Source organism: Sinanaerobacter chloroacetimidivorans, from assembly GCF_018128545.1.
Classification (GTDB): domain Bacteria; phylum Bacillota; class Clostridia; order Peptostreptococcales; family Anaerovoracaceae; genus Sinanaerobacter; species Sinanaerobacter chloroacetimidivorans.
On sequence record NZ_JAGSND010000017.1, the window covers coordinates 1 to 99,696 of the forward strand.

At 44.4% G+C, this 99,696-nt stretch carries 72 protein-coding genes and 1 tRNA gene; 57 read left to right on the top strand and 16 right to left on the bottom strand.

Going from position 1 to position 99,696, the window contains the following annotated elements:
• Positions 1–100 precede the first annotated feature (100 nt).
• The 8 genes from KCX82_RS18275 to KCX82_RS18310 all read left to right on the top strand — a co-directional run bounded on the left by KCX82_RS18275 (position 101) and on the right by KCX82_RS18310 (position 10,001).
• Complete coding sequence (locus tag KCX82_RS18275) at positions 101–469, top strand: VOC family protein (protein ID WP_227019932.1); 369 nt, start codon at positions 101–103, stop codon at positions 467–469.
• Positions 470–551: 82 nt separating this feature from the next.
• Positions 552–2,390 (top strand): sensor histidine kinase, encoded by a 1,839-nt coding sequence (locus KCX82_RS18280; RefSeq protein ID WP_227019933.1) that lies wholly within the window; start codon positions 552–554, stop codon positions 2,388–2,390.
• Positions 2,383–3,222, top strand: coding sequence for a response regulator (locus KCX82_RS18285; protein WP_227019934.1), 840 nt, complete (start codon positions 2,383–2,385; stop codon positions 3,220–3,222). The genes KCX82_RS18280 and KCX82_RS18285 overlap by 8 nt, the downstream gene beginning before the upstream one ends.
• Positions 3,223–3,419: 197 nt before the next feature.
• Positions 3,420–3,830 (top strand): response regulator, encoded by a 411-nt coding sequence (locus tag KCX82_RS18290; RefSeq protein WP_227019935.1) that lies wholly within the window; start codon positions 3,420–3,422, stop codon positions 3,828–3,830.
• Positions 3,831–3,843: 13 nt separating this feature from the next.
• Positions 3,844–6,588, top strand: a complete 2,745-nt coding sequence (locus KCX82_RS18295) for an S-layer homology domain-containing protein (protein ID WP_227019936.1) — start codon at positions 3,844–3,846, stop codon at positions 6,586–6,588.
• Positions 6,589–6,817: 229 nt separating this feature from the next.
• A complete protein-coding gene (locus KCX82_RS18300) occupies positions 6,818–6,976 on the top strand; it encodes a zinc-ribbon domain-containing protein (protein WP_227019937.1) in 159 nt (52 codons plus the stop codon).
• A 212-nt stretch (positions 6,977–7,188) separates the two neighbouring features.
• On the top strand, positions 7,189–9,183 hold the full coding sequence (locus tag KCX82_RS18305; protein WP_227019938.1) for an amidohydrolase family protein: 1,995 nt from the start codon (positions 7,189–7,191) through the stop codon (positions 9,181–9,183).
• 221 nt (positions 9,184–9,404) lie between these two features.
• Positions 9,405–10,001 carry an S-layer homology domain-containing protein gene (locus KCX82_RS18310; RefSeq protein ID WP_227019939.1) on the top strand — a complete coding sequence of 199 codons (597 nt, stop codon included), beginning with the start codon at positions 9,405–9,407 and terminating at the stop codon, positions 9,999–10,001.
• A 133-nt stretch (positions 10,002–10,134) separates the two neighbouring features.
• Here the strand turns inward: KCX82_RS18310 and KCX82_RS18315 are convergent, their stop codons facing one another.
• Positions 10,135–12,726 carry a bifunctional diguanylate cyclase/phosphodiesterase gene (locus tag KCX82_RS18315; protein ID WP_227019940.1) on the bottom strand — a complete coding sequence of 864 codons (2,592 nt, stop codon included), beginning with the start codon at positions 12,724–12,726 and terminating at the stop codon, positions 10,135–10,137.
• 74 nt (positions 12,727–12,800) lie between these two features.
• Positions 12,801–13,631: a 4Fe-4S binding protein gene (locus KCX82_RS18320; protein ID WP_227019941.1), complete on the bottom strand. Its 831-nt coding sequence runs from the start codon at positions 13,629–13,631 to the stop codon at positions 12,801–12,803.
• Between the two features lie 112 nt (positions 13,632–13,743).
• Here KCX82_RS18320 and KCX82_RS18325 point away from each other — a divergent pair, with 112 nt between their 5' ends.
• Both KCX82_RS18325 and KCX82_RS18330 read left to right on the top strand, forming a co-directional pair.
• The gene (locus tag KCX82_RS18325) at positions 13,744–14,337 is read left to right on the top strand and encodes a TetR/AcrR family transcriptional regulator (protein WP_227019942.1); all 594 of its coding nucleotides are present in this window, start codon (positions 13,744–13,746) and stop codon (positions 14,335–14,337) included.
• A 95-nt stretch (positions 14,338–14,432) separates the two neighbouring features.
• Positions 14,433–14,508, top strand: a tRNA-Ala gene (locus KCX82_RS18330).
• Positions 14,509–14,805: 297 nt separating this feature from the next.
• Here KCX82_RS18330 and KCX82_RS18335 read toward each other — a convergent pair.
• Positions 14,806–15,525 carry a DUF169 domain-containing protein gene (locus KCX82_RS18335; protein WP_227019943.1) on the bottom strand — a complete coding sequence of 240 codons (720 nt, stop codon included), beginning with the start codon at positions 15,523–15,525 and terminating at the stop codon, positions 14,806–14,808.
• An 8-nt stretch (positions 15,526–15,533) separates the two neighbouring features.
• The gene (locus KCX82_RS18340) at positions 15,534–16,703 is read right to left on the bottom strand and encodes a 4Fe-4S dicluster domain-containing protein (RefSeq protein WP_227019944.1); all 1,170 of its coding nucleotides are present in this window, start codon (positions 16,701–16,703) and stop codon (positions 15,534–15,536) included.
• A 261-nt stretch (positions 16,704–16,964) separates the two neighbouring features.
• Between KCX82_RS18340 and KCX82_RS18345 the strand changes: the two genes are divergently transcribed.
• The 4 genes from KCX82_RS18345 (at position 16,965) to KCX82_RS18360 (ending at position 22,171) form a co-directional block, all read left to right on the top strand.
• Complete coding sequence (locus tag KCX82_RS18345) at positions 16,965–18,215, top strand: PucR family transcriptional regulator (RefSeq protein ID WP_227019945.1); 1,251 nt, start codon at positions 16,965–16,967, stop codon at positions 18,213–18,215.
• 5 nt (positions 18,216–18,220) lie between these two features.
• A complete protein-coding gene (locus KCX82_RS18350) occupies positions 18,221–19,411 on the top strand; it encodes a PucR family transcriptional regulator (RefSeq protein ID WP_227019946.1) in 1,191 nt (396 codons plus the stop codon).
• 164 nt (positions 19,412–19,575) lie between these two features.
• The gene (locus KCX82_RS18355; RefSeq protein WP_227019947.1) at positions 19,576–20,820 is read left to right on the top strand and encodes an MFS transporter; all 1,245 of its coding nucleotides are present in this window, start codon (positions 19,576–19,578) and stop codon (positions 20,818–20,820) included.
• A gap of 19 nt (positions 20,821–20,839) precedes the next feature.
• Positions 20,840–22,171 (top strand): CoA-disulfide reductase, encoded by a 1,332-nt coding sequence (locus KCX82_RS18360; RefSeq protein ID WP_227019948.1) that lies wholly within the window; start codon positions 20,840–20,842, stop codon positions 22,169–22,171.
• A 373-nt stretch (positions 22,172–22,544) separates the two neighbouring features.
• On the opposite strand, the gene KCX82_RS18365 is transcribed toward KCX82_RS18360, so the two are convergent.
• The gene (locus tag KCX82_RS18365) at positions 22,545–23,687 is read right to left on the bottom strand and encodes a hypothetical protein (RefSeq protein ID WP_227019949.1); all 1,143 of its coding nucleotides are present in this window, start codon (positions 23,685–23,687) and stop codon (positions 22,545–22,547) included.
• Between the two features lie 393 nt (positions 23,688–24,080).
• On the opposite strand from KCX82_RS18365, the gene KCX82_RS18370 reads away from it, so the two are divergent.
• The 7 genes from KCX82_RS18370 to KCX82_RS18400 all read left to right on the top strand — a co-directional run bounded on the left by KCX82_RS18370 (position 24,081) and on the right by KCX82_RS18400 (position 30,943).
• The gene (locus KCX82_RS18370; RefSeq protein ID WP_227019950.1) at positions 24,081–24,878 is read left to right on the top strand and encodes a helix-turn-helix domain-containing protein; all 798 of its coding nucleotides are present in this window, start codon (positions 24,081–24,083) and stop codon (positions 24,876–24,878) included.
• Positions 24,879–25,039: 161 nt separating this feature from the next.
• Positions 25,040–26,305, top strand: a complete 1,266-nt coding sequence (locus tag KCX82_RS18375) for an S-layer homology domain-containing protein (protein WP_227019951.1) — start codon at positions 25,040–25,042, stop codon at positions 26,303–26,305.
• Positions 26,306–26,569: 264 nt separating this feature from the next.
• A complete protein-coding gene (locus KCX82_RS18380; RefSeq protein WP_227019952.1) occupies positions 26,570–26,746 on the top strand; it encodes a zinc-ribbon domain-containing protein in 177 nt (58 codons plus the stop codon).
• A 76-nt stretch (positions 26,747–26,822) separates the two neighbouring features.
• Positions 26,823–27,353 carry a translation initiation factor IF-3 gene (gene infC / locus KCX82_RS18385; RefSeq protein ID WP_227019953.1) on the top strand — a complete coding sequence of 177 codons (531 nt, stop codon included), beginning with the start codon at positions 26,823–26,825 and terminating at the stop codon, positions 27,351–27,353.
• Between the two features lie 250 nt (positions 27,354–27,603).
• Positions 27,604–27,804: a hypothetical protein gene (locus KCX82_RS18390; RefSeq protein WP_227019954.1), complete on the top strand. Its 201-nt coding sequence runs from the start codon at positions 27,604–27,606 to the stop codon at positions 27,802–27,804.
• A gap of 146 nt (positions 27,805–27,950) precedes the next feature.
• Positions 27,951–29,168 (top strand): DEAD/DEAH box helicase, encoded by a 1,218-nt coding sequence (locus KCX82_RS18395; protein ID WP_227019955.1) that lies wholly within the window; start codon positions 27,951–27,953, stop codon positions 29,166–29,168.
• 350 nt (positions 29,169–29,518) lie between these two features.
• Complete coding sequence (locus KCX82_RS18400) at positions 29,519–30,943, top strand: AMP-binding protein (RefSeq protein ID WP_227019956.1); 1,425 nt, start codon at positions 29,519–29,521, stop codon at positions 30,941–30,943.
• A gap of 150 nt (positions 30,944–31,093) precedes the next feature.
• Here the strand turns inward: KCX82_RS18400 and KCX82_RS18405 are convergent, their stop codons facing one another.
• Positions 31,094–35,278: a M14 family metallopeptidase gene (locus KCX82_RS18405; RefSeq protein ID WP_227019957.1), complete on the bottom strand. Its 4,185-nt coding sequence runs from the start codon at positions 35,276–35,278 to the stop codon at positions 31,094–31,096.
• Between the two features lie 454 nt (positions 35,279–35,732).
• On the bottom strand, positions 35,733–37,151 hold the full coding sequence (locus KCX82_RS18410; RefSeq protein WP_227019958.1) for a helix-turn-helix domain-containing protein: 1,419 nt from the start codon (positions 37,149–37,151) through the stop codon (positions 35,733–35,735).
• 296 nt (positions 37,152–37,447) lie between these two features.
• Between KCX82_RS18410 and KCX82_RS18415 the strand changes: the two genes are divergently transcribed.
• From KCX82_RS18415 to KCX82_RS18470, 12 genes are all read left to right on the top strand, one after another.
• Positions 37,448–40,600 carry an S-layer homology domain-containing protein gene (locus tag KCX82_RS18415; RefSeq protein WP_227019959.1) on the top strand — a complete coding sequence of 1,051 codons (3,153 nt, stop codon included), beginning with the start codon at positions 37,448–37,450 and terminating at the stop codon, positions 40,598–40,600.
• 286 nt (positions 40,601–40,886) lie between these two features.
• Positions 40,887–41,528 carry a TetR/AcrR family transcriptional regulator gene (locus tag KCX82_RS18420; RefSeq protein WP_227019960.1) on the top strand — a complete coding sequence of 214 codons (642 nt, stop codon included), beginning with the start codon at positions 40,887–40,889 and terminating at the stop codon, positions 41,526–41,528.
• A 47-nt stretch (positions 41,529–41,575) separates the two neighbouring features.
• The gene (locus KCX82_RS23030; protein ID WP_264373325.1) at positions 41,576–46,027 is read left to right on the top strand and encodes an S-layer homology domain-containing protein; all 4,452 of its coding nucleotides are present in this window, start codon (positions 41,576–41,578) and stop codon (positions 46,025–46,027) included.
• Positions 46,028–46,156: 129 nt separating this feature from the next.
• Entirely contained in the window at positions 46,157–48,067 is a 1,911-nt protein-coding gene (locus KCX82_RS18430) for a sensor histidine kinase (protein ID WP_227019961.1), read from the top strand.
• Positions 48,042–48,773 carry a Na-translocating system protein MpsC family protein gene (locus tag KCX82_RS18435; RefSeq protein WP_227019962.1) on the top strand — a complete coding sequence of 244 codons (732 nt, stop codon included), beginning with the start codon at positions 48,042–48,044 and terminating at the stop codon, positions 48,771–48,773. Before KCX82_RS18430 ends, KCX82_RS18435 begins: the two co-directional genes overlap by 26 nt.
• A gap of 192 nt (positions 48,774–48,965) precedes the next feature.
• Positions 48,966–50,447, top strand: a complete 1,482-nt coding sequence (locus KCX82_RS18440) for a Na+/H+ antiporter NhaC family protein (RefSeq protein ID WP_227019963.1) — start codon at positions 48,966–48,968, stop codon at positions 50,445–50,447.
• Between the two features lie 160 nt (positions 50,448–50,607).
• A complete protein-coding gene (gene ric / locus KCX82_RS18445; protein ID WP_227019964.1) occupies positions 50,608–51,312 on the top strand; it encodes an iron-sulfur cluster repair di-iron protein in 705 nt (234 codons plus the stop codon).
• A gap of 338 nt (positions 51,313–51,650) precedes the next feature.
• On the top strand, positions 51,651–52,787 hold the full coding sequence (gene acrC / locus KCX82_RS18450) for an acryloyl-CoA reductase (RefSeq protein WP_227019965.1): 1,137 nt from the start codon (positions 51,651–51,653) through the stop codon (positions 52,785–52,787).
• Between the two features lie 14 nt (positions 52,788–52,801).
• Positions 52,802–53,590 (top strand): electron transfer flavoprotein subunit beta/FixA family protein, encoded by a 789-nt coding sequence (locus KCX82_RS18455; RefSeq protein ID WP_227019966.1) that lies wholly within the window; start codon positions 52,802–52,804, stop codon positions 53,588–53,590.
• A gap of 12 nt (positions 53,591–53,602) precedes the next feature.
• A complete protein-coding gene (locus tag KCX82_RS18460) occupies positions 53,603–54,643 on the top strand; it encodes an electron transfer flavoprotein subunit alpha/FixB family protein (protein ID WP_227019967.1) in 1,041 nt (346 codons plus the stop codon).
• Between the two features lie 29 nt (positions 54,644–54,672).
• A complete protein-coding gene (locus KCX82_RS18465) occupies positions 54,673–55,122 on the top strand; it encodes a MaoC family dehydratase (protein ID WP_227019968.1) in 450 nt (149 codons plus the stop codon).
• 15 nt (positions 55,123–55,137) lie between these two features.
• The gene (locus KCX82_RS18470) at positions 55,138–56,292 is read left to right on the top strand and encodes an iron-containing alcohol dehydrogenase (RefSeq protein WP_227019969.1); all 1,155 of its coding nucleotides are present in this window, start codon (positions 55,138–55,140) and stop codon (positions 56,290–56,292) included.
• 163 nt (positions 56,293–56,455) lie between these two features.
• Here KCX82_RS18470 and KCX82_RS18475 read toward each other — a convergent pair whose 3' ends face one another.
• From KCX82_RS18475 to KCX82_RS18500, 6 genes are read right to left on the bottom strand one after another with little or no spacing between them, the layout of a single operon-like run.
• Positions 56,456–57,400, bottom strand: a complete 945-nt coding sequence (locus KCX82_RS18475; protein ID WP_227019970.1) for a substrate-binding domain-containing protein — start codon at positions 57,398–57,400, stop codon at positions 56,456–56,458.
• 52 nt (positions 57,401–57,452) lie between these two features.
• Positions 57,453–58,472, bottom strand: coding sequence for an ABC transporter permease (locus KCX82_RS18480; protein WP_227019971.1), 1,020 nt, complete (start codon positions 58,470–58,472; stop codon positions 57,453–57,455).
• Positions 58,465–60,009: a sugar ABC transporter ATP-binding protein gene (locus tag KCX82_RS18485; RefSeq protein WP_227019972.1), complete on the bottom strand. Its 1,545-nt coding sequence runs from the start codon at positions 60,007–60,009 to the stop codon at positions 58,465–58,467. Before KCX82_RS18485 ends, KCX82_RS18480 begins: the two co-directional genes overlap by 8 nt.
• Positions 60,010–60,035: 26 nt before the next feature.
• The gene (locus tag KCX82_RS18490; protein WP_227019973.1) at positions 60,036–60,452 is read right to left on the bottom strand and encodes a hypothetical protein; all 417 of its coding nucleotides are present in this window, start codon (positions 60,450–60,452) and stop codon (positions 60,036–60,038) included.
• 34 nt (positions 60,453–60,486) lie between these two features.
• Positions 60,487–61,440, bottom strand: coding sequence for a carbohydrate kinase family protein (locus KCX82_RS18495; protein WP_227019974.1), 954 nt, complete (start codon positions 61,438–61,440; stop codon positions 60,487–60,489).
• A 2-nt stretch (positions 61,441–61,442) separates the two neighbouring features.
• The gene (locus KCX82_RS18500) at positions 61,443–62,117 is read right to left on the bottom strand and encodes a D-lyxose/D-mannose family sugar isomerase (RefSeq protein ID WP_227019975.1); all 675 of its coding nucleotides are present in this window, start codon (positions 62,115–62,117) and stop codon (positions 61,443–61,445) included.
• 111 nt (positions 62,118–62,228) lie between these two features.
• Here KCX82_RS18500 and KCX82_RS18505 point away from each other — a divergent pair, with 111 nt between their 5' ends.
• The 11 genes from KCX82_RS18505 (at position 62,229) to KCX82_RS18555 (ending at position 72,460) form a co-directional block, all read left to right on the top strand.
• Positions 62,229–63,110, top strand: coding sequence for a helix-turn-helix domain-containing protein (locus tag KCX82_RS18505; protein ID WP_227019976.1), 882 nt, complete (start codon positions 62,229–62,231; stop codon positions 63,108–63,110).
• Between the two features lie 170 nt (positions 63,111–63,280).
• The gene (locus KCX82_RS18510; protein WP_227019977.1) at positions 63,281–64,765 is read left to right on the top strand and encodes a sigma-54 interaction domain-containing protein; all 1,485 of its coding nucleotides are present in this window, start codon (positions 63,281–63,283) and stop codon (positions 64,763–64,765) included.
• Between the two features lie 517 nt (positions 64,766–65,282).
• Positions 65,283–65,627 (top strand): cupin domain-containing protein, encoded by a 345-nt coding sequence (locus KCX82_RS18515; RefSeq protein WP_227019978.1) that lies wholly within the window; start codon positions 65,283–65,285, stop codon positions 65,625–65,627.
• A gap of 28 nt (positions 65,628–65,655) precedes the next feature.
• Entirely contained in the window at positions 65,656–66,444 is a 789-nt protein-coding gene (locus tag KCX82_RS18520) for an SDR family NAD(P)-dependent oxidoreductase (protein WP_227019979.1), read from the top strand.
• A 12-nt stretch (positions 66,445–66,456) separates the two neighbouring features.
• Positions 66,457–67,386, top strand: coding sequence for a 3-hydroxyacyl-CoA dehydrogenase family protein (locus KCX82_RS18525; RefSeq protein ID WP_227019980.1), 930 nt, complete (start codon positions 66,457–66,459; stop codon positions 67,384–67,386).
• A 40-nt stretch (positions 67,387–67,426) separates the two neighbouring features.
• A complete protein-coding gene (locus KCX82_RS18530; RefSeq protein WP_227019981.1) occupies positions 67,427–68,362 on the top strand; it encodes a cyclase family protein in 936 nt (311 codons plus the stop codon).
• Positions 68,363–68,476: 114 nt separating this feature from the next.
• Positions 68,477–69,334 carry a beta-keto acid cleavage family enzyme gene (locus tag KCX82_RS18535; RefSeq protein ID WP_227019982.1) on the top strand — a complete coding sequence of 286 codons (858 nt, stop codon included), beginning with the start codon at positions 68,477–68,479 and terminating at the stop codon, positions 69,332–69,334.
• 29 nt (positions 69,335–69,363) lie between these two features.
• A complete protein-coding gene (locus KCX82_RS18540) occupies positions 69,364–69,552 on the top strand; it encodes an excinuclease ATPase subunit (RefSeq protein ID WP_227019983.1) in 189 nt (62 codons plus the stop codon).
• A 26-nt stretch (positions 69,553–69,578) separates the two neighbouring features.
• Positions 69,579–70,259, top strand: a complete 681-nt coding sequence (locus tag KCX82_RS18545; RefSeq protein WP_227019984.1) for a CoA transferase subunit A — start codon at positions 69,579–69,581, stop codon at positions 70,257–70,259.
• Positions 70,247–70,906 carry a 3-oxoacid CoA-transferase subunit B gene (locus tag KCX82_RS18550; protein ID WP_227019985.1) on the top strand — a complete coding sequence of 220 codons (660 nt, stop codon included), beginning with the start codon at positions 70,247–70,249 and terminating at the stop codon, positions 70,904–70,906. The genes KCX82_RS18545 and KCX82_RS18550 overlap by 13 nt, the downstream gene beginning before the upstream one ends.
• Before the next feature lie 258 nt (positions 70,907–71,164).
• Positions 71,165–72,460, top strand: a complete 1,296-nt coding sequence (locus KCX82_RS18555) for an MFS transporter (RefSeq protein ID WP_227019986.1) — start codon at positions 71,165–71,167, stop codon at positions 72,458–72,460.
• A 58-nt stretch (positions 72,461–72,518) separates the two neighbouring features.
• On the opposite strand, the gene KCX82_RS18560 is transcribed toward KCX82_RS18555, so the two are convergent.
• Entirely contained in the window at positions 72,519–73,907 is a 1,389-nt protein-coding gene (locus KCX82_RS18560) for a glycoside hydrolase family 1 protein (protein WP_227019987.1), read from the bottom strand.
• 87 nt (positions 73,908–73,994) lie between these two features.
• Complete coding sequence (locus KCX82_RS18565) at positions 73,995–76,415, bottom strand: glycoside hydrolase family 94 protein (protein WP_227019988.1); 2,421 nt, start codon at positions 76,413–76,415, stop codon at positions 73,995–73,997.
• Between the two features lie 387 nt (positions 76,416–76,802).
• Here KCX82_RS18565 and KCX82_RS18570 point away from each other — a divergent pair, with 387 nt between their 5' ends.
• The 8 genes from KCX82_RS18570 (at position 76,803) to KCX82_RS18605 (ending at position 85,247) form a co-directional block, all read left to right on the top strand.
• Positions 76,803–77,813 carry a LacI family DNA-binding transcriptional regulator gene (locus KCX82_RS18570; RefSeq protein WP_227019989.1) on the top strand — a complete coding sequence of 337 codons (1,011 nt, stop codon included), beginning with the start codon at positions 76,803–76,805 and terminating at the stop codon, positions 77,811–77,813.
• Positions 77,814–77,942: 129 nt separating this feature from the next.
• Entirely contained in the window at positions 77,943–79,283 is a 1,341-nt protein-coding gene (locus KCX82_RS18575) for a hypothetical protein (protein WP_465250681.1), read from the top strand.
• Positions 79,284–79,423: 140 nt separating this feature from the next.
• Positions 79,424–80,422, top strand: coding sequence for a carbohydrate ABC transporter permease (locus KCX82_RS18580; RefSeq protein ID WP_227019990.1), 999 nt, complete (start codon positions 79,424–79,426; stop codon positions 80,420–80,422).
• Complete coding sequence (locus KCX82_RS18585) at positions 80,419–81,282, top strand: carbohydrate ABC transporter permease (RefSeq protein WP_227019991.1); 864 nt, start codon at positions 80,419–80,421, stop codon at positions 81,280–81,282. The genes KCX82_RS18580 and KCX82_RS18585 overlap by 4 nt, the downstream gene beginning before the upstream one ends.
• A 173-nt stretch (positions 81,283–81,455) precedes the next feature.
• Positions 81,456–82,217, top strand: a complete 762-nt coding sequence (pgeF, locus tag KCX82_RS18590) for a peptidoglycan editing factor PgeF (RefSeq protein ID WP_227019992.1) — start codon at positions 81,456–81,458, stop codon at positions 82,215–82,217.
• A gap of 80 nt (positions 82,218–82,297) precedes the next feature.
• The gene (locus KCX82_RS18595) at positions 82,298–83,356 is read left to right on the top strand and encodes an alpha/beta fold hydrolase (RefSeq protein ID WP_227019993.1); all 1,059 of its coding nucleotides are present in this window, start codon (positions 82,298–82,300) and stop codon (positions 83,354–83,356) included.
• A gap of 34 nt (positions 83,357–83,390) precedes the next feature.
• Positions 83,391–84,893: a serine hydrolase gene (locus tag KCX82_RS18600; protein ID WP_227019994.1), complete on the top strand. Its 1,503-nt coding sequence runs from the start codon at positions 83,391–83,393 to the stop codon at positions 84,891–84,893.
• 144 nt (positions 84,894–85,037) lie between these two features.
• Positions 85,038–85,247: a hypothetical protein gene (locus KCX82_RS18605; protein WP_227019995.1), complete on the top strand. Its 210-nt coding sequence runs from the start codon at positions 85,038–85,040 to the stop codon at positions 85,245–85,247.
• A gap of 161 nt (positions 85,248–85,408) precedes the next feature.
• Here the strand turns inward: KCX82_RS18605 and KCX82_RS18610 are convergent, their stop codons facing one another.
• Positions 85,409–88,732 carry a BTAD domain-containing putative transcriptional regulator gene (locus tag KCX82_RS18610; RefSeq protein WP_227019996.1) on the bottom strand — a complete coding sequence of 1,108 codons (3,324 nt, stop codon included), beginning with the start codon at positions 88,730–88,732 and terminating at the stop codon, positions 85,409–85,411.
• A gap of 243 nt (positions 88,733–88,975) precedes the next feature.
• Here KCX82_RS18610 and KCX82_RS18615 point away from each other — a divergent pair, with 243 nt between their 5' ends.
• From KCX82_RS18615 to KCX82_RS18635, 5 genes are all read left to right on the top strand, one after another.
• Positions 88,976–89,920: a TIGR00266 family protein gene (locus tag KCX82_RS18615; RefSeq protein ID WP_465250682.1), complete on the top strand. Its 945-nt coding sequence runs from the start codon at positions 88,976–88,978 to the stop codon at positions 89,918–89,920.
• 105 nt (positions 89,921–90,025) lie between these two features.
• Entirely contained in the window at positions 90,026–91,447 is a 1,422-nt protein-coding gene (locus tag KCX82_RS18620) for an S-layer homology domain-containing protein (protein WP_227019997.1), read from the top strand.
• A 75-nt stretch (positions 91,448–91,522) separates the two neighbouring features.
• Positions 91,523–97,933, top strand: coding sequence for an immunoglobulin-like domain-containing protein (locus KCX82_RS18625; protein WP_227019998.1), 6,411 nt, complete (start codon positions 91,523–91,525; stop codon positions 97,931–97,933).
• Between the two features lie 41 nt (positions 97,934–97,974).
• The gene (locus KCX82_RS18630) at positions 97,975–98,478 is read left to right on the top strand and encodes a DUF6591 domain-containing protein (protein WP_227019999.1); all 504 of its coding nucleotides are present in this window, start codon (positions 97,975–97,977) and stop codon (positions 98,476–98,478) included.
• Positions 98,475–99,053 carry a hypothetical protein gene (locus KCX82_RS18635; RefSeq protein WP_227020000.1) on the top strand — a complete coding sequence of 193 codons (579 nt, stop codon included), beginning with the start codon at positions 98,475–98,477 and terminating at the stop codon, positions 99,051–99,053. The genes KCX82_RS18630 and KCX82_RS18635 overlap by 4 nt, the downstream gene beginning before the upstream one ends.
• Positions 99,054–99,696: the final 643 nt, after the last annotated feature.

The following is a 99,696-nucleotide window of genomic DNA, read 5'->3' on the forward strand; positions in this document are numbered from 1 at the left end:
TTATTTGAAAAAAGTGATGCAGCCTTTGAAAATACAAGGGTTTTAATAAAAAACGTAGTGTCAAACTTGACACTACCAATAATATGAAGGAGGAAATTCAATGAAATTTAAAGTAGTCCATAACTGTATCAATGTCTTTGATTTGGACAAGTCCATGACGTTTTATGAGGAGGCTCTGGGCATGGCGGAGGTAAGAAGGATTACCGCAGAAGACGGTTCCTTCATACTGGTTTTCATTGCAAATGAAAATTCGGAACATCAAATAGAACTTACCTGGCTCAGAGACAAAAAAGAACCCTATAACCTGGGGGACAACGAAATGCATATAGGATTCAGAACGGACGATTATGAATCTGCTTATGCAAAGCATAAGGAAATGGGCTGTATCTGTTATGAGAACCCATCCATGGGAATTTACTTTATTGCGGATCCTGATGGGTATTGGCTGGAGATCATTCCTACCAGGTAATCTTAGTATGCAACAAAAATTGGGGGATTCATTAGGTTTGAGTAAAAGTACATCTATTTTATGGAAAATCATATTTCTTATAATGATTATCGCAATCGCTTTCCCTTTTTTACATCTGATGAAATCTTCCGGAAATGCAGGTATTGAGAGAGGCCTTTTAGACCTTTCTCAATATGATTTTGAAGAACGGGGAAGTCTTTGCCTGGATGGAGAATGGGAATTTTATTATAATCAGTTTCTGATACCTGAGTTAAACGATAAAAAGGGTTCGGAAAAAGATCCGGATGCACTCATCTCCATACCTACCGTCTGGAATAATTATCAGATTAAGGGAGCGCACATTCCGGGATTTGGATATGGTACCTATCGCCTGCGCGTAACAGGAGCATCTGCCGGCATCCCTCTGGCCATGAAGATTCTTCCGCAATCAACTGCCTATCAGCTCTATATTGATGATGAGCTTCTTGTGACCAACGGTACGGTATCAAAAGATAAAAATTACGCAAAAGCTGTATATAAACCTGAAAGTGTGACTTTTACCCCAAATGAGTCAGAATTTGTTATTACTTTTTTGGTTTCAAACTACATCTATGCAAGAGGGGGCATGTGGGATGCACCCACTTTGGGAACTGATACGCAGATCAAATCTCTGGACCGCTTTATCGGATATCGGGATATTTTCCTGCTTGGCAATTATTTCATCATGTTTTTTCTTTGCCTCATGATCTATGCCATCAGACCTGACAGCTATTCTCGGTTATATTTCGCATTGCTGTGCCTTCTCTCTACCGGCAGAGTATTGCTTTACGGAGAACACCTGATACGCTATTTTACAGATAGCTTCCGATTCATTGCAGTCATCGAATACATAACGCGCTACTGGTATCCGATTTTGGTATTGCTTTTATTGAAAGAGCTGTTCCCCAAAAGTATCTCATCAAAATTTGTAAAATATCTGCTGTTTGCAGCAGCTATAATTACGACAGCAACTTTTGTTTTGCCGGTTTGGGTCTTCACATCCCTATCAGCAATTGTAATGGGATATAACTTATTATTTGGTTTATTCATCATTACTGTACTTCTCAGGATTCGTAATGAAAAAACCAATTGGACTTTTTTGTTTGGGGTGGTAGTGTTCTATCTCACGGGAGTTTATGACATTCTTTTCGCCAGTTCTGCCTATGTGGAACTGAATCCCGTTGGTTTTTATGTCTCTCTTTTGATATTTGCGTTTATTCTGGCTGAAAATTATGGAGAAGCGCTGAAAAAAAGTGAAGAATCCCTGCTCGAGCTGGCAGAAGTAAGTGAGCATAGACTTCAAACGGAATTGAAGCTGCTCCAATCTCAAATCAAACCGCATTTTCTGTATAATGCACTATCTGCCATTGCCAATGTTTGCGGTAAGGATGGGAAAAAAGCAGAGGAATTAATTCTAAATCTGGCATTTTTTATGCGTGCCAATTTTGATTTCAGTTCCTTTGACCGATTTACAACGCTGGAAAATGAGCTGGAATTTATCAAAAGCTATGTTACCATTGAAACTGCCCGCTTTGGGGACAGAGTTAACTATACTGAGCAAATCGATATTCCTCTTACTACACAGATTCCCAGGCTCATTATTGAGCCTTTGGTAGAAAATGCAGTGCGCCACGGTGTTTCCAGGAAAAAGGGCGGCGGGCAGATTCGGCTTACCGTTACAGAGCTTTCAGAAGAAATTTATGTCGAGGTCTATGATAATGGTGTCGGAATGGACCAAGAGAAGGCTGCGGATTTGTTTTGTAATGAAAAAAGAGGGATTGGCTTAAAAAATATACAAGAAAGATTAATAAAACTTTATGGCAGTGGATTGAAAATTGAGAGTGTTCCCAATGAGTACACCAGGGTAAGCTTTATGATGAAAAAGGAGTCGCAGCATGCTTAAGATAGCGGTAGTTGATGATGAAAAACATGCTTTGGAGCGTTTTGAAACAGTAGCAGGGGAAATGGAAAGCATCTCTATATGCGGTCTGTTCGACGATCACGAAGAATTTCTATCCTATGTAAAAAAAGAGCAGATGGACATTGTCTTTTTGGATATTGAAATGCCGGGAACGAATGGAATGGAGCTTGCGGAGGAGCTCCTGAACTGGAAACCGGAATTAGGGATCGTGTTTGTGACGGCCTATAATCAATATGCGGTAGAAGCCTTTGAGTTAAATGCGGTAGATTATATTCTAAAGCCCATCACCAAGGCCAGATTGGAGAAAACCTTGAGTCGAATCGTTATCCGAAAACCGCTGCAGGAAACCACCGTTAAAAAAGCATTTATTCAATGCTTTAAAAGATTTGAATGCAGGATTGACGGGGAAGTCTGCTCCCTGCAAAACAATTCTAAAGTGAAAGAGCTATTGGCATTTTTGGTTGACCGGGGAGGGGCCTCTGCGACCTGGGAACAAATCACCGAATGCCTGTGGCAGGATGCTGATTATGAGAAGGCGCATAATAATCTTTATATAACTACCTACCGCTTGCGAAAATGGCTCACGGAAATCGGCCTATCCCACATCTTTGAATGTAAAAGAAATAACTATAGAGTGATTCCCTCTGCCTTTGACTGTGATCTGTATGAAATGCAGCAGGCTGAGAAAATCAGGAATCTTGAAAGATTAAATAGCTTTTATACAGGTGAATATCTGGAGGAAGAAGGTTACGAATGGGCCTATCCGAAACAGGCAGAATGGGCAAGGAAAATGCAAAAGTATGGAATTCTATAAGTAAGGAATCATACAGATAATAATATTTATATAGAAATTATAGAATTGAATAAATTTAATAGATAAAATGAATTAGCTCCCCTTGGAAATTTTCTGAGGGGAGTTTTTTTGTTACAGTAAGGGTTTGGTAAGGGAGAGGATATTATAATCAAAATAAGAAGAAAAAAATCGAATATTGTCATTAGAAATCAGAGGTGGTGTTATTTACGGAATACATGATAGCAGACGTTAATAAGAAAAGAAGCCGGCAGCTCCAGGAGAAATTGGATGCCTATGCAAAATTTCAGTGCGTAGCCATCGTCACCAAAGAGCGGGACTTGATGAGAAAAATGAAGCATAAGCAGCCGGAGCTGGTACTGGTCTATGTAGGAGAAAGCAGGTTAAATGCTTTCTCTATAATGGACTTTATACGGATTTTTGCTTCAAAGACCAAAGTGGTATTCTATTCTGAAAATCGTGATTATGCAATAGCCGCCTTTGAGTCGGGAGCGGATTATTTTATCCCCTTGCCTTTCGATGAAATACAGATAGGCAAATTTGCTTTTCGCTGCATCAATCAAATAAAAAGAATCAATCAGTGGGTTGATTTTGCTCAGGAGAAACAATAGAAGGAGGAACAATATGAAAAAACAACAGAAAACGATCACATCATTTATCTTAACATTGGCATTGGTTCTCGGTTTATTTACATTCGGCCCTAATGTGGGAGAGGCCCATGCATCTGCGGCGGCCTGGAATGGAACGGATATATCCGAATCTTTATCCGGTGACGGGTCTTTTACTTCCCCCTATGCTATTTCCAGCGGTGCAGATTTGGCCTATCTGGCTTATTCAGTGAATAATGGTAACAGTTATAGTGAAAAGTATATTGAACTATCGACTGATATTGATTTGGGCGGTCATAATTGGACCCCAATCGGAATAAGCAGCGGTATTTATTTCAGCGGGAACTTTGACGGTAATCACCACACGATATCAGGATTAACCATTACAAATTCGGCTCCCAGCACCTTTTATCAGGGCCTATTCGCGTATATTCGCAGTGGTGTCATAACCGATGTTAACTTGACAGATGTATCTATAAATACTATCGCCTATCATGTCGGAGGATTGGTCGGCAGTATGCAAAACAGTACTGTGTCAGGTATTTCTGTAACCGGTGAAATTATAGGCAATAGTGTTGTCGGCGGAATTGCGGGCAGTATTAATTCAGTAGGTCCGGATATCTTTGGAACCATTTCATCCAGCAGTGATATTTGTACAATATCCAGCATTGGGACTGACAGTTGGGATGGAGATGCAGGCGGAATTGTCGGGTCTAATAACAAAGGCAAAATCAGTGCGTGTGCTGCGGAAGGTTTTGTATCGGGAAATACGCGGGTTGGCGGCTTAATAGGAGGAAACGCGGACGGTTGTATTGAGCACTCCTATTCAACTGCTGACGTCAATGCAACAGGAATGTTTGTTGGAGGATTGGTTGGAAGTTCAACTGATTTCTCCGCCGCACCGGAGATTATCTCCTGCTACGCCACCGGAAATGTCTCGGGTGATTCGGGCACGGTAGGCGGACTTGCCGGGATAACGGTCAATACAAAAATACTGAAATCCTATGCCGCCGGCAGCGTATCAAGCGGATCTTCAAATGCAGGAGGACTGGTTGGCGCCCATCAAAACAATTCGGTAATAGAATCCTGCTATGCAACGGGTTCAATATTGCAAGGTGATCAAGCAGGAGGATTGGTTGGCAGCACATTTATGGCATCTGTTGTTTCCTCTTATGCCATTGGGTACATATCACCTGGTGCAATGGTCTCCGGTGGTTTGGCCGGTGTCGTAACCTTAACTACTTTCAGCGGCTGTTTTTGGGATACGGAAACATCAGGGACGGACAACGCATTTGCCGTAGGAACCAACACCGGAAATACCGGTACCTCAACAGCAATTATGACTTTAAATTCTTCAATTTATGAAGCGGCAGGCTGGGATTTCAGCAATACCTGGAATATGGGCACAGGGTCTTATTTATATCCGGTATTCGGCACAAATGGTACACCGGTGGTGCCACCTGGCCCAGCACCCGGCGGTACGGGATCTTCAGGCGGCTCTTCCTCAGGCGATACACCTGTTAAAATAGATGGGTTGACGAAAATGTCCGTTACAGGTAAAACAGAATCCATAGATGGAGTAAAAACCCTCGTGTTTACGCCGGATCCCGGTAAGCTCAAAACATTTATTGAGACGGCCAAAGACAATTCTGAAATCAAGATCCCTTACGCAGGCACATCAAATTCTATTGGAGGTGCATTTTCAGGGGACGCTATAAAGTTAATGGCTGATAAGAACATAAGTATCGGGCTTGAGATGAATGATATTCTATATCAGATTCCGGCAAATGCAATAGATTTTAAAAGAGCGGCATCAATAATGAACAGGTCTGCGGATCTGAGCGGGCTGGAAATTCGTATTGTCATTCAAGATGCCAATCATGAAAAGGATGAAAAGATCAAAGCCGTACTGCAAAGTCAAAACTTTACGTCTCCGATGCCGGCTGTTGAGTTTAAATTGATTGCAGTCAATACTGCAACCGGCGCCAGCTCCTCGTTAAATCAATTTATAGATTACATAGAAAGGGTAATCAAATTGCCGGATAACGTAGATCCTTCCAAAATCTCAACAGGTGTTTTGTGCAAGGAGGCCGGTAAACTTGTCCATGTGCCCACAAAAATCACCGAAAAAAACGGAAAATACTATGCTGTAGTCAAGAGCTATACAAATGGAATCCTGTTATTCATAGAGAATACCTTCTCCTTCCGGGATATTGAGAATCACTGGTCTAGAAATGAAGTCCGGGAAATGGGTGACAGGCTGGTGGTGACAGGGGTTGGCGGCAGCCTTTTTGAACCGGACAGAGAGATCACCAGAGCCGAATTTGCGGCTATCATGGTACGGGCGCTCGGCTTGGCTGCGACGGAGGAAAATGCACAATTTAAGGATGTGAAACAGGGTGAATGGTATGAAGAATATATCAACACAGCAGTTTCTTCTGGTATTTTAAAAGGATATGGAGACGGCACCGCCAGGCCCTTAAATCTAATCACCCGGGAAGAAGCAATGGCGATCATCGCAAGGTCTATGAACATCACGGGTATGGATCCTTCCATAGAGGCCGGAGATACTGAAAAATTACTTTCTTCTTTCCGTGATGCAGGAAAGGCTTCCTCATGGGCAAAGGATGATATTGTGAGCTGTGTGAAAACCCAGGTGGTTACAGGAAGCAACGGATATCTTAAACCTCGGGATGAGATCACCAGAGCGCAGGTCGCTGCCATTGTACAGAGATTGATGCACAAATCAGCATTGATTTAAAGGATTGGATGTAAAACCTCTATCATGAAAAAATAATAGGGTGCTTACTATAATTGTTTAATATTTCAATAACTCCCATTGCTAATTAAATAGGCATATGTTATAATTTTAGTGTTATACTAATTTTGTATAATGGATTTACTATTTTAAACATACACTCTTTAATGATTGTTGGAGATTGATTTGTGAAAAATACTGGTCCAAATACTGATTAAGGAGGAATATGTTTATGCAAGATAAGACACTGGAATGCAAGGATTGTGGATGCACATTTACATTTACTGTAGGTGAGCAGGAATTCTATAAGGAAAAAGGGTTCGAAAATGAGCCACAGAGATGCCCTGAATGCAGAGCTGCAAAGAAAAGACAGAGAAATAATAAATATTAATCTGAATTTAATTTGTAATGTAAAGTAATTTACGATTTAAGAGAGCGGATATTCATGATCTGCTCTTTTTTTTGTTGCCTAATCGGAAATATGTTGAGAGGAAGCAGCAAAATTCTTACGCACTTCCTGTTATATTTTGACAGAACAAGTCTAGGAAAAGGATTAAAAAGCTTGGACACAGTAACGTATAATTGAGACAAGGGGGTGAAACCATGAAAAAAAGAAACTTTCAACATTTGCTTGCCTGGTTGGTCGTGTTTGTGTTTATTCTAAGTACTTTTCCTGCACCTACGTTAGCAGCCAATGAGATCGCTGACAGTATCTACATAAATGGAAATATTTACACAATGGATCCGGATCAGCCAAATGCAACGGCCATCGCTGTAAAAGGCCAGATGATTATTTCTGTAGGGGATGATCAAAAGGTAAAAGAGTATATGGGAAACAATACCAAACTGGTTGATCTGAAAGGCAAGACTGTGATTCCGGGTCTGATTGAGGGTCATATGCATTTGCCCATGCTTGGAGAGAACTTATTAAAAATTGATGCATTCTGGAAACCAAAAGCAGAAATTATAGCAGCAGTAAAAGAAGAAGCGGCAAAAGTCAAACCGGGTGAATGGATCACCGGCTTTGGCTGGAACAATGTTATTTGGGATGATAAAAGCTATCCGACGAAAGAAGAACTAGATGCCGTTGCTCCCAATAATCCTGTTGTTTTGGAAAGAACCGACGGCCATATGATCTGGGTGAATTCCATGGCTCTGTCTCTTGCGGGGATTACGAAGGAATCAAAAGATCCTCAGGGAGGGGAAATCTTGAGAGATGCAAGCGGTAACCCTATGGGCTGCCTCACAGATACAGCCGGAGAACCCGTACAAAAAATAATTCCTATATTGAGCGAAGAAAGGGAAAAGGAAGCCATTGTCAAGGCCCAAAGCCAGCTTTTGTCCTATGGACTGACCAGCATTATGGATGCGGGCTCCACGATGGATGTGATCAATTTGTACAAGGAATTGTATGAAGAAAATAAACTTTCCATTCGGCTTTACTCCTTGATCGGCGGAGCCTGGGGAGGTACACTCGGTGAGACTGAAAAAAATTATATAGCCAATAATCCGCCGCAGCGAGAACTCTATGACAGCCGGTTGAGCATCAATGCTGTAAAGTTTTTTGCTGACGGATCCCTGGGATCAAGAAGCGCAGCATTGCTTGGGGATTACAGTGACAGAGCCGGACATAAGGGGAACTACAAATATTCCAATGATGAAATCTACGCAGTCATGAAGGATTCCTATAATCAAGGTTATCAAATTGCAACCCATGCCATTGGTGATGGGGCTGTAAATCAAGTAATCAATACCTATGAGAAACTTATGAAGGATAATCCAAGAACAGATGCAAGGCTCCGGATCGAGCACTTCCAGGTAGCTACGCTGGGGGATATCAAGAGAATTGCAGAGCTGGATATTTTACCGGCTATGCAGCCTACTCACGCAACCTCCGATAAATCTATGGCAGAGGACCGTATCGGAAAAGACAGAATGGCAGGAGCCTATGCATGGAGAAAAGTAATTGACAGCGGATCCATTATTATTGGCGGTTCAGATGCCCCGGTAGAATTAGTAAATCCATATCACGGGCTCTATGCAGCGGTAACAAGACAGGGCCGAGATGGACAGCCGGCAGGCGGATGGTATGCGGAAGAAGCGATGACGAGAGAGGAAGCCTTGAAATCCTTCACCATATGGGCTGCCTATGGGCAATTTGAGGAAGGAATCAAGGGCTCTCTGAAAGCAGGTAAGCTTGCGGACTTTGTTGTGATCGACAGGGATTATATGAATTGTTCTGCAGCTGAGATTAAGGATATTCAGGCGCTGACCACAGTTTTGGGAGGAAAAGTGGTTTACCAAAAGAACAATGATTCTCCTGCTGTAATTTGGCAGGGAATACCGGTAAGCTTTTCCGCTGCACCTGTAAACAAAGGCGGCAAAGTCTATGCGGATGCAGCTGCAATGGCCGATAAGCTAGGTGCAGTCGCAGCCTATCAAGATGGAAAAGTAACAGTGACAAAAGAAAACAAAAGTGTAAACCTCACTGCATTTCCAGGTGTAGACGGAAATCTGGTTCCTGTTCGGGAACTGCTGGAAGGCTTCGGATATCAAGTTGTCTGGAATGACCTGAGTAAATCGATTTCAATTCTATAATAGAATTATAAATAATAGACGATAGACATTATTAAAGAGAAGGGGTTTGTTATGTCAAGCAAACTCCCTTTTTATTTGGGGTATATTTTTACTGCACAATAGATATTTCCATGTTATATCCTTTTTCATTTATATTTTTCCCTGCAAAGGATTGAAACGAATGATTTTTGTTTGTCCGAATATATATAGATACTAGAATGCAGTTTGGAGGGAAAATCAAAATGACATTAAAAAAAAGAACGATAACGTTACTGTTTGCTTTACTCTTTGTGTTGGCATCAAGTCCCGCAGCCTTTGCCGAAAGCTCGGATTACTGCAATCACTGGGCTGGCGAAACGATTGGCGAATTCTTGGAAAAAGGTTGGGTACAAAGAGACCAAAGCGGAGAACTGAATCCGGATCAATACGCCACAAGAGCTGAGTTTCTTACTTTGATCAATTCCATCTGGCCAGGTTCCATCCCCGTTCATGAAAATAAAAAGGAGAAAAACTCAGATCAATCAGATCAAATCAAAAATAGTGATGAAGAGTCGGCCGGGGATAAGGAAAAATCCCAGCTTGACGATCCAATTAAGCGGGAAGAGGCGGCATATGTGATTGCAGGAATCAAAAAGTACACAAAAGAGGAAGGCAAGGAACTCTCCAAAGGATTCCAGGATTCGGATCAAATTTCTCCATGGGCCTTGGATTCCGTAGAAATCATGCTTCAAAAAGGAATTATGAAAGGTTATCCAAATCAATTATTACGTCCAACGGATCCCATCACCAGGGCCGAAGCCATGACACTGTTAAAGGCAGTGCTGAATTTATCTGATTAAAACTAAAATAAAACTATAAATAAAACTCCTTGTAATATTAAAACTCCCTGTAATGGGAGTTTGTTTTATAACGCTGTAAAATCCTCAAAACTTCTTGGCAAATAAAGACAGCTATATTTAGTGAATTTTACAGCTATATTTGATAAATTTTATAAAAGTTTTTTTCTACGTCTGATACCTCAAGGGGCATGCTGAAATAAAAGCCTTGAACAGCATCGCATTTCCCTATCATCAATCTTTTCACTTGTTCGTAATCTTCTATTCCCTCCGCAATTACTTTCAAACCCAGGCTATGCGCTAACGCTATAAAACTATCGATAACGGCGTTACTATCAAAGTTGAGAAACTTCATGCTGAGGTTTCTATCCAGCTTGATGGTATCAATGGGCAAGAAGGTCAAATAGCTTAGAGAGGAGTAACCCGTGCCGAAATCATCAATCGCAATTCGGATCCCGTACTCCCTGAGCTCCTGTAAAAAGGACAAGGTTGCCTCGGTATTTTCCAGGAATACATTTTCAGTAATTTCCAGAACAATAAGATTCGGATCGACGTTGTTTTCTTTCAGCAGCTTCAATAAATGATTTTTAAAATTGTAGTCATGTATTTGTACTGCAGAAAAGTTGATGGCCACGGGCTTCAGCTCTAAGCCCTTCTGCTGCCACTGGCAGAGCTGCGTTACAACCATCTGCACCGCTTTTCTCCCGATTGCAATAATCAGGTCGTCTTCTTCCGCCACCGGAATAAAATCTTTTGGGCTTACCGCCGAACCTTTTAAGCGAATCAGTGCTTCATAGCCTAAAATTTCACCGGAATACAGATCGATCTGAGGCTGGTAAACCATTTTAAAACCGTCATTTGTGATTGCCTCCCGCAACAAACTTTTCATCTGCCATTTCTGTTTTAGATGGTCGTCCATTTCCTTATTGAAAAAAGCATAGCTATGTTTCCCGCTGTTTTTAACAAAATATAGGGCCAAGTCAGCGTACATAATCAGTTGATTGAAATCCTGGCTATCTTTCGGGAAGGTTGAAATGCCCATACTGAATTCAACCTTGACCTCATTCTTTTCAATTTGAAACGGTTTTTGAAAGAGCTGGAAGAGTTCTTCGATAAATAAGCGGAGCTCTTCCCTTCCTTCTTTGTATTCGTACAATATTAAAAATTCATCTCCACCGAATCGGGAAACAAATACCCGTTGGTTTACTCTTTCTTTTAATTTTCTGGAAATGTATTTCAGGACTTTATCACCAAAAAGATGTCCAAGAGTATCATTAATACCTTTAAAATTGTCCAAATCCAGCAGAAGGATAGCACCCTGACTTTCAGTATGGAGAATTTCACTCAATTTTTCCTGAAATCTTCTGCGATTGGGCAAACCTGTCAAGGGATCATGATCCGCTAAATAGTGAATAAATTCCTTCTGCGAATTGATCTGTTTTATGGAATGGTTGACTTTCTCCAACAGTCCGTTTACCGAATTCATGATGCCGGAAAAAGGATTGTCCTTGGATAAATGAAGCTGATAAACCGTCTCCTGATCTATATCAATCTTTTGGATTTCCTGATCTATAATTGCCATGTTGTTTTTTAATTCAATGAAATTATCCTGCATATTATTAAGTGCCCTGGATATTTCTCCGATTTCATCTTTTTGATGAATATACAGTTCGAAATTTTTCTTTTCATATATATCAAAATCAAAAGTAGCCATTTTCTTAATCGCCTGAGCAATTTTTAAAATAGGTTTTGTAATATAATTGGAGATAAGGAAAATCAACATCATGACGAGCAGAAACATGATCGAATAAATGATAAATAGAAAGTCTGTTAATGAACTGGACTGCTCCAGGATTTCATCTTTATCCATAACAGATATGTATTTCCAGCCGCTGTAGGGGGAGATGTAAACATTAAATACCTTTTCTGTGTCATCAATCTGACCCTCAAAGGATTTTCCGTTATATTCGTCTACGGAATGAAAAACATCCAAGCCCAAATCTTCAATACTGTTCAACGTCCATTCCTCGTGATCGGGACTGTTGATAAAAACATTGTTAGGGCTCAGAATGCAAATGTAACCTGATTCGCTGTATTTCAGACCGTTGATCTTATTCATCAATTGATCCAGCTTAATGGTAAGGCTTACCACACCAATTTTTTTATGATCCAAAGTAACGCTTTTATCAACGCTGATAACCAAATCATTTGTAACTTTGGTAATATAGGGTTCTGAGATGATAGCATCTTCTTTGTGAATGGCATTCAGGTACCATTGCCTCCCGCGTGGATCATAGGGCCCAGGGGGGTTGAAGTCCGGGTACTCTGCATAACCGCCTTCTTCGGTGCCAAAGGAAACAAATTCGATAATATCCTGATTTTCCTTTATCTGACGAAAATATTTCAGTATTTCTGATTCACTTTCAGCAGCATCTAAAGGAGAAGCAGACGGATCGTAGTGAATATAGGAATGGATTTGTGAATACGTATGTAGCAGTCGTTCGTCCTCGGCAATAATAGAAATTAGATCCTCAGTGTTTTTCAGTACGGAATCATCGACATGATCTGCAGCCTGCTGAAGCATAATGTTGGTATGTTCGATATTGCTTTTGTAAAGCCATTCCTCTGTTTTGTTTTTTATATAAAAACTGCTTAACAAATATGGAATCAGGCAACCGACAAGAATACAGATTATTAATTTGTTTCTTATACTGAAATTATCTAACATATATATACCTTTAAATACCTTCTGACTGCTATTTTTTCTTTATTCTATCATTTTTGACGACTCCTTTGTTACCTTTATTTTAGACATCCGTCATAATTAACAAATTCCCTTTTGGAATGCCGGACGGCTACCCTTAAGGAATCTCTCCATGTACTATGAAGCATAATGGCTCTTGATGAACAATAGGTCTGGCATAATTTACATTGTACACAGTCTAACTCTCTGACCGGAGATGATTTTTGCTGCTGCAATTCAAAAACAGATAGAGGACAGTTCTTTACGCATTGTCCGCATCCAGTGCATTGATTCTGATTTACGGTGACAAGATCGCCCTTCAGTTCAATGACATTTTTTTCTTCATCCTCTACACCGTTTACTTTATAAATGTTGGGACTGCCTTCTCGAAGAGGATTCCTGCAGGATAAGGAATGATAGTAATCGATTGGTTTGTACTCCGGGAAAAGACTGACTGCAAATCGAGCCGCACGCCTCAAGTCTTTTTCGTTGGGTCTTCCTTTATTGCCGCCACCTACGAGGGTAAAAGGGCCGGTACAGTCATAGCCTTTTGACGAAAACTCACCGATGATTTTTCGTCCCTTCTGGATGAGCATTTTTTTTATGGGGTCGTGATATTTACCAAGAATAGGACTTCCGTGGGTAGAAAATATAAAAGCAGCCTGTTCGCCAAAATTCATTTTGGTGATGAAATCCAATAAAATCGGGTGATGACGTGCAAAAAAAATTCCCGATCCGAAGCCTACCGCTTTATATTTCATGACATCAAGATTTTCTGCCTGCCTGACAGATACTAATTGGCAGTTCAATTCACCGGCCATAGACCTGCCTAATTTTAATGTGTTTCCATTGTAAATAGATTCACAGATGATAAGAATCTCCTTGTTCATAGTAAAAAACCTTCTTTCTTGTTAATGTTGACACTGTAAACATTCTATCTCCAAATGTTTACAGTGTCAACATACTGTGATATAATAAAAGAAAAAAGGAGAACGTTTTAGCATGGAAGCAGCATCTTACCACCATGGCAATTTAAAAAATGAACTGATAGAGGCTGGAATTCAGCTGATTAACCAGGACGGTGCCGAAAACTTTTCTCTGCGGAAGGTCGCTATGAAATGTAAAGTGAGCCATGCAGCTCCTTATAAACATTTTAAAAATAAGGAACAACTTTTAAGTGAAATGAAAAACTTTGTAATTAGTAAATTTATGGACAACTTGGAAGCTGTCGTACCGAGTCATGAAAGCAGTTCGATATTAGTTGACCTTGGAATTGCGTATATTGGTTTTTTTATAGACAATCCCCAATATTTTTATTTCCTCTTTTCACAGGAAGTATTCGACTTGAAGATTACTGTCACTGACGGAGGATTGACTCACAGTGATTTTGGGCCTTTTGAACTATTTCGGAAAACGGCGGAAGAATATATGACGAAAGTGGAACTCAATCAATCCTCCTTTTCCAGGAACATTATAACCATGTGGGCAGCAGTTCATGGCCTTGCCTCTATCTTTGCTACGAAGCATGTTGAGTATAGTGGAGATCGAAATGTATTCATAAGGGAAATATTGGAACAAAATATTGTCTTGAATTAGTCTAATAAAAACATGAAAATTAATCAAAAATGATTGACAAATGGACGAAAATCCTTAATAATATAAGAGCGAGTTAGCAAGGACAAAATGAATAGGGGCTTATAGCGCAGCTGGGAGCGCGCCTGACTGGCAGTCAGGAGGTCAGGAGTTCGATCCTCCTTAGGTCCACCATAAAACAAAACTCTCCATTTATGGGGAGTTTTTGTTTTATCCTGAATTAAGAAGGAGGAGGATCGAACTCCTGGAAACTAAGGTGAGATCCTCATTGCCTATTTTGCGTGGCTTCAGCCACAGTGCAAAATAGGACAGCGTAGCGAACGAAGAGAGCGTAGGAGCACGTGTAAGCTTGCGTTAGGTCAACTAAATTTAAAAATAGCAGAGATTTCTGCTTTGAAAAATAAAAGCGGCCAGAACAGTCGCCGAAGGGAACCATATGGTTCCCTGGCGGAAGTGTCAATGCTACATTTTCTAATCTTCAGTTTTTAATTTCGTATATGCTTTTTTTTCTCTTGATCTCGGCATGGTTTTTTCTTTGATATGTTCCAGCGCTTCCAGGATTCCCTCCAACTGATCGCCAGGAAAGCCTGCCAGCATATGGTCTGTGGGAATGTCAGTAGCGTTCCTGCAGCCGTAGCAGCCAAGACTGGTGTTGAGCTTATGGGTAGAATGGGGTGTTGCAATAATATCAATACAGGTTCCGTTTGAGATGCTGGTGGAAAACTCATGCCTTCCGCCATTTTGGTAAATTGCGGCGAGACTCACCCACATAATCTGCTCTGGCACGGTTTCCAGCAGGATTACGTCGGGTTCGAAATCAACTTTCAGAAGAGGTGCAAACGCTATTGCGGAAAATTGATTCTGCCTGAACCGTGGAATCAGCTCCATGGTATTCTTCGCGCCTTCCTTGCAGAATGCCCCGAGCTGAGACAGAAATTCTCCATTCATCAGCTTTTCTGGAACCGGAAGAAATCCCAAAGCGGAACCGCCGTTGGCGCAGGCGATGTTTCCGGCATCGGCCAGCAGCTTATTTCCTTCCCGAGCTTTCATTATAAACTGGCAAATCGAATATTTTTTAGTGCTGTCATAGCCAACCAAGGTATCGCCTTCTGTGAGAAATTTAATTCCTACCGGTGCGGTTTTCATTTCAAGTATGGTTTGTAATTGATCGCTAAGTTGTTTATAATCCATTTCCGTTCCTATAATCTTTCTGTTGTTTTGGGAATCACAAGTTCGTTGTCGATCTTTTCCAGATCAAACCACCATTTATCCGTGGCCTCCAGTTCGCCGATATAGTTTTTTTCTTTCCACAGCTTCGCTTGCTTGTCAGCCATGGCGGCGAGACTTTCTGCCGTTCCGTCCCAATTTTCAAAGTCCTTGGGATCCGAATCTACTCTGCTCCACGGGCAGAACTTCGCGCACCTACCGCATACACAGCCTTTGGTGTTCATAATGTCGAATACAGAACATTTCTTTTCGTCGATTTTCCAGGTTTCATATCCGTTATATACTTCTTTTTCCCCGAAGGAAATTGCCTTTGAAGGACATTGCTCCGCACAGATTGTACAGGTCTCGCAATATTTCTGAAGGCCGAAGTCGATGGGCTTGTCGATTTCTAGAGGCATATTGGTTAAAACAGCGGCGGATTTAAAATTTGCACCAAGAAACGGGTTCACTGCGATCCCCATTCTACTCTCTTCGCCCAGTCCGGCTTCAATAATCAGCTGTGGCATCAGCGTTAGGTAGTTCCACATGTTGGACGGGGCGGCCTCATACCCCAACCTTTTAATGTAATTGGCCATGGTCTCTGTTTGACATGCCAGCCTCTGGTAGGTCTGGAAGCTCACCGGATCGAAAATCCAGTCGTAACCGTTAGATGCTTCGATGGTATATACATTTTTTCTACACAGCAGTACGATGGCATATTGATACAGCGCTTCAATTGGATTTCCGTCCATATCGTTGCTGTAGACGGCAGATTGGGGCAGCTTACAGATTCCAACAATATCGGCACCAAGAAAATAACCGAGGCTTTTAATATGTCTTGCCAGCACTCTGGGGTTATCCGGGATCGGTGCCTTTTTTTCGGCCACATCATTCTGCCGGAAAGAGTTAATATGTTTCTGCATGCTTACCAGGGCAGCTCCGAGTGGTTCGGTAACCGTCATATGTGGAGCTCTTTCCATGACCTTTTCCCCGTAATCACCCCGAAAAGGAACTGCCAGAGCATGCTCTCTGGGATCTCTTCTTTCAATCGTACCCACATATTTCGTGGTGGGGCTTTCAACTCTTTTCAATTTGTCAAGGGGATATCTTCCGAGCTGCTTATCGTTGTAAAGAATATCCCTGTATTTAATTTCGTTGCCCATGTTTAACCTCCCAATGTGTCTTGATGAAACTCTTGATAATATTCTAACTATTTAATGACGGATTTGCTATGTTGATTGTGTGAGAAATAGGGGAGGCATATTTTCGTAAAATATACACCGGTATAAAACCGTTACTGCTTCATCTTCCTACCGTGCTCCACAAATTAAATAAATTTGTATTTTATTTCTAACTATGCTAAGATACGCTTGCAAAGATAATGTTTGTTATGATTTATAATGAGTTTATTCAGGAGAATTACGATGCAATCTTTAATCGACAACCTTCGTTCAGACCTGCTGGACCTTTTGGCGCAGGACGCCAGACTTTGGGATTTATTACATGAAGGCTACCAGCTTCTCGGCAATCCGCTTATGGTATTTAATCACAGAGGCGAGGTTTTATCCATTTCTGAGCATCAGCCATATAATGATCCATGCTGGGAGGAAGCGGAGCGTTCCTGCTTTTATTCCAAAAAAAGATTTTCACAAATTACTTCGTATGATTTTTTAGAGAACAATCCTGTGCTCCTGACGAGTAAGACTTCATCGTTTCGAATCATGGCGGCGCTACTTCCGAACATGGTATCAAAAACTTATCTTGTCATGCTGGAATCACAACGACTTTTTACAGAGCCTGACCAAGAAGTTCTGATGATTCTTGCCAGTGCAATCTCGATCAAACTGAGAAAGCGCAAGCGGCGCGATACGCTTTGGATTGATACTCATGAGCTTTTCATCAGCAACCTTCTTCAGGGAATGATCAAGGATGAGGATACGGCAAGGGACTACGCGCTGAACTTCGGCATCAGGATCAGGGACGGCATAACGATCATGACCGCCCGTTCCATAATGGATCTCGGAGAAAGTGATATTCTCAAATTTTCCACAGAAATAAAAAATATTTTCCCTGAATGCAAAACCTCAATTTTCAAGGGAGACCTAATCATTTTAGTATTTGATCCTGTATTGACTCATCGAAACAGTGAGGCCATGGCCAAAGCTCACGAATTTTTTCGAGAAAACCAGATGCAGGTATGCGTGGGGATTACCGTCAGGCATTTCCTGTCCCTCATCGTACAGTACCGCCATACGGCGGCGACTCTGAATATCTGTTCTAAGCTTGAAATTAGGGATTCAATCATTTATTACGATCAGTATGTCATACAAAACCTTCTTCAGAGCTACGAAACAAGAGAACTGGAACTTATGTGCCATCCCGGCATCTTGAATCTCTATGAGTGCGACCGGCAAAAGGGAACGTGCCATGTGCTGACTATGTATGCATACACTATAACTCACGGAAACCATCCGGATGCTGCAAAAATGCTGAATATCAGTTCCAACACCCTGAAATACAGATTAAATTGCATTGATAAAATGCTTGGATCGGATTGGAAAAAAGTATTGACATTTACACTATATCTGTCCGTTAAAATATTGTTCATTTTAGACCCAGCGTTTATGAAAGAATGTGAAAGCCTGGAGAGAATGAGCATGGACATCCGGAGGTAGGCAGGATGGAAAACAAACGCTATTTTTCTGCCATCAAGGCGGAGCTTTTTCAGGCACTGACCAGCGCTGGCAAAATGGATCAACTGGTTAACGACACGGCTCGAATCATTGGAAATCCCATTGGGATCGGCATCATCGACGACACTGTCAGATACTTGTCACAGGGAATGCCAAAGGACACGGTTCTCACCAGCCCTGCGCTTTTCCATAAATTTTATTCCCAGAATATTTTTAAAACCGCGCATGTCGGGGCGCAAAAAGAAACGAACCACATCCCCAAGGGTGTTGATCTGTATGAGCATGTCGGAGCGGCGCTCCTTTTAGACGGAATCACCATAGGCTATTTCAGTGTAGTGCTGTGTGACCGTCCGTTTCAGACCACTGATCCAGAACTTGTTTCAATTGTTAGAGATGTATTGCAGTTGGCTTTGAAAACTGATCTCGGAGGTGCCTTTCTGCTGAAAATTGATAATACAAACAAGCTCCTGCAGGGTCTTTTCGAGGGAGAGAAGACATATTTGTCGAGATATGCTCTTTGGGACGAATTGGAACTGAAGAAGGGAAACCCTGTTCAGGTTTTTGTCGCGACTTACGCGCAGGAAAGCGGAGCAAATACGCCGATGCTGCAGGTACGGGAACAACTGCGGACGGTGCTGCGCTGCGACCTGCATATTATGAAAAATAAGCGCTTTATCTTTTTGTGTAGTTATAATTTAAAAGAAAAGCAGGATGCCATTCAGGAAGTCCTGCATTCTTTTCATCTGATTGCCGGAGTCAGTTACAGCTTCTACAAGCTTGAGGAGTCGCAGGAGCGTTACCATCAGGCCCTGGACGCAATGCGGCATTGCGAAGCCGGAAAAGGGACCGGACTTAGCTTCTATGAGGATTATGTCTTTTTCAAGATTACCAACGAACTATGGCATCAGAAAAAGCTCCGGCATTATTGTCATCCGACTGCCCTTGCACTTCAACACTACGATCAAAAAAAAGGAACCAGTCTGGTTGAAACGCTCCAGTCATATTTTTCCACCGGACGCAATCTGGAGGCCACTGCAAAGAACCTAAACATCCATCGAAATACAGTCTTACGGCGTTTGGAGAAAATCTCGGAGCTGACCAAGACCAGCTGTTTTTGTGCAGATTCCTTATACAATATTTATTTGTCGACCGTGTTGATCAACCATTATACCATTTAACATTAATTCCCCGAACTCGAGGAATTAAAGTGTATGTTTTCCGCGAAAAAATGCCTTTTATTCTCGCACAATCACCATAGAAGCCCTAAAAAACGAATGCTATAATAGTGCCGTCATGACAAAAAAATAATTATCGTTTTTTATATTATGGGAGGGAAATGAGAATGGAAGACGTTACGTTAAATTCATCTCAAAACAACATTAAAACTATGACTGTAATCTACGGAATTGGGAATGGCTTCGCCTTTTTTGACCGTGTCTTAATTGCCATGCTTTTTCCATTTGTGCTACCTGCATTCGGTCTTGACTATTCTCAGGGCGGCTTATTGCTGTCGTGTATGGCTGTCGGATATATCGTTTTCAGTATTTTAGGCGGCAATCTTTCCGACCGAGTCGGAAGAAAAAAGATTCTGCTGCCTTCTTTAATCGTTTTTTCTGTCGGATCCATGATAACGGGATTTGCCAATAACTTCGCCCAACTGATTGGGATACGAACCGCAATCGGTGCATTCGAGGGTTCTTATAACTCAGCGGCTGCAGCCCAGGTTTCGGAGGAAGCGCCTCCGGAAAAAAAGGGGAGCTTCATGGGGTTGTATTTGAGTTTTGCAATGCTTCTTTTAGGTTTTTTCTGCCCGATTTATGCAACCAACGTCGGAGCTGCTTTGGGCTGGAGGTGGGCGTGCTATCTTACCATTATACCGGGAGTAATCCTTGCACTTCTTGCATGGAGAACGGTAAAAGAAACAAAAAAGACATGGGATCTTTCTGAACAGAATGCAGGTGAAAAAGTCAAGGTGTCCTATCTGGACATTTTCAAAGAAAAAAATATCATCGTCTGCATCATCATGGCCATGTTCGGGATGACGTGGCAGTGGAGCTGGACTGGTTACGGAACTTCCTTTTTCATGACGGAACGGGGCTTTGATGCGGCTGCGGCAGGCGGAATTATGTCAGCAATGGGTCTTGGCGGCTGGCTGGGAATGATGGCGGTGCCCGCATTGTCCGATAAATTCGGCCGCAAAAAGACCATGGCCATCAGTGCGGTGATTGCATTCCTGTTTACCTTGCTGCTGATCTATCAATCTGCAAATTTGCCTCCTGCAGCGATTTTTATCATTTTCTTTGTTGCAGCCTTCTTTGGAAACGGAATGTTCCCGATTTTTCTTCTGACAGCAAGTACGGAAAGCGTTCGTCCTGAACTGGGGGCTTCCACGGTCGGTCTCGTCTCCAGCATTGGGGAAATCGTTGGAATTGCCATTGCTCCTCCAATTCTGGGAGCCATCGGCGACTCATATAATCTCACGATGTCGATGACGGTTGCAGCCTTTGCGCTAGTAATTGCATTCTTTGTCAATCTTCTTCTGAGAGAAACGGCTCCGAATATAATAAAGCAGAAAAGCTCAATATAAATTAGTTGGAGGAAAACACGTGAAAGTAATTGTTATTGGCGGAGTAGCAGCCGGCATGTCGGCTGCGTCCAAACTGAAAAGACTGGATGCAGCAGCAGAAGTTGTAGTGTATGAAAAAGGAGGCTACCTGTCCTATGGGGCCTGCGGGCTTCCCTATTATATTTCTAATGTAAATGATGATTATAGAAGAATGATAATCAGGAGCAGAGAGCAATTTGAGGAATCTGGGATCATTTGCAGGCTTCACCATGAGGTTCTGGAAGTGAACACCAAAGAAAAATACGTCCTGGTCAGGAATTTGGAGGATGGGAATACATTTCGGGATCACTATGATCGGCTGATGATCTCGACAGGAGCTCATCCGGTGGTTCCCGGTGTGAATGGAATTGATCTTGAGGGTGTCTACACGCTTCACTCCATGGAAGACGGGCAGGTGCTGAAAGAGCGTCTCATGGCGGAGTGCACCAGGGACGTAGTGATTGTGGGGGCAGGCTATATTGGTATGGAAATGGCCGAGGCGATGGCGGAACTGAATAAAAACGTCACGGTGATCGAGTTGGCAGACCATGTGCTTGCATCATTTGACTCAGAAATTTCTGAAATCGTGGAAAGGGTTCTTGTTAAGAACGGGGTCAGTCTGAGACTGCAGGAGAAGCTGCTTGAGATAAAGGGAGACGTACGCGTTTCCGAAATTACAACGTCAAAGAGCACTTATCGGGCGGATGCTGTCATTCTGGCGCTGGGCATCAGGCCGAGCACGGAGTTTCTCAGGGAAAGCGGCATTACGCTGGCGAAAAACGGAGCTGTGATCATCGACAGAGAAATGAAAACAAACAAAGAAGACATTTACGCAGCGGGAGATTGTGCCGAGGTATATCATTTTGTTAAGAAAAAGAACTCGTATATCCCCTTGGGAACCACCGCCAATAAATGCGGAAGAATCGCCGGAGAAAATCTTGCGGGAAATCACGCACAATACATCGGAGCTCTTGGTTCGGCTGCTATAAAAGTATTTGATCATGAGGCGGCGAGAACCGGCTTGTCCGAGGCGGAAGCAAAAGAACTCGGCTTGGATTATAATATTGCTTTTGTGGAAGCGATGGATCGGCCACCCTATTATCCCGACCCGTCTCCGATCTGGATCAAACTCATTTATGAAAAGGAGACGAAAAAAATTCTTGGTGCACAGGCGGCAGGCAAGAAGGGCGTCGTTCTGAGAATTGATATTTTTGCAGCTTCGATTCAAGTGGAGACTCCGACCCATGTGCTCGGAATGGCTGATTTATGCTATGCTCCACCATACTCAGGCGTATGGGATGCGATTCATATCGCATGCAATGCTGCAAAATAGCTCCGGGAAAAGACTTAGCAAAGTCTTAATGCAAAAAATATCTTGAAATTCATTATAATGAAAGGCGATTCTTACGATTGAGTCAATCGGAAAGAAATCGCCTCTTTTATTGAGAAAACAGATTAGTGATAGAATCGGAAAAGCAGGTGGTCGCAGCTGCTTTGTTGGCAAAACGGACAGCGTAGCGAACGAAGAGAGCGTAGGTAGGTCCACTAAAAAAATAACCTTACCAATTACCTTCTTCCTGTTTTTTTGTTATCCTTGCCAATGAAAATTATACTCTATGTATACAGCAGCGTGTAATATCTTGCACGGGGATTCGTATGCAAAAAACCGTCGACAGCTCGCAAGTTTGACGGGTTTAGTGCATGGATCAAAAGGTGACGGTCACCGACACGGTGACGGCTGCGCTTGCGGTACTCGTTGTCGCCGCAGCTCCTGCAGTCAAGGCGACGGCTGCCACTGAAAGCTGCGGGATATACGGTGCGACGTAGACAGAGGTGTCCTTGGCCTTGTCCTCGTTGTCGTTGTAATGACAAAGGCGCACGAGGGCAGCCATGTCTCGCATGACCCCTTCGGTAAAGATCGCATTGTCGTTGCTTCTGCGCACGGTGCGTAGGCGGGCGGCTTCTCGCCGGACCTGTTGAATGTGCGCACTGTTGGCCTTCTTTAACGCCTGTTTTTCCCGCATTTTGGCAATTGACTCTTGGTCGAGTTGGCGTATCTTGCGCCTGCCGCGGATCAACAGGTTGCGACAGGATGCAATCGCGGCTCTCGCCTGCACACGCTCACTGCCGTCCCCTTGATTTGCGGCTGCACGGATGGTACCGATCTTGCGCTGCGCTTGCCCCATCGCCGCGCTGACCTGCCCTTTTGTACTTGCATTGGCAAGTCTTGCGTAGACGCTAAGTACCGAATAGACGGACTTCGTGCCGGTGCGTAATTTCTTTTCCGACGTCTGCGACAATGTCTTTTGTTGCTGTGAGTTCTTCTTCATCTCGTCGAGCATCGACCGTAGCCCTTTGTCGCCCGCGAGGGAGTCTTCCTTGCTTTCCTGTGTGTCCGTCTGCCAAAAACGCACGCCTTTTTTATCGACATATGCACCGGCTCCGAGGGATTTGTCGGTATTCTCCGATAAAGCGGCGAGAATATTTTTCAATTGTGCAGTGCATTTCTCGTATTCCTCTTGGCTACTGCCCATGCGGTCGATGAAGTCGCGCGTCAGGATCAAATGAAGCCCGCTGCCAAGTCCTGCTGCCGTACGGGAGAGGGAGTTCTTGTCCAAGGCGGAGGACATTACGATGCTGACATTGGCAAAGCTCTTTTGCAATTCGAGGATGGAATCCTTGACTGCAGATGCACGAGCAGCCTTTTGATCTTGATAGGTAAAAATTGCAGCATCTTGGTTGGCACTTTCCGCCGTTTGCTGCTCGGATTGCGTGCTCGTCTGCTTCGCGGACGTCATATTGTTCAAAACGGTCGCTGCGCCGGGACGCGCTTGCGTGTTCACGTACATGGCGAACCTCCCTTCAATCGTAATTCTACATAATATATCGGCCGTTGCCGCGGAAAATAAACCCCTTTTTTCGCGGTTGACAATTGATTGTTTGTGCAAAAAGGACTTGTGCTACAGAGGCTTTTTCACGTCTACCTAAGATTTTTTTATCTCACCAAAGGTCCTGTATTTTCTTGTGAAATTTATGCCGAGCACCTCTCCGGGAAATTGAAGGGCGTCAGACCTAATAGGGTGGGTTCAAAAATTGTCCTTGCAACTTCTCGCCTTTACGGAGTTATTTGTTTTATTTTAAATAAGGAGATGCCTACTTTAAAAAAGTTGCTAAATGAAGTATAATGTATTCGATCCAGATGTCCCTGAATGGATCAAAATATTGACTCAAGGGTGTAATTCATGGATGATCAATTTACTATCAGAAACGACATTGCGACCCTGCCGATACACAACGTGGTGGCTTCGCACGATGACGTTTTCACCAAGCTAATAGAGGCCTTGCCATATCCGGTTCAGGTTTTTTCACCGGATGGCACCTTGATTATGGTAAATCCAGCCTTTGTAAAAGAGGTTCATATTGCCGATCCTTCCGGCTTGATAGGCCGTTACAATATTTTGCAGGAACCAACTGCGGAGGAATATGGCGCACTGCAGAATATCAAAGATGCCTTTGCCGGCATACCATCTTATGCAGTCGATTTTATGGTGCCGGTTCATGAAATTAAAAAGCGTTTTCATATCCCGGCTGAAGAGGCGGGAGCATATTACATGGATGTTTCTACGATACCGCTTTTAGATAAAAATGAGAATGTCATATGTGTTGTAAACATATTCAACACAAGGAGAAAACCGATCGAGCGATCAGAAATCGAAAGGGCAAAGGACTATATTGAGGTTCATTGGGTAAGTGAGTTTCATGTGAAAGATGTAGCGGAAGCGGTTTTTCTAAGCTCTTCGTATTTCTCACGAATGTTTAAGCGGCATACCGGAAAAACGCCCCATGAGTATTACATGAATATTAAGATAGAGAGAATGAAAGAAAAGCTGCTTGACAGAAACCTTTCTGTTGAAGAGGCATTCGCTGCCTGCGGCATACGCTATCATAGTCATTATGTTAGCTGGTTTAAAAAGGAAACAGGTTTTTCTCCGAAAGAATACCGTAAACGAGCATTTAAAAATACGACAGAAAGGCTTTGATATCTGCTAAAGAATCAAGCCTTTTTTATTATTCCACCATTTCCACTTTTATATTTTGACAGTATCGCGCCCTATTAAAGCATTATTACGCATTATTACCCCGAAAAATCGGGATTATAATGAAAGAACTAAGTAATGAAAATAATATGGGGGAGTTTAATATGAAGAAAAAAAGAATAATAAAACTTTTGTCTTGTATCATGATGATTACTTTTCTAATGGGATCTGCACCGCTATACTCCTGGGGACTGACGCTTGATCCCAATTTGCCGGTATTGACGCTGCCTCCGGCTGCGCCGTCTGCCCTTACTGCTAAACTGGATTCAAACGCGGCGGTAAAGCTGTCATGGAGCGATAATAGTTTTAACGAATCTGGATTTGTGCTGCAGAGGAGAGTCTTGGGGGCAACTACTTATGTTGATATTATATCTCTGCAGGCTGGCACAACTACCTACACGGATCAACTGAGTAATGATTTTTCCGCGTTTGGGAAAGTGTTTTACCGTGTTCAGGCAATCAACTCTAAGGGGAGCGCCTACAGCAATGAAGTATCTTTAGATATGTCACAACCCAAAGGTCCGACGGGATTAGCTGTGACCTATGACAATAAAGCAGTCCATCTTATCTGGAACAGCACCTCTCCTGATCTAACCGATTACTTTAAAATTCTCCGGAAAGTTGACGGAGGTAATTACGAGACCCTCGGAACGACAAAAGAAAAACATTATACCGATATGACCGTCAGTCCGGGGATCTACTACTACATGGTTGAAGCGGTAGGATATTTCGGTGGGGGCATGTCCGAGGCACAGGGAGTGGCAGTTCCTAAAGAAGCGGTAACGCCTCCGACTACGACAACTACTACTGACCCCAAAGCAGGTGGGAATTTGAATTTTAGCTCTGCCAGTGACTGGGCTGAGTCAGAGATTCAAGAGGCCTATGCTCTTGGACTAACCACAGAGACCATATTGAATCAATTTAATCGCAACATCACGCGTGAAGAATTCTGCGAAATTGCAGTCAAATTATACGAAGCATTGAGCGGAAAAGAGGCGCTTCCCGCCATTGAGAATCCCTTCACAGATACTACCAATACAATGGCTTTGAAAGCCTTCGAGTTGGGGATTATCAAGGGAACCTCCGACACCACGTTCTCACCAAACAGCCCTATTACCCGCCAGGAAATCTGTGTCATGATTTATCGAACATTAAAAGCAGACAACTCAAGTCTAAACATGGATACCAGCGGTGTAAGTGCATTTTCTGATGAATCATCAATCGCTTCATGGGCAATTGATGCAGTAAAATATGCAAATAAAAATTCTATCATGAAAGGCACGGGCAATAATAACATCAATCCTCTCGGCAATACCACCAGAGAACAGGCCATAGTTCTAATAAAGCGAACCTTTGAGAACTTCGACTGACGAATCTCATAGCGGTCAAAATGAATCACCGCGTTATACTTTTCTTAAAAAGGCCAAGGGAGGATTTTTATGACAATCTTACTAAAATGCAAAAATATTTTCGAAGTTATTCTTGCATCCTTGAAATTCATATATTATAATGGCCACATCAACTGAACTCACATCAATCATGGGTTAATTATTTTTGACAACACTTCTTTGATTTATTTCGAGAGCGCTGTCTCTAATTTTGAAATCCAAAATAAAGTAAAGGAGATTAGCGTTATGGCTGACAAAACAATTACATGTAAAGATTGCGGAGCGGAATTTGTTTTTACTGAAAGCGAACAGGCTTTCTATAAAGAAAAAGGATTTGATAACGAACCGCAAAGGTGTCTCGAATGCAGAAGAGCAAAAAAACAACAGCAAAGAAATAACAGAGGCAATGGAAATAGATACTAATAATAATGTTTGTTTCAAGCAGTAAAAGTGGATTTTTGATCCACTTTTATAATTTATGTGAAAGAGTATTTAGGGGGTGCATAATATTAGCAATAATAAAAATGAATTGCAAATTAACAACGAAATAAATGATAAAGAAATCAGACTTATTGGTGCGGATGGAACTATGCTAGGAATTGTATCGACTTCAGAAGCATTGGAAATGGCATTTCAAAAGAATTTGGATTTAGTGAAAATATCTCCTAATGCAGTGCCGCCCGTATGTAAAATCGTTGATTACAATAAAGCCATGTATGAAAAAGCCAAAAAAGAGAAGGAAGCAAAAAAAAGCCAAAAGCTTGTGACACTTAAGGAGGTAAGATTATCCGCCAAAATAGAAGAGCATGATTTAGATTTTAAGGTAAAAAATGCTTACAAATTCTTATCGGAAGGTAATAAAGTAAAAGCAAGTATTCGGTTTAAAGGAAGGCAACAAAAATATACGGATGATGGCTATGAAGTGCTTTCAAAATTTGCTGAGTCACTTAAGGAAGTCGGTGCCATTGATAAAGCTCCTTTGCTCGAAGGAAGAGTCATGAGCATTATTTTAAGCCCCCAAAAACCATGAGACTTATTAGCTGAATTAATATACAAATACTTGAATCTCATGATTATCTTGAGAAAAAATTGTGGGATTCATTTTAATAAAAAAGGAAAGTTTGCGTTTTTCTTTATACTATGGTATAATAAGAGCATTGCAAAAGGAAGTAACTATTGGCACGAGCCATTTAATAAATAATTAAAATATTGTTGACTCTTGTAATTTTTATTGCAGGAGTTTTTTATTATTTATACACTTGGAAACCCAAGGAGGTAAAATGAGAACCGCACTTAATCTATTAAATAAAATCGTGGAATTAGGATATGATCAACAAAAAGCGCTGATACAAATAGATAAGATACTAGATAAAAAACTGGGTATAGAAGGCCGTAAACCGCTATCCGATGAAGAACTGTCTGACATGATCTATGATGATATACTGGTTTTTTTCAAGAAAAAGCAGGAAAAAACAAGATGAGTTGATGTAAGCATTTTAGGACTGAAAGGAAATATGTTAAAACGTATTATCATTATACATAGGAGTAATTTTGTTGTATAATTTTTTTTAATGGTGTTTATACCGGATAATCGCTCTAAAGTCATCCGGTTTTGATAAGGAGAAAAATGTTTTTTGAAAAATTGAATCTCATCATGCCTATTCGAGAGGCATTAAAAGCGGAAGGATACACAAAACCAACCGACATTCAACAGCAGGCCATTCCGCCCCTCCTGGAAGGCAGGGATCTGATCGGATGTGCGCAGACAGGAACCGGAAAGACCGCGGCCTTTGCAATTCCTATTTTGCAGAAGCTGGCTTTGGAAAAAAGAGAACCAAGATCGCCAAGAATGATCAAAGCGCTTATATTGACGCCGACGCGTGAATTGGCCGTCCAAATCGGGGAAAGCTTTTCAACATACGGTAAAAATCTTGGGCTTAAAAACTTTGTGATTTATGGCGGTGTTGGTCAAAAGCCGCAGACGGATGCCCTCAAGACGGGGATCGACATACTGGTAGCAACTCCAGGCAGATTAATCGATCTTGTAAATCAAAAGTTTGTCAATCTTCATCGTGTGCAGTTTTTCGTACTGGATGAAGCAGACCGGATGCTGGACATGGGAATGGTAAATGACGTGAAAAAAATCCTTACCCATTTACCGCAAATAAGACAAAATATGTTGTTTTCGGCAACAATGCCGGTGGAAATCACAAAACTTGTGGATTCCCTTTTGTCGGATCCGGTAAGGGTGGCCGTAACGCCAATCTCTTCTACCGTGGATATTATTGATCAAGCCGTCTATTTCGTGGAGAAAAAGGATAAAAAACTGCTTCTGATCCATCTTTTAAATGATAAATCCATTGAGTCAGCGTTGGTGTTTTCACGTACAAAGCATGGTGCGGATATGATTGTCAAAAACCTGGTAAAAGCAGGAGTACAGGCACAGGCAATCCATGGAAACAAATCTCAGGGAGCCAGGCAGCAGGCCTTGAATAATTTTAAGGAAAGAAAAACCAGGGTTCTTGTCGCAACGGATATTGCGGCAAGAGGAATTGACATTAATGAGTTGTCCCATGTGATCAACTATGACTTGCCGAATATCCCTGAAACCTATGTCCACCGGATCGGAAGGACCGGAAGAGCTGGACTGGAAGGCGTGGCGCTTTCCTTTTGCAATTCAGAGGAAAAGCCTTTGCTGAAAGACATTGAAAAGCTCATAAATAAAAAGATCTCGATCATTGAAGATCATCCATACCCGCTGGCAATATCCGAACCTGGGGCGGAAGAACCAACGCCGAAGAAAACAAATAGAAGACGACATAGATCAAGAAGGAGCTCTCGTTAAAAGGAGCTTCTTGTTTTTGGTATGGGCTGTTTAGTACTACTTTCTCGTAATTATCGTTGATGCTGCGTAGCGGCTCAAGTTCCCGTTCTCGTGTGCGTTCACCGCTCATGGTTTCGGTGACCTGATAATAAATCTTCTCTTCGGGGCTGATGGCTATAAAGTCAACTTCCTTTTCTCCGGCCTTGCCGATGGACAAAAAACTGTAGAATAAATCAATAAAAAAACGTAAGATGAATTTACCAGGATTGAGGTATTTAACCACTCTAACAAATCATATTATATTAATTGAAGTATTTAATCTTCCAATAACAGTACTGGGTCCGGAGGCTTACCATACGGGAGAAAGAAAAATGTTAAGCAAAGAAGAATATCAGATACCCGATATAAAGTATATGTTTGAAAAAAGTGCTGAAAAATATGGAGAAAGACCGGCGTTTTGGGTGAAAAAAGACAAGGCGGAAGCTTATTTCGCTATCACCTACAATGAGGCATACGACGATGTACGCGGACTTGGAACTTCGCTTATTTCGCGCGGCATGAAGGACAAGAGAATTGCAATTGTGGGCAAGAACTCCTATGAATGGGCTGTTTCTTACCTAGCGGCGATATGCGGAACCGGGGTGGCCGTTCCGCTTGACAAAGAATTTTGTACCAACCAACTGAAACACTTTCTGATTGCCACTGGATGCAGCTGTGCCATTTTTTCGGAAGAATTAGAGGAGACCTTTCGGCAGATCAGAAACGACGGAGTCACCGGGCTAGAAATGCTCGTAAATATGGATAAGGAAAAGAGCGAATGGGATATTTTTTCTCTGCGAGAATTAATTGACGAGGGCAAGCAGATGGCGACTTCCGGCAATCATGATTTTACTAGTACGCGAATAATACCCGATGAACTCTGCGCGATCATGTTTACCGCAGGAACTACAGGCGTTTCCAAAGGGGTTTATCTGTCACATGGAAACCTGGCAGCAGAGATAACGCTGGTGTCCGCGGTGATCAATATTGCTGAAAGCGATATGTTCTTTACGAAACTTCCGTTGCATTGCGCGCGCGAATGCATATGCGGCATCCTGTTACCCCTTTATAATGGAGCGTCAATAACGTATTGTGAGGGGCTTAACTACAATTTTGAAATTTCAGCAATGCGAGGGTACAGCCTTACCGAAAGCGCGTCCATAGTGATGCTCAACCTTGATAACGAATCGGCAGGCCGCCTGCTTCCTGAGATGAAAGCGAAAATAGCCTGTCCAGAACCCGAAACAGGTATCGGTGAACTCTGTCTGGCCGGAGAAAATATCATGATGGGATATTGTGATAATCCCGAAGCAACTGCTGAAGCCCTGAAAGAAGGCTGGTTGTATACGGGTGATCTGGGAAGGATAGATGAAAAAGGATCTATCTATATAGCGGGCAGAAAAGAGAATGTTATCATTGCAGAAAACGGGAAGAATGTGTATCCGGAAGAATTAGAAAACTGTTTAATCAGCATAACGTATGTTCTGGAGAGCATGGTGTGGAGCAAGGATTCAGATGACGGCAGAGCTCCCGTTATAGCCGCCACGATTCTGGCAAATAAGGAAAAAGTCACTGAAAGGCTCGGAGCCGGTTATTCTGAGCAGGAGATGGAAAAACTGCTTTGGGACGAAATTAGCAAGATCAATGATACGCTGCCTTTCTTTAAGCGAATAAAAAAGATGGTGCTGAGGAAAGAAGCGTTTCAGAAGAATTCATCTCAAAAAATAATAAGATGGTATCCTTCCAATAGGGAATAATAGATTTCTGTACTAATGCAAAAAACGGGTTACAAACACTTGCAAAAAAACGAGTTACAAATGCTTTCGCGAGTAACCCGTTTTTTATTTAAAATATTACGCTGTTCCTTGTCTGCAGTTTGGTAAATATTCGTTCGGGTGAGTGCTAGACTACTGTGCTGTAAAGTTCGTAATTTTGCACTCTCGGACCTGTGTATTACCCTTTGTGTCAACATAGACCTTGTAGCCTTCGACATCGTATGTGCCTGCCGCGTTGTTGTCAATGGAGAACTTCTTGGCAAGGCCTCTGTTGAAGACAGCGTTACCTTCTTTGAAGAAGGTTTCCGTAACAGTGACTGTCAGGCTATTCTTGTTGTTACTCAGCTTCTCTATAACCGCGGACGGGGCTGCCGTTTCGGTGCCGTAGACGAAGAAAGTACCGTTAATGAACGCAAACTTGCCCACTGCCTCGTTTCCTGCGTAATCAGTTGCTACGATCATGTATCTGCTTTCGACGGATGCCAAAGCGAAGGTTCCATCGGCCTGTTCGGCCTCGAGAACATATTTTTTAGCAGCAATGTCCCACTTATAGAGCGCATACGCAGCCATACCGCTATCAGCGTCTGAAGCGCTGACTACAACATCAGAGCTACCAAATTCGATGCTGTTTATTACAGGATCGATCTGGTCATCAAGTATCCCGGCCGCTCCGGCGAAGATAGCAGTCGCAAGCATTGGGTAATACTTCTGGTAATGCGGCCTGAAGAACATGTTGGAGCCGAAGGTCACAGACTGAACCGGCTTGCCGGCTATTCCGCCGCCTTTCAGTATCGTGCTGAACATTGTTGTGCGGTTCTGGAAGATGTCCTTGGAGCCGCCGGTAGCTTGGAAACCGCCTATAAACGCACCGCCGTCCTTTGACTTGAACAGGATCTTCGAGCCTTCGGGTATGTTGCCTGTGAAGTAATTTCCACGGGCGTAAATCGTATCAGTACTAGCGTAGTTTGCTGTAAAGAGGCTGTCGTCCACGTTGTAGTCGCCGTAAAGTGCTACGTCACCAAATGAACCTGTGGTTGGGGAGGATGTTCCTGTGCCGAAGTTAGCATTTGTCAAGCTTGCCGCGCTTTGTACCATTACGAGCCCCAGTTTGTTATTCTTGATAGCGGTCAAAAGGTTTCCGCTGGCCGCGGCGTTATTCATGAGAACAACGTTGGCGCCGGGCCTGACTGCGGAGGCGGAATTGCCGTTATAGTCCGTTCCGTCCGCGTTCTTCATGGAACCAAATCCCATGTAATCATCAAGAGCCCAGTAAATAGCGCCGCCGACAGTCGCCGCGTTTCTCGTGCTGTTTAGGCTGATCACCGGTTCTACAAGCTTAACTGCCTCTTTCGGCAGAGCGCTTATGTATTTTCCCTCGAGGTGGCAGCCTTTCAGCCCTAAATCCGGATTATCCACCAAAGCGTAGATTTTGTCCAGGTTCTTAGCTTCGATGATATAGTCGGACATCGTTCCTACACCTTCAGCGCTCTTGCGGAGCATCCATACGTCCTCCTTGCTGTTGATAAAGGACGGGCCGCTGGATCTGCCGGAAAGCAGAAGGTTTACAAACCTTACAGAGTCTACGCTGTTACTCTTGAATACTACATATTCATCCGGTGCTCCTGCGATATTGGCTTTCTTTTCAACAGAGTCGACAGACACAGTTTTGCCGTCAAACAAATCTGGTGACCATACTTCCACACAATCGAAGCCCCTTGTGTCAGGGAAGTTGCAGTAAATGTCAGCGTACATGCTGGCGAAATTCGTGGCGTCATATCCTTTGCTCATAATTTCGGCAATGAAATTTCTTCTGCCCTGCTTCATATCGTAGAGATACGTGCCCGCTGGGTACGTCACACCGTTATATGTGACGGGTTCCGTGGTTTTGCTCACCTTCGCGCCGTAACGCATAGTAAAATCAAGCGTCCTGTATGCTTCGGCCACGTTAAACTGAGTTTCGGGCGTACCGGGAATTACAAGATAATCCGGGAAGAAAGGAAGCTTTCCACCATTGCCGTCGTCCTTCCTTGCTCTGCCGACGTATTTCCCAACGCCGCTCACGACATCAATGAAATATTTGTCCGCGGCTTGCGAGTCGATATTCTCAACACCGCGCAGTTTGAACTCGAGCTTGTTCAAAATCGTGCTCTTGCGCAAACTTGTGTATTTGTTGTCAACCGCATGGCTGTCTTTGCCGTCAATGCTTCTGTTGAGCACATTGCCGTCGTAATACGCGGTATCACCTTCCAGCAGTGCGTTCAGCATTGCGTAGTTAATGGCATTCCCTGCTTCGAAGGCATCCGAATTGGAATGAGGTAGCTCGATGGTCCAGCCCATGCATCCGAAAAGCATTGCGAACATAGGCCCGTAAATGTTGCCGCCGTCATCCCAGCCGTTCGCCATGGAATCCCAAGGCAGGTGGAATCTGTTATAACCGGTGCTGGCGGTAAGCGCCTTGCCCCCGGAATAAGCGAGCTGTATCATATTGTTAAGGGTTAGATCCGGTTCATAGTTCTGGCTGTGAGGCGGTGTACAAGGCTCAATCAGCATCTGGCTGACATAGCCGTGCCATTCAAGCATGACAATCGGATCCCATTTGGCGATATCTTGCGTGAGCGCTATCGTCTCAGGCTGTGTCGCATAAACAGCGTCGCGGTTAAGGTCCATGCCGTACCGATTTACCCTTCGCATGGCCGCTTTTCCGTCGGGGTTGCTGCACAGCGTGTTAACCATGATGAACTTGTCCAGTATCTCACCGGTGTCGATAGACATTTCAGTTCTGGATGTGTCGCTGCTGAACTGACCGGCATTAACAACGTGATTAAAAGCAGTATAGCCTGTATTGGTGTTGCTTGAAGGACGGTAGTTCCAAGTTATTTGACCATCGTCGAAGGTCTTGTAAGAGAGGGTTTTTCCTTCATTACCGCCGTCAATCAACGCATTGATCAAATGGATCATGCTGTCCGTTCCGGATACTTCGTCGGAATGAACGTTGTTCTGGTAGAATGGTGTAACAAAATCGATGTCTTCAGGATCAGCATTTATGTACTTATCGATCAGAGCCTGCGGATTGTCGTTCATCTGATCTTTCAATCCGCCCGGCTTGAGGTAGTCGTCAACGGTCTTGCCGTCTTTCGCGACAACCACGTTCCAGATCGGGTTAAACTGGGAGTAATTATTGTAGTTCGCGTTGGTTCCGCTGTAGTTGTCCGTGAGGCCGTAGCCCAGTATGCTTACTTCCACGTATACGCCGTCGCCACTTTCAAATTTGCCGTCGGCGTTTTTCACTACAGTACCTGCGGCCAATACTCCAAGCGGTTTTGCATCGACATCTGCTCTTTCACCGGTAATCGCTTCAATGAGGTCCTGGCAGAACTCATTAATTTCTATCCAGGAGTGGTACTCGTCGTACGGACCGATATGCAAGCTGGCCGCGGCAAGCGTCTGCCCGTCCGCTACAGCTTCAAGGGCATAGGTTCCGGGGCCTTCATAAGTTGGGCCAAATTGGAAAAACGCTCGATTGTCAGCGGTTTGGCCGCTGCCAAAGTCACCCTGAGTGCCGCCGTTATACCCGTTATAAGGAATGTTGCTGGTCGCATTGGCGTTGCTGCTCCCATAGGGCGAGTTGACTCTGATGCTGGCGGAAACCTTGTAGCCGTCAGCAACTGCAACGATCTGTTTATTTAACAGGAGCATAATTGGTGTTGTTCCACGTAAGTTGCTGCCGTTGCCCCAACGGTTGAGAGCAAAACCACCGTATGTAAAGTTCACAGTGTCCAGAAATGCCTGTGGATCTGTAATGCCTTCCGCAGGAACTGTAAACTCTACATGAAAGATACGGGGATCTTTCAGATTGATTTCTCTTCTTGTGGTGTAGTACTTGTCCGGGTCTTCGCCGCTTTCTGAAACGCCCCTGTAAACTTCAGGCCTGTACAGGATCTGCACGGGTCCGCCGTTAATAACTTCAACTGACTTGATATAGAGCCGGTTGTTTTCCAGCGCTAATGCAAGTGCTTCGGGCGTCACTACTTCCAACGCTTCGGGCGTTACGAAATCCAGCGCCTCGGGCGTTACCAAATTAAGTGCCTCGGGTGTTACTAAATCCAGCGCTTCGGTCGTCACCGCATCCGGCCCCGCGGGCGGTTCTACTTCCAGCGCCCCGGGCGTTACTTCGTTCAAATCTGCATTATTTTCAAGGAGGATTGCTGCGTTATAAGCGGGAGAATCATCTACAGCATATGTATTTATGCCTAACGAAAATACTAAGCTGAGCACAATTAACACACTTAAAAATTTTTTTATTTTTTTAAGCTGCATAATTATTAACCTCCTAATAATATTTACCTCATTTATTCTGGAGTCGCGGTTCTCTGTTTTCAGCCCCATTTATTCTGGAGTTGTGGCTCTCTGTTTTCAGCCTCGCTGCTGACGCTCAGCGTGGCCAAGCGGCTCTTTTATCTGGAACGAGCGGCCCGGTTTCCACCACATCCTTTCCTGTAAACTTTAAATCTTCAAATTCGGTCTGTTTAGGTTTACCGCAACTTTTTCAACTTCAGTACCTTTGTATTCAAACAGCCTTATTAAAAAAATCATAATACAACGGGTAAAAAAATAAAGTACCAGCACCCGGTTTTTTTGCGTGTGCCAGTACTAGGGCCGACTGAGAACCCATTGGAAGCTGAGGGTCGACTGAGAACCTAGTGGAGGCTGAGGGCCGCCCATGTGCTGGAAGCCGGAGGTAATCTATATATCAAGGGAAGGAAAAAAACTCTTATACAATTGAAATCAAGTGCTTTAGAAATTCTATTGATTCAGCCTCAGGCAGGGTGTGATTTTGAATAAGCTCGTTTTTTATAAAATCGTCAAAGATACGAAGTATGGGAGCCGAATCAAGGACTCCTTCATAATAGTCATTGCGATACCCTGAGCACGTATCTGAAACCCACAGCAGCCTGTCCTCAAAATAAGTGAATTCTATATTGCCAATAGCATAATCATTTTTTAGAAGCAGTATTTTAAAATAGCTGTTATTCTCTAATTGTTCAATAATAAACTCTAAAATTATTTTAATTTCTTTTTTTGTAAATGGCCTTAAATAACAAAAATGATCAGACATTAGTCCGCTTGTTACAAAATCCAGCAACCCTCGCTTCGTAACCAGATTTACCTTAGACGCTTTCGTATGATACATAGCATAGAATCGCTCATTAAAGATTTCCAGCATTTTTCGGATCTGGGGGTCATCCTTACTCCTGCCGAAATAATTCATTTCTATCACCATATCATTAAGAATGGAAAATGGGATCATTGTAGTACTAACACTGTGCTTAACGATATACTTCGCGGAACTCTTTTCCAGCGGCAAACATGCATCACAAATACTAATGACCCTGTCTATAGGATTGCTTTGACTGGGTGTTCTTTTCATACTTTTGGCTTTTATCTTCATTTTTTCAAAATGATATGAATGAAAAGAATATAAAGTATGATCCGGTAAATCCGCAATAAAAGAAAATCGATTGTCTGCATCCAAAGTGATTAGATCCGTAAAGTGAGCTGTCCCTAAGGTTTCCTTATCTACTACTACAGAGTTAGGAATAATGCTAAGTTGATTTTCGGGCACATCCCCGTCGGAAATACTATATACTTGATAGTTTTCAAAATTAAACAGACTAAAAAATACGGTAAATGCAGCCGCATTATGACTGGGATTATCCCCGACGTACAAAATTTGTGATACGGAAATAAAGCCTGGTGGAGAGTTTTTCATCAAGTGAATCAGCTCATTGGTAAATTCAAGGGAAATCATATTGAATATTAGAAACCTTATTTTAGAAAAGCTTTGATAAGAAGCAAATAGCTCACGTAATAAAATATTCTTTCCATGAACCGGGTTCCGTACAGTCAGGTTCTCTGAATTTATTCTACAGCTGGGGCTGTCAAATAATTGGGAAAGAATCTTTCTGGCGTGAAATGCATCCTTTCCTATTTTTGTTACTTCAATGGCTTGACCTAACTGCTGCAATTCATAGGGAGATAAATCTAAAGACGTTATTTTTAACAGTCTCTCTTTGAACGCCTGGATGGCGCAGATACTAACTTCGTTTTTTAGAATTCTCTGTATGGAATTTCTGCTCTTTATGCCTGTTAATTCAGTTAACTTTGTAACAGAAATATTTTTGTCTTTCATGATATTCCTTAGAAATTCTCCGAAAGTCATTAGATCATCACTCAAAACGACACCGCCTTAATCTGAGATAATAATAAAATATTGCACTATTTGATAAAGTAATTACTGATTCTTAAATTTTGCAAAGAAGGGTATCCTGCATGATTAGTATAGCACAAAATATGGATGATACAAAGATACCGGAACGGGGTTGGCGACACATTTATTGTGTGTCAGCAGAAAGATTCTCGTATTGTTTTTTAGTTTTGCAAGAGATAGTATTTATTTATCATATTTTATCAGGGAGGTGTCAAATCATGAAAAAAGAAACTTACCGAGCTGTTACCTTCTTAATTACCCTGGCACTTATCGTTTCATCATTTTTTTCCGGCAGTATTTCATATGGCGAAGGAGCCTCGGTAGAAGCTGCCTCTCCGAAAACGATTTTGAAAGACATAGAAGGGCACTGGGGCAAAAGGTATATTGAAAGTGCAGTAACGGCAGGCATTATAACCGGCTATGAAGACGGAACCTTCAAACCCAATCAGGCTGTGAGCAGAGCCGAATTTGTAACAATGGTAAACAAAGCTTTGAAGCTGAGAGATGAAAATACGGTGAAGCTGCTTTTCTCAGATGTTCGGCAAACGGACTGGTATTGCGGTGAGATCCAAAAAGCATGCTATGCAAGGTATGTAAACGGCATCAATGATCACAGCTTTTTGCCCCGAAAGAGTATAACAAGGCAAGAAGCTGCTGTTATGCTTTCAAGATTTCTTCCTAATTCCGGATCAGTGATAACGGCATCATTGGAGGACTACTCGGACTCTTCGGAAATTTCAAATTGGGCAAAAATTGCCATGTCTCTGATGGTGAAAAAAGGTTATATGACAGGCAATGAAAATGGGAGTCTATTACCCAAAGGCATATTGACAAGAGCGGAAGCCGCCAGGATCATTAGCGGAATAATTGAGAAAGAAACAATTGTAAGAGAAACTATCTCTGTAAAAAATGCGGGAGAAATCCTACAGGGAAAGATCTATGTGGGTGATATCACCATTGAGAAGTCGGTAGGAGAGGGAGATGCAACGCTCGAAAGCTTGTCTGCTCTTTCAAACGTTTATATCCTTGGAGGCGGAGTGAATACGGTCACGCTTAAAGATTCCATTATCGTCCGGCTGGTTGTCTGCAAAGAGGGAACAAAAGTGAGGGTTCTAACTGATGGAATCAGTGTAATTCATGGTGCCATGGTTTTTAATGATAACCTGATTGTGAATAATCAGGGACAAACTCTCGATTCCGGAGAGGATGGTTTTCAAAGTATAATTTATTTTAACGGTTCAGTCAGTGCAGAGACCGCCATTCAAATTGCAGAGGAAATAGCCGGAAGGCTGGACAGCACCGGCAGAGTAACGACTGCGCAAGTACAGGAAGGTGTCGCTGCAATTCTGCCGGATTCGGCTGCGGTTGTTACCGAAGGAGACAGTATCGTTGTTACGTTACAAGCGGCAGCTGAAACAGAGAAGGGAAATAAAGGATCAAGGACGCGTACAGCGGCAACGGTGCCCGGACCCCCAACCGATGTTCGGGGATCGGTTAAAGACGGTTTGCCCGCTGTAACATTTACGGAACCTGTGAGCAATGGAGGTAATTCCATTACATCATACATAGTGTACGCCTATAATAACGGAACCTTGGCAGCAAGCAGCTCGGGAATCGCCGTACCGGTTAAAATAGCAGGCTTAACTACCGGGAGTACTTATCAATTTAAAGCGGTCGCAGTTAACAATGCCGGAATCAGCACAGAATCAGCGGTATCGGAACCGGTTATTCTTTCCGAAATTAACGGCAAGGCGGCCCTGCTTTCGGCATTGAACGAAAGTCATTGTGATTGTGGCTTAAGCATAACAGCAGGCGGGTTTGAATACATGGCAGAGTATTATCCTGACATCGCCTCGACTAAGCCAATTACGGGATATGCTATTCATACGGAGGTCGAGCTTCAGCATTTAGCGATGCATAAAAATGCAAATGCAGTTTTACTGAATGATCTGGATTTTACTGGTATTACTGCGGGCACCGCAGATCCTTCTACCCCTATGGGGGCTTTAAATGCTGCTGTCAACGTGTACGGAATTCCCTACACGGGACACGCCGTCGGCAGCTTCAATGGAGGAAAATTTGTGCCGATAGGAATTGATACAAGTCCATACACGGGAATCTTTTCCGGAAACGGCAAAAGAATTACGGGACTGAGGATCTCAGGCGGAGTGGACAACGCCGGGCTATTTGGTTATACCTTTGGAGCAGAGATAAAAGACTGTTCTTTAATAAACGGAAATATTACCGGACGTTACAATGTAGGAGGAGCCGTCGGATATCAGTCCGGAGGGACGGTAAGCGCCGTGTATCAAACCGGAACAATTACTGCCTCGACAGGGGCTGGAGGAATTGCCGGAACGAGCAATGGCGTGATTATTGATTGTGTCAATGCCGGTGATATATCATGCACTGCCGCTGCGGGGGGTATCGTAGGAGTTACGGAACATGGAACAGTAGATAATTGTTTTAATACGGGTCAAATCTCCGGTATGTATAATTCGGTCGGAGGAATCGCCGGATCCGGAACATATAAATCCATAACAGACTGCTATAATACGGGATCGATTATGGGAGAATCCTTAGCAGGGGGAATCATTGGAGGCTTTGCGAGGGGTGAACTTATAAACAACTGTGCTAACAGCGGCATGGTGATCGCTTATGTTTATACCGGAGGAATAACAGGTCATCAAAGTTATGGACTGCTGCGAGCATCATATAATACAGGTCCGATTTATAGCCCCAAAATAGTAGGAGGCATAGTTGGATGTAATGATTTGAACACACTTCAAGGAGGGGTTGGGCAAGTTTGGGACAGCTTCAATACCGGAGTCGTACCCGCCGGAACGGCTACTGCAGTTGGTGCTGTCATTGGATCGAACAAGGGAAGTGAAACAGGAAATTATTGGTTGGATGGCACCAACTTAAATGGAACGGCTGGAGTCGGTGAAAACGTCACTGGCGATACCACAACAACCTTTTCGGCGATCGATCCTATATTGAACGGTATGTATGCCAGTATGTCAGCAATCGCAATGAGTGTGGGAGGAAATGGGGCAATTACCGAGATCAGGACCAGTGATGACACCTTGCCAGAATTCAATGCGCTTCAAGGGTCCTATATTACCAATGCGAGCAGTTTGACTGTCACGGTAAGTGCCATATCTGATACTACGGTAACGGTATCTACGAGTACTTCTCCGGAGGCATTGTATCTGTCAGCGGGTAATCTGGTGACTCCGACATCGGTATCCGGGGGAAGCAGTACCTACGATCTTTCCAGTCTGGATACGGAACCCGGCACTTGGATCATGATCAAAGCAGTCAATATTGATCCCCGGCTAAATCGTTCATATTTTATTATAACGCCTTAGTAGAAAATTCACTTCGTGCATTTGGAAAAAAAGCGGCGAAGTGAGCGGAGGCAGGTCCAACAAAACATCCTTACCATTGGGTCGGGATGTTTTTGTTTACCTATAGAGCTTGACATTCTCTTTTCTGCCCGGCCAAAGGACATATCACATATTGACGATTGATGTTGAAATAAAGATTTTACAGTGTTATAATGTAAAACAAAATAATGACTATGGTCAGTGAACTTAGTCATTAAACTGCGTTATATCTTAGATTTTCGCAGATTTCAATGGAGGAAGTGGTCTCATGATAAAAGAAAAGACAAGCCACCGAAAAGAACAGGCGGCTGAAACGAAAAGGAAATTATATGAGAGCGCCGGACAGCTTTTCGGCCAATATGAGTTTGAAGACGTTACCGTAGATGACATTGTGGAAGCGGCGGGAGTATCAAAAGGCACGTTCTATGTACATTTTGAATCGAAGGACGCACTGATTGCATCGTTTTTATCTGATTATGTAAGCGGCGTGGACGCGGAATATAAAGCCCATCTTGATTCGTTTCCGGCTGGAACAAAAGCGTCTGATATGCTCCTTTCACTGATTTCAAAAATAGCCGAAGTGCTTACCGGCACAATTGGATATAACAGAATGAGAATCGTCTATAAGGTGCAGCTCACAGGTGCTGTCAATATGGAGGCGATCAAGGGCTATAACAGAGAGTTGTATAAAATGTTTGCTGATGTGCTCAAGCTGGGCATAGAGAGGGGAGAATTCCGTACGGAGCTTCCTCTGGATACTTTGACAAAGCATTTCGTAATGGCCATAAGGGGGATCAGTTATGAATGGTGCTTGCGATATCCCGACTTCGACTTAGAGGAGCAGGCACTTGCTCATTTTAAGATATTGCTTGATGGGATAAATACAAGAGCAGCCTTAGCTGTGGAGTAAAATAGAAATCAGTTATTTTTTTGAAACGTAATAGGGAGGATCTGATAATGAAAAAGATAGTTACAATCCTATTAGTGCTATGTATGGTTTGCTCACCATCAGGAATGGTCTTTGGGGCCACCGCATCAGACATCGAAAATCATTGGGGAAACGATGTGATTCAAAACTGGATGAATAGGGGCCTGATCGGCGGATATTCGGATGGGACCTTCCGGCCTGACAAGGCCATTACGAGAGCAGAGTTTATGGCCATGGTGAATAAAGCTTTCAACCTTGAGGCAAAAGGAAGTATTCATTTCAAAGATGTTGCAGAAACAGACTGGTATTATGATGCTGTAAGGGCTGCATTCCATGCAGATTATATTGGGGGTTATCCGGATGGAAGTATCAAGCCGAATCATCCGATCTGCCGCCAGGAGGTCGCTGCTATCTTATCAAAAATCAGAAATACGGCACAAAACCCGGATGTAATTCATCAATTTTCAGATGCCAATTTAATTGCGGAATGGGCGAAGGGATTTGTTGGAGCAGTGGTAGCAGAAGGCTATATGAGCGGCTACCCGATGGGAACCTTTAAACCAACCAGCTATTTAACTAGAGCAGAAGCGGTCACTGTGCTGAATAAAGTACTGGCGGTCCAAATTTCAGATCAGGAAGTAAGTTATCTTGGAGCAGGCGTTTTCGGACCGGAAACAGGCAAAACAACCATTGCAAAGAACGTCATTATAAAGGCAGACGGCGTTACGCTGCAAAACACCGTCATAAAAGGTAACCTGATCATTGCGGAAGAAGTAGGCGACGGTGATGTTTGGTTAAACAATATTATAGTAGAGGGAGAAACCTTCATTCGAGGCGGAGGGAAAGACAGTATTCACATTAACGGAGGGAAATACAGCAAAATCACCGTACAAAAAACCTCTAACGGTGGTGTGCGTGTCGTAGTAACGAACCTGGAGGGGGCAGAAGTACTTATCTCAGAAGCCGCAGCGGGAGAAGAGATCATTATAGTTCTAGACGATAATTCCACTATTTCAAAATTAGTCGCAGATGCAAAGACGGTGGTGCAAGGGCAAGGAACCATAAAAGTAGCAACCGGAAAAATGGTCAGCAGTTCAACCTTTGAAAAAGCACCGGAAAGAATCATATTACCTTCCGGCGGAAGAAATAGAATCGAGATGGAGGCAGTTAATATTACAGGTGAAGCAATTGTCGGAACTGCGTTAACAGCAGTGCCGACACCTTCCGCTGCAACCGTCACTTATCAATGGAAAATTTCTTCAGATGGCGTTACCTACGTCAATATTTCCGGATCGACAGGAAGTATATATATGCCGGTCAATGATGACGTTGGTAAGTTCATCAAAGCAGAGGCAATGGGTACAGGAAGCTATAAAGGTACAATCTCAAGTAATGTGGTAGGACCTGTTATCCCTGCCCCCGCCCAAACCGTGACGGCCTCTGCGTCCGCTTTGACTATGGCAGCAGGAGAGGAATCCGAGGTCACCTTAACAGTTCTGGATGGTTTGGGTGATATAGATACAAGATATCATGGAGAACGGACAGTAACATTATCAGGTGCTGCTTCATCGCCTTTTGGAAGCTACGGAAGCTTCAATGGTACGGAATTAACGGCAGACAGTATGAATGGCCAGGATTTTAATGTCACATTTACAAGCGGCGTGGCGATTATCAATCTTTCCTTGCACAAAGCGGCGGTGCAAACCATAACGTTCAGCATAGACGATGTTGCAGCACCCGCCACGAATCCGATCATCTTTGTTCCGGTACCGGCTGCGGCTGCCGGAATGGATCTGTCAGCCGATATAGCAGCGCCGGAAATAAGCGGTGGGTTATTTGCCCAGCAGCCTGCCATAACATTGAAAGATATTTACGGCAATATATGCGTCAATGATAGCGAGACAGCGGTGACCGCGGCAAGGAAAGACGACGGAGATTGGATCCTGACTGGAACAAAGACTGTCACGGCTTCCAATGGCATAGTCAGCTTCACTGATCTGGGAGCCGAAAATATCGTGGAAATCAGCGGCGGAAAGATTGCATTTACAGCAGGCAGTTTGCCTGAAGTGCTGAGCACAGTAGTGACACTGCCATTCCATGCACTGACAGCAACAGCAGCTGCATTCTCATCCACCCCTGCAGCGGGTGATGCTAATCCTGTTACATTGACGGTCAAAGACGCACGGGGTAATATAGCCACAAGGTTTCATGGAGTAAGGACTGTAACCATATCAGGGGTTGCCCCGTCTCCTTTTGGAAGCTATGGAAGCTTCAACGGTACGTTATTAACAGCAGACAGTGTAACTGGACAGGCCGTTAATGTCACCTTTACAAGCGGTGTGGCAATTATCAATCTTTCCCTGCACAAAGCAGCAGCCCAGACCATAGCGTTCAGCATTGCCGATATTGCAGCTCCCGCTGTGAATCCTATCGCCTTTACTGTGTCGGTGGGTTCAGCTGCCGGCATGTATCTGACGACAGATATTACAGCGCCTGCTATCAATGGGGGATTATTCAGCAATCAGCCTGTCATTACATTAAAAGATGCCTACGGTAATCTCTGTGCCAATGATAGCCACACAACGGTTACCGCTTCAAAGAAAGACAGCGGAGTCTGGACCTTGACTGGAACAAAAACTGTGACAGCTTCAAACGGTGTGGTCAGCTTCACAAATCTAGGAGCCACAAATTCTGCCGAAATCATCGGAGCGCAAATCGCATTCATAGCAAGCGGTATGCCTGAAGCGCTGAGCGGGACGGTTACGTTGCCGTTTTATGCCCAGACAGCCACTGCTTCTGCCTCCGCATCGGCACCTGTAGCGGGTATTGTCAACCCTGTTACTTTAACGGTCAAAGATGCTCTGGGCAATGTAGATACCACATTTAACGGAACACGGGCTGTGACCATTTCAGGAGTTGAGCCAGCATCTTTGGGAAGCTATGGAACCTTCAATGGCACTACGTTAACTGCAAGCAGTAAAACAGGACAGAATATCAATGTCACTTTTACAAATGGTGTAGCAGCTCCAAACCTTTCATTGAATAAGACAGCAACCCAGACCATAGCATTCCGCATTGCGGGAGTAGCAATTCCCGGAACCAATTCTTTAAGTGTTACACCTGTGGTTGCAGATGAGGTAACCGAAGGAAGAATCAGCATAATAGATCCCGGATTACAGGCCGCAGGAGCACCATTCAATTTAGAGATCACATTGTATGATAAGTATGGAAATACTGTCAATAATGGCGTCTATACGGTAACTGTATCATCAGACCTTGATGGTGTTCTTGTTAATGAACAACCGGTATCCTTTAGTTCAGGTGACGGAACGGGATCTGTAAGTGTAATGCTTGGTACAGGGGGAATTCACATCCTGACAGTGACCGCTAACAGTGTGAAGTTTGTGCCTGCCGCACCTGCCACGGTTATGATACCGGTATGGGATGACGCCAGCGGCTGGTTCATCCTCGGAGATGCCAGCGGCGGCGGAGGCGGCGGAGGCGGAAATAGCCAGAATGGTGCCCGAGGCGGTAATGGCGGTGGGAATGATGATAAAATAATAGGAACCGATGCAGGCGATATTATCTTCGGTGATGGATCAGGCGGCGGAGGCGGGTATCAAGGATCATGGGGATCAACCAGCGGTTCAGGCGGTTCAGGCGGCGGTGGAAATGACACAATCTACGGCGGCCTTGAAGATGATATTATTTTTGGTGACGGTTTCAATGGTGCGAGTGGATGGAATAGTAATAGAGGCGGTTTCGGCGGAGGCGGCGGAGGCGGCGGCGGCGGAAATCTGTCAGGGAATACCGGCGGACAGGGAGGCTTAGGGGCAGGCAGCGGCAGAGGATACTCAGGCAATGGATCAATCCTGGTTTCCGGGTTTGGGAATGTCGGCGATAGTGTTGCAACAGCCACCTCAACAATCGGGAAAGGCGGCAGCAACGGCGGCTCCAGGGACAGTGGTTATGGAGGCGGCGGAGGCTTTGGAGGTTCCAACGGCGGAGCAGGAGGCAACTGGAGTTCTGCCAGCGGGCAGGGGCAGGACGGCAATACGAACCCCCACGCATATAAGTTCAGTGACAGCTCAATTTATGATTATACTTATAACATTCTTGGAAATATTCTAGCATGGTACCCAAATTATGGAGCAGGAAATGATGTGATCGACGGCGGCAGTGGTTCCGACCAGCTTTTTGGTTTGGGTGGCAATGATACCTTTGAGTTCAGGTTGGACAGCTCATATGGGGATGAAGATATTGATACCATTTGGGATTTTAATGTGAGAGGCAGCGATCGCATTCGATTGATTAATGATGGAGTTGAAATCACTTCCGAGTTATATATTGCGATTATCGCGGCGCAAACTGCCGACGGCAAGGACCGTACCATCATATTTTCCAATGGATCCGGACAGCAGATTACGATTATCGTGAAAAACCTGAACCGTGATTTAACTGCCCAGGATTTTGGACTATAACGAAAAAAGAGAGTCTTAACGAAGGATACTGAGGAACTTTGGAATTTATTGCAAACCAATAAAAAATAACATACAATGAATGTGTAAGCCCTTTGCTATAGAAGTATTTGAAGAACTAAAGAAGATAAAATGAAAAAAATAAGTTTAAGAATCATGCTGGCAATTATTATTTGCTCTATAGCAACGTCTACTGTTTTATGCGTTGTTAGTATTAAGCGGGCTTCGTCTGTCATGAACGACGAAGCGGAGCAAATGCTTTCCTATGCATCGGAGAAATATTCAAATCAACTTAGCATTTATTTTAAAAACACAGAAGGATTGGTCGATTCCTTAGCAGCAAATGTATCTGTCACATTTGATCCAATGGAGCATCAAGAGGAGGTACCATACTTTATTGAGTATAAGGCATATTTAGACCGGATCATAAAAGAAACACTGCAATACTCTGATATCGCCTATGGTCTTTACTTTACCTTTAATCCTGAATTGACATTCCCAACCCAGGAAGAGGTGTGGTATGCGTTTGACGAAGCGGGCACTCCGCAGGCGGTTATGCCGGATTTAAGCTTAAACGCCAGGGATTTTACAGAACCAATTGCAGAAAATATGCAATATTATTTTCAACCGATCCTGGAGAAAAAGGGAACATGGACAGGCCCTTACGTCGATTCCGATGTGAATCTGGAAATGCTTTCCTATTCAAGGGCTGTTTATGTTGACGGGGTTTTAGTAGGCGTAGCCGGAGCAGATATCTTAACAGATGATACCATTGATATTGTAAAAACAATGAAAATTTATGGGGGGAGCAGTTCCTTTTTATATGATGATGAGAAGGAGCTGATTGTCTCCAGCAATGATTTGAATAAGGAGCGCTATTCAGAAAGTGAACGACAAATACAACAATATGCCGAGGTCAAAAATTCGGGTGTATTCCATTATTTTGATTTGAATGAAGAGTATATATTGGCCTTTAGCAAACTTTCCAACGGATGGATTATTGGCATAACGCAGCCTACAAAAGAGGTCTTCTCTCCAACACGGGGATTAATTTTGGTTCTTACTTTGTTAACTTTGATCTGTATCGTCATAACGATCATTTTTGGAATTTACTTTTCACATAGGCTGTCAAAACCTATCGTGAATGCATCAGATCAGCTCAAACTTTTGAAACATGGCGATTACACCCATGATATTCCAACGGAATTTTTGAATAGAAAAGATGATATTGGAGAATTTCATAACGCAATTTTATCCATCCAGTCAGAAATGAAAAAAGAAGCGGAACTCAACCGGGAAAAAGACATATTGCTGATCTATCAGTCAAAGCAAGCTAAGATTGGTGAAATGGTGGGCAATATTTCTCATCAATGGAAGCAGCCCTTAAATTCGATAAATTTGATTTTATTGAATCTTTATGAGGATTATCAATTAAAAGAGCTAAATGATGAAGAGTTTAAAGCTACAATTGACAAGCTTATGAGCATCGTCAGGAATATGTCTGATACAATAAAAGATTTTACTGATTTTCTTAAACCAAATAGAGAAGTGACTGAATTTGATCTGAATGAATCCATTGCTTTAGCTTTGAATTTGATGGAAGCAAGTCTAAAATATAACCATATTGCGGTAGAAGTAAACATTGATAAAGGATTAAAACTTTTGGGATATCAAAATGAGTTTTCCCATGTTCTGTTTAACATTCTGAACAATGCCAGAGATGCCATTTTAGAATCAAATGTTGAAAAGAAGCTTATTCAGATAAGAGGCTGGCAGGCAGACGGACATGTTTTGCTTGAAATTACCAATAGGGGGAACCCCATACCGGAGGAGACCTTTGAGAACTTATTTGAACCATATTTTACTACCAAAAATGAAAAAGACGGCACCGGAATAGGATTGTATATTTCCAAAATAATTATTGAACAAAGAATGCATGGGCATATAGAACTGGAAAATGTTTATATGGGTGTTTGCTGCAGGATATGTGTTAAGGCGAAAGCTGAGGGGAATGGAAATGAAAGTGCTTTATGTGGAAGATGAAACCGAGGCGAGAGAAGCTCTGAGTAAATATTTAAAAAGGCGGTTTGGCAAAATATTTACAGCCGTGGATGGGCTTGACGGTCTAAATCTATTTAAGGAACAAAAACCGGATTTAGTCATTGTGGACTTATATATGCCCAACATGGATGGTCTTGAAATGATTAAAGAAATTAAAAAAATATCCCCGGATGTTTATGTAATTATCACTTCCGCAGTGGACGATGTAGAGGTGATATTGAAAAGTGTGGATATTGGAATCCATAAATATTTACTAAAGCCAATAGATCCGGAGGAATTGATAAAAGCAGTCAATGAGTATTCAAATTATGCGGTTCAAAGGCATAAGTCAGAAGAAATTTTCGAGTCAGAAAAAAGGAAGCAGCTGGAAGACAGAATCAAGAAAGAATTCACTTCTTTTCTGAAAGCCTCAACGGGGAAAGGTCCAAGCGGAGTTTTTGTGTTTATTGATTACGATAAGATAGAAATAAAGGCTTTTGATGCCATTACTGTAATGGAAAAAAACATGCTTGACAATTGTCAGAATAGTATTATAATTGAACAATATAGGAAACTGTTTTACTCGATAAATGAGAAAGCTATATGTGATTTGATTCATGAGATAATAGGCTCAAGTGTTAAATTTCAACATGTAGAAATTTCCGTTGAAAAGGGAATCAATAAAATAGAACTTCAAATTATCAGGTGAGTTGGGAGACTAATAAGAAAACTGATTGATAGTTAGCTTAATAAGGACCAATGCAAAGCTTTGCTTTGTATTGGTCTTTTTTTATCTGCTAGGAAATATCGTTGAAATAGAAAAAGCGCTACACTTTTTTTATATTTTTATTAAAACCATCATATTTTACATAACATGATGGAAATTATTAAGGAGGTTCTTATGTTTAAACAACTTCAAGCTGAAGCCAGTGAATTCAATGCAAGGCGATCCCTTTTGGCTGTCATTATTATTATGGGTGTTTCATTGTTGCTAACATCTTTTATCCCCGAAGATCCGGCTGAATTTGGAATCCTGGCCACCATACCTGCTTTATTTTTGATTATTTATATTTTTATTACGAAAAGAATTCTTGAGGCTTTAACTCTGGCATCGATTATGGGCTTCTTTATGGTATCAAGAGGCGATGTACTTGGAGCATTCAGCGGTTCTATTTTAGAAGTAATGATGAGTGAAGATATTGCATGGCTCATCATCGTATGTGGTTTAATGGGGAGTATCATTTCTCTGATTGAAAAAGCCGGAGGAGCTTTCGCCTTTGGAGAATGGGTTGCAAAAAGAGCAAAAACCAGAAAGTCTTCCTTAATGTGGACTTGGGTACTGGGGGTTGTGGTTTTTATTGACGATTATTTAAATTCGTTAACGGTGGGTTCCTGCATGGCTCCGGTTACGGATAAGCATAAGGTGCCCAGGGAGTTTCTGGCATATGTTGTAGATTCAACAGCAGCTCCGTTATGTGTTATCATTCCAATCAGTACTTGGGCAGTATTCGCAGGCAGACTGTTAGAGGTTAATGGATGGGCGCCGGAAGGTGAAGGATTGATATATTTTATAAAAACCTTACCTTTTAATTTTTACGGATGGATTGCAGCGATCATTGTACCGCTGATCATATTAGGAGTGATCCCGATTTTTGGCCCAATGAAGAAAGCAGAGAAGAGAGTTCAAGAGGGCGGCCCGCTGGCACCGGCAGGATCTGAAAAAATTGACATCAGATCGGGAGCAACGGATATTGAAATTCCAAAGAACCCTAGGGTGATCAACTTCATATTGCCGATCCTTGTATTGGTCGGTGCTACCATCTACTTTGATGTAGATATGCAAATAGGTGTATTGGTAACAATGGCATTTATGTTTGTATTATATCTTGGGCAGAATATCATGTCCGCAGAAGATTTTAGTGACGTAGCATTACAAGGAATCAAAAATATGATTCTTCCATTAATGCTGATGGTATTGGCCTTCCTGTTTGCAGAGGTCAATGATCAAATCGGATTTACATATTATGTAATATCCTCAGCTTCGAAATACATGACTCCGGAATTAATGCCGGTAACCATATTCCTGATATTGGCCGTGACAGAATTTATTACCGGAACAAACTGGGGAATGTATGTTATTGCGCTTCCCATCGTTATTCCGTTGGCAATGGGTTTGGATGTAAACATCGCACTTGCCGTATCCGCTGTACTTTCTGCCGGCGTATTTGGCAGCCATGTATGCTTCTACTCTGATGCTACCGTACTCACTTCGGCAGCAACAGGCTGTAATAACTTTGATCATGCTTATACCCAGGCCCCATTTGGAATACTGGCAGCGGCTATATCAGCGGTATGTTTCCTGATTGCAGGATTTATTTTCTAAGCTGACCGGTTGGTTGCTTAAACGTTATGATTCCGATCACAATTTTTATTAACCGGTAGGTGTATGATTAAGTCTAAGTTGAAGAAAATATGGATTAGGTATAAACGCCGGACAGACGCAAATAATTAGTAATAAGATAATGGAGAAAAGAGGAATCGTAATGAGTACATTTCAAGTAACACAGAGTATCGGAGAAGTGGTATCTATTTTGCCCAAGGCAAGTGAGATTTTTAAAGATTACAACATTGACTTCTGTTGCGGAGGACATAGGCCGTTAGCAGATGCCATAAGGGATCAGGGGCTCGATGAAAGGGAAATCCTGATGAAGCTCGATGAAGCATACGAAGAGGCAAAGACATTGACAAATCAGGTTGATTATCGAAAAATGGCACCTTCTCAACTTATTGATTATATCATCGGCAAACATCATGTGTTTTTAAAGAAAGTGCTTCCTGAGATTAGTGAGCTTACAACAACAATATTAAGAGTCCATGGCCCAAATCATGCGGATCTATTCAAGGTTCATAAGCTGTTTCATAATCTTAAAATGGAGCTGGAACAACATCTGATCAAAGAAGAAGAAATTTTATTCCCTATGATCAAGAGGTATGATACGGAACCTTCCGAAGAACTTTTAGAGAAAATTAAAACGGTTATGAAAGAAACGGAAGATGAACATGAAGCAGCAGGAGATATTCTGAAAGAATTGAGAAGAGTGACGGCCGATTACACCGTACCCGAAGACGGCTGCGGAACTTACAGCCGAACCTTTGAAAGTCTGAAGGAACTGGAAGCTGATTTGTTCCAGCATATTCATCTGGAAAACAACATCCTGTTCCGTCAGCTCGGTATTACTATAAACTAAATACATCCAATGTTCTTGGGTTGCTGCAAGAACGAATTTGGATCATAAAAAATCCTTACCGAACGGTAGGGATTTTCTATTGGCGAAATCAAGTGGATAGTGTTAATATTGTAACAAATAATTTGCCAAATTACCTAAAAAAATTCATCGAGTTTTCTGGGCTCTATTTTGTGAATGTGGCCGAGAATCCGCATATTAGAATAATGTATACAAAAATGTATACATTATTTTTTTATAATAAGCTTGACATTTTTTTAACAAAATGCTACCATCGTCAAAAGACAAACACCAAGAAAACGAGAAAATTGCAAAAAGATTTGAATGACAAGGAGAAGAATATGAATTTTAATCTTTCAGATGCGCATGCCATGCTGCAAAAGGTCGCAAGAGAATTCGCGGAAAAAGAAGTTGCACCTCTCGCTGCCGAACTGGACTTAACGGGTGAGTTTCCAAGGGAAACCTTCGAAAAGATGGCGAAATGTGGTTTTACAGGAATTGGAACTCCTGTAGAATACGGCGGTTCCGGTGCAGATGAACTTGCCAAGTCCTTAGTAGTTACCGAAATCGCTAGAAAATGCGCTGCTACTGCCGCAACTCTTTCTATACATACCATCTTTCCATCGGTGATTATAAAATTCGGAACCGAGGAACAAAAGACAAAATATCTCCCCCTCTGTGGGGACGGAGGAAAGCTCAGTGCTTTTGCCTTGACAGAACCCAATGCAGGTTCTGATGCAGGATCTGTAAAAACTACTGCCATTGCTGACGGAGACGAATATGTACTGAACGGTACAAAATGCTTCATTACAGGCGGCGGTCAGGCCGATTACCTTGTAGTCTTTTCTCTTACGGATCCAACCAATGGGCTGAAGGGCTTGTCCGCAATCATTGTAGAAAAGGGGACACCGGGCTTCTCTATCGGAAAAATTGAAGAAAAGATGGGAATCAGAGCTTCAGAAACCGTTGAACTGATCTTTGACAATTGCAGAGTGCCGAGGAAAAATCTGGTAGGGAAGGAAGGCAAAGGGTTCAATATTGCCATGACTGCACTTGACGGTGCAAGAATCGGTGTTGCTTCACAGGCTTTAGGAATTGCCGAGGAAGCCCTGGACGAAGCAGTAAAATATATGAAGGAACGTGTTCAGTTTGGCCAGCCGCTCACTGCTTTGCAGGGACTAAACTGGTATATTGCAGAAATGGCAACCAAAGTGGAAGCCGCCAAATGGATGGTTTACAATGCTGCTTTCTTAAAGCAGACCGGACAGCCTTTCACCAAGGAAGCCGCTATGGCAAAATTGTTTGCCTCTGAGGCCGCTATGTTTGTTACAAACCTTTCGCTCCAGATTCACGGCGGCTATGGTTACATGAAGGATTATCCGCTGGAAAGAATGCTGCGAGATGCAAAGATTACAGAAATTTATGAAGGCACATCGGAAATCCATAAGGTTGTTATTTCAAGAGCAGTGTTGCGATAGGAGGGAAGATAACGATGAATATTATCGTATGCATGAAGCAGGTTCCGGATACTAATGAAGTAAGAATTAATCAGGAAACCGGTACTTTAATCAGAGACGGTGTACCAAGCATTATGAACCCTGATGATAAAAATGCCATCGAAGGGGCTTTAGCTCTCAAGGACCTTCACGGAGGCCATGTAACGATTTTATGTATGGGTCCTCCCCAGGCCAGGGATGCTTTAAACGAAGCATTAGCTATGGGTGCTGATGAAGCCATTTTATTATCGGACAGAGCGTTTGCGGGTTCTGATACCTGGGCTACCTCCACAATTTTGGCTGCAGCCATCGAGGCCATCGGAAATTATGACATTGTATTCTGCGGTAGACAGGCCATTGACGGAGACACGGCTCAGGTTGGTCCTGAAACGGCAGAGTTCCTGAATATTCCCCAGGTGACCTATGTCAAGGATATCAAGTTGGAGGGGGATAAAGTACAGGTTACTCGGTATACCGAGTATGGAGATTACGTTATGGAGGTAAAAACCCCTTTGATGCTCACAGCCATCAAAGAGCTGAACGAACCCAGGCTGCCAAGCGTAAGAGGAATTTTTAAAGCCTATTCAGAAGACAATGTAAAAGTTTGGACCATGGATAATCTGAAAATTGATCCGACGCAAATCGGCCTCAAGGGCTCTCCCACCAATGTGTTCCGTTCCTTTGTCCCTGTGAAGGAAAAGAACTCCCACATCATAGAAGGGCTGAACGGAAAAGAAAAGGCGGCAGCATTGATCGGCAAGCTTTCGGACTTGAAGTTAATATAGGAGATACTGAAGATGAATAAAGCAAAAGTAAATCAAGAAATCAATCTCGCAGATTACAATGACGTTTGGGTCATTGCCGAACAAAACGAAGGAAAGATTCATCCTGTTACCATCGAACTGACCGGAGAAGGCAGAAGACTTGCAGACACACTAGGAAAAAGGCTGGCAGTTATCGTTTCCGGTGCAGATGTGGAGGACGAGGCCCGTAAGCTGCTTCACTACGGCGCAGACACAGTGTTCTATATCAGTCATCCTTTGTTAAAGGATTTCTCAACCGAAGGCTATGCTCTTTCCATTTCCGAATTAATTTTGGAAAAGAAGCCTGAAATTGTACTCATCGGTGCTACCTCTATCGGAAGAGATATTGCTCCAAGAATTGCAGGAAAAGTAGGTACCGGTTTGACGGCTGACTGTACCAAACTGGAAGTGGATGAGACAGATCATAAGCTGCTTCAAACCAGACCTGCTTTTGGCGGCAACCTGATGGCAACCATCGTTTGCCCGAGAAACAGACCTCAGATGTCTACCGTAAGGCCGGGTGTTATGGAAAAAGCAGCTTTCATCCCAAATCCTGACGGGCGGCTTGAAATATTCATACCAAATTTAAAGGAAGAAGATATTCGAACTGTATTGATGAAAAAGGTGAAAAGCGATAGGAAAAAAGTCAATTTGATTGATGCAAAGGTTATCGTATCCGGCGGAAGAGGGCTGAAGAGTCCGGAAGGCTTCACGCTGATACGTGCCCTTGCAGAAAAGGTAAACGGTGAGGTGGGATCCTCCAGAGCCGCAGTGGATGCAGGCTGGATCGAACATTTGCATCAAGTCGGTCAAACCGGAACTACGGTAAGGCCGGATCTCTATATTGCCTGCGGTATTTCGGGCGCAATCCAGCATCTTGCAGGTATGAGTGAATCAAAATATATCGTTGCGATCAATAAGGATCCCAACGCACCCATTTTCAAGGTATGTGATTTTGGCATTGTAGGAGATCTGAACGAGGTTATTCCGGCTATGATCGAATCCATCGACAAAAATGGCAGCTTAGAAATCTAATCGCTGGAAAAAAGAAAGGATAAATTGTTATGAGCAGTATGATCGATGATAACAGCTTAAATATGAGCGGCCACAGCATTCAGGAAATGTATGTAGGGCAAAAAGCCAGCGTCACGAAAACCATTGGGGAATGTGACATCAATACCTTTGCAGGAATTATCGGTGATTTTAACCCTGTTCACGTGAATGCGGAATATGCAAAGACCACCCGATTTGGAGAGAGAATTGCCCATGGCATGTTAACAGCATCGTTTTTATCTACTATCGTGGGAATGTGTATCCCCGGAGCAGATGCCATTTATTTAAGCCAGGAACTGAAATTTCTTCTTCCCGTAAAGATTGGTGATACCATTACCGCAACAGGCACGGTTACGAAAATTATTGAAGAGAAAAAAATCGGTTATCTGGATATGTCTATCACCAACCAACGAGGTGAAGTTGTAGTTGCCGGTGAAGGCAAGGTAATGGCCACAAAATAGAAGGAGATGATGGGTTTGGCAAATATATTTTTAACACCAAAGTATATATGTATGGGAGAAGGTGCCTTGGGAATGAGCAAGAATCATATGAAAAAGCTCGGAACCAAAGCATTAATTGTAACGGATCCTTCCATGATCAAGCTGAACAATGTGAGAAAGCTTACGGATGTTTTGGATGAGATTGAAATAGACTACGAGATTTTTTCTGATGTAAACTGCGAACCAACCAACCATATGGTTGACGCCGGCCTTACTCTTTATAGGTCCACAGGCTGCAATTTTCTCGTAGGAATCGGCGGCGGCAGCCCTCTCGATACCATGAAGGCCATTGGTGCAGTGGTTGGTAATGGCGGAGATATCTGCGAGTATATGGGGAGGGAGCTCACCAATCCAATGCCTCCTAACGTATGCATTCCCACAACTGCGGGTACCGGCACCGAGGCAAGCAAAGCCTCAGTCATTACCAATACAAAATCCAACGTAAAGATGCTGCTGAACGATCCAAATCTAATGACGGATCTTGCCATAGTTGATCCGGAATTCACCTTGACAGCGCCGCCTTCGGTTACAGCAGCTACCGGTATTGATGCGCTGACACATGCCATAGAAGCCTATATATCAAAAAAGTCTTTCTTGTTGTCAGATACCTATGCGGTGTCTGCTATTAAAAGAATTTTTTCAAACCTATATGAGGTCTATATCAATGGGCAGAACATTCATGCAAGAAATCAGATGGCAGTGGCATCTCTGGAAGCGGGTATCAGCTTTACAAACTCCTCCGTAACGCTGGTTCACGGAATGAGCCGGCCAATCGGCGCTTTGTTTCATATTCCTCACGGTCTTTCCAACGCCATGCTTCTTTGCAAGTGCCTCGAATTTGTCACTCCTTGCGTGGTTGACAGGTTAAGCAATCTGGCAAGAGAGATCGGGGTCTACCAAGTAGGTATGAGTGATATGGAGGCAGCAAGGGCTTTTGTAGAGGAAGCTAAAAAGCTTTGCAAAAAATTGAACATTCAGACCCTGGCCGAATACGGCATCGATCGAAATGAGTTTTTCTCCGCAATCGATAAAATGGCAACAGATGCTCTCGCCAGCGGAAGTCCAGGGAACACAAGAATTCCTCCGACAAAAGAGGATTTGATCGGAATCTATAAATCCTTATGGGAGTGAGGTAGTTCACCAAAAAAATACCTTGGTTTCACTAAGGTATTTTTTCGGTTTAACCAATATGGAGGAGAAGAAATGAAAAAATCTAATATAACATGAATCGAGATATGAGAAACGGCTGTGTCCTTCTCTAGGAAAGGACACAGCCAAAATCTTTGTTGAAAACTTATTTTACATCATCTTTTGTAATCACGCTTACACCGGTATCCACATTTTTGCTTGAGATGGATTCGCCGTTAATGAGCTTGATCGCAGCTTCCATTCCTTGTTTCCCCATGACATCAGGATTCTGAGCCATAGTGCAGAGAAGGGCACCATCCGTGATCAAACCGAGAATGGTATCGGACTTGTCGAAGCCAACGCCTACCACTGCTTTTCCTGAGGCTTTGATTGCATTGCCGACACCGACTGTACCGCCTTCGTTTGTACCGAAGATACCGACGCAGCCCTGAGAAATAAAGTTGGAAGCAGCATCCTGTGATTTTGCGGCATCGCCTTCACAGAACTGAGTTGTGAGAATATTGAAATCGGTTCCTTCAAAAGCGGAACGGAAGCCTTCTTCACGCAACACACAGGAGGTGGTATCCGGCTTGACATTGATGATTCCGATATCACCGCTTGTGACACCCTTTGCATTGAGCTCTGCCAGCATTTGTTCTCCGGCGGTTTTGCCGGCTGCTTTATTATCAGTTGCAAAAGTGGCTTCGCCAGGGAAGTTTGCAGGAGAGTCAACATAGACAATTTTTACTCCTTTTGCAGCAGCTTCTTCCAAAGCGGAAGAAATTGCATCGGGACCGTTGGCTGCAAGCAAGATTACTTTTGCACCATCGGATACTGCATTGTTAACCTTGTCGATCTGCTGCGCATCATCCTTTTTGTCGGGAGCGCTCCATTTGTATTCAATGATGTCACTGTTCGCTGAAGCGACTTCTTCAGCACCCTTATTCACATTTTGCCAGTGTTGATCCATCTGGTCCATGGTAATCAGGTAAACTTTTGATTTCTCAGCAGTATCGGCTGAAGCGGCTTCATCACTTCCCCCTGAAGCGCATCCGGAAAGCAATCCGGTGATTAATAACAGGCTGACTAGTAATGATAAAATCTTATTCATTTTTGTTTTTCCTCCCTTTCAATTTTTATTTCATGATATCTGATGGATATCACTAAATAACCTTCTTGCCTTTTGCTCCTGTTCTTACGATAACGTCCAGAAGAACAGAGACGATTACAATTGCACCGATGATAATATTCCTCCAGGCTACGGCTACATTTGCAAATTGCAGACCGTTTTGCAGAACACCCCAGATAGACGCGCCGATTACGGTACCGATCATTAAGCCCTGACCTCCGAGGGTACTTACGCCGCCGATTACTGCTGCCGCGACAGCGTATAATTCATATGTATTTCCAGCGTCCATAGCTCCCATTCCCGCTTGAGCACACAGAATAAATCCAACGACGCAGGCGCAGAATGCACTGACAAGGTATGCCTTCACAGTTGTTACGGTAACGCTGACGCCAGACAAACGGGCAGCTTCAACGTTGGAACCGATTGCATAAATATGTCTGCCGGATCGCGTTCTGCCAATAAAGAAATTGAAAATGATCCATAGAACCAGAGCAATCCAGATGGTATTATAAACATTGAGAAACGAGCCATAGTAGAAGAAATCACGAAAACCTTGTACCGCTTCTTTCCCTAAAATTTTACCAATAGAATCGGTATTGTAATTGTTGTTTGCAAGCTGCGCTATGCCGCGGGCTATGGTCATCGTTCCGAGGGTAGCGATGAACGGGGGCAGTTTGCATTTTGCCACCAGCAATCCGTTGGCTGCACCAACAGCCAGGCAGGCAATCATGGTAATCAGCACTGCAAGCCAGGGATTAACGCCTCCCTTTGACATCAGCGTTGAAGCAATCATAGTGCTCATTCCAACGACTGAGCCGATTGAAAGATCGATGTTGCCGGTAATCAAAACATAGGCCTGGCTGATACCGATCAGCAAGATAGGTGCGATTTGCCGGAGAAGATTTAAAGTATTCTCACCAGAGAAAAAATTGGGATTCAAAATGCCGAAAATGATACATAATATCACGAGCCCGAAGGATACGGTCACAACCTGTGCCATTCCCCGTACCGAAAATATTTTTTTTAACGGAACATGATTTTCTATCTTAACCATGTATGTAACCCTCCTCTGCCAGTTCGCCCAATTTTTCAACTTTGTTTTCAAAACGGGTTGCAAGCTCTAAAATTTCGTTCTGCGTAGCTGCCTTTGACTCGATTTCACCGGTTATTCTGCCATCACACATGACGATAATTCTGTCGCTGATGCCCAGGATCTCCGGCATCTCCGAAGAGACGAACAAAACTCCGATGCCCTGCAGTTTCAGCTGATTCATTAGGTTGTAGATTTCAACCTTGGCTGCAACGTCGATTCCCCGGGTCGGCTCATCAAAGATAACCACTTTGGAATCTCTTGCAAGCCATTTGCTGACTACAACTTTCTGCTGGTTTCCCCCGGAGAGGCTGCCCGCATCTGCTTCTGCAGTTGCCAGTTTGATGCTGAAATTCTGGACTGCCTTCTTTACGATTCTGTTCTCGGCCTTTTTATTCACAACACCCAGCTTGCTGCAGATGATATCCAGATTCGGCAAAGCGATATTTTCGCGAATGCTCAGCTTGGTACATAGTCCGTCTTTCTTTCTGTCTTCAGGGGCGAGGACCAGGCCTTGCCGGATGGCATCAACAGGACCTCTTATCTTTAGTGCTTTCCCATTGAGAACAATTTCTCCGGACTGTTTCGGATCTGCTCCGAAAATGGCTCTTGTCGTTTCTGTCCGGCCGGCACCCATAAGTCCGGCTATACCAACGATCTCTCCGGCATAAACATCTATATTGATATCCCTTACCGCTCTGCCGGCATTCAAGTTTCTGATTTCAAGCAGTTTCTCTCCGCGTAGGCATTCAACCCGCGGAAATTTTTCCTTAATTTCACGGCCAACCATGTTCGATATGATTTCCGGCATGGTAATGTCCTGAAATTTTGAAGATAAAATAAATTTACCGTCGCGCATAATTGTTACGCTGTCAACAATGTGGGCAAGCTCCTCCAGTCGGTGGGAGATATAGGCGATTCCTTTTCCCTGTGCCTTGAGCTGCCTGATGATCCGGAAAAGCTCATCAATTTCCTTACTTGTCAGTGCACTGGTAGGTTCATCCATGACAAGTATTGATGCATTTGTGGAAAGGGCTTTTGCAATCTCGACCATCTGCTGTTTTGAAACGGGGAGGTCGCTTATGATGGTGGTTGGGCTGATATCGATCTTTAAATCATCCAGAATTCGTTTGGATTCTTTGTTCATATGAGCCTGTGAAAGTACTCCGAAGCGGGTCTCTTCTCGGCCCAGAAAAATATTTTCCGCGACGGTGAGATGTCCGCACATATTTAATTCCTGATGGATGATCGCAATACCCAATTCCTGCGCCTTTTTCGGAGTAAGCTGCTCCTGGACCTCCTGACCGAATATTTCAATACTGCCTTCATCTCTTGTATATACGCCGCTTAATATTTTCATCAAGGTAGACTTTCCCGCGCCGTTTTCACCAAGCAAAGCCATTACCTCGCCAGAATTCAAATAAAATGAGACGTCGTCAAGAGCTTTCACACCCGGAAAAGTTTTTGAAATGTGCTCCATTTTCACAATACATTCCGACATAATTTCACCACCTGTTTGTAAGAATGTTAATCAACAAATATCTGCATGGGCGCAGCTAAATGATAGTAGTCTGTATCGACCTCAAGATTTTCCGTGATCTTTACTTTAGAAACATCAGCCAAACTGACAATCCCGTGCCAGACATCCTTATCCAGGCAAACCGCCCTGTCTAATACGAAAACCTCATAATCGCTTTTTTGAGTTTCCAAAGACACTAAAAGCAGGCAGATTCCTTCTACAGGTTCAAAGGTCTCGAGGGAGCCAGGGTGCTTTTCCAAAAAAGTAAACTCTCTTTCTTCAACTCTGAGCATCGCAATGCGCCAGGGATCATCTTCATTTTGAATGATCACCTCGAAGGGAGGATTTCCTTCTTGCCCTGTAAAATCAATGATCCTTCCGTACTTTCCAAAATTATCTTTTGTTATATAGTTGATCTGTTTCATTTTTCCCACCATTACTTTTCCAATTTTTTTTTCACTATTTTTCTAACATTTTTTCAATATCGCACAGATGCGGCATGGCAGGAATTCCGCCTCTTATTGTAACACAATGTGCAGCTGCGGCATTGGCGAATCTTGCAATCTCACATGTTTTTGCAAAATAAATTTTCCCGATCTCTTCCTGTAACGCTCCGATGGAAAACAGAAATGCCCCCCAAAATGCATCGCCCGCTCCGGTTGTGTCGATTGCATCGACATGAAAACCCGGTATCGTTTCACACCCGTCTTTTGTTGCAACAAGAACACCGTTTTCTCCCAATGTTACAGCGACGATCTTGATTCCGTTATCAATCAGAGACTTTGCCGCAGTCTGAGGATCCGCATGTTCTGTAATAAGCTCTGTCTCCTCATCGGATAATTTAATCATGTCAACATAGGGAAGTACGGCTTGCATTTGCTCCTTGGCCTGCTCTTTGCTTTTCCAAAGGAGGGGCCTGTAATTCGGATCATAGGATATGATACAATTTGCTTTTTTCGCTTCTTCAAGGGCAAAATGAGTCGTTTCTCTCGCAGGGCTGTCGGTTAAGGATAAGGAACCGAAATGAAAGATTCTGCTGTTTTGGATAATGGATAAATCCACATCCTCACGAAAAATTTTTGTATCCGCTCCGGGCTTTCTCGCAAAGGAAAAGCTTCGTTCTCCGTTTTCCGAAAGACTGACAAATGCCAGAGTTGTAAAATAATTTTCGTCACTGATCAGTCCATCGGTATTAATGTTTGCATCCTGCAGGGTTTTTCTCAATAGCTCCCCCTGCATATCAGCACCGATTTTTCCGATAAAGGCCGTCTTTTGTCCGAGCTTAGACGCGCAGGCAAGCACATTTGCAGGTGCACCGCCCGGATTCTGCTCAAACAGATCCATGCCGGCAGGGGACTTTCCCGCCGGAGTGTAATCAATTAATAACTCTCCGAATGCCGTAATATCAAACATTTTTATTCAGCCTCCGGATATTCGTTGCATAGCAGAAATTCTGCCGGCTCGTCTTCTTCAATGTATGTAAACCTTTCCTGAGTTTCGTAGAAACGATTATCTGTATTGTCATCATTGACCATGGACACCTCCCAAGCCAGAACTTTTTCATCCTTAGCGGTAAATAAGTGATAGATTCCCGGAGTTATGGTGATACTTTCGCCCGGCTTCAGGAACACTTCTCCGCCGGCAGGAACCGTGTGCACCTTCCCGTCAATTCGAACAGTGACCTCTGTATCGGCAAGGCCTTCGCCCGTAGTGGAATTCCAAAGCTGAAGCAACAATGTGCCGCCGCCGCGGTTGATAATGTCCTCCATTTTATACCAATGGAAGTGATTTGGAGAAAGCTGCTCAACCTGAGAAATGAGCATTTTTTCCGCATAAGGCTTCGCATATTCGGGATTGTTCAGATTGCCATTTCTGATCGTGAAAAGAAGCAAGCCAACTTTATTGAAATCTCCACGGCCGTAATCTGTTACATCCCAGCCCAGCATATTTTTTCGGATTTCGTCATACTCGTGTCCCTTTGATGCCCATTCTGACGGTGACCAGTAAGCAAAGGGCGGAAGATACACATTTTTCTCTTCGAGCCATGCCATTGTATCTTTAATGAGTGCATTTATTTGTGAACGTTTCATTTTTTAAACCACTTCCTATTGAGTTATTTTCGTCTGAATTATATAATAAGTATAATTTAGTTGCATCCATTTTTAACCATAATACAAAATTATACACATAGGAGACTGGTTATGAATCCGATTAACTGGAAGGATCCGCCTTTCGATGATGGGCTGAGAATCATCAAAACAGAAGATCAGCTAAATATTCCCGGACTGCGTATGTTTGGCAAACATAGCGTTACAAAAGCAATTCCCGCACTATATCCCCATTATCATGAAAATGCTTTTGAAATTACATACTTATGCAAAGGAACAATGACCTTTATCACAGATAATCAGACGCATCATTTATCCGGCGGAGATATCTATATTTCCTTTCCGGACGAGGTACACAGCACCGGTGCGGTTCCGATTTCTTTGAATGAAATGTACTGGTTCCAGCTTGATATCGGTTCTGAGAATTTTTTATTTGTGGGGAACGAATGGAAAAAAAGATTAATCGACGATCTAAGAAAAGTTAACCCTAGGTTAATAAACACCAATACTGGCGAAATGCAAAGGCTTATGAAGGAATTTTTTCGCTTGACCTACAATCAGGATGAAGATGAACGATTCCATGCAGCATCTATATTGATTTATTTTTTAAATCAATTGATTGCTTATTCGCAAAAGCAGGAGAAATATATTTCAAAAGACATTCAAGCTGCAGTCGATTATATTTTAGAAAATATTTACGAAACCATATCATTAGATTCTTTGGCGAATATTTCGGGTTTATCCTTATCCAGATTCAAACAGAAATTTTGCCAGCAGCTTGGATTTACTCCAAGAGAATATATCAATTTTCACAAGGTTGAAACTTCAAAGGCATTGTTGGAAAATGGCAAAAATGTTACGGATACAGCGATTGAATTAGGGTTTTCGACGTCAAACTATTTTTCCTCCGTATTCAAACGCTTTACAACTTTATCTCCGACGGATTATTTAAAATTAAAAAATAAATTGTTATAGATTATTCCGGAAAAAAATCCCTGACGAACAAGAGCCGCAGGGAATTTTTATTGATGAAATGGTTCTTGCTGAATGGTTTTGGCAGCAGTCGCATATGCGGATAAAATGTGTAGTGCTAAATACAAAAATGTATTATAATAATACCAAATTGTATGAACGGGGAGCAGCTTATGAACAGTTCGGAAGAATTAACGGGAAGACTTCAGGAAGATAACCTTGCTTTGAAAGCACAGATTGCAGAAATGGAGGAGGAACTTGAGTTCCTGCGAGCGGAAAAAATGACAGCTTTGGTGCTTGGCGATGCCATCGCGGATGGGATCTGTATCGTGGATTCCAACGGTATTGTCATAAGCATCAATCGTTGTTACACGGAAATTACGGAAATTACGGAAGAAGAAATCGTCGGAAAATCTATTCGCGAGATGCTGGACAATCAATATTTTTCTGATGCTGTTTCTCTTGAGGTTTTGGAGAAAAAACAAAAAATTTCGGCAATGTCCACAATTTACAGGAACGATAGAAAAGTATTGCTGGTCGGTACTCCTTTTTTTGATGCGAACAATAACATCAGCAAAGTGATCACTGTCATGAGAAACATGACTGAACTGATACGCCTGAAGGAAGAACTGGAAACGGCGGAACTGAAAAAACGTCAGTATAAGGAAGAACTGAAATCCTTAAAGCGGGAAAGAAATGAAAACGGGTTCATCGGAAAAGATCCGAGCATCGCCAGGGTAAAAGAATTGATTCAATACGTAGCGCAAACCGATGCCACTGTTTTAATAACAGGAGAAACCGGCTCGGGAAAAGAAGTTGTTGCGCGGGAGATCTTCAAGCAAAGTAAAAGAAAGAACGGACCTTACGTAAAAGTGAATTGTTCTGCCATCCCTGAAAACCTTCTGGAATCAGAGCTTTTTGGATATGTAAAGGGAGCCTTTACCGGGGCAGACAGGAAGGATAAAAAGGGCCTTTTTGAAACAGCAAACAATGGAACGATCCTTCTGGATGAAATCAGTGAAATGCCCTTGAAACTTCAGACGAAAATCCTGCGTGTACTGCAGGAGAGGGAACTGACAAGAGTCGGCGGAACGGAAAGTATCAAAATAAATACCCGAGTAATTGCTTCAACCAATAAAAATCTGGAGGATATGGTCAAGCAGAATTTGTTTCGAGCGGATCTGTACTACAGGCTGAATGTTTTTCCAATCAAACTTCCCTCTTTGCGGGACAGACGTGATGACATTCCGGATATTGCAGCAGCATTCTTAATGAAATTTAACAGGATCTATGATAAGAGCAAAAGCTTCTCCAATGAGGCAATCACTGCTCTCTTGGGCTATGAATGGCCAGGGAATGTACGTGAATTGGAAAATATTGTGGAGCGTTTGGTCATTATTTCCTCCAATCGAATCTTAACGAAGGAAGATGTGGAACGTATCATCTATATGGGCGAAAAGAAACCATCAGTAATCAATTCGATTAATATTGGACAATTAAGCCTAAAGCAGGCGGTTCAGGAATACGAAAAGGAGATCCTGGAAAGGGTTTTAAAGGAATGCGGAAATTCCTACGCAGCTGCGGAAGTGCTCAAAACAACGCAGCCGACGATAGTGAGAAAAGCGCAGGCTTTGGGTATTCCGTTAAGAAAAAAGTAAAATAACGAGTTTATGAAAATAGAAAAGCAGTAAAGGCAAGAAGTTGTTGTCAGTGAACGTTGAAACAAAATAGCGGCAATACATTTATGTATTTTATAATACGAAAATGTATTGTTGCGAAAATTCAAGCTTTAACAGTAATTATTCTATACAAAATCTTAAAACTTAATACAAAAATGTATTGTTGATAGATAAATTTTTAACTAAATCTCATCAGAAAAACATTGAGTATGATGTTTTTCGTTAATAAATAAAAATTATAAAAACCCTCGAACCACTTCGGAAAAGTGGACCCGGGGGTTTTTTACATGGGAGAAAGACGAAGCTGTGAGACCGAGTTGGCATGACTGTTGCGATTATAATAAGGCACTGCTGAACAAATCAGAAATTTACAGAACGGTTTGTTCAAGCCGGATATCATCCGGCGAAGGCAGCCAAAACATGGAAAATGGCTGCTTTCCAGCCTATATTTACCGAAATCTAAAACCAAAGTAGCAAATTACTTGGAGGTGAAAAAATGAAAAAAGTGGAGTTAAAAGATGTGGCACCATACAATGCGCCATTGCATTTCGACATGAAAGCCATGAGGCTTCAGGGGAAAGATGAAACCGGAGTCACCAAATTCTGGATGGGTATGTCGTACTTCCTGCCTGGCGGAGGTGCAGAATGGGCCTACGAAGATAATTCTCCGACAGAGAAGGTTTATTTTGTACTGGATGGAGAAATCACCGTTAAATCCAAAACAGAGGAATTTATTTTGAAAAAGGGTGATTCCATTTTTATCGAACCAAACGAAGGCAGATCCATGATCAACAACACAAACCAGGTGGCCGCAGTGTTGGTTGTAATCAGCTATAACTAAACGAAAAATTGAAAGGAGATTGTAACCCATGACAGATAAGCAATTTGTAAACAATCTGTTTGATGTCAAAGGAAAAGTAGCGCTTCTCACCGGTGCTACCGGAGCTTTAGGAAAAGCAGTGGCTACCGGATACGGACTGGCAGGAATGAAGGTTTTTGTTACCGGCAGAAGCGAAGATAAATGCAAAGCACTTTGTGACGAACTCTCTGCCCAGGGAATCGAGTGCGGTTATTCGACAGGGGATCCCGCTGTAGAAGCCGACGTGATCAAAATCGTCAACGATGCAGTGGATAAATTCGGAGAAATCAACGTTTTACTCACCGCAGCAGGGTACAACAATCCGCAGCCAATCGTAGAACAGGACCTGACAGAGTGGAAAAAAATAATGGACTCTGACGTTCAGGGAACATGGCTGTTCTGCAAATATGCGGGAGAGCAAATGATCAAGCAAGGAAAAGGCGGCAAGGTCATCATAGTATCCTCAGCCCGATCCAAAATGGGAATGGCCGGATATACCGGATACTGCACCGCTAAAGCAGGGATCGACCTCATGGCCCAGTCTCTTGCCTGTGAATGGACTGCAAAATACAAAATTAATGTGAATACCATCAATCCTACCGTGTTCCGTTCTGATTTGACAGAGTGGATGTTCGATCCGGAGAGTGCCGTTTATAAGAACTTTTTAAGACGGCTTCCCGTTGGACGTCTTGGTGAACCGGAAGATTTTGTGGGTCCATGCATTTTCCTTGCCTCCAGCGCCAGTGATTTCATGACAGGAGCCAACGTTGCCGTGGACGGCGGATACTGGGCTAACTAACCGGAGGAAGATATGAGTATAAAAAATGTGACCATACTCGGCTCCGGCCTGATGGGAAATGGACTTGCACTGGTATTTGCGAAGGATGAAGAGGCACGCGTGATCGTAAGATCCAGAAACATGAAAAACGACCCTTTGGGCGGAATCAGAGCCAATCTGGATATGTTGATCGAAAGAGACGCAATGACAGAAGAAGAAGCAGGAGGAATCCTCTCGCGTATTAGCTTTACAACTGATCTGGAAGGAGCTTTGAAAGAGGCCGACCTTGTTGTGGAATGCGTGCTTGAGGATATGGAGCTAAAGCAGAATTTGTTCAGAGACATTGAGCCCCTGTGTAAGGCTTCCTGTATCCTGGCTACCAATACCTCGGTTATGAGCATTACAGAAATCGCATCCAAGGTAAAGGACAAGAGCAGATTTGTAGGAACGCATTTCTGGAACCCTCCCTACCTGATTCCGTTGGTAGAAGTGGTAAAAGGGGAGGAAACCAGTGACGAAACGATGGATCTCGTTTATGACTATCTGAAAAAAATCGGTAAGAAGCCTGTAAAGTGTATGAAAGATGTTCCGGGTTTTATCGCTAACAGATTACAGCATGCCATCTGGAGAGAAGCGCTGTCAATCGTTGAGAAGGGTATCGCAGATGCGTCAACTGTGGATGAAGCACTGAGATACGGCCCCGGTCTAAGGTGGCCAATCTTAGGTATCTTGGAAAACGCTGATATGATCGGCTTGGATTTATCATTGAACATTCAGAGATACATCGTAAAATACCTGGAAGATTCCCATGAGCCTTCCAAGCTGCTTCGGGAATTAGTAGAAAAAGGTGATCTTGGTTTTAAAACAGGGAAAGGATATCAAACTTGGACACCGGAACAAACAGCAGCATCCAATAAACGACTGAGAGAATATTTGATCGATGTAACAAAAGATCTGAAATAAAAAAATTTTTAAATTCATTGAGAAAAAGGAGAAAAGAAAAATGGGAAAGAAAGTTATGATTGATTTAACACATCCGTTCAGTGCAGATATTCCACGCTGGCCTTATTTTGCAAAGCCGGTAATCGACTCGATGCACACCCTGGCAAAGGGCGGCGTTCTTACTCAGAGAATCGATTGCGTTCAGCACACCGGAACACACTGTGACGCGCCCCGCCACGTTATGGAAAAAGAATTTGACGGCAGAAGAGCCCGTTATACTCATGAAATGCCGGTTGATGCCTATACAGGCGAAGCAATTTGTCTTGAAATCAACGTGGAACGTTGGGGTCTGATTACCAGCGAACATCTTGAGGATGCCTGCAAACGCGCTAACATCAAACCGGAAGAACTGGAAGGAATGATCGTTTGCCTGAATACCGGAATGCACCGTAAATTTGATGATTCAAAAGAATACTATCATTACTCCTGCGGGACCGGTGTTGACGCAGGTAAATGGTTTGTAAAAAACAAAGTGAAATGTGTCGCCATGGATATGCAGGCTCTTGATCACCCGCTTCATACAGCAATGGGTAACAACGGTGCTACTCGTATGAACCTGGCCGGTGCTTCCGGAAGACCGATCACAGAAGAATATAAAGAACAGTTCGGTGAAGAGGCCTATGCCGAATTTGATAAAGATGAATACATCAGAATCCATGGAAAAGATGCATACATGGAAAAATTCGGTGATTTAGAAGCAATCGGAGAATGGGGAACATGGGAACCTTGCCATAAACAAATGCTGGGTCATGGCATCGTTGGTGTTGAAAACCTTGGCGGGGACCTGGATAAAGTTTCCGGAAAACGTTTCAGATTTTTCTGTTTCCCAATCAGATGGTACCTTGGTGACGGTTCCATGGTTCGCTGCGTTGCGGAAATCGACGAAGATGATATGAATGATGTGCCTGACAGAACCTATACATATGGTTCTATCTAGTACTCTGTTCCTCCGCTTTGGGATCGGAAAAAATATCTCATAAAAGAACAGCAAGAGGGGCGAAAGCAGCGTAAGCATTCGCCCCCAATAAAGAAAACGAAGAGGTGCATGAAAATGGATAAAGCTTTAAAAAATAAGAGAATTATTACTGTTGCAACAACCGGTGCATGGCCGACAAAGGACAACACACCAAATGTTCCGATTGAACCGGAAGAAATCGCGGAAGAAGTTTACAAATGCTGGAAAGCAGGAGCTGCTGTCTGCCATATCCATTGCCGTAATGATGAAGGACGTGCCGCGATGGAATTTCCTAAATTCAAGAAGACAGTTGAATTAATTCGTGCACATGAGGACTGTGACATTATCATCAACTTGACGACATCGGGCGGAGTTGGATTAAAAGAAGAGGACCGTATCAAACCGTTCTATGAGCTAAAACCCGACATGGCTTCCTATGATTGCGGCTCCATGAACTGGCTTCATACATCAGTGTTTGAGAATCACCCATCCTTCCTTGAGAAAATTGGTACATTGATGCAGGAAGTCAATGTAAAACCTGAAATTGAAGCCTTTGACCCAGGTATGATTTACAATGCGGCATATTATTTGAAAAAAGGAATCTTAAAAGCGCCTGCTCATTTTCAGTTCTGTATGGGTTGTGCCGGTGGAATTGCAGCTACAACAAAGAATCTTGTATTCATGAAAGATATTATGGATGAAGTAGCGCCCGGTTCAACATGGAGCGCATTCGGTGTCGGACAGGGTGCGATGGAAATCATGTATGCAGCAGTAGCTATGGGCGGTCACATTCGTGTTGGGATGGAAGATAATGTGCTTTATAAAAAAGGTGTTCTTGCAGAAAGCAATGTGCAGTTTGTAGAACGTGCAAAGAGGGTTATCGAAGAGTTCACCTGCGAAGTTGCAACTCCTGCAGAAGCTCGTGAGATCCTTGGCCTTCCGGCGAAAAAATAATTTTCAGTTGATAACAAGGAGATTGGCTTATGAGCTGGGGCGCATTATATATGTATTATCGTTGCCCGGAATGCAATAAATTGTTCAAGTATGGAATTGACCTTATTGCTGAATACGGTGATGAATATGGAAATTGTCCTGATTGTAACGTGATGGGAGAATATATTACAGAAGGTGCACGTATTCCAGACGATTTGAAGTATGAAGAAGTGGACTAGACCTCCCATCAGAAAGGCATATCACTATGAAATCAAAAATGATGACAGCACAGGAAGCGGTTTCCAGGATTTCAGATGGAGCCACTGTTATGGTAGGCGGCTTCATGGCCTGCGGAACCCCGGAGATCCTGATTGATGCCCTCGTGGAAAGAAATGTTAAAAATTTGACAATAATTTGCAATGATGCAGGCGTACCGGGAAGAGGGGTTGGAAAGCTCTTGTCAAATGGGCAGATCAAGACACTGATTGCTTCCCATGTTGGGCTCAATCCTGAGGTAGCTCAAAGAATGAACACCGATGCAGAGGAAGACAAGCTGGAATGCATCCTCGTTCCCCAGGGAACGCTGGCAGAGCGTATCAGAGCAGGAGGAGCCGGCCTAGGCGGGTTCCTGACACCAACGGGAGTAGGAACCATCGTTGCTGAAGGCAAGCAGGTTATCAACGTTGACGGCAGAGACTATCTTCTGGAAAAGCCATTGAAAGCTGACTTTGCTCTGATCAGAGGCTCAGTAACCGATCAATTCGGAAACACCCTATATAACGGAACTACCAGAACCTTCAATCCAATGATGGCAACCGCAGCTGATTATGTAATCGTCGGGACCTGCGAGATCGTAGAAATTGGTGAAATCGATCCGAACAGCGTGGTGACATCCGGAATCTTCGTGGATGCAATCGTAGGAGGTGAACAACCATGGCAAATCTAAAGGAAATCATCGCAGCAAGAGTTGCCAAGGAATTAAAGGACGGAGACGTGGTGAACCTTGGTATCGGTCTTCCTACCATGGTGGCGAATTTCCTGCCGGAAGGAGTCCACATTGTACTGCAGTCCGAGAATGGTATCATGGGAATGGGTGCCGCAGCAGAAAAAGGCAGTGAAAATGTTGATGTTGTCAATGCCGGGGCACAATACGTAACCGTAAACCCAGGAGCCATGTTCTTTGACAGTGCCACCTCCTTCGGGATTATTCGAGGAGGTCATGTGGATGCCACGATCCTCGGTGCACTGGAGGTAGACCAGCACGGAAATCTCGCCAACTGGATCGTACCGGGTAAGATGGTGCCGGGCATGGGGGGAGCGATGGACCTGGTGGTTGGTGCCAAAAAGGTGATCGTGGCAATGCAGCATACGCAGAAGGGCGTGCATAAGATTCTGAAAGAGTGCAGATTGCCATACACTGCTGTCAACGTGGTGGACATGATCATTACCGAAATGGGTGTCATGGAAATCACAAAAGACGGCATCGTCTTAAAGGAAGTGAATTCGGGATACACCATTGAAGATGTGCAAAATGCAACGGAAGCGGAATTAATCGTCAGCCCTGAACTGAAGGAGGCCGGTGAAGCTGTATAAGCTTTATGCAACCTTGAAATTACGCTTGACCGTCACTATGGAGATGCAGTATGCTTTCATTTGATATGCAGATAAAAGCTTAGGCATTGACGGTAATTTTATTCTAAAGCTTACCAGTAAAACCAAACATTGAAAGAATAAAAAATTTTAATTAATTTCCAAATTAGAAACTCCGATAATTCCAGAACTGCTCTGGACTTGTCAAACAGGTATTATGAATAAGTTGTAATGAAAAATAGTATAATGGAGGATTATTCAATGGCGAATAATAAAAAGAACAGCATAATCAGTGGCTTCAGCCGCAGCGGATGGGGAGTTATTTTATATTGTGCAGCAATGTTTTGGTTTTACGTTGGAATGGTTAATGACGGTTCAAATATCACGGCACCTGCCTTTGCAGACAAAACGGGAATTGATTATTCCTTAGTGCTGAGTATGGGTACTGTTGCCGGTTTGGTAGGTTTTGTGTTCTTTCTCATTTTCGGGCAAATTAACATCAAAATCGGGCCTAAAAAGACGTCTGGTATCTGCTTGTTCTTGGCCGGAGCTTTTTATATCGGTTTAGGCCTGTCCACTTCCCTGGTGGCGTATGCAGTGTGCCTTTGCGTGATAACCGGATCTGTTATGTCAGGTGGATATATTGCCGGTGGTACCCTTGTTGCAAAATGGTTCCCTAAAAAGAAAGGTATCGTAATGGGCTATACAACCATGGGTCATAATCTGGCATCTGCATTTTATGTTCCGATGATTGCATTTCTGGTGAATACGTTGGGACTCCAAAAAGGTGTTATGGTTCCGTCCGTTTTGGTAATTATCCTTGGAGTGATCGGATTGTTGGCAATTAAAAACACGCCACAGGAAAAAGATGAATATCCGGACAATGTTTCCAAAGAAATTTACACAAAAGAATATTATGTCGGTCATGAAGAAGATACCACCGGCGGCTGGACTACAGGAAAACTTCTCACAAAACGCGAGTTCTGGCTTGCAGCAGTAACAACCGGTATCTATCAGCTTGTTACGGTTGGTGTTATGACACAGTTGGTAGTTCGAAACATGCAGCTGGGATTTACTCAAGTACAAGCGATTTCCATCATGACGGTATTGGCCGCAATCGGTGTTTTCGGATCCTGGCTCTTTGGTGTAATTGACCAGAAATGGGGAACAAAAAAAGCCATGACTGTATTCGGCTTTTGGTATATTTGTGCCTTGTTAAGCAATGTAACAGAAACTACATGGGGCATTTATCTTTCTGTATTCATGATTGGAATGGCCATCGGCGGATCGGCAAACTTTACTACTTCACTTCCTGCAGCGATCTTTGGACGACATGGATTTGAAAAGGTAAACAGCGTTATCTTCCCTGTACAAGGAATTATTACCTCATTAAATTTCATGTTAAGCGGCATATCCATCGCTGTAACAGGAAGCCTGAGAGGTGCCTATGTGGTCTTCGTTTGTATTTTAGCAGTAAACTTACTGCTGATCAAACTTGTAGATGAACATAAATACAATAAGGATTTCATGGTTGAGCATCATGAATTAGAGAATTAAAACGTGCATATGGAAACAACCGGGCTGCCTCAACTGAGGCAGCTCTCTTTCTGCCGTACTACCCAATACTGTTTCCGTTGGTCTTTATCACATCCCGGTACCAGTATCCGGAATCCTTGATGATGCGCCGCTGTGCCTCGTAATCGATATAAACGAGACCGAAACGCTCGTCGTAGCCGGAGTGCCATTCAAAATTGTCCGTCAGGCTCCAGTGAAAGTAACCCTTTACAGGAATGCCTTCTTCAACAGCGTGTTTGAGCTGTCTTAAATACCGTTCAAGAAAATCGATACGGTCAGGGTCATGCACCGCCCCGTCCCAAAAGATACGGTCATTACAGCTCTGACCATTCTCCGTAATGATCAGAGGAAGCTTGTAGCGTTCATAAAGAAAACGCGGGCCGTAATACATGCATTCCGGTGTGACAGGCCATTTGAGTGCCGTACGCGGGAAACCCGGCGCTTTTTTTACTTTGCGCCCGCAGGTGTCCACCGGGATGCCGTTGTAAATATTAAGGCCCACAAAGTCCATGGGCTCTCGAATGATTCGGAGATCTGCGTCTGAAAGGGTATCGTTCAGCAGCCGAAAGGGAGCGACCCAATCGGGATAGCGTCCGAAAACTGCTGCATCCAAAAGCCACGTATGAGAAAAAGTCCAGTTCTCATCCGGGGCAAAGGTCGCATCATATGCAGCGTAGTAAGCGGCATGGTGTGCACCCTTTGCTGTAGTATTGCTTGCAGCTTGCTGTTCTTTGGCCCCATCAGATGCCGGATAACAGATTTTCCCCGTTGAGGCGAAGCCGATTTCCAGGGGGGAAGAGCACGCAGCCCGCATGGCAGCCACTGCGCCTCCATGTGCAAGCAGTACGTAATGGATGCATTGGACGATCTCCTGCTCGGAAAGCCTTTTGCCAGGGGCGTGCATCCCCGTGCCATAGCCCAGTCCAAGGAAGCATTGGGGCTCATTCAGAGTGATGTAGTGCTTTACCCGCCCGTCAAAATGCCGTGCAATCAAACCGGCGTATTGGATAAAAGCTTCAACTGTATTTCTGTTTTGCCAGCCGCCCTCCCGCTCCAAAGCCAGCGGTAGATCCCAGTGGTACAGCGTGACAAAGGGTGTAATTCCGGCAGAGAGGAGTCCGTCCACCATGCGGTCATAATAGGAAAGGCCCTTTTCGTTCAGGCTCCCGCAGCCTTCAGGAAGAACTCGGGGCCAGCTGATGGAAAAACGGTATGCATGCAGCCCAAGTTCGTTCATAATCGCAAGATCTGTTTCGAATCGATGGTAGGTGTCCGATCCAATGTCGCCGGTTTCCCCGTTTTTAATATGGCCTGGTGCATGGCAGAAGGCGTCCCAGACGCTCGGCCCTTTTCCATCTTCGTTCCAGGCCCCCTCCACCTGAAAGGCGGCACTGCCTGCGCCCCAAAGAAAATTGGATTCAAACGACATCACTACCTCCATAAATTAGGGGCTGCTGAACAAAACGCTGATTGATAAGGCGGCTGTTCAGCAGCCAATATATTGAGAAAGGCTGATTTAAAACTCGACTTCTACATGAAGTTCGCTCTTTCCATTTGGAGGGACGGTTAAACTGTCTATCAAGACGCCGTCCACCCAAATCCGGGGATAATTCTGCCCTGTTCTGCGCGCATGGATGATGTAGCAAGTTCCGCGGAAGAAGCGTTTTGCTGTAAACCCATCCATTTCGTCCGGTAGGCAGGGACAGATCTCAAGTCCGTCATACTGTGCCCGTATGCCCAGAATATGCTGGCTGATGTTTACATAAGCCCAGGAAGCGGTGCCTGTGAGCCAGCTATTTTTAGCTTCCCCGCTGCGCTGAGTCTCCCTGCCGGCGATCATTTGGCTGTACACATAAGGTTCGGTACGGTGAATATCGCTTTTATATTCCGTATAGGCGGGGCTGATCAGACGGTATGCATCAAAAGCTGCGTTGCCGTCTCCAAGCACTGTATGAGCAATACTGATCCATGGATTATTGTGACAGAAAATACCGCCATTCTCTTTATAGCCGGGCGGATAGCTCGTAATCTCTCCCAATTCCTTATGGTATGAGGTATAGCACGGATTGAGCAGCTGGATGCCATGTTCGCTTTCCAGGCGCGCCTTGACACTTTTCAGCGCTGCTGCGGCATAGCCATCTGTTACGCCGATACCGGCCATAACGCAGAAACCCTGGGGCTCAATATAGATCTGCCCTTCCTTGCATACCTTGCTGCCAACAGGTCGGGAAAAGGCGTCGTAGGCGCGGAGGAACCACTCGCCGTCCCATCCGTGCTGAAGCACGGCCTGTTCCATTTCAGAAACCGCTGAAAGTACCTCGCAGGCTTCCTCTGCATCTCCAAAGCGTTTGCACAGCTCAGCGTATTCCCTGCCGTAGAGTACAAACATAGCAGCGATCAAGATGCTCTCCGCCTTGCCGCTTTCAAAGTTGGTACAGGTTTGGAAGCTTTCGCCGGGATCGGTAGAGAAACAATTCAGGTTCAGACAGTCGTTCCAATCTGCCCGCCCGATCAGCGGCAGGCCGTGAGGCCCCAAATGCTCTATTGTGTACCGTATGCTGCGTCGAAGATGCTCTAAAAGCGGACGCTCGCTGCCCGGTATATTGTTAAACGGAACCGACTCCTCTAATATGGAGCTGTCTCCGGTTTCTCGCAGGTAGGCTGCCGTACAGGCTACAAGCCAAAGAGGGTCGTCGTTAAAACCGCTGCCGATATCCGCATTACCGCGTTTGGTGAGAGGCTGGTACTGGTGGTAGGTGCTGCCATCTTCAAATTGAATGGAGGAAATGTCCAGTATGCGCTGACGAGCATCCTCGGGAATCAGATGTACAAATCCCAGAAGATCCTGGCAGCTGTCCCGAAAGCCCATCCCGCGTCCTGTACCGCTTTCAAAATAGCTTGCACTGCGGCTCATTAAAAAGGTTACCATGCATTGATAGGGATGCCAGATGTTGACCATGCGATTTAGCTCTGCTTTGTCGCTTTGGACGGAAAACCGGCTCAGCAGCGTATCCCAGTGAGCCCTTAGCCTGTTTCGTGCAGCCAAAACGTCTTCGTCGGAAGCAAACCTGGAGATCAGATCCCGGGCTTTCGTCTTATCAATGGAGTTTGGGCCTTCCCATTTGCATTCCGGATCGTTTTCAACATATCCAAGCATAAAAAGAAGAGTTCTGGTTTCTCCCGGCTGAAGCGTAAGCTCCATCGAATGGGAAGCGATGGGGGACCAGCCGCAGGCCAGACTGTTGCGGCTCTTCTTTTCCCGTACCGCAAGGGGCAGACTCCAGTCTCCCATGGGTCCCAGAAATGCATCCCGGTCAGTATCGAAACCCGAGATGTTTGCATTTACATGATAAAAGGCGTAATGATTGCGCCGTTCACGATATTCGGTTTTATGATAAAGGGTGCTGCCATCCTGTTCCACTTCACCGATGGACAGGTTGCGCTGGAAATTCTGCGCGTCGTCCACTGCGTTCCAGAGGCACCATTCTACAGCACTGAATACCGCAATCTGTTTTTCCTGGTCTGTTTTATTGATAAGTTCCATATGATGAAGCTCGCAGTTCGAACCGATGGGGACAAAGAAAGTCAAGCTGCAGCCAATCCCGTTTTTTTCACTCTCGATCACCGAATAGCCGAGTCCGTGCCGGCAGCGGTAGCTGTCGAGCTCTGTTTTGGCAGGAAGGTAGCCAGGGCTCCAGACACAAGACCCATCCCCTATGTAATAGAAACGGCTGCCCATATCGGCAGGGACACCGTTATAACGGTATCGGGTAAGCCGCCTTAGCTTGGCATCCTTATAAAAAGAATAGCCTCCGCCGGTGTTGGAAAGAATGCTGAAAAAATTTTCACTGCCCAAATAATTGATCCACGGCAAGGGGGTATGCGGGGTGGTGATGACATATTCGCGGTTTTCGTCGTCAAACATTCCATACTGCATTTTACTTTACTCCTTTATATCGCACGCACAATGGCGTTTTTTTGCGTGTTGTACCGGATTGTGTGCTGAAATAGCCCAGAAAACCGGATACTATGCAACGTAATCGTTTAAGTTTATTGTAATATTACAGGAGTTATGAAAAAAATTCAAGTGATTTTTAAAGTAAAATTGTAAAAAACATGCTAAAAACAGCTATTTTTTTAGGAAAAAATTTTTAAATTAGGGTCTTGCAATTTCGTTTGGGATGGGATATACTCATTTACGAAAACGATTAAGAAAAACTTGTCCTTTTCCTTTCCATAGGCTATAATAGAAATCGATTAGCAGTCCGCCATGAATTTGTTACACAAATTGGGCGAGCTAGTAAATAATACGGAGGGATAGCCTATGGTTTCCATGAAGGATATTTCAATAAAGTGCGGAGTATCTGTCGCAACAGTAAGCAAAGCGCTGAATGGCCAAAGCGACGTCGGCAAACAGACGGCGCAGCATATTCGCAGTGTTGCCAAAGAAATGGGGTACCTGCCCAATGCAGCAGCCCGAGCTCTTAAAACCAACCGCACGAATAATTTGGGCGTTTTGTTCGTCGACAACATGCAAAGCGGCCTGATGCATGAATATTTCTCCTCCTTGCTTGACAGCATTAAGACCGAAGCGGAACGCAGCGGATACGATATCACATTTATCAGCAATAATATCGGACAGCATAAGATGAGCTACCTCGAGCATTGCCGCTACAGGGCCTGTGACGGTGTGGTCATCGCCTGTGCAGATTTTAATGATCCCGACGTGGTGGAGCTGGTCCAAAGCGAAATTCCGGTGGTTACCATCGACCATGTGTTTAATGAAAAAACGGCGATCCTCTCAAACAACGTACAGTGTGTCCGGGATCTCGTTACGTATATTGTAAAACAGGGGCATAAAAAGATTGCCTTTATCCATGGGGAAGATACCTCGGTTACTCAGAAGCGCATTGCAAGCTTCCATCGAACTTGTCAGGAATACGGCATTGCGGTTTCGGAAGCTTATATCAAGAGCGCACGATATCATGATCCGGCCTCAAGTGCAGAGGCTACCCGGCAGTTGTTGTCTTTAGCGGATCGACCCACTTGCATCATGTATCCTGATGATTTCTCTTTTATGGGCGGACGCAGCGTGCTGGATGAAATGGAATTGAAGATTCCGGAAGATATCAGCGTGGCCGGATTTGACGGCATCTTTCTCTCTCGGGTTTTACAGCCGGTTCTCACAACAGTCCGGCAGGATACCGTTCGTATCGGTCGCGAGGCGGCTTGCCGTCTCATAGATGCTATTGAAAACCCAAAAGCAGCGGTGGCTGAGCAGGTCTTGATCGATGGGCAGCTGCTTTCCGGTAATTCGGTAAAACAGATCACCTAACCATCGGAGGCGTGAAATATCCGGTGCCTCCGGCATCATGCAGAGCATCATTAGGTTTTTAACCGCCTAAATAAAGCATGCTATCATTAAGGAGGAGGAAGAACTATGAACAATGCTAAAAAATTTCTTGTGTTGTTTCTAACGCTTGCAATGTTGGTTTCTATGGCTGCCTGTGGATCCGCCGGCGAGACAGCAGGATCCGGAACCGGTGACGAAGAAGGAAAGGTTCTTAACATTTATTGCTGGAACGAGGAATTCAAATCGCGCTTTACCGATTATTTTGAGAAACCAGGTCTTGTTCCCGATGGGGTGAAGGTCAACTTCGTTATCACCCCTAACCAGGATAACGCCTACCAAAACGCGCTTGATGAAGCGCTGCTCAATCAGGAAAATGCCGCCGGGGATGATAAGATCGATATCTTCCTGATCGAAGCGGACTATGCACTCAAATATGTTAACACTGATTATACCTTGGATGTAGTGAATGACATCGGCCTCACCGAAGACGATCTTTCCGATCAATACCAGTATACCCGAGATATTGTGACAGACAGCAGCGGCCGCCAGAAGGGCACGACCTGGCAGGCGACTCCAGGCTTGTTTGCCTACCGCCGTTCCATCGCCAAAGACGTTCTTGGTACCGATGATCCGGAAAAAGTACAGGAGGCGCTTGCAAACTGGGATAAATTTGACCAAGTGGCTGAGAAGGCAGCAACCAAAGGCTACAAGATGCTCTCCGGTTATGACGATTCTTTCCGTACATTTAATAACAATGTTTCCCAGCCTTGGGTCGATAAGAACAACAAGATTGTCATCGATCCCAACGTAATGCGCTGGGTTGAACAGACAAAGCTTTATACTGATAAGGGCTATAATAATAAGACCATTCTATGGGCACCTGAATGGGCTGCCGACCAGGGCCCGGCCGGCAAGGTATTCGGTTTCTTCTACTCTACCTGGGGTATCAACTTCACTTTGCTGGGCAACTCTCTTGCCACACCGGAATCTGAGGGCGGAAAGCCCGAAGTCGGCAACGGCATCTATGGCGATTATGCCGTCTGCCAGGGGCCGCAAAACTATTACTGGGGCGGTACCTGGATCTGTGCTGCGGCAGGTACGGACAATTTAAAACTGGTCCACGACATTATGTATACCCTTACCTGTGATGCTGCAACAATGAAGCAAATCACTGTTGATACGCAGGACTACACCAATAACGTGTCCGCCATGAATGAGCTTGCTTCAAGTGATTTCAAATCCGACTTCCTGGGCGGGCAGAACCACATCGCACTTTTTGCAGATGCTGCGCCAAAGATTGATATGAGCAATATTTCTCCGTATGATCAAACGATGACCGAGCAGTTCCGATCAGCCTTTAAGGATTACTTCGACAATAAGGTTACCAAGGAACAGGCTCTTGAGAATTTCTACACTGCGGTAATCGAAAAACATCCGGAGTTATCCAAATAAAAACTGGCTGAGGGTGCGGTTAAACCGCCTCACCGGTTGATGGCGCACGATAAGTTACCTCACTTTCTTATCGTGCGTACTGTTTTATATTCATTTATTATTTTCTCGATTCGGCGGCTAATTACAATTGAGGTGAAAACATGAATACTGTTCATAACCAAACGGCGGCTGTCCGCAAAAAGGCCGGACCCATCAGCTATGCAAAATGGGGGTACATATTTCTCATTCCTTTTTTTCTTGTATATGTTGTCTTTTCTTTTGTCCCCCTGGTTTCCGTATTTTATAACAGTTTTTTTGAAAACTACATGTCGGGCTTGACACAGATCGGTCCGAATTTTGTAGGATTTGAAAACTATGGAAAGCTTTTCGAAAACAATCTGGGAAAATACTTCGGTAACACCATGCTGATCTGGGTACTCGGCTTTATTCCACAGATTCTCATTTCACTTCTTCTGGCGAGCTGGTTTACTAACCTGCGGCTGCGGCTCCGTGCAACGGGTATTTTCAAAACGATTATTTATCTTCCGAATCTGATTATGGCATCCGCATTCGCACTGCTCTTCTTTGTGTTATTTTCCGATGCCGGTCCCATGAATGACATCTTATTAAGTCTTGGGATTCTCGAGACACCATATCGTTTCTTATCCGAGGTTGCAGGGACACGCGGGCTGATCATTGCCATGAACTTTCTTCTTTGGTTCGGCAATACTACTATCCTTCTTATGGCAGGGATTATGGGAATTGATACGTCACTGATCGAAGCTGCGGAGATGGACGGCGCAAAACCCGCACAGGTTTTCTGGCTCATTACCATGCCGCTTTTAAAACCGATCTTTGTATATGTGCTCATTACTTCGCTGATCGGCGGTCTCCAGATGTTCGACGTACCGCAGATCCTTACCAATGGAGGCGGCAATCCGGACAGAACGAGCACAACCTTGATTATGCTCCTGAATAATCATCTCTACAGCAAGAATTACGGAATGGGCGGTGCGCTGAGCGTCATTCTGCTTATTGTCAGCGGGGTACTGAGTTTTCTTGTGTACGATACACTGACAAAGGAGCAGCGAATGCATCGAAAGGAGCAGAGGCAGTATCGAAAGGAGCAAAAACAGATTGGAGGAGGTGGTGAACAATGAACAAAAACCTGGGAGATGCTGCACGCCTTCAGCTAAAGCTTACGAGAGCCGTATGCTATATTGTTCTCATCTTGCTTTCGGCGATGTGCCTGTTTTCCTTTTATGTGCTCATCATCAATTCCACACGCTCTCATCCCGATATTCAAAAGGGATTTACGTTCTTGCCGGGAGGATCCTTCGGATATAACCTTCAGAGCCTTCTTGCAAATGAAAATTTGCCTGTGGTGAGAGCCATCTTTAACAGCCTGTTTATATCATCATGCGCCGCGCTTGTAACAACTTATTTTTCGGCCTTGACAGCTTTTGCCATCCATGTGTACGATTTTCGTTTTAAACGTGCGGCGTTCACCTTCATCATGATGATTATGATGGTACCTACACAGGTGACAGCTCTTGGCTTTGTAAGATTGATGGGGACCTTCAATCTCATGGATACGTTTATACCGCTCATTGTTCCGGCTGCTGCTTCACCTGTGGTGTTCTTCTTTATGAAGCAATATATGGAGGCCTCGCTGCCCATCGCCATTGTGGAAGCCGCACGGATTGACGGCTCAAATGAGTTCTACACCTTCAACCACATCGTGCTTCCCATCATGAAACCGGCAATGGCTGTGCAAGGCATATTCAGCTTTGTTTCCTCATGGAACAACTATTTTGTACCGTCACTTATCCTGAAATCAGCGGAAAATAAGACTGTACCGCTTCTGATTGCCCAATTACGTAACGCAGACTTTTTGAAGTTTGACATGGGGCAGGTGTATATGCTCATTACCATTGCCATCGTCCCGGTCATTATCGTCTACCTGCTGCTTTCCAAGTTCATTATAAGGGGCATCGCATTGGGAAGCGTAAAAGGATAATCAGAGCAGTTGAATGCTGTTGAACTACGTATTTTGAAACCTGCAGAATTAAACTGCGGGTTTTCTTTTTTTCTGTACTCACTGTTAAAGTTGCATAAATTGTAATTGTATAATAAACTGATACATAATAATGGAAATGATACTGTATTGATTAACAGGATATAGATAGAATTATGAAGATAAAAGTTTATTTTGAAAATGATAAATATATTGCAGGTATCACATTGAGAGACGAATCGGAGCCGGAGGACGGAAATATGGCACTGCATGCCTGTGAAAACCCGGATCGGGTCATTGCAAACCGCATAAAACTGGCGGAGATGCTAAACTGCGGACTGGATGATTTCGTGTGCTCCTATCAAACCCATAGCTCGAACTTCCATCAGGTTACGCAGACGGATAGAGGGCGAGGAGCCAAAAGCATGGATACTGCAATTGCCGATAACGATGCCTTATATACTGATGAGCCGAATCTTTTGCTATGCTGTTTTACTGCTGATTGTGTCCCTGTTACATTTTATAATGAAATAAGCGGTTTGATCGGCATGATCCACTCGGGCTGGCAAGGTACGGTAAAAGAAATCACCTCAAAGGTTTTGGAGCAAATCATACAATTGGAACATTGCTGTCCGGATGACCTTAAAATACACCTTGGGCCGGCTTTGAGCCAGAACCGTTTTGAAGTGGATAAGGATGTCTGTGAAAAATTCGAAGCACTTGGATATGCAGAGGATTTTATCTATTATAATGACCGGACTCATAAGTACCATATCGATAACCAACAGGTGGTAAAAAGGCAATGTGAGAGAATGGGAATCAGGCAAGAAAGGATAACGGTTGATGAAACCTGTACTTATGATAGCCCTTACGGCTTTTCTTACCGTAAAGATAAAAACTGTGGAAGACATCTTAGCTTTATTATGAAAAAAAGGTAGCTGGCAATGGCCGGAAGTTTCTTGCTGATTTCAAGTATGAACATATTTCATGAAAATATAAATGAAGCGGAAGTGAGATCATGAAAAAAAGAAGTATCTTTGTGATCCTATGCCTTTTACTATTGACAGCTATACTTCTTTGGCGGGAATTCAGGACGGTATCAACCCCAATGATAGCAGAAGATGGTAAAAGAATACAGTCAAGTGTAAGCGAGCTGAAAGAACTCGATATCGGCGGAATGAAACAGTGGATCTTAATCAGAGGAAACGACGTTTCAAACCCTGTTCTGCTTTGGCTGCACGGAGGCCCCGGATCGGCACAAATGCCCATTGCTCAGTATTTTAACAAGGATCTTGAAAAGGAGTTTGTTGTCGTTCATTGGGATCAAAGAGGAGCCGGGAAATCGAACCCTTCAAACTTCGATGAATCTACAATGACCTTCGAACAGTATTTGGCAGATGGTCATGAACTAACAAACTACTTGAAGGAAAAATTTCACCAGGAAAAAATATACCTGGTGGGACACTCCTGGGGTACGAAAGTCGGAATTACCTTAGTATGCGATTACCCTGAGGATTATTATGCCTATGTCGGTGTCAGTCAATTGGTTTCAAATTTGCGCTCTCAGGAGATTACCTATCGCTGGCTGGAAGAAAAAATAGAAAATGATAGTGATAAATCAAAATTAGAAAAGATAGGGAAGCCACCCTACGTAGACCATGACCAATATGTCGCCTTCATGAAGCTGACAGGGGAGTACGGCGGAGGGATGGACATCGGCATGCTAAAGCTCGCCTCTATCGCCATCCATTCCAAAGAATATCGGCTAAGTGACTTTAAACGATGGCTTGACGGAGCCAATAGAGGAAGCGGCCCCATGTGGGACTCCTATATAACCTGGGATGCAATGAAAGAAGTACCGAAAGTTACCGTGCCGGTCTATTTCTTTTCCGGAAAAAACGATTACAATACGCCGTTGGAACTGGTTCGGGACTATTATGAGATGCTCAAAGCTTCTAAAGGGAAGGAGCTGTTTGTTTTCGAAGATTCGGCACACGCTCCCTTTATGAAGGAACCGGATCGCTTTTTCGACTCATTGAAAAAAGTGAAATCTGAGACTTATCTTACCTCAAACTGAATCATAATCCCGGAACTTGAAAGGAGATCGTTAAATGGGAACTTTAAATAAGGTTACCTGTAAAAAATTAATAAAGGGAATTGTATTGTTAATCCTTATTCTACTATGTTTGAGCGATTGTACAAAGTCTGATTTTGATAAGCAGGAACAGGTAAGTGAGTTTACTTCCTTTTTAGATAATCGTATACCGGATTTAATGAAGAGGTATGACATACCAGGTGCAAATGTCGCACTTATTCATGATGGTGAAATAGTATGGCTTCGGGCTTATGGCTATGCAGATGTCGGTCGAAAGCAAACAATGACAAAAGGTACCACCTATCGTGCTGAGTCATTATCCAAATCAGTAACGGCTTGGGGAGTAGTAAAACTCGTAGAACAAGGAAAGCTTGATTTTGATGCTCCTGTTAAACAATACATAAAAAGTTGGGAACTGCCTGCGGGAGTTGAGGAAACAATAACAGTAAGGCAGCTGCTCAGCAATAGTGCCGGCATGCCTTTAGGAACCATTGGTGAGGAATATTCGCCAAAAGGCCAGATTCCTTCTCTGCAGGAGTACTTATCAAAAGAGGCAAAGCAAATTCAAAAACCGGGCAGCTTTTTATACTCCAATGTAGGATATAATTTACTTGAGTTAATGATAGAAGAGGTGACAGGGCAGAAGTTTGCAGAGTATATGGATGAGGAAATCCTGGGGCCTCTCGGGATGCAGAACTCAAGTTTTGTCTGGAAAGAAGAGAACGAGGATAATATGGCAACTGGTTATGATATAAAGGGTCACCCGGTTCCAGCTTATGTTTACCCAGGAAAGGCATCCGGCGGACTTTTTACAACAGCCGATGATGTTGCACGTTTCGTTATTGCAGGGATGCCGCAGTTTGATAAAACAAACCAAAAACTATTAAAAGTTAGTAATATGCAAGAAATTTATTCCCCTTATGTTGAAATCCCCGGTCTTTATGGCATAGTGGCAGATTCTTACGGGATGGGACATTTTTTAGAAACTTTGGAAAATGGCGATAAAGCCGTTTTTCACGGAGGACAGGGTCACGGCTGGATGACACACTTTCATTGTCTCCCTGATAAGGGAGATGGAATCGTGATTTTGACAAACAGTCAGAGAAGCTGGCCGTTTATTTCTTATCTGATAAGTGATTGGTCAAAGTGGATTGGTATTCCTGCCTTAGGCATGAATAGAATTGCACAGGGAGTCCTGCTTGTCTGGTCGGTCATCCTTCTCTTATTTATTGCATCCTTATTGCTCCTCTGGCGAATAGGCACAAATTTCATGTCCGGAAATCGAAAATGGGTACCCTTTACCAAGGAAAACCGTCTGCTGCGATTCCTGCTTGGTTTTGTGGCTTTGGCGATCCTAACAATCCTTGTATGGTGTGTGAACCAGGATTACCTGTTTATAACATCTGTCTTTCCGACAGCATATCAGTGGCTTGGATTATCGGCCTTGGTTTTTGCAGTAACCTGTATGCTTCTGGCAGTATTCCCAAGATTGAGCATGAAAGTAATGAAAATAAAATAACTTGATAGATTACAAAATAAAATAACAATAAATTATTATTTAAAATTAATTAAAATAATGGTATTGATCATTCAAAAGTGTCTTAATTTACTAGCACATAGCAGAATAAAACCTGGCTACACTATTTGTAGGAGGTGTTTGAAAATGGATGCAAATAATATTGACTTGGGAGCAATGAAGTCAAGAGATTTAGGCAATATGGTTTCTAAGGCGCTGGTTGAGATTGGTAAAGAAGTAGTAAAAAGCGCATCGCCGAATGGTTATGTGGACTATGGAAATTTACCGTCAAGAGCTTTGCCGGAACTTGGAAAACAGGCCGTTGCCAATGTGCTGGGAAATGAAAGCACACAATAAAAAAACAGTATAGAATGGAAGCCTTATTTAGTTTGTGAACCGAACCCCAGAAATATCAAATTATTTAGCTGCTCCAAATGCTAGATCGATCTCTAACATTTGGAGTGTGCTTTATTTTTTTTGTTTTTTTCTTCAGACCATGGACTACGGTTTTATTATTTTTATTCTTTAGACCTCGGACTCCGGACTGCCTCAGTCAGTCTTTTATCAATCTTGACATCCAGCTCCTGCTCCAAGCGCTTTTTAAAGCTGTAATAAAGCTTGATCGCCTTACTTTTTCTGCCTTGTGCCATATAAAGCTCAAGTAGCTTAAGGCATAAATTTTCATCGTATGGCTCCGCCGCAAAAGCACGTCTTAGAATTTCATCTGCCTGCCCCAATTCTCCGCGACTGATAAGGATTACGCTCAATTTTTTACATGCTTCCAGGAAGATAGATTTGAGCCGCTCGCGTTCAAGGAAGATCAAATCTCCGTAATCGCTGCCTTCCATCAGATCCCCTTTATAAATTTGTATCATTCTATTCAGAACTTCAGCCAGTTTTGATTCCATTTGGGAAGTTTGCTTTGCAAGCTGAGGCCATTCGCTATGGAGACGCAGAAATTCATGGACATCCAGCTCCAATGCCGCGTTCTTTCTTATCAGAAGTCCTTCCAGAGTTTCCTGTATGAAGGCGTTGTTCCCCGTAACCTCCACTTGATATTTTGAAAGTATTTTTCTAAGATAATACAGCGCTGTTCGCTGCGAAGCCGTTGCTGATTTGCTGCCCGCACCGGGCCAGAGGAGCTCCGTCAGACTTTCTTTTGATACGGTATTACCGCTGTTGAATAAAAGATATTCAAGAAAAGCTTTAACCTTTTTGGTTTTCCATTCCGAATCGGGAATGCAAATTCCGTTTACAGAGATCTCAGGAGTTCCGAACAAGGATGCTTTTACAAAATAAAGCTGCTCGGGCCGCCCCGCTTTATATGCGGCAGCAAAATCATCAACGAAAGCTGCAAGCCGGCTTTCATCTATAATTTTTATCTTTTCTCTCAGATAGTTTACTGTTTGACTGTCAAAATACTTATTCAGCAGTTCCTCGGCATAGCAGGTGCAATAACCGTACCGAATCCCCCGAAGCGCCATTTCGGCCAGCGTTGGGATGTGAATATCCCAGAACATGAAATAACGGTTTCCGGCTGTCAGTTCCATGGTTTGTTTCAGCCGGTAATGTCCCTGTTCTATATTGCCCCATGCAAAATACAGCCTAGCCAAATGGAAGCCGGCGCCGCATAGAACCTGATGCTCCTTCTTTTCCGCTGCCGCTTCGACAGATGAAAGCAGGAAATGCTCTGCAAGAGAAAAATCACCCGATTCCCTTGCAAGAGCTCCCAGCACGGACAATGAAATTTCATGGACCATCAAACCGGGACAGGCTTCTCGGATCAGAGCGAGATCCTCACGGGCGTCCTCAAGATGTGTAACCGAACTGTTGGGTTGTATGGTCCAAAGATACCGAAGCAATCTGCAGGCAGCCGCCATAGCCTTATTGTTAATCTGCCTGAAGTGGAAAGCGGCGTGATCGAGCAGTTCCGCAGAAGCTTCCGCTTCAAAGGACAGGTACCGTTCGAAGGCGGTCAGACGTTTCCCGTGAGCTGTCAGGTACTCATACTCGTATTTTTCTCCGATCACAACAACTTCATCAATATACGACGGAATGGGATTCCTCTCGTTCTTCAGGGACAGGACGATAGAAAGAAAAAGCAGGATAAACCCTCTGGATGGCTCTATATTTTTAAATTTGGATAAAGTCAACGCGGTTTCCATGCAGCGCTCCGCATGGTCAAGCTTGCCCAAATTGTAATAGATGATGCAGGAAAGGATCAAATACAACCATTGGCTGTCTTCGGGAAGAAGTGCAAACAGGATACTTTCACTATGCGCTTCTGCTTCGGAAAAACGATCCTCACCGATGGAACGCACCATATCCAGAATGCCAAGGGTATTTTCAAGCTTTGCCGGAATATCGCGCCGCTGTCCCCGAAGGCCATCCGTCATTTCCACCAGCCCTTTCATATTGTTGCTGCACATGTATATATAAACCAGAACAGTTGCCGCATCGTAATACGTGGCAAGATCATTGCCCGTCAGCGAAAGCTGCAGAACTTCTCTCAGCGTATCTACTATTTCCGGCTGTCTGCTGTTGGGCATCAGCTGCGCTTTGAACAGCAGCAGAACCGGATTCTCCCGGATCATATCCTCCGGCAGTCGATCCAACCACAGCTTCAACTGTCCGGTCTCTCCGATCATGAATTTATTAAAGCCCTCTTTTGACACCATATCCATTGCCAAAACAGGGTTGCCGCACTTCGCCAGATGTTCCGCAGCCCGTCCGTAGGTGGTCTGGCTCATGTAATATCCGGCAGCCTTCAGATGAAGCACGGCGACCTCCTCCTCTGAACAGCGGTCTTCGAGAATCGATAACAGAAATTCTCGAAATAAAGAATGGAACCGGTACACCACCGGGTTTCCGGGAATCCGCTGGATAAACATGCCGAAACCCATACACTGTCCCATCAATGATTTGATATCATTGATTTCAAGTATTTCCGACGCCTCGGTCTCTGAAAAATCCTGAAGCAGCGCTAGTCTGGCCAAGGCGTCCTGCGTATCGCTGTCGACGGTTTTCAGTACTTCCAGAGACATATATCGGAACAGGGCGTCTTCGTGATCCAGCTTTTTGGAATCGATGGATGCGGTGCCGGTTCTTTTGTTTTTCATGGCGTGATACAGGATGATGATGCCTGCGATCCAACCCTCCGTGCTCTTTTCTATGAATTCGATCAGTTTCCTGTCTGCTGCGGTTTGGCCTAAGCTGAGCATGAAATCCTTTATTTCGGCATTGCTGAAAGAGAGGTCATCCATATAGATTTCAAGTATCTTTTTTTCGAGTTTTTGTTTTTCGGTAAATACGGCAAGACTTGACCGGTTCAGGATAAAAATTACGCAGGACGGCGGAAGGTTATCCAGTAAATATCTAGTCAAATCACAGATTTCCTGGACTGTCACGTTTTGAAAATCATCCAGCACAAGATAGGTACGGGTATCACAGGCTTTTCTGTGAAGCGCCCACATTTCCCGGCAGATCATGGAAACGATCTGCTGCGGCTGTGCGTAACCGCAGTCTTCAAGCGCCTTCCTGGCAGCTGAATAGATAGGAGCTGCCGCCGGGAACAGCACTTCCTTCAGATGAGCAAGGAACACCGATAAGTTTTTATCCTCGGGATCCAGGCGATACCAGCAGACCCGGCAAGGCATCGCTGCATGATGGTTCAAATAGGAAACCGCAAGGGTTGTTTTTCCGTATCCGGCAGGCGCGCATACGGTAACTGCCCTGCAGGAATCCATATTCTGATGAAGCCTTTCCAGCCGGTTCGTCAGCAAAAAGCTTTTGGCCAGCTCCGGCATAGTCAGTTTGCTCTTTAAAACGGGAATGTCGTTCATATCATCAACCTTTCACACAGATTTCTCAATATGACTCTCATTGGAATTGAAATTTTTACTTTATTTTACCATAAAAAAATGAAATGTAAATCGGTTCTTGGATTGATTTTTGAAGGTTCGGGCCATGTTTTCGATCCTTTTTTCATTTTATCTTTTTTTGACGGCCATCATGTAAAATCGAGAAATGACTAAGAAAAATAAAGAATTGATCTGGAAAAATAAAAAATAGAAAGGAAGTTCAAAATGTTTTGTACAGAATGCGGTTACAACGCAGGAGATGCAAAGTTCTGCCCGAATTGCGGAGCAGCTCTCTCAGGGGAAGCTTCTGCGCGGCAGGGCGAAAATGAAAACGACCCGGGGCGAATGTCCTTAAATGCGGCAGTGAAAATGAAGCGAGCCCATGAGGTGGAATACGAGATCCATGGAGAAGACCTTCAGTTTGTCGAGATCATGCTGGATCCGGCAGAGACTATCATCGCCGAAGCGGGAGCAATGATGTATATGGACGAGTCGATCAAAATGGACACGATTTTCGGAGACGGTTCGGGAAAAGAGGGTAATGATCTCAAGAGCAAGCTCTTTTCCGCAGGTAAGCGGGTGATAACCGGAGAAAGCCTTTTCATGACCTCGTTTACCAACACTGCTTCTGAAAAAAAATGTGTTTCCTTTGCCGCACCCTATCCAGGAAAAGTGATTGCCTTTGACCTTGGAGACTACGGGGGAATGATGATCTGTCAGAGAGACTCCTTTCTCTGCGCAGCAAAGGGGATCTCCATCGGCATCGCGTTTCAGAAGAAAATCGGAGTAGGCCTTTTTGGAGGAGAGGGTTTCATCATGCAAAGGCTGGAAGGCGACGGCCTTACTTTCATGCACGCCGGTGGAACCATTATTAAGAAAGAACTGAGGCAGGGAGAGAACGTCAAGCTGGATACAGGCTGTCTGGTTGCCATGACCAAAACGGTGAATTACGACATCCAGTTTGCAGGAGACATCAAGAACGCCCTGTTCGGCGGTGAAGGTCTCGTACTTGCCACCCTCAGCGGCCCGGGCACCGTATGGCTCCAATCCCTGCCCTTCTCAAGACTGGCGGATCGGATCCATTCCGCGGGAAAAGGAGGGAGCAGGACCAAAGAGGAAGGCAGCCTCCTGGGAGGTATCGGCATCGGGAATCTGCTTAAGAGCGATTGACAGAGATTTCTGCATAATTTAAAAAATATATCCAAAGGAGTGCACCGTAGGAAAATTTATTTTTTGCGAGGTGCTATATCTTATAAACAAAAAAAGGAGGAAAAAATGAAACGATTACTTTTTATCGTTGTTTTGATTGTTGCATTGTGTGCAGGAACCGGATTTCCCTATGGTCTGACGGCAGAAGCAGCAGACCTGGGAACCTATTCCTGGGCTGGGGAATGGGAAACGAACTGGGGCAATATGACCATTACCCAGACAGGCTCAAAGGTTACGGGAACTTATACTTATGACGAGGGTAGGATAAACGGGACGGTTTCGGGCAATGTCCTTACCGGCACCTGGTCGGAAGCGCCTTCCTATGCTCCGCCCGGAGATGCGGGAGAGGTGGAATTTGTCATGTCAGAAGACGGCAAATCCTTTACCGGAAAATGGCGCTATGGTTCGGAAGGCGATTGGGGCAATTGGGAGGGCGGAACCAGAACCACCGAGGTCATTTTAGCCTCAACCCCCAAAGACTATGAAAAAGCATCTTCCTGGGCGGTTTCCGAGCTTGACAAGGCAGCGGAATTCGGGCTGATACCCGGAATACTGAAGGGTGCGGATATGACAAAGCCTATCACCCGGGAAGAATTTGCCGAGTTAGCGGTGAAGCTTTATGAGCAGTCCAAAGGAACCTCCGCAGCAGCCGCCTCACCGAACCCCTTCACAGATACAAGCAATCAGCAAATTCTCAAGGCTTTCCATTTGGGAATCACACAGGGTACCTCGGGCACCGCCTTTTCGCCCCAGGTTCTGATCAATCGGGAGCAGTGCGCTGCCATGTTGTTCCGCACCATCAAGGCCATCCATCCCGGCGGGGACTACAGTACCGCAGGAATTCCCGACTTCCCGGACCAAAAGAGCATTTCGTCCTATGCCGTTGATGCTGCAAAATATATGTCAAAGCTGAATATTGTCAAGGGCGATGCACAGGGCTATTTTATGCCTAAGGCAATCACCTCGGTCCAGACTGCCGCCGGTTACGGCATGGCCACACGAGAGGCTGCTGTACTGATGAGCGTACGGACCTACGATCAGATGGATGCGATCAAGGCAACTTCGGGGAATACCGCACCGGCGGCCACATCGACTTCCGTCGTCGGGACCTGGGTCCTGGGCAGCCTGGCGGGAGGAACCTTCAACGCCGCTTCGGGGAAATACGAGGGCGGTGCATCGGGCCTTGGGCAAACCTATACCTTTAAGCAGGATGGAACCTACACTGCCCTGGTAATTTGGTCAAATGCCATCTGGCTTACAGGCAAGTACAGTGTAAAGGACGGAGTACTCACGCTGACCGACAGATTTTCCGAGGAAAGCAATGACGGTGGCAAGACCTGGGGAGCAAAGGAAGCGCTGCCCGACGCCTCGTCATATTTTACCGCCGGAACGGACAATTCGGGAAAATATCTGTTGATTGGTGAAGAAGGCGCGGTACCTCCCCTTGTTGAGAAGGCAAACTCTTTAAAGTACTGCTTTAAAGAGTAAAAGTTCTATAGAACAAGAATCAGATAAAATCGTATTCAAATGCTGTGAAAATTTAAAATAGGAGGAATAATTACAATGAAATATCATCAAAGGGGGATTTATAGGCTCTTTATTCTGTTTCTGGCGATAGCCGTAATGGCCGCCGCGCCAATAGGTTCCTTACAGACATACGCGGAGGATGACACTACGCCGCCGGCTTTTGCGGTACTTCCGCAGAACAATCCGCAAGCGCCTGGCTCGCGTCAAATCTATATCTACGCTACTGCAGATGAGCCGGCTTATTGTCATGCCGTTTTTGTAGCGGATGGTGATGGCGCACCTACCAAGGAGCAGGTCGCCGCCGGACAGGATGCCAGTGGGAATGAAGCCCTTAAAGCATTCTCCAGCAGTAGCAAATCCACTAACATCACCGTATACGGCTTTGTACCGCTGCATAGTGCAGAGTATGACGTTTATGTGGTGCTGAAGGACGACGCTGGCAACCTTTCGGAGCCTGCTAAGGTGGATTTTCCCTCGCCGCCGCCTGCAGAGCTGCTTGCTGTCGGCTACCCACAGATTGGGAATACCCAGCCAGACGGCAGCAATCAGGTGCAGATAAAAGTAGCTCTCCAAAATATTAACACCGAAAGAAAAGGCAAGGTATACTGGGTACTCCTGCCCGATGGAGCGGCAGAACCCAGCATCGAGCAGGTCGCTGCAGGAACGGACGGCGATGACAACACCGCGGTTACTTCCGGAAGCCCCGAATTCAGTCCAGGAAGCGAAGCGAGCTTTCTTGTAACCGGCGCCGCCGGAGAAACGGCATATGATCTTTACATGGTTGTAGGCGATACTCAATATGCCGCTCCTCTCGCCCGCTGCACCGACGTTATCGGGCTGGACGTTACCACCCCGGCGAATATTCCAGGTGAAAAGGTCTGCGCTATCGGTGCAACGGAATACGGGACTCTGGCCGAAGCTTTGGATGCAGCAGGTGCCACCGATACCATAAGACTTTTAAAAAGCTTCGCAACTGTTCAAGGCGTCGTGATCAGTAATAAGAACATTACCTTTGATCTGGACGGTTATTCTCTTACCGTTACGACGGCCGCCAATGAAGGCCTCAAGGTGACAAACGGCACCGTGGCGCTCGCCGGTACAGGTGAATTAAACGTCAGCGGAAAGCTCTGCGGCGTGTGGGCAAGCAACAGTGCTGTAACCGTCACGAACGCCACAGCTACCGATACGAACACATCGGGCACAGCTTCCGGTATGGGCGTGTATGCCATCGACGGTTCGGTGGTGACCGTGAGAGAGGTTGCGGCCGGAGCGGCTCATGGTGTTAAGGCAGAGAACATCAACACCAAGGTTACTGTAAACGGCAATACTTCCAACAACGCACAGATCAAAGGTGCTGTGTACAGCACCGGGCAGGCTGAGGTTCTCGTGAAAGGCAATGTGACAAGCTCACAGGGCTACGGCGTACACGTCAACGGCGGAAAGATCACCGTGGAGGGCAGTGTGAGCGCTAACCACGTGGGCGCGATGTCGCAGAACAACGGCTCTGTGATCGTCGTCAAAGGGGACGTCGCCTGCTACAATAACGGGGCGGTCATTGAATCCGGTAACGGCAGCATCACAGTGGACGGAGAGATCATCACCTCCGGCAACTATGTGCTGATCGGTTCGAATAATATAGATAAGGCCGCAGGCGTCTCTGACCCCGCCAAGCCCGGTTATCTCAAGTACAGCAACAGCGGCGGCATCACGGGTACGGTCTGGGTGAAGGACAATACGCCGCCCAGCAGCGTGTGCAAAATTGGAAGCACGGAATATACTACGCTGGATGCAGCCCTTGCAAATGTTGTCAGCGGGCAGTCCATCCACCTGCTAAAAACCATCGCGTATACCTCCCCGGTCACGATTGAAGACAAGAATATCACTTTTGATTTGGCAGAGGGATCCCTTAGCATCGATACCGCCGGCACGGCGCTCATCGTAAAAAACTGCACTGTAACACTCTCGGGCAGTGGTTACTTTGACGTCAAAGGTTCTGCAATGGGAGTGCGATCCAATAACGGAGCCGTCACCGTGCGGTATGCTGAGGCAACCGGCGGCACCGGCGCGTATGCAGAAAACGGCGGAGAAATCACCGTGCTGGGTGACGCCAAGGGAGCCGCCATAGGTGCTTTTGCCTATGGCACGGGTAGCAGAATCACTGTGAATGACGACGCCATGGCCACGGAGTACGGAGGCAGAGCGGTTGAAGTCATGACCGGCGGTCATGTTCAGGCAAACAGCGCTATCGCAGACAAAGCAAACAGCTACGGAGTAAAGGCATCCGGTCTCAACGCCACCGTTAATATTCTAAACAACGCGAAGGGCGTTCAAGGCGGTGTATGGGCACTGAATTCCGCTGAAATTACGGTAGGCGGAAACGTCACCGCCGACGGCGATGGAAGCTGTGGAGCCACGGCGGACACCGGCAGCAAAATCACCATTGACGGCAGTATAACGGCAGCGGCAGTCTATATAAAAGTAGGCGTTATCGCAAAAGGCCCTGCTGAATATACAACCGATGCGGCAAAGCCGGGCTACCGTAAATATACCGACAACACCAGCACTGTCTTTGTGAAGGAGGCTTCTTTGCCTACATCCCTTGCTATAACCTCGGACAGTCTGCCGGAAGCCACGGCAGAAGAACCTTACAGCACAACCCTGGCAGCTATCGGCGGTACGACGCCCTATATCTGGAGCACTACCGGTCTGCCGGCAGGACTCACTATCGACGAATCCACCGGGGAGATCAGCGGTACTCCGACAACAGTTGGAACATATACCATCACCATCACTGTCTCCGGCCAGGACGGCAGCAGTGCGAATAAAGAATTCAGTCTGACTGTGACCCCGGCAATTACAGGTTCTCTCAGCGATTGGGACTGGAGGAGCCCCCTTCCGACCAATGAGCATTTTTACGGAGCCGCATGGGGGAATAATACCTGGGTGGCGGTCGGTGCAAAAGACACCGTCGTTACGTCACTGGACGGAGTGGATTGGACCATCCATAATACCGGCAGTTTTGGAACTTTTCAGGATATAACCTACTGCAGCGGGCAATTTTTTGCAGTGGCATACGACGATTATTACAGCCGCATTCTTGTCTCAAACGATGGCGTCAGCTGGTCGGTACTCATGACAGTGGTATCTACCCAGCTTGCGGCAATCACATACGGGAATGACTTGCTGGTCGTCACGGGAAATGACGGTAAGATACGGACTGCTTCTCTTGACGACATAACTGACTGGGCGGAACATAATGCAGGTGCAAGTGCGCTTTGGGATGTAGCTTATGGAAACGGTACCTTCATAGCAGTCGGATCTGGCGGATCCGCTGTAACATCCACTGATGGAGTAAACTGGTCGCCACTGAACACCCAGACCACTTACACTCTACATGGTATTGCCTTTGGCGGGGGCAAATTCGTAGCTGTTGGAAGCAATGGAGTAATTGCCGCTTCTTCCGTTGACGGGACGGACCTGGTCTATAAGACCCACAACGACAGCTATCATCATCTTCTCTCGGTGATATTTCACAATGGAGCTTTCACCGCTGTTGGGTATGAATATATCAGCGGTACTAAGGGTTATATCACACGCTATAGCAGTGGAACAAGTTATACTACCCAGGTAATCAATGTTAACAGCGGCCTTAGAGCCATTGCTGTAGACGACAGCAATAACTGCCTGGCAGTAGGAACTTACGGGGGAATCATAACCTCAAGCAATTCAAGCACCTGGGCCATAGGATCAAAGGGTACAACAAAGATACTTGGCTCACTGGCCTATGGCGACGGCAAGTTTGTTGCAGCAGGCGACAATGGGACCATCCGGACCTCACTGGACGGAGTGGATTGGGACGTACAAAGCTCCGGTACCGCCAATGCCCTCAGGGCTGTAGCCTATGGCAATCATCTGTTTGTAGCTGTTGGCGATAATGGCACGATTATTACCTCGCCCGACGGAGAAGTGTGGACTTCCCAAACATCTGGAACCTCCAATAAACTAAACGGTATTGCCTATGGAAACGGAGCCTATGTGGCGGTAGGCAGAATCGGGACGATTCTAACCTCATCGGATGGGGTAACCTGGACGCAAAGGACAGCACCTTTATTTAACGAATTGATGTCGGTCGCTTATGGAAACGGTACATTTATGGCAGTATTTGATTACGGTCAGGTTACGGCTTCTGCGGATATGGGTGAGACATGGGTGAGAAAGACCGATTTAGAAGGATGGGGTCATGCTATCTATCCACGATCGATTGTTTTTGCAGGTGATAAATTTGTCACTGTTGGAGGCTATCGAAGAATATTGTCCTCAGCGGATGGCGGTCAAACGTGGATTGACAGGAATGAGGATGATCCTTTAAGTGATTATCTCTTTGCTGTCGCCTATACAAGCGGCAGGCTGCTGGCAGTTGGCCAGCGCGGCACACTTATGGTCTCCATGGACGGCGGAATCACCTGGGCGGATATCATTTATCCCCGAATAAAGACGGCAACGAATAACGATTTGTATGGTCTTGCCTCCGATGGAACTACGTTCGTTGCAGTGGGCGATGTAGGCACAATCATCCAATCCCGGGGGGTGGGTGACCTTGATACAAGCGATGCCGATGCTGTAGTCGCAGCCAAAGCAGCTCTGACCTGGAACAGCATCAATGGCACCAACAGTGCAGAAAACAATGTGACGTCCAACCTGGCCAACCCGCTGCCCACAACAGGAGCCAACGGTACGGCCATCAGCTGGAGTGCAGCCCCAACGGGCTGGATCAATACAGCTACCGGAGCGGTCACAAGGCCAACCAGCAGTCAGGGAGATAAGAACGTTACCCTGACCGCCACAATAACAAAGGGATCTGCCAGCGACAGCGTAACTTTCCACTTGACCATTAAAGCAGTGGCTCTGACTGCAGATGAAGCCATTACCCTGGATAAAGCCTCTTTAACCTGGAACAGCATCAAAGGCGCAAACAGTACAGTGAGCAATGTGACCTCCAACCTGGTCAACCCGCTGCCCACAGCAGGAGCCAACGGTACAGCTATCAGCTGGAGTGCAGCCCCAACGGGCTGGATCAATACGGCTACCGGAGCGGTCACAAGGCCAACCAGCAGCCTGGGAGATCAAACGGTAGTACTGACGGCCACCATAATCAAGGCTGGCGGAACAAGCCAGTCCCAAGTCTTTACCTTGATCATTAAAGCACAGGCTTCATCAGGCGGCCCTGTGCACACCGGATCAACACCCCCGGCAACGATCAACGCCACGGTTGAAGCAGGAACGTATTTGAAAAATATAACTATCGGGGTTGATAGTACAAAGGGAGCTGCGACGGTGAGCCCCAGCGAAAGCGTTTTAAATGAAGCCTTCGGAAAGGCGGATAACGATCGTGACGGGGTGAAGACGGTAAGAATAGAGCTGCCTAAAGTACAAGGCGCAGACACCTATGTGCTGCAGCTGCCTTCCACAGCTCTTGCCTCGGAGGATACAAACAGGAAAATAGAAATGAAATGTGAAGCCGGGACAATTACCGTACCGGATAACATGCTTGTGGGAACGGGATTTGAAAACATCGGGGAGATAGGCATCAGCATCGGAAAAACTGATACGTCAGGACTGCCACGGGATGTCAAGGATAGCATCAGTGACAGGCCTATCATTGAGCTGAAGCTTCTAGCAGGAAACAAAACGGTTGAATGGAATAATCCCAATGCCCCGGTAATGGTTTCCATTCCCTACTCTCCTACTGCGGCAGAACTGCAGGATCCGGAGCATATCGTGATCTGGTACATCGACGGCTCGGGCAACGCTGTTTCAGTGCCAAGCGGCAGGTATGACCCGGCTGCGAGAACCGTAACCTTTACTACCACTCATTTTAGTGATTATGCCGTCGCTTACGTGCATAAGACCTTTGCCGATTTGGACGGTGCAAAATGGGCAAAGAAAGCCATCGAGGTGATGGCGTCCAAGGGCATCACCAACGGCACCAGCAAAGAAGCTTTTTCGCCGTCGACAGGTATCACCAGGGCGGATTACATGGTTATGCTAATCAAAAGCCTTGGACTTACGGCTGAATTCGATCAGAACTTTTCTGATGCGGTGCCCGGCGCTTACTATTACGAATCGCTCGGTATTGCACGGGAGCTTGGTATCGCAGCAGGCGGCGGAGATAACCGGTTCCTGCCGAAGGAGAGAATCTCCAGGCAGGATATGATGGTGCTCACTGCCAGAGCTTTGGAGAAAGCCGGCAAACTGGACCAGGGAAGCGATACCGGTATACTGGATCAGTTCAGCGATAAGGGCGGTATTTCAGAATATGCTGCTGAAAGCCTTGCGGCTTTAATCAAGAGCGGACTGATCACGGGCAGCGGGAATAAACTGAACCCCCGCGGGGATACCACCAGAGCGGAAGCGGCGGTATTCCTTTACCGGATCTATAATCAATAAGCAAGCAGGTGTGTTATGAAATAACATAGGAGGGAATCCCCGTGAATAGATTAATTGTAATATTCCTGATCCTGGCCCTGGCATGCTTCGGCACCGCCGGCTGCGGAACGAAAGACAAATTGGAAGAAAAAGCCGCGGAGAAGTTGACGGAACAAATGCTTGAACAAGGCGACGGTGTGAGCGACGTGGACATTGATGGAGATAAAATCACAATCAAGGGGGATGACGGCGAGGAAGTGATCATCGGAGCCACCGAATGGCCAAAATCGGAGCTGGGAAAAAGCATTCCCGAATTCAGTAAGGGCAAGTTTGCCGGCATCGTTGAAACTTCAAATTATCTGCTGGTAAACCTTGAAGAGGTCGAACAATCAGATGCTGTCGCGTACATTGAAAAGAATAAGCCTAATTTCACTCTTGACAATTATGAATCCAAATCTGAGGATATGATCTCCTGGTACGGTGCTAACGATGCGGGGGTGAAGCTTACACTCACCCTTTCGGACACCTCCTTCAGTATTATGCTGCTCATGGATGAGTCTGAATGAGTGAGCTGAACGATATAAATACCTTCGTATGTGATATCGAAAGAAAGGAACGAAATATGCTGAAAAAAATTATAATCCTCAGCCTTGTCATTGTGCTGACACTAGCCGTATTTTCAGGCTGCGAAAACAAGGAAACGCCTTCCGCATCCGGACCGGAAACGGAAGAATCTATGCCGGAAGAATCTGCTGAACAGGCCGGCACTGATGCGGATCTGTATTCCAAGTATCTTACGGCAGCAGATGTAGAGGAAGTTACAGGGATCGGCGGACTGACGTCAATGACTGAGTCCATTACACTGAAGTTTTTTACCGATGAGGGTTTAGACATTCTGGAAGTACGGTTTGACGGCAGCTCCTTTTATGATGAAGAGGTCGGAGCAAACGAAGAGTATTATAGCCCGGTATCTGATCTGGGTGATAAGGCGGCAATCTGTATCCCTGATATGCCGTACCGTGTGACTTTCCTGCAGGGCGATCACTGCATCATGGTGCAGACCATACCACAGGACGGGAATCTGCCGGTTACGGAGGATCAATTGATTGCACTCGCTAAAATTGTCTCTTCAAGGCTATAACACCAACTATTTTCTGTATGGGAACAGGCCCTTGCCATGAGTATGCTGGTTATAAAGGTATACTATAAAAATATATTCGATTTTGTTATGAAGATAAAAATAGAATAGTAACAGAAAGAAGAGATGCATTCGTTTTTCTACTATTATATAGGAATTGGATGCATCTTTTCTATAATTAAAATTCCCAATAAAAACCAACAATAAAAGCGAATTTTTTTATAGAAAAAGGGTTGACAGGCTGGTGGATATTTGTTAAGATCGAATTCCTCGCTAAGGGGTAAGCTACTCCAGATCGGATGTAGAAGTTGAGATCTAAATCATTTTAAAAAATAATGAAATAAGATGTTGACAATATGCCATAGCGGTGATATACTTGAAAAGTTCGCTAAACGCGAAAGGCCATTAGCAATAAGGCCTAAGTACCTTGAAAACTCCATAGTGCAGAAATTTAGTCAAAGAGAACATTAAGTTGTTCTCGGATACTAAAGTACAAATACAATCAGCAATGATTGGTAAGACAAATTCAAACTTGTTTGAAGGAGTCAACGTACAATTCTGAAAATAAACAATAATTCTGAGATTTGCAATTGCAAAGATTAGAACAAAGCGAAACGCGATGCGTTTTGTCTTGAGCAAGATTTAA

Excerpts from the sequence above, each read along its gene's own strand:
- KCX82_RS18275 (WP_227019932.1), top strand. The coding sequence starts at position 101 with ATGAAATTTAAAGTAGTCCATAACTGTATCAATGTCTTTGATTTGGAC.
- KCX82_RS18280 (WP_227019933.1), top strand. The coding sequence starts at position 552 with ATGATTATCGCAATCGCTTTCCCTTTTTTACATCTGATGAAATCTTCC.
- KCX82_RS18285 (WP_227019934.1), top strand. The coding sequence starts at position 2,383 with ATGCTTAAGATAGCGGTAGTTGATGATGAAAAACATGCTTTGGAGCGT.
- KCX82_RS18295 (WP_227019936.1), top strand. The coding sequence starts at position 3,844 with ATGAAAAAACAACAGAAAACGATCACATCATTTATCTTAACATTGGCA.
- KCX82_RS18300 (WP_227019937.1), top strand. The coding sequence starts at position 6,818 with ATGCAAGATAAGACACTGGAATGCAAGGATTGTGGATGCACATTTACA.
- KCX82_RS18305 (WP_227019938.1), top strand. The coding sequence starts at position 7,189 with ATGAAAAAAAGAAACTTTCAACATTTGCTTGCCTGGTTGGTCGTGTTT.
- KCX82_RS18310 (WP_227019939.1), top strand. The coding sequence starts at position 9,405 with ATGACATTAAAAAAAAGAACGATAACGTTACTGTTTGCTTTACTCTTT.
- KCX82_RS18315 (WP_227019940.1), bottom strand. The coding sequence starts at position 12,726 with ATGTTAGATAATTTCAGTATAAGAAACAAATTAATAATCTGTATTCTT.
- KCX82_RS18320 (WP_227019941.1), bottom strand. The coding sequence starts at position 13,631 with ATGAACAAGGAGATTCTTATCATCTGTGAATCTATTTACAATGGAAAC.
- KCX82_RS18325 (WP_227019942.1), top strand. The coding sequence starts at position 13,744 with ATGGAAGCAGCATCTTACCACCATGGCAATTTAAAAAATGAACTGATA.
- KCX82_RS18335 (WP_227019943.1), bottom strand. The coding sequence starts at position 15,525 with ATGGATTATAAACAACTTAGCGATCAATTACAAACCATACTTGAAATG.
- KCX82_RS18340 (WP_227019944.1), bottom strand. The coding sequence starts at position 16,703 with ATGGGCAACGAAATTAAATACAGGGATATTCTTTACAACGATAAGCAG.
- KCX82_RS18345 (WP_227019945.1), top strand. The coding sequence starts at position 16,965 with ATGCAATCTTTAATCGACAACCTTCGTTCAGACCTGCTGGACCTTTTG.
- KCX82_RS18350 (WP_227019946.1), top strand. The coding sequence starts at position 18,221 with ATGGAAAACAAACGCTATTTTTCTGCCATCAAGGCGGAGCTTTTTCAG.
- KCX82_RS18355 (WP_227019947.1), top strand. The coding sequence starts at position 19,576 with ATGGAAGACGTTACGTTAAATTCATCTCAAAACAACATTAAAACTATG.
- KCX82_RS18365 (WP_227019949.1), bottom strand. The coding sequence starts at position 23,687 with ATGTACGTGAACACGCAAGCGCGTCCCGGCGCAGCGACCGTTTTGAAC.
- KCX82_RS18370 (WP_227019950.1), top strand. The coding sequence starts at position 24,081 with ATGGATGATCAATTTACTATCAGAAACGACATTGCGACCCTGCCGATA.
- KCX82_RS18375 (WP_227019951.1), top strand. The coding sequence starts at position 25,040 with ATGAAGAAAAAAAGAATAATAAAACTTTTGTCTTGTATCATGATGATT.
- KCX82_RS18380 (WP_227019952.1), top strand. The coding sequence starts at position 26,570 with ATGGCTGACAAAACAATTACATGTAAAGATTGCGGAGCGGAATTTGTT.
- KCX82_RS18390 (WP_227019954.1), top strand. The coding sequence starts at position 27,604 with ATGAGAACCGCACTTAATCTATTAAATAAAATCGTGGAATTAGGATAT.
- KCX82_RS18395 (WP_227019955.1), top strand. The coding sequence starts at position 27,951 with ATGTTTTTTGAAAAATTGAATCTCATCATGCCTATTCGAGAGGCATTA.
- KCX82_RS18400 (WP_227019956.1), top strand. The coding sequence starts at position 29,519 with ATGTTAAGCAAAGAAGAATATCAGATACCCGATATAAAGTATATGTTT.
- KCX82_RS18405 (WP_227019957.1), bottom strand. The coding sequence starts at position 35,278 with ATGCAGCTTAAAAAAATAAAAAAATTTTTAAGTGTGTTAATTGTGCTC.
- KCX82_RS18410 (WP_227019958.1), bottom strand. The coding sequence starts at position 37,151 with ATGAAAGACAAAAATATTTCTGTTACAAAGTTAACTGAATTAACAGGC.
- KCX82_RS18415 (WP_227019959.1), top strand. The coding sequence starts at position 37,448 with ATGAAAAAAGAAACTTACCGAGCTGTTACCTTCTTAATTACCCTGGCA.
- KCX82_RS18420 (WP_227019960.1), top strand. The coding sequence starts at position 40,887 with ATGATAAAAGAAAAGACAAGCCACCGAAAAGAACAGGCGGCTGAAACG.
- KCX82_RS23030 (WP_264373325.1), top strand. The coding sequence starts at position 41,576 with ATGAAAAAGATAGTTACAATCCTATTAGTGCTATGTATGGTTTGCTCA.
- KCX82_RS18430 (WP_227019961.1), top strand. The coding sequence starts at position 46,157 with ATGAAAAAAATAAGTTTAAGAATCATGCTGGCAATTATTATTTGCTCT.
- KCX82_RS18435 (WP_227019962.1), top strand. The coding sequence starts at position 48,042 with ATGAAAGTGCTTTATGTGGAAGATGAAACCGAGGCGAGAGAAGCTCTG.
- KCX82_RS18440 (WP_227019963.1), top strand. The coding sequence starts at position 48,966 with ATGTTTAAACAACTTCAAGCTGAAGCCAGTGAATTCAATGCAAGGCGA.
- ric (WP_227019964.1), top strand. The coding sequence starts at position 50,608 with ATGAGTACATTTCAAGTAACACAGAGTATCGGAGAAGTGGTATCTATT.
- acrC (WP_227019965.1), top strand. The coding sequence starts at position 51,651 with ATGAATTTTAATCTTTCAGATGCGCATGCCATGCTGCAAAAGGTCGCA.
- KCX82_RS18455 (WP_227019966.1), top strand. The coding sequence starts at position 52,802 with ATGAATATTATCGTATGCATGAAGCAGGTTCCGGATACTAATGAAGTA.
- KCX82_RS18460 (WP_227019967.1), top strand. The coding sequence starts at position 53,603 with ATGAATAAAGCAAAAGTAAATCAAGAAATCAATCTCGCAGATTACAAT.
- KCX82_RS18465 (WP_227019968.1), top strand. The coding sequence starts at position 54,673 with ATGAGCAGTATGATCGATGATAACAGCTTAAATATGAGCGGCCACAGC.
- KCX82_RS18475 (WP_227019970.1), bottom strand. The coding sequence starts at position 57,400 with ATGAATAAGATTTTATCATTACTAGTCAGCCTGTTATTAATCACCGGA.
- KCX82_RS18480 (WP_227019971.1), bottom strand. The coding sequence starts at position 58,472 with ATGGTTAAGATAGAAAATCATGTTCCGTTAAAAAAAATATTTTCGGTA.
- KCX82_RS18485 (WP_227019972.1), bottom strand. The coding sequence starts at position 60,009 with ATGTCGGAATGTATTGTGAAAATGGAGCACATTTCAAAAACTTTTCCG.
- KCX82_RS18490 (WP_227019973.1), bottom strand. The coding sequence starts at position 60,452 with ATGAAACAGATCAACTATATAACAAAAGATAATTTTGGAAAGTACGGA.
- KCX82_RS18495 (WP_227019974.1), bottom strand. The coding sequence starts at position 61,440 with ATGTTTGATATTACGGCATTCGGAGAGTTATTAATTGATTACACTCCG.
- KCX82_RS18500 (WP_227019975.1), bottom strand. The coding sequence starts at position 62,117 with ATGAAACGTTCACAAATAAATGCACTCATTAAAGATACAATGGCATGG.
- KCX82_RS18505 (WP_227019976.1), top strand. The coding sequence starts at position 62,229 with ATGAATCCGATTAACTGGAAGGATCCGCCTTTCGATGATGGGCTGAGA.
- KCX82_RS18510 (WP_227019977.1), top strand. The coding sequence starts at position 63,281 with ATGAACAGTTCGGAAGAATTAACGGGAAGACTTCAGGAAGATAACCTT.
- KCX82_RS18515 (WP_227019978.1), top strand. The coding sequence starts at position 65,283 with ATGAAAAAAGTGGAGTTAAAAGATGTGGCACCATACAATGCGCCATTG.
- KCX82_RS18520 (WP_227019979.1), top strand. The coding sequence starts at position 65,656 with ATGACAGATAAGCAATTTGTAAACAATCTGTTTGATGTCAAAGGAAAA.
- KCX82_RS18525 (WP_227019980.1), top strand. The coding sequence starts at position 66,457 with ATGAGTATAAAAAATGTGACCATACTCGGCTCCGGCCTGATGGGAAAT.
- KCX82_RS18530 (WP_227019981.1), top strand. The coding sequence starts at position 67,427 with ATGGGAAAGAAAGTTATGATTGATTTAACACATCCGTTCAGTGCAGAT.
- KCX82_RS18535 (WP_227019982.1), top strand. The coding sequence starts at position 68,477 with ATGGATAAAGCTTTAAAAAATAAGAGAATTATTACTGTTGCAACAACC.
- KCX82_RS18540 (WP_227019983.1), top strand. The coding sequence starts at position 69,364 with ATGAGCTGGGGCGCATTATATATGTATTATCGTTGCCCGGAATGCAAT.
- KCX82_RS18545 (WP_227019984.1), top strand. The coding sequence starts at position 69,579 with ATGAAATCAAAAATGATGACAGCACAGGAAGCGGTTTCCAGGATTTCA.
- KCX82_RS18550 (WP_227019985.1), top strand. The coding sequence starts at position 70,247 with ATGGCAAATCTAAAGGAAATCATCGCAGCAAGAGTTGCCAAGGAATTA.
- KCX82_RS18555 (WP_227019986.1), top strand. The coding sequence starts at position 71,165 with ATGGCGAATAATAAAAAGAACAGCATAATCAGTGGCTTCAGCCGCAGC.
- KCX82_RS18560 (WP_227019987.1), bottom strand. The coding sequence starts at position 73,907 with ATGTCGTTTGAATCCAATTTTCTTTGGGGCGCAGGCAGTGCCGCCTTT.
- KCX82_RS18565 (WP_227019988.1), bottom strand. The coding sequence starts at position 76,415 with ATGCAGTATGGAATGTTTGACGACGAAAACCGCGAATATGTCATCACC.
- KCX82_RS18570 (WP_227019989.1), top strand. The coding sequence starts at position 76,803 with ATGGTTTCCATGAAGGATATTTCAATAAAGTGCGGAGTATCTGTCGCA.
- KCX82_RS18580 (WP_227019990.1), top strand. The coding sequence starts at position 79,424 with ATGAATACTGTTCATAACCAAACGGCGGCTGTCCGCAAAAAGGCCGGA.
- KCX82_RS18585 (WP_227019991.1), top strand. The coding sequence starts at position 80,419 with ATGAACAAAAACCTGGGAGATGCTGCACGCCTTCAGCTAAAGCTTACG.
- pgeF (WP_227019992.1), top strand. The coding sequence starts at position 81,456 with ATGAAGATAAAAGTTTATTTTGAAAATGATAAATATATTGCAGGTATC.
- KCX82_RS18595 (WP_227019993.1), top strand. The coding sequence starts at position 82,298 with ATGAAAAAAAGAAGTATCTTTGTGATCCTATGCCTTTTACTATTGACA.
- KCX82_RS18600 (WP_227019994.1), top strand. The coding sequence starts at position 83,391 with ATGGGAACTTTAAATAAGGTTACCTGTAAAAAATTAATAAAGGGAATT.
- KCX82_RS18605 (WP_227019995.1), top strand. The coding sequence starts at position 85,038 with ATGGATGCAAATAATATTGACTTGGGAGCAATGAAGTCAAGAGATTTA.
- KCX82_RS18610 (WP_227019996.1), bottom strand. The coding sequence starts at position 88,732 with ATGAACGACATTCCCGTTTTAAAGAGCAAACTGACTATGCCGGAGCTG.
- KCX82_RS18615 (WP_465250682.1), top strand. The coding sequence starts at position 88,976 with ATGTTTTGTACAGAATGCGGTTACAACGCAGGAGATGCAAAGTTCTGC.
- KCX82_RS18620 (WP_227019997.1), top strand. The coding sequence starts at position 90,026 with ATGAAACGATTACTTTTTATCGTTGTTTTGATTGTTGCATTGTGTGCA.
- KCX82_RS18625 (WP_227019998.1), top strand. The coding sequence starts at position 91,523 with ATGAAATATCATCAAAGGGGGATTTATAGGCTCTTTATTCTGTTTCTG.
- KCX82_RS18635 (WP_227020000.1), top strand. The coding sequence starts at position 98,475 with ATGAGTGAGCTGAACGATATAAATACCTTCGTATGTGATATCGAAAGA.